Origin of the sequence: Pseudomonas sp. A25(2017) (genome assembly GCF_002001065.1) — a bacterium.
GTDB classification, from domain to species: Bacteria; Pseudomonadota; Gammaproteobacteria; order Pseudomonadales; family Pseudomonadaceae; genus Aquipseudomonas; species Aquipseudomonas kilonensis.
The window spans coordinates 1-115343 of sequence record NZ_MUOA01000075.1; the positions used below are offsets into that span (position 1 = coordinate 1).

At 60.8% G+C, this 115343-nt stretch carries 89 protein-coding genes and 2 pseudogenes (1 of these 91 running past the window's edge); 44 read left to right on the forward strand and 47 right to left on the reverse strand.

The window, feature by feature from the left end; all coding sequences use genetic code 11:
- Positions 1-640: 640 nt before the first annotated feature.
- Together B0E42_RS19100 and B0E42_RS19105 are read right to left on the reverse strand one after the other, a co-directional pair.
- Positions 641-1474 (reverse strand): amino acid ABC transporter permease, encoded by an 834-nt coding sequence (locus B0E42_RS19100; RefSeq protein ID WP_077507051.1) that lies wholly within the window; start codon positions 1472-1474, stop codon positions 641-643.
- Entirely contained in the window at positions 1471-2292 is an 822-nt protein-coding gene (locus tag B0E42_RS19105; RefSeq protein WP_024619058.1) for an ABC transporter substrate-binding protein, read from the reverse strand. Before B0E42_RS19105 ends, B0E42_RS19100 begins: the two co-directional genes overlap by 4 nt.
- 113 nt (positions 2293-2405) lie before the next feature.
- On the opposite strand from B0E42_RS19105, the gene B0E42_RS19110 reads away from it, so the two are divergent.
- A complete protein-coding gene (locus tag B0E42_RS19110; RefSeq protein ID WP_077507052.1) occupies positions 2406-3305 on the forward strand; it encodes a homocysteine S-methyltransferase family protein in 900 nt (299 codons plus the stop codon).
- A gap of 244 nt (positions 3306-3549) precedes the next feature.
- Complete coding sequence (locus tag B0E42_RS19115) at positions 3550-8859, forward strand: dermonecrotic toxin domain-containing protein (RefSeq protein WP_256578323.1); 5310 nt, start codon at positions 3550-3552, stop codon at positions 8857-8859.
- 123 nt (positions 8860-8982) lie between these two features.
- Here B0E42_RS19115 and B0E42_RS19120 read toward each other — a convergent pair whose 3' ends face one another.
- The 3 genes from B0E42_RS19120 to B0E42_RS19130 are packed head-to-tail and all read right to left on the reverse strand — an operon-like array spanning position 8983 to position 10770.
- Complete coding sequence (locus B0E42_RS19120) at positions 8983-9669, reverse strand: GNAT family N-acetyltransferase (protein WP_077507054.1); 687 nt, start codon at positions 9667-9669, stop codon at positions 8983-8985.
- 10 nt (positions 9670-9679) lie between these two features.
- The gene (locus B0E42_RS19125) at positions 9680-10126 is read right to left on the reverse strand and encodes a GNAT family N-acetyltransferase (protein WP_018611678.1); all 447 of its coding nucleotides are present in this window, start codon (positions 10124-10126) and stop codon (positions 9680-9682) included.
- Positions 10127-10128: 2 nt separating this feature from the next.
- Positions 10129-10770, reverse strand: coding sequence for an FMN-binding negative transcriptional regulator (locus B0E42_RS19130; protein ID WP_018611679.1), 642 nt, complete (start codon positions 10768-10770; stop codon positions 10129-10131).
- A gap of 100 nt (positions 10771-10870) precedes the next feature.
- Here B0E42_RS19130 and B0E42_RS19135 point away from each other — a divergent pair, with 100 nt between their 5' ends.
- Positions 10871-12415, forward strand: coding sequence for a PLP-dependent aminotransferase family protein (locus tag B0E42_RS19135; protein ID WP_077507055.1), 1545 nt, complete (start codon positions 10871-10873; stop codon positions 12413-12415).
- Between the two features lie 36 nt (positions 12416-12451).
- On the opposite strand, the gene B0E42_RS19140 is transcribed toward B0E42_RS19135, so the two are convergent.
- The 9 genes from B0E42_RS19140 to B0E42_RS19180 form a co-directional block, all read right to left on the reverse strand.
- Positions 12452-17053: a dermonecrotic toxin domain-containing protein gene (locus tag B0E42_RS19140; protein ID WP_077507056.1), complete on the reverse strand. Its 4602-nt coding sequence runs from the start codon at positions 17051-17053 to the stop codon at positions 12452-12454.
- 139 nt (positions 17054-17192) lie between these two features.
- A complete protein-coding gene (locus B0E42_RS19145) occupies positions 17193-18293 on the reverse strand; it encodes a polyamine ABC transporter substrate-binding protein (protein ID WP_077507057.1) in 1101 nt (366 codons plus the stop codon).
- Between the two features lie 11 nt (positions 18294-18304).
- Positions 18305-19336, reverse strand: a complete 1032-nt coding sequence (locus tag B0E42_RS19150) for a histone deacetylase family protein (protein WP_077507058.1) — start codon at positions 19334-19336, stop codon at positions 18305-18307.
- A gap of 383 nt (positions 19337-19719) precedes the next feature.
- Positions 19720-20073: a DUF6124 family protein gene (locus B0E42_RS19155; protein ID WP_077507059.1), complete on the reverse strand. Its 354-nt coding sequence runs from the start codon at positions 20071-20073 to the stop codon at positions 19720-19722.
- 595 nt (positions 20074-20668) lie between these two features.
- Positions 20669-22846: a lipase gene (locus B0E42_RS19160; RefSeq protein ID WP_053183159.1), complete on the reverse strand. Its 2178-nt coding sequence runs from the start codon at positions 22844-22846 to the stop codon at positions 20669-20671.
- A gap of 11 nt (positions 22847-22857) precedes the next feature.
- Entirely contained in the window at positions 22858-23592 is a 735-nt protein-coding gene (locus B0E42_RS19165) for a hypothetical protein (RefSeq protein ID WP_077507060.1), read from the reverse strand.
- Between the two features lie 71 nt (positions 23593-23663).
- Positions 23664-24434, reverse strand: coding sequence for a hypothetical protein (locus B0E42_RS19170; RefSeq protein WP_077507061.1), 771 nt, complete (start codon positions 24432-24434; stop codon positions 23664-23666).
- Positions 24431-25285, reverse strand: a complete 855-nt coding sequence (locus tag B0E42_RS19175) for a DUF4123 domain-containing protein (protein ID WP_077507062.1) — start codon at positions 25283-25285, stop codon at positions 24431-24433. Before B0E42_RS19175 ends, B0E42_RS19170 begins: the two co-directional genes overlap by 4 nt.
- Positions 25282-27345, reverse strand: a complete 2064-nt coding sequence (locus B0E42_RS19180; RefSeq protein ID WP_077507063.1) for a type VI secretion system tip protein VgrG — start codon at positions 27343-27345, stop codon at positions 25282-25284. Before B0E42_RS19180 ends, B0E42_RS19175 begins: the two co-directional genes overlap by 4 nt.
- Before the next feature lie 430 nt (positions 27346-27775).
- On the opposite strand from B0E42_RS19180, the gene tssA (B0E42_RS19190) reads away from it, so the two are divergent.
- The 16 genes and pseudogenes from tssA (B0E42_RS19190) to B0E42_RS19265 all read left to right on the forward strand — a co-directional run bounded on the left by tssA (B0E42_RS19190) (position 27776) and on the right by B0E42_RS19265 (position 47547).
- A complete protein-coding gene (gene tssA / locus B0E42_RS19190) occupies positions 27776-29332 on the forward strand; it encodes a type VI secretion system protein TssA (protein WP_053186286.1) in 1557 nt (518 codons plus the stop codon).
- A 32-nt stretch (positions 29333-29364) separates the two neighbouring features.
- Positions 29365-29868 (forward strand): type VI secretion system contractile sheath small subunit, encoded by a 504-nt coding sequence (tssB, locus tag B0E42_RS19195; RefSeq protein WP_053183142.1) that lies wholly within the window; start codon positions 29365-29367, stop codon positions 29866-29868.
- Between the two features lie 25 nt (positions 29869-29893).
- Entirely contained in the window at positions 29894-31369 is a 1476-nt protein-coding gene (tssC, locus tag B0E42_RS19200; protein ID WP_077507065.1) for a type VI secretion system contractile sheath large subunit, read from the forward strand.
- Between the two features lie 8 nt (positions 31370-31377).
- Positions 31378-31788, forward strand: coding sequence for a type VI secretion system baseplate subunit TssE (gene tssE, locus B0E42_RS19205; protein ID WP_053183136.1), 411 nt, complete (start codon positions 31378-31380; stop codon positions 31786-31788).
- A gap of 6 nt (positions 31789-31794) precedes the next feature.
- Positions 31795-33582, forward strand: a complete 1788-nt coding sequence (gene tssF / locus B0E42_RS19210; protein WP_053186295.1) for a type VI secretion system baseplate subunit TssF — start codon at positions 31795-31797, stop codon at positions 33580-33582.
- On the forward strand, positions 33546-34550 hold the full coding sequence (tssG, locus tag B0E42_RS19215; RefSeq protein ID WP_077507066.1) for a type VI secretion system baseplate subunit TssG: 1005 nt from the start codon (positions 33546-33548) through the stop codon (positions 34548-34550). Before tssF (B0E42_RS19210) ends, tssG (B0E42_RS19215) begins: the two co-directional genes overlap by 37 nt.
- Before the next feature lie 11 nt (positions 34551-34561).
- Positions 34562-37147: a type VI secretion system ATPase TssH gene (tssH, locus tag B0E42_RS19220; protein WP_077507067.1), complete on the forward strand. Its 2586-nt coding sequence runs from the start codon at positions 34562-34564 to the stop codon at positions 37145-37147.
- Positions 37148-37157: 10 nt separating this feature from the next.
- Positions 37158-38675 carry a sigma-54-dependent Fis family transcriptional regulator gene (locus B0E42_RS19225; protein WP_053183129.1) on the forward strand — a complete coding sequence of 506 codons (1518 nt, stop codon included), beginning with the start codon at positions 37158-37160 and terminating at the stop codon, positions 38673-38675.
- A 52-nt stretch (positions 38676-38727) separates the two neighbouring features.
- Positions 38728-38868: a hypothetical protein gene (locus tag B0E42_RS19230; protein WP_053186305.1), complete on the forward strand. Its 141-nt coding sequence runs from the start codon at positions 38728-38730 to the stop codon at positions 38866-38868.
- Positions 38869-38887: 19 nt separating this feature from the next.
- A pseudogene (gene tagH, locus B0E42_RS19235) lies at positions 38888-39679 on the forward strand (type VI secretion system-associated FHA domain protein TagH); the annotation flags it as partial.
- 59 nt (positions 39680-39738) lie between these two features.
- Positions 39739-40242 (forward strand): type VI secretion system lipoprotein TssJ, encoded by a 504-nt coding sequence (gene tssJ / locus B0E42_RS19240; protein WP_053186311.1) that lies wholly within the window; start codon positions 39739-39741, stop codon positions 40240-40242.
- Positions 40239-41570, forward strand: a complete 1332-nt coding sequence (gene tssK, locus B0E42_RS19245) for a type VI secretion system baseplate subunit TssK (RefSeq protein ID WP_053186314.1) — start codon at positions 40239-40241, stop codon at positions 41568-41570. The genes tssJ (B0E42_RS19240) and tssK (B0E42_RS19245) overlap by 4 nt, the downstream gene beginning before the upstream one ends.
- Before the next feature lie 5 nt (positions 41571-41575).
- Positions 41576-42439, forward strand: a complete 864-nt coding sequence (gene icmH / locus B0E42_RS19250; RefSeq protein WP_077507068.1) for a type IVB secretion system protein IcmH/DotU — start codon at positions 41576-41578, stop codon at positions 42437-42439.
- Positions 42440-42452: 13 nt separating this feature from the next.
- Positions 42453-45896, forward strand: coding sequence for a type VI secretion system membrane subunit TssM (tssM, locus tag B0E42_RS19255; RefSeq protein WP_077507069.1), 3444 nt, complete (start codon positions 42453-42455; stop codon positions 45894-45896).
- Positions 45893-46618 carry a PP2C family serine/threonine-protein phosphatase gene (locus B0E42_RS19260; protein ID WP_077507070.1) on the forward strand — a complete coding sequence of 242 codons (726 nt, stop codon included), beginning with the start codon at positions 45893-45895 and terminating at the stop codon, positions 46616-46618. Before tssM (B0E42_RS19255) ends, B0E42_RS19260 begins: the two co-directional genes overlap by 4 nt.
- Entirely contained in the window at positions 46615-47547 is a 933-nt protein-coding gene (locus tag B0E42_RS19265) for a serine/threonine-protein kinase (RefSeq protein ID WP_077507071.1), read from the forward strand. The genes B0E42_RS19260 and B0E42_RS19265 overlap by 4 nt, the downstream gene beginning before the upstream one ends.
- A gap of 211 nt (positions 47548-47758) precedes the next feature.
- Here the strand turns inward: B0E42_RS19265 and B0E42_RS19270 are convergent, their stop codons facing one another.
- From B0E42_RS19270 to tssI, 6 genes are all read right to left on the reverse strand, one after another.
- Positions 47759-48118, reverse strand: coding sequence for a DUF6124 family protein (locus tag B0E42_RS19270; RefSeq protein ID WP_077507072.1), 360 nt, complete (start codon positions 48116-48118; stop codon positions 47759-47761).
- 517 nt (positions 48119-48635) lie between these two features.
- Positions 48636-49157 (reverse strand): SMI1/KNR4 family protein, encoded by a 522-nt coding sequence (locus tag B0E42_RS19275; RefSeq protein ID WP_256578325.1) that lies wholly within the window; start codon positions 49155-49157, stop codon positions 48636-48638.
- 103 nt (positions 49158-49260) lie between these two features.
- Positions 49261-49740 carry a competence protein ComJ gene (gene comJ, locus B0E42_RS19280; protein WP_077507073.1) on the reverse strand — a complete coding sequence of 160 codons (480 nt, stop codon included), beginning with the start codon at positions 49738-49740 and terminating at the stop codon, positions 49261-49263.
- Positions 49740-54110, reverse strand: a complete 4371-nt coding sequence (locus tag B0E42_RS19285; protein WP_077507074.1) for an RHS repeat-associated core domain-containing protein — start codon at positions 54108-54110, stop codon at positions 49740-49742. The genes comJ and B0E42_RS19285 overlap by 1 nt, the downstream gene beginning before the upstream one ends.
- A gap of 238 nt (positions 54111-54348) precedes the next feature.
- On the reverse strand, positions 54349-54783 hold the full coding sequence (locus tag B0E42_RS19290) for a DcrB-related protein (RefSeq protein ID WP_077507075.1): 435 nt from the start codon (positions 54781-54783) through the stop codon (positions 54349-54351).
- A gap of 18 nt (positions 54784-54801) precedes the next feature.
- Positions 54802-56733, reverse strand: a complete 1932-nt coding sequence (gene tssI / locus B0E42_RS19295; protein WP_053183084.1) for a type VI secretion system tip protein TssI/VgrG — start codon at positions 56731-56733, stop codon at positions 54802-54804.
- A gap of 275 nt (positions 56734-57008) precedes the next feature.
- Between tssI and B0E42_RS19300 the strand changes: the two genes are divergently transcribed.
- The 5 genes from B0E42_RS19300 to B0E42_RS19320 all read left to right on the forward strand — a co-directional run bounded on the left by B0E42_RS19300 (position 57009) and on the right by B0E42_RS19320 (position 59916).
- The gene (locus B0E42_RS19300; RefSeq protein ID WP_018611730.1) at positions 57009-57443 is read left to right on the forward strand and encodes a DUF1795 domain-containing protein; all 435 of its coding nucleotides are present in this window, start codon (positions 57009-57011) and stop codon (positions 57441-57443) included.
- 54 nt (positions 57444-57497) lie between these two features.
- The gene (locus tag B0E42_RS19305; protein WP_077507076.1) at positions 57498-58793 is read left to right on the forward strand and encodes a PAAR domain-containing protein; all 1296 of its coding nucleotides are present in this window, start codon (positions 57498-57500) and stop codon (positions 58791-58793) included.
- A complete protein-coding gene (locus tag B0E42_RS19310; RefSeq protein WP_077507077.1) occupies positions 58790-59323 on the forward strand; it encodes a hypothetical protein in 534 nt (177 codons plus the stop codon). The genes B0E42_RS19305 and B0E42_RS19310 overlap by 4 nt, the downstream gene beginning before the upstream one ends.
- Positions 59324-59389: 66 nt before the next feature.
- Complete coding sequence (locus tag B0E42_RS19315) at positions 59390-59656, forward strand: hypothetical protein (protein WP_256578326.1); 267 nt, start codon at positions 59390-59392, stop codon at positions 59654-59656.
- Positions 59653-59916, forward strand: coding sequence for a hypothetical protein (locus B0E42_RS19320; RefSeq protein WP_018611737.1), 264 nt, complete (start codon positions 59653-59655; stop codon positions 59914-59916). The genes B0E42_RS19315 and B0E42_RS19320 overlap by 4 nt, the downstream gene beginning before the upstream one ends.
- Positions 59917-60123: 207 nt before the next feature.
- Here the strand turns inward: B0E42_RS19320 and B0E42_RS19325 are convergent, their stop codons facing one another.
- The 11 genes from B0E42_RS19325 to tssA (B0E42_RS19375) all read right to left on the reverse strand — a co-directional run bounded on the left by B0E42_RS19325 (position 60124) and on the right by tssA (B0E42_RS19375) (position 73114).
- Positions 60124-62064, reverse strand: a complete 1941-nt coding sequence (locus B0E42_RS19325) for a type VI secretion system tip protein VgrG (protein WP_077507079.1) — start codon at positions 62062-62064, stop codon at positions 60124-60126.
- A 170-nt stretch (positions 62065-62234) separates the two neighbouring features.
- Positions 62235-64925 carry a type VI secretion system ATPase TssH gene (gene tssH / locus B0E42_RS19330; RefSeq protein ID WP_018611742.1) on the reverse strand — a complete coding sequence of 897 codons (2691 nt, stop codon included), beginning with the start codon at positions 64923-64925 and terminating at the stop codon, positions 62235-62237.
- Entirely contained in the window at positions 64918-65967 is a 1050-nt protein-coding gene (tssG, locus tag B0E42_RS19335) for a type VI secretion system baseplate subunit TssG (protein ID WP_018611744.1), read from the reverse strand. The genes tssH (B0E42_RS19330) and tssG (B0E42_RS19335) overlap by 8 nt, the downstream gene beginning before the upstream one ends.
- Complete coding sequence (gene tssF / locus B0E42_RS19340) at positions 65931-67790, reverse strand: type VI secretion system baseplate subunit TssF (RefSeq protein ID WP_018611745.1); 1860 nt, start codon at positions 67788-67790, stop codon at positions 65931-65933. Before tssF (B0E42_RS19340) ends, tssG (B0E42_RS19335) begins: the two co-directional genes overlap by 37 nt.
- The gene (tssE, locus tag B0E42_RS19345) at positions 67787-68299 is read right to left on the reverse strand and encodes a type VI secretion system baseplate subunit TssE (RefSeq protein ID WP_018611748.1); all 513 of its coding nucleotides are present in this window, start codon (positions 68297-68299) and stop codon (positions 67787-67789) included. Before tssE (B0E42_RS19345) ends, tssF (B0E42_RS19340) begins: the two co-directional genes overlap by 4 nt.
- A complete protein-coding gene (locus B0E42_RS19350) occupies positions 68293-68742 on the reverse strand; it encodes a hypothetical protein (protein ID WP_018611750.1) in 450 nt (149 codons plus the stop codon). Before B0E42_RS19350 ends, tssE (B0E42_RS19345) begins: the two co-directional genes overlap by 7 nt.
- The gene (locus B0E42_RS19355) at positions 68739-69194 is read right to left on the reverse strand and encodes a type VI secretion system amidase effector protein Tae4 (RefSeq protein ID WP_018611753.1); all 456 of its coding nucleotides are present in this window, start codon (positions 69192-69194) and stop codon (positions 68739-68741) included. The genes B0E42_RS19350 and B0E42_RS19355 overlap by 4 nt, the downstream gene beginning before the upstream one ends.
- Before the next feature lie 81 nt (positions 69195-69275).
- Positions 69276-69764: a type VI secretion system tube protein Hcp gene (locus B0E42_RS19360; protein ID WP_018611756.1), complete on the reverse strand. Its 489-nt coding sequence runs from the start codon at positions 69762-69764 to the stop codon at positions 69276-69278.
- Positions 69765-69989: 225 nt separating this feature from the next.
- On the reverse strand, positions 69990-71486 hold the full coding sequence (tssC, locus tag B0E42_RS19365) for a type VI secretion system contractile sheath large subunit (protein ID WP_024619034.1): 1497 nt from the start codon (positions 71484-71486) through the stop codon (positions 69990-69992).
- Positions 71487-71488: 2 nt separating this feature from the next.
- Entirely contained in the window at positions 71489-71995 is a 507-nt protein-coding gene (tssB, locus tag B0E42_RS19370; protein WP_003206923.1) for a type VI secretion system contractile sheath small subunit, read from the reverse strand.
- A gap of 81 nt (positions 71996-72076) precedes the next feature.
- Positions 72077-73114: a type VI secretion system protein TssA gene (tssA, locus tag B0E42_RS19375; RefSeq protein WP_053190088.1), complete on the reverse strand. Its 1038-nt coding sequence runs from the start codon at positions 73112-73114 to the stop codon at positions 72077-72079.
- Positions 73115-73530: 416 nt separating this feature from the next.
- Between tssA (B0E42_RS19375) and tagH (B0E42_RS19380) the strand changes: the two genes are divergently transcribed.
- From tagH (B0E42_RS19380) to tagQ, 12 genes are all read left to right on the forward strand, one after another.
- Positions 73531-75054: a type VI secretion system-associated FHA domain protein TagH gene (tagH, locus tag B0E42_RS19380; protein WP_077507080.1), complete on the forward strand. Its 1524-nt coding sequence runs from the start codon at positions 73531-73533 to the stop codon at positions 75052-75054.
- Between the two features lie 68 nt (positions 75055-75122).
- The gene (tssJ, locus tag B0E42_RS19385; RefSeq protein WP_024619031.1) at positions 75123-75629 is read left to right on the forward strand and encodes a type VI secretion system lipoprotein TssJ; all 507 of its coding nucleotides are present in this window, start codon (positions 75123-75125) and stop codon (positions 75627-75629) included.
- A 15-nt stretch (positions 75630-75644) separates the two neighbouring features.
- Positions 75645-76979, forward strand: coding sequence for a type VI secretion system baseplate subunit TssK (gene tssK / locus B0E42_RS19390; RefSeq protein ID WP_014340882.1), 1335 nt, complete (start codon positions 75645-75647; stop codon positions 76977-76979).
- 6 nt (positions 76980-76985) lie between these two features.
- Complete coding sequence (locus B0E42_RS19395; protein ID WP_024619029.1) at positions 76986-78296, forward strand: DotU family type VI secretion system protein; 1311 nt, start codon at positions 76986-76988, stop codon at positions 78294-78296.
- The gene (tssM, locus tag B0E42_RS19400; RefSeq protein WP_053183054.1) at positions 78293-81793 is read left to right on the forward strand and encodes a type VI secretion system membrane subunit TssM; all 3501 of its coding nucleotides are present in this window, start codon (positions 78293-78295) and stop codon (positions 81791-81793) included. The genes B0E42_RS19395 and tssM (B0E42_RS19400) overlap by 4 nt, the downstream gene beginning before the upstream one ends.
- Complete coding sequence (tagF, locus tag B0E42_RS19405; RefSeq protein WP_003206910.1) at positions 81790-82443, forward strand: type VI secretion system-associated protein TagF; 654 nt, start codon at positions 81790-81792, stop codon at positions 82441-82443. Before tssM (B0E42_RS19400) ends, tagF begins: the two co-directional genes overlap by 4 nt.
- Complete coding sequence (locus B0E42_RS19410; protein ID WP_077507081.1) at positions 82444-83175, forward strand: PP2C family serine/threonine-protein phosphatase; 732 nt, start codon at positions 82444-82446, stop codon at positions 83173-83175. It abuts the gene before it with no gap.
- Positions 83172-86282, forward strand: a complete 3111-nt coding sequence (locus tag B0E42_RS19415) for a serine/threonine-protein kinase (RefSeq protein WP_077507082.1) — start codon at positions 83172-83174, stop codon at positions 86280-86282. Before B0E42_RS19410 ends, B0E42_RS19415 begins: the two co-directional genes overlap by 4 nt.
- Complete coding sequence (locus B0E42_RS19420) at positions 86282-86998, forward strand: ABC transporter ATP-binding protein (protein WP_024619024.1); 717 nt, start codon at positions 86282-86284, stop codon at positions 86996-86998. The genes B0E42_RS19415 and B0E42_RS19420 overlap by 1 nt, the downstream gene beginning before the upstream one ends.
- Positions 86998-88194 carry an ABC transporter permease gene (locus B0E42_RS19425; RefSeq protein ID WP_077507083.1) on the forward strand — a complete coding sequence of 399 codons (1197 nt, stop codon included), beginning with the start codon at positions 86998-87000 and terminating at the stop codon, positions 88192-88194. Before B0E42_RS19420 ends, B0E42_RS19425 begins: the two co-directional genes overlap by 1 nt.
- A complete protein-coding gene (locus B0E42_RS19430) occupies positions 88187-89914 on the forward strand; it encodes an SUMF1/EgtB/PvdO family nonheme iron enzyme (RefSeq protein ID WP_053183046.1) in 1728 nt (575 codons plus the stop codon). Before B0E42_RS19425 ends, B0E42_RS19430 begins: the two co-directional genes overlap by 8 nt.
- A gap of 85 nt (positions 89915-89999) precedes the next feature.
- Entirely contained in the window at positions 90000-90938 is a 939-nt protein-coding gene (gene tagQ / locus B0E42_RS19435) for a type VI secretion system-associated lipoprotein TagQ (RefSeq protein WP_046064481.1), read from the forward strand.
- A gap of 843 nt (positions 90939-91781) precedes the next feature.
- Here the strand turns inward: tagQ and B0E42_RS19445 are convergent.
- Positions 91782-92165, reverse strand: a complete 384-nt coding sequence (locus tag B0E42_RS19445; RefSeq protein ID WP_077507085.1) for a DUF6124 family protein — start codon at positions 92163-92165, stop codon at positions 91782-91784.
- Between the two features lie 535 nt (positions 92166-92700).
- On the opposite strand from B0E42_RS19445, the gene B0E42_RS19450 reads away from it, so the two are divergent.
- A complete protein-coding gene (locus B0E42_RS19450; RefSeq protein WP_018602453.1) occupies positions 92701-93081 on the forward strand; it encodes a hypothetical protein in 381 nt (126 codons plus the stop codon).
- Positions 93082-93277: 196 nt separating this feature from the next.
- Here the strand turns inward: B0E42_RS19450 and B0E42_RS19455 are convergent, their stop codons facing one another.
- From B0E42_RS19455 to exbB, 6 genes are all read right to left on the reverse strand, one after another.
- The gene (locus B0E42_RS19455) at positions 93278-94675 is read right to left on the reverse strand and encodes an aminoacyl-tRNA deacylase and HDOD domain-containing protein (protein ID WP_053183033.1); all 1398 of its coding nucleotides are present in this window, start codon (positions 94673-94675) and stop codon (positions 93278-93280) included.
- Positions 94676-94754: 79 nt separating this feature from the next.
- Positions 94755-96830 (reverse strand): ATP-dependent DNA helicase RecG, encoded by a 2076-nt coding sequence (recG, locus tag B0E42_RS19460; protein WP_053183029.1) that lies wholly within the window; start codon positions 96828-96830, stop codon positions 94755-94757.
- Positions 96831-96839: 9 nt separating this feature from the next.
- Positions 96840-97760, reverse strand: coding sequence for a hydrogen peroxide-inducible genes activator (locus B0E42_RS19465; protein WP_003206891.1), 921 nt, complete (start codon positions 97758-97760; stop codon positions 96840-96842).
- 320 nt (positions 97761-98080) lie between these two features.
- Positions 98081-98836: an energy transducer TonB gene (locus B0E42_RS19470; protein WP_018602465.1), complete on the reverse strand. Its 756-nt coding sequence runs from the start codon at positions 98834-98836 to the stop codon at positions 98081-98083.
- On the reverse strand, positions 98833-99261 hold the full coding sequence (exbD, locus tag B0E42_RS19475; RefSeq protein ID WP_003206888.1) for a TonB system transport protein ExbD: 429 nt from the start codon (positions 99259-99261) through the stop codon (positions 98833-98835). Before exbD ends, B0E42_RS19470 begins: the two co-directional genes overlap by 4 nt.
- Positions 99262-99267: 6 nt before the next feature.
- Positions 99268-100239 carry a tonB-system energizer ExbB gene (gene exbB, locus B0E42_RS19480; RefSeq protein ID WP_077507086.1) on the reverse strand — a complete coding sequence of 324 codons (972 nt, stop codon included), beginning with the start codon at positions 100237-100239 and terminating at the stop codon, positions 99268-99270.
- A gap of 189 nt (positions 100240-100428) precedes the next feature.
- On the opposite strand from exbB, the gene B0E42_RS19485 reads away from it, so the two are divergent.
- Complete coding sequence (locus B0E42_RS19485) at positions 100429-101286, forward strand: SDR family oxidoreductase (protein WP_018602470.1); 858 nt, start codon at positions 100429-100431, stop codon at positions 101284-101286.
- A gap of 246 nt (positions 101287-101532) precedes the next feature.
- Positions 101533-102432, forward strand: a complete 900-nt coding sequence (locus B0E42_RS19490; RefSeq protein WP_053183023.1) for a DMT family transporter — start codon at positions 101533-101535, stop codon at positions 102430-102432.
- A 51-nt stretch (positions 102433-102483) separates the two neighbouring features.
- On the opposite strand, the gene B0E42_RS19495 is transcribed toward B0E42_RS19490, so the two are convergent.
- The 6 genes from B0E42_RS19495 to B0E42_RS19520 form a co-directional block, all read right to left on the reverse strand.
- Complete coding sequence (locus tag B0E42_RS19495) at positions 102484-103224, reverse strand: hypothetical protein (RefSeq protein WP_018602475.1); 741 nt, start codon at positions 103222-103224, stop codon at positions 102484-102486.
- Between the two features lie 55 nt (positions 103225-103279).
- Entirely contained in the window at positions 103280-103660 is a 381-nt protein-coding gene (locus B0E42_RS19500; RefSeq protein ID WP_003206880.1) for a RidA family protein, read from the reverse strand.
- 24 nt (positions 103661-103684) lie between these two features.
- Positions 103685-105790 (reverse strand): bifunctional GTP diphosphokinase/guanosine-3',5'-bis pyrophosphate 3'-pyrophosphohydrolase, encoded by a 2106-nt coding sequence (gene spoT / locus B0E42_RS19505; protein WP_003206879.1) that lies wholly within the window; start codon positions 105788-105790, stop codon positions 103685-103687.
- Positions 105791-105850: 60 nt separating this feature from the next.
- Positions 105851-106114, reverse strand: a complete 264-nt coding sequence (gene rpoZ / locus B0E42_RS19510; protein ID WP_003177259.1) for a DNA-directed RNA polymerase subunit omega — start codon at positions 106112-106114, stop codon at positions 105851-105853.
- A 167-nt stretch (positions 106115-106281) separates the two neighbouring features.
- A complete protein-coding gene (gene gmk / locus B0E42_RS19515) occupies positions 106282-106902 on the reverse strand; it encodes a guanylate kinase (protein WP_003206877.1) in 621 nt (206 codons plus the stop codon).
- Positions 106903-106912: 10 nt separating this feature from the next.
- A complete protein-coding gene (locus B0E42_RS19520) occupies positions 106913-107776 on the reverse strand; it encodes a YicC/YloC family endoribonuclease (protein WP_053190082.1) in 864 nt (287 codons plus the stop codon).
- 273 nt (positions 107777-108049) lie between these two features.
- Between B0E42_RS19520 and rph the strand changes: the two genes are divergently transcribed.
- From rph to gltS, 4 genes are all read left to right on the forward strand, one after another.
- On the forward strand, positions 108050-108772 hold the full coding sequence (gene rph, locus B0E42_RS19525) for a ribonuclease PH (protein ID WP_003177262.1): 723 nt from the start codon (positions 108050-108052) through the stop codon (positions 108770-108772).
- Positions 108773-108803: 31 nt separating this feature from the next.
- Positions 108804-109172 carry a DUF4870 domain-containing protein gene (locus B0E42_RS19530; RefSeq protein WP_013694558.1) on the forward strand — a complete coding sequence of 123 codons (369 nt, stop codon included), beginning with the start codon at positions 108804-108806 and terminating at the stop codon, positions 109170-109172.
- 239 nt (positions 109173-109411) lie between these two features.
- The gene (locus B0E42_RS19535) at positions 109412-110008 is read left to right on the forward strand and encodes a heme-binding protein (RefSeq protein ID WP_077507087.1); all 597 of its coding nucleotides are present in this window, start codon (positions 109412-109414) and stop codon (positions 110006-110008) included.
- A gap of 513 nt (positions 110009-110521) precedes the next feature.
- A complete protein-coding gene (gene gltS, locus B0E42_RS19540) occupies positions 110522-111730 on the forward strand; it encodes a sodium/glutamate symporter (protein ID WP_077507088.1) in 1209 nt (402 codons plus the stop codon).
- A gap of 93 nt (positions 111731-111823) precedes the next feature.
- On the opposite strand, the gene B0E42_RS19545 is transcribed toward gltS, so the two are convergent.
- Complete coding sequence (locus B0E42_RS19545; RefSeq protein WP_013694557.1) at positions 111824-112603, reverse strand: exodeoxyribonuclease III; 780 nt, start codon at positions 112601-112603, stop codon at positions 111824-111826.
- 83 nt (positions 112604-112686) lie between these two features.
- On the opposite strand from B0E42_RS19545, the gene pyrE reads away from it, so the two are divergent.
- Entirely contained in the window at positions 112687-113331 is a 645-nt protein-coding gene (pyrE, locus tag B0E42_RS19550) for an orotate phosphoribosyltransferase (protein ID WP_003206873.1), read from the forward strand.
- An 89-nt stretch (positions 113332-113420) separates the two neighbouring features.
- On the opposite strand, the gene argB is transcribed toward pyrE, so the two are convergent.
- Both argB and B0E42_RS19560 read right to left on the reverse strand, forming a co-directional pair.
- A complete protein-coding gene (argB, locus tag B0E42_RS19555; protein WP_003206871.1) occupies positions 113421-114326 on the reverse strand; it encodes an acetylglutamate kinase in 906 nt (301 codons plus the stop codon).
- 27 nt (positions 114327-114353) lie between these two features.
- A pseudogene (locus B0E42_RS19560) lies at positions 114354-115343 on the reverse strand (phosphomannomutase/phosphoglucomutase); its annotated part runs 414 nt beyond the window's last position; the annotation flags it as partial.

Genomic DNA, 115343 nt, shown 5'->3' on the forward strand with positions numbered 1-115343 from the left:
AACCGAAGCATTAGTGGCACTGGCCCGCAAGCTTGCCCGAGTGGTATTCGCCCTGCTGAAGAACCAGAGCGAATACTTACCGAAAGGCATTTAAGGGGTAGCCCCGTACCATAGAATCTCCCACAGGGGGGCTGTGTTGGATATGAATTTTGTGACCACTGGAGATTGAGTGTGGGAGCGAGCTTGCTCGCGAAGGCGGTGGCTCAGTGGCATGGCTGTTGGGCTTGCCGGCCTCTTCGCGAGCAAGCTCGCTCCCACAGGAGACACGCGGTCTCATCAAGAGCCAGGTCGGCTACCAGGCCGCCTCGTGGTGGACGTTGATCTCGGCGCCCCGTTAACCACGCTGGCCGAACGCAGGCATTGTGGAGTGGGCATCCCGGCATGGATGCCGGGATAGCCGCGCTGGGCCATGGATGGCCCTTCGCGGCGGGCCCACGGAGCAATGCCGGAGTGAGGGCACACCGAGCCTAGGCGAGGTGCCGAGTGGTGGGGCAGAAGCGCTTTGGTTACTTTCGACTGGGCCGGCTTCCGGGCTTTTCGAAAGTGACCCGCCGTCAGGGCGGAACCCTAAGTGGCCGTTACCGCAGCAACGGATATACACACCGGAATAGCTTTATCGCCTCCCAGGCATTCCCCAAGCTCAGCGATTATTCAGATAAGCCTTCCCATAATGCCGCTCCATCCGCGCCTGAATCAGCTCCAACGCAATGGACATCAACCAATAAATAATCGCCGCCGTCGTCAGCATCTCGATATAGCGATAACTGGAACGCCCATAAGACTGCGCCAGAAACATCACCTCCCAAACCCCCATCACCGAAATCAACGAAGAGTCCTTGAGCATGGAGATGAACTGGTTGGTGGTCGGCGGGATGATGGTGCGCATCGCCTGGGGCAGGGTGACGCGCCAGAAGATCACGGTTTCGCTCAGGCCCAGGGCGAGGGAAGCTTCGCGTTGGCCGTTGGGGACGCCGAGGATCCCGGCGCGGAAGATCTCGCTCAGGTAGGCGCCGTAGTTCAGCGACAAGGCAATGATCCCAGCGGCGATGGCGCCCGGGACCACGCCCAGTTGGGGCAGGCCCAGGTAGATCAGCAGGATCTGGATCAGCAGCGGCGTGCCGCGAAAGAACGACGCATAGAAACTGGCGATACCGAACGCCACCGCACTGCTGGACAGCCGCGCCAGGGCGGTGATGAAGCCCAGCAATGACGAAGCGAAGATCGAGCACAAGCACAGGAACAGTGTCAGCACCGCGCCTTGCAAAAAGCCATTGGGCGCCAGGTGCACACCCAGCAGGTTCGGCAATTTGTCGAGGATGATGGAGAACTTCAGGTCGAAGCTCAGGAAGAAACTCGCGAACAGCACCAGCATGGCCGCCCAGGTCAGGTACAGCCGGGTGCGAAAACCGAAGATTTTTTGCAGGCGTGACTCAGCCACCGGTGGCGGTGGCTGAGGGGGTGGAAAAGAAGTCATTGGGTAATGTCGGCGCCGATCCATTTCTGTGAGAGTTTGCTCAAGGTGCCGTCCTGTTTCAACTGGGCAAAGACTTCACGCACCTTGTTGTCCCACTGGGCGTCGCCCTTTTCGATGGCCACCGAGTTCGGCTCGGAGTAGAGCGCCTCGCCGGCCAGCTTGAAGCGCTTGTCTTCGGTCAGGCGCGGCTGTGCGGTCACCAGGTTGGTCAGCACCGCGTCCAGGCGCACCCCGGCGCCCAGGCCCAGGTCCTGGAAGGCCACGTTGTCGGTGTCGTACGGGGCGATCTGCACGTCTTCGAATGGATAGCTCAGTTGAGTATCCTCGGCGCCTTCGATCACCAGGTTCTTGTTCAGGTAGCTCTCGTAGCTGGAGGCGCTGGTCAGGCCGACCTTCTTGCCACTCAGGTCTTTGGCGCCGTGGATACGGTCGTCCTTGGCGTTGACTACGATCACCGCTGGCGAAGCGTAGTACTGGACCGGGAAATTGAACACTTCGGCGCGTGCCTTGCTCGGCGTCATGGAGCAAATGCAGATGTCATAGCGCCCGCTCCAGTGGCCGGCCGCGATCACGTCCCAGGAAGGGGTTTCCAGGCGCAGCTTCACGCCCAGTTTCTGCGCCACGGCCTTGGCGACGTCCACGTCAAAACCGTCGAGCTGGTTCTGATCGTTGAGGAACGAGAAGGGCGGGTAGCTTTCCATCAGCACGCCGACCAGTTCTTTTTTCTGTTCGATGCGATCCAGCGTGGCGCCGGCGAAGGCTTGCGAAGAGGCAGCCAGCAGAGTCAGGCCCAGGGCCAGCAGTGGTTGTAATTTCATGTGAGGGCCCTGATAGAAAAATAAGTTGTAGTTCACCGAATGGTGCGTATTAAATAGTTATAAGAACAACTCCGGTAGTGAGTATTTTTCATAAGCTTATGAGTGAATCGCATATGGGCTCAGCAACGACAGTCATTCTCGATGGCGGCATGGGCCGCGAACTGCAACGCCGGGGCGCTCCGTTCCGACAGCCCGAGTGGTCGGCGCTGGCCTTGAGCGAAGCGCCCCAGGCGGTAGAGGCCGTGCACGCGGCCTATATTGCCAGCGGCGCCAACGTAATCACCAGCAACAGCTATGCCGTGGTGCCGTTTCATATTGGCGAGGCGCGTTTCGCCGAAGAAGGCCAGGCCCTGGCCGCGCTGTCGGGCGAGTTGGCGCAGCGGGCAGTGCACGCTTCGGGCAAAGCAGTGCGTGTGGCCGGGTCGCTGCCGCCACTGTTCGGTTCCTATCGGCCGGATCTGTTCGACGCCTCCCGCGCCAGTGAATTGCTCGCGCCCCTGGTGAACGGCCTGGCGCCCCATGTCGACGTGTGGCTGGCCGAGACCCAAAGCTCCACGGTCGAAGCACGGGCGATTCACGCCGGGTTGCCGAAGGACGGCAAGCCGTTCTGGCTGTCGTTCACCCTGAAAGACGAAGACACCGATGAAGTGCCGCGCCTGCGCTCCGGCGAACCGGTGGCGGATGCCGCGGCGGTGGCGGCGGAACTGGGCGTTGAGGTGCTGCTGTTCAACTGCAGCCAACCGGAAGTGATCGGCGCGGCTATCGACGCGGCGCGGGATACCTTCGAGCGCCTGGGGGTGAAGATCCACATCGGTGCCTACGCTAACGCCTTCCCGCCGCAACCGAAGGAAGCGACGGCCAACGACGGATTGGACCCGCTACGCGAAGACCTCGACCCACCGGGTTATCTGCAATGGGCGGCGGACTGGCAAAAACGCGGTGCCAGCCATCTGGGCGGCTGCTGCGGGATCGGACCGGAGCATATTGCGGTGTTGGCGCAAAAGCTGGTCTGAACTTGATGAAATAACCTGTGGCGAGGGAGCTTGCTCCCGCTGGGCTGCGCAGCGGCCCCAAGAAATTTTCGGTTGCTGCGCAACCGAGCGGGAGCAAGCTCCCTCGCCACGGATCCGTGAGAGCTTGCTGACATTTGGGCTTACGCTTTCCCCGAAGCCCGTAGCCACACCTATACATATGTACGTCATTCCCGCTGAAACGGCGCGATAGGGTCCCAGTCCTACTCATCACCGGGACACCTGAATGACTGCCTTCCCTGAAAATGCACCTGACGTGACGCCGCATGCTGCCGGCGTACAGCTCAAACCCATCAGCCTGTTACCCCACGGTATTCGATTTCAACCTCATGAATTCGCCGATCAATGGCTAAATCAATGGGGCCTTATCGGCGATACGCGGGTAAAGGTCACCTATCAAGAGGTCGAGACAGTCGATTCGGCCGCTCAAAGAAAAACCTCATCGGTGCCGCTGCGTGACGCAGTGACACAAGGCTTTATAATTACCCACCAAAGCAAAGATGTTTTTCATTCCGGCAACCATTCCCCACGTGAAGGTTGGCGCTACCCACATCGCAGCCATATGTCGCTGGATTTCTCGTCACTTCGGGTGGGCGACGAGCCGTTGTCGCAAGCTATTCAACAGCAGCTAAAGGCCGGTATTCCAAGCAATTATCAAGGCCCGGAGGAATCCTCGGTTATTGAAATGGATGTCCACGGAAAGTTACTGCGCGGTCAGGAAAATGAACAACTAAAGCAAATAGCGCTTTTGGACGCCAATCAAGTAAAGCTGGCGCGCTTGTTTGCCGGTCTACCCACGTTTGATGCGGTGATCAAGGGTTCGCTGGTCGAGGCGATTCACGCCAAGATAGCTCGGCGAAAATTTCGCGCGACGTTGCAAGAAAATATTGATCCCGATCATTGTTATGTCAATGGCTTTTCTACGGACTCAAGCGGTAAGCGTTTATGTACCGTCTCGCAGAGTTTTACCGAGGTCATGTGGCATGGCCTATTGACCGATACAGCCCCTGTTTATACATCAGCTGACGTAGGCTTCTTCAACCGTCCGGGCAGCACGGATGAGGAAAGCAGCTTCTTTGCCATCCCGGTGGAAAAGCAAATACTAAGCGCCATGGAGGCGGTGTTTTATATTGCCAACCCCACGACAAACGAAAAACTGAAGCGCCAGTTTCATGAAGCGCTGGCACTGTTTCGCAATAAAAAAAACGATGCAGATAGCCCAGCCACAGCGCAAGAGACATTCGCCCATTTGCTTTCCCGGCGATTTCAGCTTCTTTCCGATTTATATAAAGCTGATCGCAACCCTGCGCAACCCACCGACAGTGTGAACGCTCGGCAACGTGAGGAAGACCGGCTGCTGGATATCATCACGACCCATCCTTCCAAGGCGCAAAGAAACACTCTGCTGAGAGCACCTGTTCCCAATGTTTACGCTGTGATGCTCGATATGGATACGGCGGCATCTCAGAAATGGCCTGCCGCGATGGTGATCAAACGAACCGATCAAGCGCCACTGTTTCTCTATTCCATGGAACGCGGCATTCAACGGTTCGATTCTTTTCAAGACATGGTCAAAAAAGTACTGGTCGTCCATGCAGGGCATCAGCGCACGATACGGGATATTTCGACTGAGCTGTCCGGGGATGTGTTCGAAGTGGCGGCATCGGAACTGCTCCAACTGCAAAGCAACGCGCTCGAAGCCGTCTTGAATGCGCCAGAAAACGAAACGGTAGCCCTGAGGACTTTTGCTCAAAGGACCGAAGATGCATTGCGCCTGCCTACGTTATCTCTTGCCGGTGCATTGGCTATTCGTCAGCAAACCTTGATTGAAAACAACCGTCCTCATTTCTATACAACCGCAACGCTTTCAGAACAAACCCGTTATCGTCGCTTGGAGCAAGATGTCCTCCAAGCTGTTTCGGATTTGGGTGACGGTATCCAGACGCTGCATCAGTTTACCCGCCAGAAGATCCAGCAATACCTGCAGCGAACCCTGCATCACGCGATAAAACCCGATCCAGACAAAACGATGGTGACGCTTGCTTTCGCAAAGGGTGCCAACCCGAGGCAGTCTCGTATTACCAGCCTGACCCAGCTGATACTCGATAACTTGCGCCCGCGGCAGTACCCCAATGCAATGCGAGAGGTCATGGCTGTTCACCTTGTCGATAAAGATGGCAAGCGGATACGACATCCGGTGAGTGGCTTGCTGATGACATTGAAAGGGCGCGAACTCGCCACGATGGCGACAAGTATCGACGCTGGCGCACGTTATGAAACCCTGCTCAGGGCACAGATGAACAAGCCGGATTACAAAGCAGCCTGGCAAAAAGCGTACACGGCCAGTATGAAATTCAAAGGTTACGAGACCCTGCTCAGGGGGGATGAAATATTCAAGGTCACCCGACTCGATAAAGCCTTCGAGCCACCTAAAGTCAAAAAACTGGTCACGCTCTGGCTAGACGCCGTGCTGCAATCGCCAGAGGCAAAAACGCGTCCACAGGTCATGGGAAAAAACGTGCAGGTACATGGCCTTTTGCTGGGTGGCAGTGTAGGGGCTGGAGGCCAGCACGGGACGATGGGTAACGCAGTCAGCGTTGACGGCGCCTTGATTTTTTCCGATCAGGACGGGCCGGATATTAAGGGAACCGTAGGTGTTTATTTTCCAGACAGTCCCGACGGAGAAGATTTTCACGAATTTGCCAATCTGGCCGATGGGGTCGGGGGGCTTCTACGACAAGAGCCATGGCAGGACTACTTCCGTTCACGCATTTGCGCGGTCAATCCCGAAGAAATAAAGCACCGTGGTCGTCCCTTGATTCGCGCAAGCGTTATCACAGGCGATCTGCTTGAAGCGCTTCACCGAGCGCACGTTGATTTCCATAGCGCTTATGCGGACCACCGCTCTAACAGCAACGCGGATATACGTCGTGAAACAGCAGTAAGGATGGTCATGGTAGCCATGGAAGTGTTCATGGACTTGGCCGGCATGCTGTTGATACCCGGTTTCCAAATACTCAGGCGTGCTGTCAAGACGGGCCTGCTCGTGGCCAGGACCGGTGCTGTTCCGATGGACCTGGACACCCTGGCATTTGTCTACAGAGTGGCTAATCATGGCGGACAGGAACTTGCCGCAGGGGCCACGGTTCCGGTCCGAGGCCAGTCGTCTTTCCTGGCGGTTACGGCGCGCCAGAGCCAGGGTGATGCACTGGCCGGGTTGCCCCTGGAAGCGGCACTCTATAACCGTTATGCGGTGACCGACACTTCACTGTTGCGAGGGTTGGCTGCAGATGCCCAGGGCTTCTATCGCCCCACGCTCAATTCTGTTGCTGGGGGCAGTTCCCGACCCGTCTACATACAGCAACCCGACGGGACCGTATTCCGGGTTCATGCCCATACGAGATTGAATGCAACCGAAGCCACCCTTGTCGACCCTGGCACCGGGTCGAGTATCCGCTCCAGTGGCGTGATGCGAAGTACCGTTGCCCGGATGCCCGACGGAGAGTGGCGTGCGGTTGGATTTGGTCAGGGCGGCGGGAAACGCCCGGCAGGTAGCTCTCCACAACCAGGCCCTTCCGAACCCAAAGTGCCTGCTCTGTCGCCTCGTGCCTCCGAATTGGTACGGACTGCTGGTCATTGGGACAACGACATCATGGATCTGGTCCCCTCTGTCATGACTCGTCTTCCGAGCTGGCCGCAGAACCGGAGCTTGCTGATCATGGACGAAATAACCGCAGGGAGTAGTTGGTCAGTACGCTTCACGCCGGGGCAATACGAGCGTTTCTATCCGATGAGTCAGCACCCCGATAGATCACCCACGGATATCGTCTTGAGGCGAACGGCTGAAAATCACTACAGCTTGATCTTGGGTAGACGGGTCGTTGGGATTCCCGCCGATGGCGATTGTTTTTTCAATGCCGTCGCCCGTGGGCTCAATGAAGGGCAAGCGCAGGAAGCCTTCACGATGCAAGGGCTGCGTAATGCAGCTGCCGATTATATCGATGGACACCCGGAAATCAGCCACTTCATGATGCCGCCGGCCTCCGGCTTGCAATTGGCGCTCTCCGACATCGCGCCTTGGTTGCAAGAGCTCTTGGAGGAGGCAGCGCTCTCTGATCTCACTCGGATTGTCTACAACGCCCCCAACCCACATCGCTTGTTCCAGCCGGTTCTGGATTACCTTGACCGTCACGCCAACAGCTTGGGCCGAAGGACGCTGGACGCAGCGCGGGACGCCATCCTGCCGCCGGAGATGTTGCAGGAGATCGGGCATCATCTATCGGTTCGGTCTCCGGAGCGCCTGATGCCAAGTAGCGCTCCCTTTTACACTCAGGAAACGCAATCCTTGAGCAGGTTCTTCGAAGACGTGCTGCTGGGTCCCATCGATGATTTGCATCTGACCGACCTGCTCAATAACGAATACCTTCAACTTTCTCAGGATGTGATCCATATCATGCTTGAGTATGGTATCAGGGCTCCACAGTTGACCGACCATCATCCAAGGAATGAGCTGGCTTACGTAAAATACAATGAGACCCTGCACGGCCATTTGGACGATGATCAACTGGATGATTTACTGGAAGGTGCTGAGCTGGTGGATCAGGCCGATCTGAATGAAGTAAAGCAAAGGTATCAACGTGAGTCGGGCGTCACCATTAATGACGATGCCGAGTTAATGAACCAGTTCATGTATTACGATCGCGTAGAAGACACCATCGATCTGCTCAGCGTTGCCCTCGAGCGGTTTCCCGATTTGCAGCGACGGGCTAATCTGCTGCTTCGCTCAACGGTGATTTCCTCGAACCTCGGCGGCATGCTGCCGGTCAATGTCCTTGCCAGGTGGCTACGTGATCCGAAGCTGTCTGAGACGCGGCTTGGAATCATTGCGGAATATGCCAATACCCGCTACACCGAAGTGATTGACGACGGCACGATAAGTATTGACTGGATGCAGCCGTTCGATGATCAGAATCTGAACAGTATTGTCCGGCAGCAAGACAGCCTGACGCGATTTGTAGAGTTTCTGGGGTGGGTACAATCGAACGCCGAAACGCCAGCAGTGGTAGGTTTGTTTAGCAGTTCGGGACAAGTTGTTTCTAATATCAGGGTTTCGATTTTATTAAATACACCGAATATTTTTAATTTGCTCCAACGCTTCCCGAGGAATCACGCGATACAAATATGGGAGGACCTCGTTGGGCCGTATTTCAGCGATGCCACTGTTCGAGCCGCGCTCAGGCAACCTGGCTCGCTTCGTTCAGAGTTGGATATTGCAAGGGCGTTAAGAGTTGGGCTTGGCGGGGACGGGGCGCGCGCGAACCAAATCATTAGAGATTCACTCGGTGTTGGCCAGCGACAGGCTCAACAATATCTCTACAATTTTGAGTTCCCAGCCTATCGTTTGGGCCACAGGCTTTTGGACTTTGCATTGTATGTGGAAGGCTACATGGCGGTGCCCGATTGGGCCTGGCAATACCTGAGGCAGGGCGTCACGCGCGAAACGCTCCAGCCATTTGGAGCCAAAAAGAAACCTTGATCGCTTAATCGCAAGCTACTTACAGTTCAGATGCAAGTAGCCCCATCGCCATTCCCCGCAAGGAATGGCGGTGGGGTCGTCAACTACGTGATGGACGCCGAGCCTGCTCGCCGAAACGGGCCGTCAGCCACCGATAGCGGATGTCCGACACTCTACTAACCCGCGCACTTGCCCACTTTCGCTCTGATTCTCCTCACTCAACCACTGCTCGAATCCTGCCGCGATCACCGGCCATTCAGAATCCAGTATTGAGTACCACGCCGTATCTCGGTTCTGACCCTTGACCACCATGTGCTGGCGAAACACCCCTTCAAACGTGAACCCCAGCCGTTCGGCCGCGTATTTGGAGCGGGCATTGCCGTTGTTGCACTTCCATTCCAGCCGACGATAACCCAGGGCGAAAGACTCCTTGGCCAGCAAATAAACCGCCTCGGTGCTTCTCGGCGAACGCTGCATCGGCGCGCCGAAGGTCACGTGGCCAATCTCGATGCGGCCCTGGGCCGGGACGATGGACATCAGGCTGAGAATGCCCTGCACCTCGCCACTGGCGCGGTCGATCACGCTGAAGAAATACGGGTCGGTGTTGGCCGCATGGTTGTTCAGCCAGGCATCGAACGCGCCGCGATCCGTGAACGGACCATAGGGCAAGTAATCCCAGAGCTTCGGGTCGGCGCCGGGGCCTTCGAGGGCTTGCCAGAGGCCATCGGCATGCCGCGCCGGGTCGAGTTTTTCCAGGCGGATGAAACGCCCTTCGAGCACCTGTGCAGAGGGCGCCGGGACACCTTTCCAATCGGCGAGTGAAGTCGACATGCTGCGCTCCTTAAAGGGCTTTGCGAAATTGAATGAAGCCTGGGCGCTCGGCGATGCGCTCGTAGAGCTGGATCGCCGTGGCGTTGGTTTCGTGGGTCAACCAGTGCACCTTGCAGCAACCATCGGCCTTGGCGGTGGCGTAGACGAATTCGATGAGCTGGCGACCCACCCCAGTGCCACGGCTCTGTTCCGTTACCAGCAGGTCTTGCAGGTAGCAGGAATTCTCGATGCTCCAGTTCGAACGGTGATAGATAAAGTGCACCAGGCCCACCGCCGTGTCGCCATCCCAGGCGAGGGCAGCATGGGTCGGTTCATGCTCATCGAGCAAGCGTTGCCAGGTGCTTTGGCTGACGGCGTCCGGCAATTCGGTTTTATAGAACCGCAGGTAGGCTTGCCACAGCGGCAGCCAGGCGGCGTGATCGTCGGCGCTGACGAGGCGGATTTCAGGTTGGCTCATGTTCACTCCTTGGACAATTGTTCAGGCATCAGGTGGGCGAGCGCCCGGTCCTGCGGGTCGTGGCTGGCGGCGAGGCCGTTGCGTACGCCGGCGGCATCCGCCGGGCTGCGGTTCTGGCTGAGCTTGCGCTTGCCCTCCAGGCGTTGGATGGGCAGGGCGAAGCCGACGATGGCCTTGAGCATGCTGTCGATGTACTCAGGCGGAGCGTCATCGATCTTCCACGGCTGCTCGCGACCGGTTTCGTGGCGGTCGGTGAGGGCGCCCACCAGGTTGCGCAGGCGATGGGCGTCGCTGAACACCTCGGCGCTGCCGTACGCGTGCACGGCCACGAAGTTCCAGGTCGGCACGACTTTGCCGTGTTCGGCCTTGCTGGCGTACAACCCTGGGCTGACGTAGGCATCGGCCCCGGCGAATATCACCAGGGCCTCGGCGCCGGCTTCCAGGTCGCGCCACTGTGGATTGGCCCGGGCCATGTGGCCGTAGAGGCTGCCGTTCGGCCCCTGTTGGGTGTCCAGCAACAGCGGCAAATGGCTGGCCTGCAAACCGTGTTCACCCTGGGTGACCAATACGGCCAGGCGGCAATCGCCGATCATCTGGTGCAGTTCGGGCAGGTCTTCGACGGCAAAGGCTTTTGGGTTGTACATGATGATTTTCCTTGGCGAATGCGAGCATCCTAGGCAGGCTATTGGTCTGTTGTAAGAGCCACTTCCGGCCAATTCGATAGGTCCATTCACGAGGGCTGTCATGCACAACGCCGCGCCGCCATTGTCGTTCAACCCCGCAGGCATCGAGCTGGACCGCCGCCAGGGGCTCAGTCGTCAGCTCTACCAGGCGTTGCGCACTCGGGTGCTCGATGGACGCCTGGCCAGCGGCACGCGCCTGCCTGCCAGCCGTGACCTGGCGGCGGCCTTGTCGATTTCGCGCAACAGCGTGGTACGGGCCTATGACCAGCTCTACGCCGAGGGTTTCATCGAAGGGCGGGTCGGTGACGGCACTTATGTGGCAAAACTGTCCTCGACGACGTTGCCGCTGAAAAACATATCCACAAAAGTATCCACAGGGTTTTCAACAGGCTTACCCACAGCCTTATCCACAGATTGGCTCGATTTACCTGTGGGTCCATCCAGTAAAGTTATCCACAGCGACGCGCTAAACCGCGTCGAAAAACACCATTTGGCCCAACCGCCCAGCGGCCCTCCGCGAGCGTTTCGGGTCGGTGTACCGGCTTTCGATCTGTTCCCTTTCGACGTCTGGGCCAAGCTGAATGCGGCTTTCTGGCGCAAGCCGGACTTGCAGCAGCTGTGTTATGGCGATTCCCAGGGCGATGCGCGCTTGCGCGGGTTGATCGCGGCGTACTTGCGCAGCTCCAGGGGGCTGCACTGCACGGCTGAACAAATTGTGATCACCAGTGGCGCACAGCAGGGCATCAGCCTTTGTGCACAGCTGTTGGTCGATCCGGGCGACGTCGTGGCGGTGGAAAATCCCGGCTATCGCGCGGCCGGGCATGCGTTCGCCGTTGCCGGTGCCGATGTCAGGGGCGTGCCGGTGGATGGCGATGGCTTGGATTGCGCCGCGCTGGGCGCGTTGAGCCACTGTCGGCTGGCCTACGTCACCCCGTCCCATCAATACCCGACCGGGGTGGTCATGAGCCTGCCACGGCGGCTGGAACTGCTGGCTTGGGCCGAGCGCAACGACGGCTGGATCGTCGAGGATGACTACGATGGCGAGTACCGCTACAGCGGCGCGCCACTGGCGCCCCTGGCTGCTCTGGATCGCCAGGGGCGGGTGCTTTACGTCGGCACGTTCGGCAAAGTGGCGTTCCCGGCCCTGCGCCTGGGCTACCTGGTGCTGCCGCCAGGCCTGGTCAACGCCTTCGCCCGACGGCGCGCCGTGGACGTGCGCCACTCCGAAGTCAGCACCCAGGCGGTGATGGCCGAGTTCATGGCCGCCGGGCATTTCCAGCGGCATATCCGGCGGATGCGCAGGGCCGCCCTGGTTCGGCGTGATGCGTTGCTGGCGGGCTGGCCCAAGGCTGTTGCGGGTGTCGGTGCCCTGCCCACTGTCGTGGCCGGGCTGCATCTCACGGTTCCTGTGGAGAGCATCGAGCGCGAGCGCGAACTGATCGCCCAAGCGACGAATGTGGGTGTGGAGATCAATGGCCTGAGCAGCTATTGGTTGCCCACCACGCCGTCGCAGGTGCGCGCCGGCTTGGTGCTGGGGTTCGCGGCGGTCCCGCCAGCGGCGATTGGCTCCGCGCTGGCGAACCTGTCGACGGTCTGGAAACCCTGAGGGCGCGCCGCCGGGGCATCGGCGGCGGCCCCGGCCTTATGGCCGCTCCTTTGGAAAGAACACCTGCTGGGCCTGGTCCACGGCAATTTCGCTGCGGTAATGATTGATCAACTGACGCTGGCTAAAGCCCTTTGTAGAGACCTCGGCCACGCCCAGCAGCACCTGCTCCACTGTTTTCAGGCGTGCCGCAAGGAACGTACGGGCAGGCACCCAGTTCGTGGAGTAGAGGAAGTCGGCGAACCAGAGGGTCTTGCTGGTCTTCTTGTCCTTGATTTCATACCTGTCGAGGTAACCATGTGTGCGGCCCTTGATGCGTTGGCGGTTGATCCGTTTGGTGATGGAAATACGGTTACGGTCTTTCAGCCAGATCACGCCGCTCATGGTCGGAGGGCTCTGCTTGATGATGTTCAGTACGGTTTCGAATTCCTGTTCATAGAGCGACTTCGATTCTCTTTTGAGGCGCAATCGCAAGGTTTCGGCCGAGCGCTGCTGCGCCTCTGATATTTCAATCGTTTCGTTGGTGGCAACGCCTTGTGCCTGGTCGAGTGCCTTCCTGATCGCGATGCCGACCTTCTCCATCCTGCTGGCGTGGGCATTGAGGATCATTGCCACACCGGCCGGTGTCCGGCCTGGCTTTTCCACGTCTTGTTCAATTTGCGCCTTGAACGCAGTCAGCCCGTCGATCAGGGCTTGGCCTTTGCGAACGCTCGTGTCCAGTGAAGGGACTGCCAGGGGAGGCGGGTCGGACATCACGTGGGGCGCCCATTCGCCGGTTTCCTTGCGGTGGAACGAGGCGATGATTTCATCCGAGAACGGATTCTTCACATCGACCCAATCCGTTTCCTCGTGCAGCTGCGATAAGCGAGGCTCGCCACTGATGACGCCCCAGAAGCGGGCCCTGATGAATTTTTTCCTGGGCCGTGGACGTGGCTCATGAGCGCGGCCTGATCTTCGCCGGTTGCTTCGCTCATCGAGGGCTTGGGCCAACTGGCGCAACGCTCGTCTTCTACAATCGCCTATCTGCCGGGTCAGGCGAGTGAGTTGTGCAGGGCTGGCGCTGTCCTGGTATTCGCTACCCATGTAGTCGAGATGTTCTTCGATGGCGGCGAACTGTTCCGTCAGGCTGCCCAGTGCATCGATTTGTTCATCCAGCCGGATCATGCTTCGCTCATCCACGGCGTCGCGCAGGCTTTGGAAGGCCACCGTCGCGTTGTCGACAATCCGGTTAATTTCCACCCAGCCTTCAGGCATCGTCTCGACGCTTTCAAGAGACAGGCAGAGGTGGCGGTACATATCCAGCTGGATAAGTCGCAGATCGTCACTGTTGTAGGTCGGCATCTTTCCACGGTACTGGCGGACAAACTCAAAGCCTTCGCGTCCCAACTCCTTGAGCCTGGAAAAACGGGTCTCCATGTAGTCCAGGCGCTCGATCATGTCGTGACCGGCGTTGATCATGGTGTTGGCCGCATCGATGTGTTGTTGCTCCAGCACCTTGACCTCGGACGTGATCATGCCCATGGCATCGGTAATGGCAGGCGTAAAGCGCTCTCGCAATACATCCATTTCCGCGAAGGTGAAGTTTACTTGCGCGTTCAGGTAACCAAGGCTGACGCGAGGGTAATCGGGGCGTGACTGGAAGACCGGCCATTCAATCAACGTCTTCAGCGCTTTTTCGTAGTTTTTTCGCTGGGCTTCCAGGGTCGTCAGATACTCCACACGCTTGGTTTCCCGGGCCGCGCCGGACGCCTGGCTCATTTCCTGCGCGTCCATGGTCAGCAACGTCTGGTTCGCCGGTTTCTGTTCTTCAAACTGGTTGAGTTCGGCCAGCAGCTCCACGCTGCGGTGTCGTGCCTCGGCGACGACCTTCTGCCGAGCACCTTTTGAGCCGCCGCCGCGCAAGCGCAAGCGGGTATCGATCTGCCACTGGCCGTGCGCATCATGGATCAGCGGAGGGCCGGTGCGGGCTCCATCAATGATGCAGGCCTGGTCGCCCTCTACGGTGACCTCGAACCATTTTCCCGTCATTTTCGCGTACCACTTCCCCTCTTTCTCATAGAGACCCTTGAGCACGCCTTCGGTCCTGGGTTGTCCAGGGGAATCGGGGGCCGCGATGCTGAAGCTATCGAGCAGATTGGCGCGCTTGCTCGACCTGCCGATCAACGCACCACTGGTATGAACGACCTCGTAGTGCTCTTGCGGCAGCTCTGGCTTGGTGAGCGGCGCGAGCGTTTCGATCGTGAGCTTGGGTTTGGGCACTGGCGGGATTTGTGGCGGGGCAATCTCCGGGGCTTCTGTCGGACGGCTACCTTTGCTCGCCCTGGTGCCGTCAATCACGTAATGGATGATCCCCAAGGAGACGTTCAACAACACATCGACAAAGAGCGCCCACTTGTCCTGGCTATTGGTTTCTTCGTCACTCTGCGTCAGCTGTTCAAGGTCGTCCAGGATCTGCCAGAGCCAGGTCGCGGTGGCCACCGTGGTGCCGAGGTAGGGCAGCGCCAGATTGAAAATCAGCCAGCCGGCCTGCTTGAAAGACTCCCAACGGCTTTCGCGATTGGAGACCGACTGATGATCGGCGAGTGTGACCAAGGCATTGGCGTTGGCCCGGAACAACAGTGGCAGGAAGTCGGCGCCCAGGGTCTCGTCACTAAGACTGACAGGACCGTTATTGGACAAGGACTCCAGTGGGGATGCCGCGAACTCCACGATGGTCCAGGGCGAGGGCAGGGCGCCTGGAAAGACATCGCGGCCGTAGGTTTCTCGTACCCCATCGGGCAGCCACGCCAGTACCGATTGGCGCAAGGGTGCGTTTTGCCTGATGGTGTACAGCAAGTTGCTGAACGACGGGAACTGCCACAGCTGCGGTTCAAGCAACGGGCGATACAGCAGGCAAGGACCGGCACTTGGCGTCTGCGGGCCGATCACGAACATGTTGGCGACGATGTCCTCCGAAAGCCCCAACTGCAGCTCGGGCACGAAAGCCAGTTTGCGCAGGACGATGGTTTGCCCGTCTACCTTGCGGTCGTCTTCCAGGGGCTCCATCAGCGCCGCGACATAACGACAACCGCGCTCATCGATATTGCCCCACCCACGGAGTTTGCCCTCCAGCGCAAGCATGGGCAGCTGTATGCGCAACTGTGAGGTGTACAGGTTTTCGCGGCGGGTCGACTCCGCCGGGTCATCGAGCAGTTTGCGCTTGATCAGGTCGGGATAAACGCGACCGATATCGACTTGGGTGATGAGCTTCTCGACGTAGTCCACCGTTAACCACGCGGGCAACACGGTTGCGTCGAGGGACCTCACCGTCTTGCTGCCCGTGGGCAGGGCAATCAGGTTTTGCAACGCCAGATCGACGAGGTTGAACTGGGTGGTATCCAACTTGAAGGGCACAACGAAGGTGCCCCAGACCACCGGGCTTTTTATCTCGATCTCGATTTTTTCCGGGTCCAGCGTCGAAGCGTCGTCGTGGTCGGATTGCATCTGCGTTTTCAGCGCCTGCGATGCATACGTTTTGATGGGGGGAATGTCGTCCAGGTAGGTTTTTCCGGCGTGGGAGCTGCTCAGCGCCGAAAGATTCTTCATGTATTGGGCGAACAGGATCTGGTCGGAGATCGATGCTGTCTGCAGCCACTCGGGCAACTGTTTTTGAAACCAGCTTTCGCCAGGTCCTAAGTCCATTCCGCTGGGGGCCGATGGTTCGTCGTCAACAAAGGTCGGATTTAAGCTGATGTTGGGGATGCCAAGGACCTTGACCTGCACGGTGATGATCGCGCAGGCCTTGCTGTCGAAAATATTGCCGTTGGGCTCATAGAGCTGCCAGCGAATTGTCGTCGGATGGACCAGGATGCCCAGATGCTCTGAAAGGGCTTGTCCCAACGCCTGCCGTGAAGCGAACTTTTCATAACCGTTGAGCAACGAGTGCGCCAGGATGACCTCCTTGTTGTCAATCTGGCCAATCAGCACCACCAGCGAGTTTTCATTCACGCGGTTGACCTCGTCGCCGTCGACCTTCTCGATGTCGACCAGATACGCGTGGCTGTCATAGCTGTCCTTACGGTCCTGTGGATCGGGGTACAGGAACAGTTGCCGGGCCATGTCGCATTCAGCCGCCGTCCAGCCCTCGATCTGCTTGACGTCCCAGAGCATGCGCAGCGTGTGGGAGAGTTCATGCCAGCGTGGGCCGTAATTGCCGAACGGCGTGTTCCAGTACGCCAGTTGTTGCTCTTGGCTGGCCGGCAACATGGCCGGTAACAGCTCGTTGATCAAACGGCCGATCTGGTCGATGCGCACCGGCAAATGCACCTCGGGTACGGTGATCGGCAATTGGGTCAGGAAGTGCAGCCCTTCAATCAACAACGTGGGTTTGCTCTGGTCCACCCGCGAGGCGAGCAAATCGCTGAGCGATTCATAACGGGTGGGGCGCGCTACGATCTCGCCGCCGACGATGTCCCAGGCCGGTTCGCCGATGACGGTGGTATGCGGGTCGAGATCCAGTGAGGGGTACAGCTTCTTGAGCGCGTCCCGCAGGAGTATGGCCGCCACTTCCGGGTAGGTGGGGCCAGCGAGCAACTGGTTGAGCAGCGTGCTCCTGATACTCGCGTTGAATGCCGGGTCGGTGCCGGTAGGGTCTGATGTCATCTGAGTTGTCCCTGTCTCGAGATGGATGAAAACCCCGAAGCCGAATGCTTCGGGGTTTGCATGCTAGAGAGGCAAGGGACGGGGCAGGTGGTAACTATGTATACGCTGGTGGGAGCAAAGCTTGCTCCCACCATGGCCTTCATTGGCCGGATTTGATCCGGGTCCAGGCACGCGTGCGTGCGCGCTCGGCGTCCCGGGGCAAGGGTTGCAAAGTGTAGAGCGTGGTCATGGCCGCAGCGGTCGGGTACAGGTTGGGGTTGCCACGGATCACCGGGTCGACCATTTCGGTGGCGTCCTTGTTCGGGTTCGGGTAGCCGACAAAATCACTCACCGGCGCGATCACCTGTGGTTGCAGCAAGTAGTTGATGAAGGTGTAGGCGTCGTCCGGGTTTTTCGCGCCTTTGGGGATGGCGAGCATGTCGAACCAGATCGGCGCACCTTCCTTGGGCAGGCGCATGTCCACCGTCACGCCGTTCTTGGCTTCCTTGGCGCGGTTGGCCGCCTGGGAGAAGCTGCCGGAGTAACCCACCGCCACGCAGATCTCACCGTTGGCGATGTCGGCCATGTACTTGGACGAGTGGAAGTAAGTGATGTACGGGCGCACCTTCATCATCAGCGCTTCAGCCTTGGCGTAGTCCGCCGGCTTCTTGCTGTTGGGGTCCAGGCCCAGGTGCTGCAAGGCCAGGGGCAGGATCTCCGACGGCGAATCGAGCAGCGCCACGCCGCACTGCTTGAGCTTGCTGATGTTCTCTTCCTTGAAGATCAGCTCCCAACTGTCCACGGGTGCGTTGTTGCCCAGGGCGGCCTTGACCTTGTCCGGGTTGAAGCCGATCAGGATGGTGCCGTACATGTACGGCACGGCGAACTTGTTGCCCGGGTCGTTGGCTTCGATCAGCTTCATCAGCTTGGGGTCGAGGTGGTTCCAGTTCGGCAGCTTGCTGCGGTCCAGGGGCTGGAACACCCCGGCTTCGATCTGCTTGGCCAGGAACACATTGGACGGCACCACCACGTCATAGCCGGAGTTGCCCGTCAGCAGCTTGGCCTCCAGGGCCTCGTTGGTGTCGAAGATGTCGTAGACCAGCTTGACCTGGCTGTTCTGCGCCTTGAAATCCTCCAGGGCCTTGGGCGTGATGTAGTCGAACCAGTTGTAGACGCGCAAGGTGCGCTCCTCGGCCTGGACCGCGCCGCAAAGCAGCGCGGCGCACACGGCTGGAGCCATAAAACGCTTGAGTCTGTTCATGCTGTGATTCCTCATGGGGCGCTTTGGAAACCTTCAAGAACGTTCACGGCATTGATGCCGATTTCTGCCACCGCGTAGCCACCTTCCATCACGAACAGGGTTGGCTTGCCGAGCGCCGCGATGCGCTTGCCCATCGCCAGGTAATCCGGGCTGTCGAGCTTGAATTGCGAGATGGGGTCGTCCTTGAAAGTGTCCACGCCCAGGGACACGACGATGACATCGGCGTCGTACCCCCGGATTTGCCCGCAGGCCTGCTCCAGCGCCGCGCTCCAGGTGTCCCAGCCTGAGCCGGCCGGCAAAGGGTAGTTGTAGTTGAAACCCGCACCTTCGCCTTCGCCGTGCTCATCCGCATAACCCAGGAAAAACGGAAACTCCGCCTCCGGATGGCCGTGGATCGACGTGAACAACACGTCGCTGCGTTCGTAGAAAATCGATTGGGTGCCGTTGCCGTGGTGGTAATCCACATCCAGGATCGCGACCTTCTTATGGCCCTGGTCGAGAAAGGCCTGGGCGGCGATGGCCGCGTTGTTGAGGTAGCAATAACCGCCCATCAAATCGCCAGCGGCGTGGTGCCCCGGTGGGCGGCACAACGCAAAGGCACTGCGCGCACCGCGCTGGATGTCCGCCTGGGCGGTGAGGGCCACTTGCGCGGCGCTGTAGGCCGCCTGCCAAGTGCCGGCGGTAATCGGCGCGCCCGCGTCGAAACTGTAATAACCCAACTGGCCGTGCAGGCTGGTGGGGATGACCGTGCGAAAGGTCCGCGCCGGCCAGGTGAAGGGCAACAAATCGCCCTCGCGGTTGTACTTGGCCCAACGGTCCCAGGCGCCTTTGAAAAACTCCAGGTACGCCGCGCTGTGGATACGCTGGATCGGCCCCAAGCCAAAATCCTGCGGCGCCTCCACCGGCCCCAGCCCCTGCGCCTTGACCCGCTCCAACACATGATCGGCCCGGGACGGCATCTCGAAACAGGGCATCAACTGCCCGTCCATCAACTCGCAGCGGCCGTGGTGCAGGTGGTGATCGTCTGAGTAGATCGTCAGCATTTTTTTGTTCTCCGCAAGGCTGGTCGGTTTGAACACAGTCTTGCGGTGTGGGGCGTTTCAGAGAACGGCAGGAGAGGCCAAAAGGGGATCGAAATGGCCAATAACTTTGACCGTAAATCGCCCCTTGTTGGCGCGGGTGTGCGCGGGGTTGGGGCAGAAGGCCTCCTGTGGGAGCGAGCTTGCTCGCGATGGCGGCAGCACGTTACACACCAAGCCTCAAAAGATACTCGGTCCCCGTGGCGAGGGGATTTATCCCCGCTGGGCTGCGCAGCAGCCCTAAAGCAGTGAACTCAATCTTCCTGACACACCGAGTTGGCTGGTTTAGGGCCGCTGCGCAGCCCAGCGGGGATAAATCCCCTCGCCACAGGTGGGTGGTGTAGCGGCTAGCGCGGGTCGACGTTATCCAGCACACGGCTGGCCAGCATTGAACTCAGTTCGATCAATTGCTGGATGCCGAGGGCGATGTGGCGGCGGGGGCCTTCCAGGTCGAAGGCCAGGTTGCTGATCATCGCGTCGGCGGATGCCAGGTTTTCGCTGAGGTTGGCGAGCAGGCATTCGTTGTCGGCGTTTTTTTTCACGGTGAAGAGCTGGTCTGGATTGGATGCTTCTTCGGACTTTTCCGGTTTGGGTAGCAGGTAGTGATCCAAGACGCGTTTGGTGGTTTCGTCGTGCTTTTTGGATTTGGTTTGCGCGGAAGCGTTGTCCGTTTCCGGAGGGTTTGGAGTTATTTTGAACATAAGCTGGAATCCTTGAGTTAGGCCGCGACCCTTTCCCTACTAAAAGAAGGGTGGCGGCTGTACGCAGGTTAGTAGACCGGGGATTCCAGCATTGCCGGCGCGCCGAAGCGCCCTGCGCACAGCCACCATCAAGGACAGGAATTGGAACACCTGCCTGAGTGGAGAGCTCATGCATCTTGCGGAAAACCTCGGGCTACTAAACCCGACCACTGATGGGCAGTGGCAGGGAAACGATAGAACCCATGAGCAAGGCGCACAAGCGGGCGGATTCTGGCGTAGTTGTAGGCAATGGCGCAAGGATGTGTAGCTGGGTGGAAGCTTTGCGGAGGGAGAATAAACAAGGCTCAGAATTGTCCTGGAATTCATGGCCAGAGCCTGCCCCGGTCGGCTCTGTAGGAGCTGGCGAAGCCTGCGATCTTTCGCTTGAGACTCAAGTGCTTGGGGAAAGATCGCAGCCTCGCTTCGCTCGACAGCTCCTACAGGCGCAACTCAGGAATGAGCGCCCACCACCACCCCCTGTGGGAGCGAGCCTGCTCGCGATGGCGGCACCACGGTTCATACCTGATCTGAAGGCCTGGATTGGCGGCTGCGCCAGTCAGATGATGGAATCAAGATCCAGCGTGTAGGGTTTACCAATGGCATACCCATGAGCACCACGGATCAACTCACTATCGTCATCCAAGGCCGGCGCCATCGCCAGTTGCTCGGCCACCCTGTTCTCAGGGTGTGCCTGCCAACGGGCCAGGTTGTGTGCCAGTTGCTCGGGTTGTTCCGCCAAGCTTCCGTAAACGTCTTTTTCACTGACCGACGCGGTGCGCAGCGTAGCCAGGCGCGCGCGCGTGTTGTGCATCTTGTCGACCTCACGGATGAGCGCAATGTTGATGGAGCTTTCGCTACGCCCATTGGGCGCGCCCCGTCCCGCCAGGTAGCGCTCTTCATCGCGCAACTGTTGGGTAATCCGTGTCAGCGCATTGTCGATCCATTCATATTCGCGTTTTGTCGCCAGCGTGCTTCCGTCGATCTGCGCTTCCTGCCAGCGCCGCAAAGTCGCCCAGCAAGCGGGAATGTAGCTGGGGACCATGAAGTGATCACCGGTCTGGATGAGTTGGGCCAGCAATGCCGGACGGTTCGGCAAGCCATATTTATGCTCAAGGGCCACTTCGCAGGCGGCGTGTTGAGTGATGGTGTCGCACTGGGGCATCCACAGGATCGACGAGCGCTCCTTGCGATCGAACTCCACCGGCAGGAAGTGCCGCAAGATACCGTGGTGTTCGTAGGGCTCGCCCGTCAAGTTAGTGATGCCCGCCACGAACACGGAAAGGCCGACCGGCACGTTGGCGAACGTAAGGGCCAACCCTGTGCCATAAACACCGCTCTTGGTATTCATCCAACTGCCGGGCACGCTGGGTATCGGGTCGTTGTGGTTGACCATTCGGTAGTGCACCAGGGCTTCGGCGTTTTTTGTGAAGGTGGCGTCGGCGGCGCGGGGGGCGCCGTAGGTGTAGAGCTGGAGGGTGTAACCTTCCGGTCTACGCCGCAGCATCTCTGAAAGTAATAACGCCACCGCACCTCCCAGGCTATGGCCGCAGATCAGCAGCTTTTGCCCTGCATAGAACCTGTCCAGATAGCTCGTCACGAAGGCCGCAGTTTTTTTGGCAGCGCCATAGAACCCTCGATGCACCTGGCCGACACCTTCTTCAAACGGCACTTGGAGTGCATCGGCGTCGCGCAGGAAGTCGGCGGTTTGCTGGGTGCCACGTACTGCTATCAGGATCAGTTCGTCGTTGTGGGTGATGTAGGCCTGGGTATCAGTGCCTTCTTGCTTGTCGGTATCGTCGAGAAAATGGACTTTGGCGGGATGTTCCTGATGTACACCCAATTCCGGATCGTTGACCGCGTAGAGGGCTGGATCGAACGGTACGATCTCCAAGCGTTTGGAGTAGGGCACGTCTTCATACAGTGGGTAGTAGGGTTTTGGTTGTTCCGGATAGAACTCCCCGAGCTCTTCGAACTTGGCCAATGCATCCGCGAACCAGTTGCCCACGCTTGGTTGTTCGGAGAAGTTCAGCGGCGTTTTTATTGGAGCCTTGTCAGGTGTCTGGCCGAAGGGGCAGTAGGTCAAGGTCGACATGATCGCCAATTGGTACAAGTTCAGCGCACAGAATTCGGGAGCGGTGGACAACATGGGCCGCAAGGCGCGTAACGGGCGAACTTCCAGCACTGTGTGTTTTTGCGGCATCAACGCTACACCGAGTTTGCCATGTTCGCCCATCAGTCGTGCCGGCCCCGCAGGGAGTGGGTAATGGCGGTACACCTCGGGTGGCAAATGCGCGACGTGCTTGACCAGGTGCCGTACTTCCACTTGGAAGAAATCGTCTGCGCAGGTTTGTGCGGGATTTTCCCGGGTGCGTGTGGCGTTTGGGTTTAGATAGCGGGTTTGCTCGGCGCGGACTTGTAGTTCGGTGATTTGGAGGGGGTAGTGCTTCCTGCTTATCAGTTCGTTGTAATCGTCATTGCCTCCTTGGTACAGCTCAGTAAACGCAAGGGCAATTGGCCCAGCGTAATGGTTAGTGACTTTGCCTACACCATCGATGTCCAGTTGGCCGTTATATATAAGCCCTTCGCAATCAATTACTGTGTAGGCCAGTCCAGCGTAAGATTCGCCTGAGCCGTATTCGTCAGTAAGTTGAAAGCTGGTCCACTTGCCTTGACGAGGGCAGGTAAGTATTCGCCTGTTCAAAGCAGAGCTAAATTCGTCATCTGAAATTGCCATGAAGTTTTTCCTTACTCGATGCATCCTGGGTAGATGGAGCAAATTCGGCCATCAGGCATCTGAAATGTACTGAAGTCTCTAAAATTTCCGTAACAGAATGCATGTTGATCCTCGAAGCTTTTACCCATGCAGCGTTTATATCCATTTTTGAACTTCACCCATTTACCTGTGAAGTAGGGCTCTTCCTCAGGGGCTAACTTGATGTTCATTTTTACAGTTTTGCCCGGTAGCTGATCGAGGGTGTACGCCGCGAAAGGACGCCCACGCCCAAGCTCGCCCTGTGGGTTGGTTTTTTTGCAGTCGAGGATTTTTCTGAGAATGCGGGGCTTGCCTGAGGTGCGGAACAACCATTGGCATTGGCCGTAAAAAGTGCTTTCACCCGCTTCGCTGAACGTGCCTTTGTATTGCGCTTCCAGCTCATCGCGAATCACGACGTTGGCTGAATCTTGACTGATATCGCTCCAGTCCTTGCCATAGGCGGAATTGATTTCGAGCTCAATGCGGCTGATCACCAGTGGGCAACCCATACGGGTTCGGCGAATAACGATTTCGGAATCGGGGTTGTATGCCTTACGCCACTCCCTATTGAATACCGGCGCCTTGTTATACCGGGTCTCGACGGTGCAGGTTTCGCCTGGGGCGGGCACGTAGTACACCGCCGCTTCGTAGGCAAAGCCAGGCGGCAAATCAGCGGTAAAGATAAAAGTGTTCGCTTGTTTGTTGGCGCAACCAACGATTAACGCCATGGAACAACCCAAGCCTGCGTTACGCAACAGCGCATGTATTTTTGAGTGGGACGTAGTCACGGGATAGGGCCTTATTCCGTACAGCCTGGATAAATGGTGCATTTCTGTCCGTCGGGCATTTGAAACGTGCTGAAGTTTTTGAGGTTTCCGTAACAGAATGCATGTTGATCTTCGAAGCTTTTACCAATGCAGCGTCTATATCCATTTTTGAACTTCACCCATTTGCCTGTGAAATAGGGTTCTTCCTCAGGGGCTAACTTGATTTTCATTTTTATAGTTTTACCCGGTAGCTGATCGAGGGTGTACGCCGAGAAGGGGCGTCCACGTCCAAGCTCGCCCTGTGGATTGGTTTTTTTGCAGTCGAGGATTTTTACGATGCGTCGTTTAGACCCAGCAGTACGGAACAACCACTGGCACTGACCATAAAAGACACTTTCATCCAATTCATTGAAAGCGCCCTTGTACCGCGGCTCCAACTCATCGCGTATGGCAACGACCGCGGAATCACCGCTTATATCTCCCCAGTCGTTTCCATACGCCGAGTTGATTTCCAGCTTGACGCGATAGATCACCAACGGGCAGCCGCTGACGGTTCTGTACAAGTCTATTTCTGAGTTTGGCTGGTAACTTTTCCGCCATTCCAGGTTGTACCCGACCTCTGTATTTCTGCCGCCCGGTACGGTGCAGGTCTGCCCTTTGGCGGGCACGTACACCGCAACAGCCTGGTAGGCAAAATCAGGCGGCAAATCTGCCGTAAAAGTAAACGTGTTCGGCTGTGTGTTGGCACAACCTGCGGTTATCGCCAGGCCGCTCAAACTTGCAATGCACAAAGCCTGTTTCATGGCGGCGCATCTCCCTGCCAGAACGCTGCCATCAGGCGCACCCGTTCAAAATGCTCGTCGGGGCTTTCAGCTGAACGTACTTGCCAGTACGGCGCCAGCGCCTGGGCGGGTGCTTGCAGGTGCTGGGTCAGTAAAAACTCCAACTGCTCGGGCGCCTGCCAGTGCCAGACCTCGGCCTGATCGAGCGTGACGCGCAACCACGCATCCGGGTTCTGTTGCTCGGCAAGGGAGGCGAAGGCCTGGACATGCTCGGCCAACAGGAAGCGGCGGGCATTGAGGAAGCGAGTCTGCTTCGCTTGCTGCGGGGTAACAGGCACCTGCAGCCAAAGAGGCGAGTCGGGTAGCGGATATTCCCCCGGGGCCGGGTTATAGGTGCTTGCCCAACAAGTGCCCTGCCAATAGCAGACACTGATCGCTGGCCCGAGATAGGCCGGATAGGCTTCAACGGGCAGGTGCTTGAGCGCCCGGGCCAGGACACGGTTGTCATGGAAGCGGTACAACGCCTGATGGGGGCGCTCTCCGATGATCAGCCGTTCACGCCAGTGTTTCACCAGTGTTGGCAGGCCCCCTTTGGGAAGGCTGGCAAGCCATCCCCAGTGGCTGTCCGGCCGGTTAAGCAATTCATTGATGTGTTCGTCGCCGGGCCGATCGAAGCTGAAGACAAAGGGCCCCGCGTCAGCAAGGTCAGCGACCTGGGTTTGGCCGTACACGCTCAGGTACTGGTCGGGGCGACTGCTCTTGAGCAATGCCTGGCGCGTGTGGTGCTCATGTTCTGAGTCCAGGACGAGACACAGGGTGTGGCCGAGGCGTTGTTGTTCGATCAACCATTGATGGGGGAGTGAGCGAGTCATGCGGCGGCGACTTCCATTGGGCAGAGACCCTCGCGGCAGGCCTCGCAGATCGGACAAAAGTCCAATCCCGCTGCTTTGCTGGCCGCTATCAGCGCGCGTTGAGTGGGGGCGAGCACTGGGGCTGGAGCCGCCAAGGGATCCGTCAAGCCAGGCGTGAATGATGAAGCGGCAGCACCGGCCATGGGGGCGCCGCCGAGCTGGATTTCACTGCTGCTGTAGATACCACTGTGGTCGATCACGATGTGCTGGCCCCCGGCTTTCAAACTGAGAGATGCACCTGCTTCAAGGACCACATGAGCGCCGGCCTTGATCTGTATTTGCTGCCCGGCCTCGACGGCCAGTGTCTGATCGACACGGGTATGGCGGTTGGCGACGCGTAGATAGTCATTGCCTTCGACCTGGACCGTACGGTCGGCGGCGGTGGTCCGATGTTCCTCGGCGTGCAGGACGGTGATGCTGTTGCCCCTGATGGTCTCCCGCCGCTCGTTGCCAATCTCAAGTCGGCTGTCGTTTTCGATCTTCTGTTCCATGTCACGCTGGGCCCGCAGATAGATCAGCTCCTGACCGGCGCGGTCTTCCAGGTGCAGCTCGTTGAAGCCGTTGTTGCCCGGCGAGCTGCAAGAACGAAACACGGTGCGGGTCTTGTGCGCAGGCAGCGGGTAGGGCCGAGCGTTGGCGCTGTTGGTCAGGCATCCGCTGATCAGGGGCTTGTCGGGATCGCCTTCCATGAAGGTCACCAACACTTCCATGCCCACCCGCGGAATCGTGACGCCCCCGTAGCTGTTGCCCGCCCAATTGGAGGCGACTCGCAACCAACAGCTGCTGCCGTCGTCGAAGTCCCCCGTCCGATCCCAGAAAAACCTGACCTTGACCCGGCCATACGGGTCGCAGTGGATCTCTTCACCCTTGGGGCCCGTGACGATTGCCGTCTGGCTGCCCCATACACGTGGCTTTTGGTAAAGCCGTTGCGAACGAAAGATCGCATCCCAAGGCGTGGCAACGAAGTGATTGCGATAGCCTTGATTGAAGTGCTCTTCAGCCCTGCCAGTGTCGCTGGGGGTGATTTCCTCCAGTACCTGCGGCTGTTTGCCTTCGTGATGCACTTCGGTCAGGAGCCATAGATCATTCCATGCCTGGCGAGGGTGCCCGCTCAATGTCAGGAAGTGTCCCGTCGTCAGTGCCGGCTGATCACTCTTTCCTTCGGCCTGGCGGTAGTCGACGCGATGGCGTTCCAGGGCTCGCCGGCTCAATAACCTGCCGCGTTTTTCCTGGGTAAAGTCGCCTGGATAATCATAGACTTCCAAGTCGGGTCGGATTTTTTCGATGCCGGGCTGACAGCTGCTCTCCAGCAGGAATGTCGACTTCTTGAAATCGTAATCACGGCGCGTGACGCGGCTGGTCCGGGTCTCCAGTCGCAGGCCAAATCGATGGATAACCGGCTCGTCGTCAACCATGCCGCTGCCGTGTTTATAGACAGTGCGGTGCTCAAGCCGGGGGAATACGGTCTGGTCATCACCAAATACCAGGTGATGGCCCGCCTCACTGTGCTGGAAATGATAATGCAGGCCTTCTTCGTGACACAGGCGCTCAATGAAGTGCAAGTCGGATTCGCAATACTGCACGCAGTAGTCACGAGGCGAATAACTTGCACTTAACCGGAAGCGATGGGCGTCGGTGAGGATACCGTGCTCCTTGAGGATCGAGGTGATGATCTGCGGCACACTGACGTGTTGAAAAATGCGCTGGTTGGTGCGGTGTTCCAAGTAAGCCAATCGTGGAACCAGTTTTATCTTGTAATGCGTCAAGCGTTTTCCGGTGTCGCCTTGTACAACACGATAAATCAGCCCGTGAACACCACTTCCCTGTTTGTTGAATGCAAGAAATGCCTGCTGGTTTAACAAGCATTCCAACTCCATATCGCTTTGTTCGCTGACGAGCTCGATATCGAACGAATAAGGCGTGCTGATAGCTTCGCAGCCTTCGAAGGCCAACACTTGGAGGTCATGTTCGAGGTCAGGAATTGTGAGATGAATTTCGCGCAAATCAGGGGTGTGGAACATTCGCGGCTCCTTGGGCGTTGGCTTTGACTCCTGATCACATTGAAGCAGTCTTGATGGGGAAACGCGCAGAGACTCGTAAAAAAAGAAAGGGACGTAGGAGTTCTCTTCGCAGCAAGTAGGAAGTGAGAATGAAATGATTTGAAGTGATTTTTAGTTGGCGCGATGGTGTGTTCAAACTTGACAAAAAAATCTGCTTTTGGCGTTTTCTGAAGAGGTATTTTTTTGAAAAAAAGGAAAGGTCCTACTTTTTTATTTTTATAATTTTGGCATTCTTCGCTGCGTTCCGCTGGTTGGGACGGTGTGAGTTTTTAGGTATGCCTTGATTGTATTTGGCGAAACTTCCTACAAGCGAAACCGAATATTTACCTTGAATAACCATGTCGCCAAAACGGCCCATCTCACAAACTGAATTTTCTTAACAGGCTCGTGAATGTCGTATTCCGGAAAACTGTCCGCCCATTACCTGGCTCTCGCCAAAATGCCCATCTCCAAAGAGGGTTTTGCGGGTGCGGACGTGCGCTTTTCGAATGAATACGAGGCGTTGGAAAGCGAGCTCGGCAAAGCCCAGTCGATGCACGAAAGCGGCCAGGTCGACTGGCTGAAGATCCGTGAAGGAAGTGAAGCGCTGCTGCGTACCCAGTCGAAGGACTTGCGAGTGGCGGCCTGGCTGGTTTGGGCGCTGTATCAGCGCGAATCTTTCCAAGGGCTGCTGGCAGGTCTCTGTCTTTTGCACCACTTGTGTAAAAACCATTGGCCTGACATTCATCCGATCAAAAATCGAACCCGTGCCGCCAGCATCAATTGGTTGATGCCTCGCCTGGAGCAGGCGTTGGGCGATGACGTTGCGATCAAGGAGCAGTTGCCGCTGTTCCGCCATCTGACCGAACAACTTGAAGGTCTCGATACCGCTTGCACTGCCCACTTGGGTGATGACGCGCCTCTGCTGCTCCCGTTGTGTCGGCGCCTCAACACGATGATCCAGCGTACCACTGACAACCTGCCGCAGGCGGGTGCCATTGGGACGGTAGTGGCTCAGGTGAAGCAAGTTGCCGCCCAACTGCTCACGCCCGGCGCTCCGATCGAAAACGAAAAAGAAGCCCACAAGGCTCTGCGCGCCCAGCAGGAAAGCGCAGGGCCGTTATGCATCTGGTGGCTCAAGCAAAAAGCAACCGACGTTCGGGCCCTGCGCCTGAACCGTACCTTGACCTGGCTGACCATTGACGCCATGCCCGAGCGTAACGCCGAGCAGATCACGCAGTTGCGTGGGGTGCCGGCGGACAAACTCAAGGCTTATCAGGACAGTCTCCACCAAGGCGATTACGCGAACCTGCTGGTGGAGATCGAGGCCAGCCTGGCGAAGGCTCCGTTCTGGCTCGATGGCCAGCGGCTTGCCTGGGAGTGCCTGCAAGGGTTGAACGCCGAGTTGGCCATGGGTGAAGTGGAGGTCCATTTCGCGCTATTCATCCAGCGCCTGCCGGGGGTTATCGAATTGCGCTGGCATGACGGTACGCCGTTCGCCGATCCCGCCACGCGGGCGTGGATCGCGTCCCAGGTCATGCCTCACCTGAAAAACCCCGGCGCGGCGCCCGAAATCGATACCACCCACAACGATGCGCCTTGGGAACTGACGCTGGAAGAGGCCCAGTCGATCCTGTCCAAGGATGGCCTCAAACCCGCTGTCCAGTTACTCAGGCAAGGCATGCAAAACGCTCTTGGGGCACGCGAGTGTTTCCTCTGGCGGTTCGCGATGGCTCGCTTGTGCTTCTCGGCGAGGAAATACGAACTCGCCAAAGTCCAGCTCGAGGTCCTCGACCAGACACTGCAACACGCCGGCCTGAATACCTGGGAGCCCACCCTGGAGTTACAGGTGCTGCATTTGTTGCACAGCTGCTGCGAGTTATTGCCTCAGAACCACGTCATACGCGAGTGCAAGGAAGAGACCTATCGCAGGTTGTGTCACCTCGACCTGGAACGGGTCATTGAATAGGCCTCCGGGTCCAAAATTGTAAGGAGAAAGTCATGGCCAAAGAAGGCTCGATCGCCCCGAAGGAACGCATCAACGTCACCTTCAAACCTGCCACCGGCGGTGCCCAGGAAGAAATTGAACTGCCGTTGAAACTATTGGCGATCGGTGATTACACCCACCGCAGGGATGAACGCAAGATCGAGGACCGCAAGCCGATTGGCATCGACAAGATGACCTTCGACGAAGTGTTGGCCAAGCAAGAGCTGAACCTGACCCTGAGCGTACCGAATCGTCTCCAGGAAGAAAGCGAAACTGAAGAGTTGGCAGTACAGCTGCGTGTGAACTCGATGAAGGATTTCAACCCGGCGAGCCTGGTCGAGCAGGTGCCGGAGCTCAGCAAATTGATGGAGCTGCGCGATGCCCTGGTGGCGCTCAAAGGGCCATTGGGTAACGCGCCGGCGTTTCGCAAGGCCATCGAAGGCGTACTCGGCAATGACGAGTCCCGCCGCCGCGTACTGGATGAGCTGGGTCTGAACACCACAGCGAAGAACGCTTGATTCTTTCAGCCAAGGAAGCCGAAACATGAGTACCCATGCCGTACAGCAGCAAAGCCAGGACAACGCTGATTACAGCATTCTTGAGAGCATCATCGCCCAGACTCGCCTGACCCCGGACGATGACGCCTACGACATTGCCAGGCGAGGCGTATCTGCGTTCATCGAAGAGTTGCTCAAGCCGCAAAACAGCGGCGAGCCGGTCAAGAAGGCCATGGTCGACCGCATGATCGCCGAGATCGACGCCAAGCTCAGTCGCCAGGTGGACGAAATCCTCCACCACCCACAATTCCAGGCCCTGGAGTCGGCATGGCGCGGTTTGCAGTTGCTGGTGGACCGCACCAACTTCCGCGAAAACATCAAGATAGAAATGCTCAACGTCTCCAAGGACGACTTGCTGGACGACTTCGAGGATTCGCCAGAAGTCATGCAGTCAGGCCTGTACAAACATATCTACACCGCTGAATACGGGCAGTTCGGTGGGCAGCCGGTGGGTGCGGTCATCGCTAACTACTTCATGTCGCCAAGCTCGCCGGACGTGAAGTTGATGCAGTACGTGTCCAGTGTCGCTTGCATGTCCCATGCACCGTTCATCGCCGCGGCAGGTCCGAAATTCTTTGGCCTGGAAAGCTTTACTGGCCTGCCGGACCTCAAGGACCTGAAGGACCACTTCGAAGGTCCGCAATTCGCCAAGTGGCAGAGCTTTCGTCAATCGGAAGATGCTCGCTATTTTGGTCTGACCGTACCGCGCTTCCTGTTGCGCAACCCCTACGATCCGCAAGAGAACCCGGTCAAGTCATTCGTCTACAAGGAAACCGTAGCCAACAGCCACGAGCACTACCTGTGGGGCAACACGGCATACGCGTTCGGTACAAGGCTGACCGACAGCTTTGCCAAATTCCGCTGGTGCCCGAATATCGTTGGCCCTCAAAGCGGTGGCGCGGTTGAAGACCTGCCGTTGCACCACTTCGAAAGCATGGGTGAGATCGAAACCAAGATCCCGACCGAAGTGCTGGTGTCCGACCGACGCGAGTACGAATTGGCCGAGGAAGGCTTCATCTCCCTGACCATGCGCAAAGGCAGTGACAACGCCGCGTTCTTCTCCGCCAGTTCCGTGCAGAAGCCGAAGTTCTTTGGTAACGGCGCCGAGGACAAGCATGCCGAGCTGAACTACAAGCTTGGCACTCAGTTGCCCTACATGATGATCGTCAATCGACTGGCTCACTACTTGAAGGTTCTGCAGCGCGAGCAATTGGGGTCATGGAAGGAGCGCACGGATCTGGAGCGTGAACTCAACAACTGGATTCGCCAATACGTTGCCGACCAGGAGAACCCGAGTGCCGAAGTTCGTGGCCGCCGTCCGCTGCGCGCAGCGAAGATCATTGTCAGCGACGTTGAAGGTGAGCCGGGTTGGTATCGCGTAGGCCTGAACGTACGGCCTCACTTCAAGTACATGGGGGCCGATTTCACGCTGTCGTTGGTTGGCAAGCTGGACAAGGCGTAGGCGCGCTCATGATGTATGGCAGCCTTTTCGAGCGCCTGGCTGGTGATTCAGAAAAGCGCGCGGGTTTGAGCCGTGAGATGTGTGTCGTGACATCGGTGGCTGCGCATCTGGCCAAGATGCTCAGCACCCGGGCGGGTAGCGTGCAGACGCTATCCGATTATGGGCTACCGGATCTCAATGACATGCGCTTGAGCCTGCACGACGCAGGGAGCCAGGCCCGCAAGGCGATCGAGGCGTTCATCAAGGCCTACGAGCCACGCCTCAGGAATGTCTGTGTCGTTTCAATACCAAGCCATGCCGATCCGCTTCGCCTGTCCTTCAGCATCGACGCTTTGCTGGATGTGGAGGGGGTCAGGCGGCAGGTGAGTTTTTCCGCGTGCCTGGACGGCAGCGGTCAGGTCAAGGTCAGACAAGGATAGCCATACATGTCGTTCAATCATTACTACCAGAGCGAGCTGACGGCGCTCCGTCAGCTGGGCCGGCGCTTCTCCGAGCGTAACCCGGCGTTGGCCCCCTTTCTGGGGCAGGCCGGACGGGACCCGGATGTGGAGCGGCTGCTGGAGGGGTTTGCATTCCTGACCGGGCGGCTGCGCCAGAAGCTCGATGACCAATTGCCGGAGCTGAGCCATTCGCTGATGCAGCTGTTGTGGCCGAACTACATGCGGCCGTTGCCGGCCTTCAGCATCTTGCAGTTCGATCCACTACAGCGGTCCGGCCCCGCACTGCGGGTGGAGCGTGATACGCCGGTCGAAAGCAAGCCTGTGCAGCAGGTGCGTTGCCGTTTCCTGACGTGTTACTCAACCGAGGTGCTGGCGCTTGATCTGACCAGGTTGAGTTATTCAGTGAAAGGGGATGGGTCGCTGTTGAGCCTGCGCCTGGAAATGTGTTGCGACGGTCATCTGGGCGAACTGCAACTGAGCCAATTGCGTCTGCACTTGACCGGCGAGCGTTACATCAGCCAGATGCTCTATCTCAGTCTCTTGCGCAACCTTGAAGGTATCGAGCTGATCCCGCTGGACGGCTCCGGCGATGCCCTGCGGGCTGCAGATGGCAGCCCCATGATGTTCAGGGTCCCGGCCGATCGTGTCCAGCCGGTAGGGTTTGCCGAAGAGGAAGCGCTGATCCCGTATCCGCTGAATACTTTTCGCGGCTATCGCTACCTGCAGGAATACTTCGCCTTCCAGGACAAGTTCCTGTTCGTCGACGTCAATGGCCTGGACGTGATCAACGCTGCTCCGCGTGGCAGCGTCGAACAGATGCGGGGCCTGGAACTGCGCTTCGATATTGGCAAAAGCGGTATCCAGCGGACGCGCCCGACACTGGACAACATAAAGCTTCACTGCACGCCGATCGTCAATCTGTTCAAGCATGATGCCCAGCCAATCCGCCTGGACAGCAAACAGGACGAATACCTGTTGCTGCCGGCCGATTATGACCAGGAGCACTGCGGCGTGTTCTCGGTCGAAAGCGTCACCGGCTGGAACCCCGGCGGCCTGGGTTATCAGGCCTATGTGCCGTTCGAATCCTTCGAGCACGATTCAAGCTTCGATGTGGCCCACAGCCGACCCTACTACAGCGTTCGTCAGCGCCCTTCATTGCTGCACGGTGGCCTGGATACCTGCCTGGGCTTCGGTACCCGGCACTCTCACCCCCATGAAACCCTGTCGATCGAGTTGATGTGCACCAACCAGAACCTGCCGCGCCAGCTCAAGCCGGGTGACATCGACCAGCCCGGTGAAAAAAGCCCTGAGGCGCTGAGTTTCCGCAACATCGGGCCGGTCACCTCGAGCTTCGCTCCCCCGCTCAATCGCGATTTCCTCTGGAAGCTGGTCAGCAACATGTCACTCAACTACCTGTCGCTGGCGGACGTCAATGCGCTCAAGGTGATTCTCGAAACCTATGATTTTCCGCGCTACTACGACGAGCAGACAGAGAAGGTCAGCAAGCGTTTGCTGGACGGGCTCAAGTCGATCAGGCACCAGCATGTCGACCGCCTGCATCGAGGCTTGCCGGTTCGTGGCTTGCGCACCGAACTGACCATCGACCCCCAGGGATACATCGGCGAGGGCGACCTGTTCGTCTTCGCTTCGGTTCTCAACGAATTCTTCGCGCTTTATGCCAGCCTCAATTCGTACCACGAACTGCGGGTGAACAGCACACAAGGAGAGGTCTATCAATGGACACCCCGCATGGGCCAGCAGCCGCTTCTATAAGCGGGCTGACGCGAGGGATACGCGAGTACTCGCTATTTCAGGCCGTGTTGTTGGTCGTTGATCGGCTGCGCGAGGCTCACCCAGACCTGGATGATGAGGCGCTGTATGACCGGCTGGAGTTCCAGGCCAACCCAAGCCTGGGGTTCCCCGCCAGCGACATCGATCGTGTGGAGTTTTTCGAAGAGCACGGCCAGGTGCGAGCGCGCCTGAGCATGAACCTGATCAGCCTGGTAGGGGCAGGGTCGCCGCTACCGGCGTTCTATGGTGAGCAGGCCCTGGGGGAGGAGGATGGCAATCCGACGCGCGACTTCCTCGACGTCTTCCACCACCGTCTTCAACGGCTGATGCTGCCGATCTGGCGCAAGTATCGCTACTGCGCAAGTTTTCAGAGCGGAGCTAAAGACCCGTTTTCCGAGCAGTTGTTTGCGCTGATCGGCCTGGGCGGCGAAGACATTCGCAAGGCCAGTCAACTGAACTGGAAGCGTCTGCTGCCGTATCTGGGACTGCTGAGTCTTCGTGCTCATTCGGCAGCCCTGATCGAGGCCGTGCTGCGTTATTACTTCAAACACGCCGAACTGAACCTTGAGCAGTGCATCGAGCGGCGCGTGGAGATCCTTGGCGAACAGCGCAATCGCCTGGGGAGCGCCAATAGCCTGCTGAGCCAAGACCTGGTGCTGGGTGAACAGGTGCGTGACCGCAGCGGCAAGTTCCGGATCCATATCAGCGAACTGGACTGGCAGCGTTTTCACGAATTCCTGCCCATCGGCATCGGTTACCAGCCGTTGTGCTCGCTGGTGCGATTCACCCTGCGTGATCCCCTCGAATATGACATTCGCCTGGTCCTGCGCCGGCAGGACATTCGTGAGCTGTGCATTGGAGAACAGAACATCTGCCGCCTGGGATGGACCAGTTGGTTGGGGCACGAGCGCGCCGATGGCGTGGTGACCCTCGGCAGCAAAATTCATTAGGAATGAATGACATGATCAACGTAGACCTTCAGCAACTGATCCAGGCGTTGGACGCCGAAACCAGAAGCGATCTGGAGCGCTCGGCCGAGCGATGCGTCGCCCGTGGCGCAGACAAAGTCCTGGTGGAAGACTTGATGCTGGGCTTGCTGGAACGTCCGCAGGGGCTGCTCGCGCGAGCCTTGCAGGATGCCCAGGTAAGCGCAGGTGAACTGAGCGCTGCGCTGCAACCACTGATGGGACACAGCGCTTCGCGCAACCCGGTATTCGCCCCGGAGCTGGTGCAATGGTTGCAGGATGCACTGCTGGTGGCCAATCTCGAGCTGGGCTGCAGCCAGGTCGGACAAGCCGCGTTGATCCTGGCATTGCTGCGCAACCCGCTTCGCTATGCAGGGAGTGCTTACCAGGCGCTGCTCACCCGACTGAACGTCGATCGGTTGAAAGATTTCGCCTTGTCGCAACAGACCCACCCTGTCGCCGATCACTCCGCCAAGCCGGGCGACTCCCTGCTGGCGCGCTTTACCCACGACCTGACCCGGCAGGCTCGTGAAGGTCAACTCGACCCGGTGCTTTGTCGCGACGGTGAAATCAGGCAGATGATCGATATCCTCGTTCGTCGCCGCAAAAACAATCCAATCGTGGTCGGTGAAGCAGGGGTGGGCAAGACCGCCATCGTCGAGGGGCTGGCGTTGCGCATCGCCGCCGGAGAAGTACCGTCAGTGCTCGAAGGCGTCGAGCTGCTTTCGCTGGATATGGGGCTCCTGCAGGCCGGGGCCAGCATAAAAGGTGAATTCGAACGTCGTCTCAAAGGGGTGATCGACGAGGTCAAGGCTTCGCCAAAGTCCATCATCCTGTTCATCGATGAGGCTCACACCTTGATTGGCGCGGGTGGCAACGCCGGGGGCGCCGATGCGGCCAACCTGCTCAAGCCGGCCTTGGCCCGGGGCGAGCTGCGTACTATCGCGGCCACCACCTGGGCCGAGTACAAAAAATATTTTGAAAAAGACCCGGCCCTGGCCCGTCGTTTCCAACCGGTGCAATTGCACGAGCCGACCGTCAGTGAGGCAGTGACCATCCTGCGTGGCCTGGCCCGGGTCTACGAGAACAGTCACGGCATTTACCTGCGTGATGATGCGGTGGTCGCGGCGGCGCAATTGTCGGCTCGCTACCTGGCTGGTCGTCAGTTGCCAGACAAGGCTGTGGATGTGTTGGACACTGCCTGCGCCCGCGTGCGCATCAGCCTGGCCGCTGCGCCGCACAGCCTGGAGCGGTTGCGCGGCGAGTTGGCCGAAGGCGAGCGCCAGCGCCAAGCGCTTCGTCGTGATGCGCAGGCCGGCTTATCGATTGATCTTCAGGCGCTGGAAGCGCTGGAGGTACGCCTGGAGGCTACCGAAGACGAGCGCCGAACGCTGGAAATCCAATGGACCGAGCAACGCATTCTTGCGGAACGCCTGTTGTCGCTTCGTCAGCAATTGGCCAAGGCACGGAAAGCCTCGGTGGATCACCCCCTCAGCGTCGAAGCACTGGAAGCGGCGTTGCATGAAACACACGGCACGTTGGTGGCTGCGCAAGTCCAGGCGCGCCTAGTCAGCTTCGAAGTTTGCCCGCGACTGGTAGCCGAGGTCATCAGTGCCTGGACCGGTGTGCCGCTGGCACAACTGGCGCGAGAGCACAATTTGAAAGTCGCCAGTTTCGCGACGGACCTGCGTGCTCGTATTCGTGGTCAGGAGCCGGCTGTACAGGCGCTTGACCGTGCGATGCGTGCCGCCGCCGCAGGCCTGAACAAACCCGACGCCCCGGTGGGGGTATTTCTGTTGGTAGGGCCCAGTGGCGTCGGCAAGACCGAGACGGCGCATGCCCTGGCCGACCTGCTCTATGGCGGTGATCGTTTTATCACCACGCTCAACATGGCCGAATTCCAGGAGAAACATACGGTTTCCCGGCTGATCGGGGCGCCGCCGGGCTACGTCGGTTTTGGCGAAGGCGGCATGCTCACCGAAGCCGTGCGGCAAAAGCCCTATTCAGTGGTGCTGCTCGATGAGGTCGAAAAGGCCGACCCGGATGTGTTGAATCTTTTCTACCAGATATTCGACAAGGGCTTGGCCAACGACGGAGAAGGGCGGGAGATTGATTTTCGCAACACCCTGATCCTGATGACGTCGAACCTGGGCAGCGAGCGCATCAACGAGTTGTGCGAAAACGGCGCCAAACCAAGTGCCGAATGCCTTGAAGAATCCATTCGCCCAATACTCAGTCGACATTTCAAACCCGCGCTGCTGGCGCGCATGTGCGTGGTGCCGTACTACCCGGTCAACGGGCCAGTGTTACGTGAACTGGTGGAGGGCAAACTCGACCGCTTGGGCGAGCGGCTGCAGCGTCGTCAATTGGGTTTCAGTTATTGCGGGCACCTTGTGAACCACCTGGTTGAGCGTTGCAGTCGTAATGATCGTGGCGCACGACTGATTGACCAACTGCTTGACCTGCACCTGATGCCGCTGGTTGCCGACCGGTTGCTCGCCGCCATGGCCGGTGGTGAACAGCTACGGCATGTACACGCCGTGCTCAACGGTGATGCCAGCGTCGCGTGTGAGTTCTCCTGAGGTGGGCGCCATGTTCAAGAAACTTTCGCAACCGTTGGACTATGCCGAAGCGCTTCTGGCGCTGTTTTCCGACCTTTCGCGCTTGGCGGACGGTGCTGAGCTGGTGGGGAAGTTCATCCAGGGCGTAGCGCGGCTCAGTGGCTGTGAACTGGTGCAGTTGTACCTGCTCGATGCCACTCGCACCCGCCTGGTAATGAACACCGAGAGCCTGGATGGCCAGTTGCAATTTCGTGACCCGCAAAGCCTGCCCTCCGACTACCACGCTGAGCAATTGTTGCAATTTTCCCTGTGCCAGAACCGTGTGGTGTACCTCGACGCGTTAAGCGACAGCGTGCACGAAACCGGTTTCCTGCCGCCGCGGGCCACCCCCTGGCAGTCGCTGCTTTGCGTTCCCTTGGGTGATCCGCAGGATGGGGTCGGAGGCTTGTTGCTATGCGCGAGCAATCGGCACCTCGACCTGCATGGGATCGCTGAGTCCCTGGGACATCTTGGGACCTTCGCGCTTGGCCAGATGCATCTGTTACAGCGTCTGCGCGGTCCTGTCGACGAGTCGGTGCCTGATACCACGAGCCTGCCGAGCGCCGTCAGTTACGGCCTGATTGGTAAGAGCATGGCCATGCGCAAGACCTGCTCATTGCTCAGTAAAGTACTGCACAGCCCCTATACCGTCCTGCTGCGGGGTGAGACCGGTACCGGCAAGGAGGTGGTGGCCCGGGTCCTCCATGATTACGGCCCGCGTCGATCCAAGGCGTTTATCGTGCAGAACTGTGCGGCGGTTCCCGAGAACTTGTTGGAGAGTGAGCTTTTCGGCTATCGCAAGGGCGCGTTCACCGGTGCCGACCGGGACCGCGCCGGGCTGTTCGACGCGGCCAACGGCGGCACGCTGTTGCTCGATGAAATTGGCGATATGCCGTTATCCCTGCAGGCCAAGTTGTTGCGAGTGTTGCAGGAAGGCGAAATCCGACCGTTGGGGTCCAACGTCACTCACCAAGTCGACGTGCGCATCATTGCTGCTACCCACCGCGACCTGAAGCAACTGATGGAGGAGGGCAAGTTCCGCGAAGACCTGTATTACCGCCTTGCGCAGTTTCCAATTCCGCTACCGGCGTTGCGCCAGCGCGACGGCGACATCATTGAGCTGGCGCGGCATTTTGCCGACAAGGCTTGCACACTCCTGCAGCGGGATCCGGTGCGCTGGTCAGACGCAGCGCTCGATCACCTGGCCGCCTACGACTTCCCGGGAAACGTTCGTGAACTCAAGAGCATCGTAGAAAGGGCCGTGCTCATGTGCGAGGGCGGCGAACTGCTTGTCGAGCATTTTGCACTACACATCCAGACCCCAGCCGAGCGGGGCCGTGTGAGCTTGCGTGAACGGATGGAGCAGATCGAACGTGGCCTGCTGATCGATGGCCTGCGCGAGAGCTCGGGCAACAAGGCGCGTGCCGCCCGTGAACTTGGCTTGCCGCTACGCACGCTGGTCTATCGCCTTGCGCGCCTGAACGTTCAGCGTAGTGATTTCAATGATTGATCCTCGCCTTGTTCGTAGTCCTTCCAGCCCGGTCATTCCTGGAGAAATTTCGATGCCTGTTTTTGCCTGGCGAGCCGTCCTGCTGACGTTCCTCGTGTCGCTTGCCCTCGGCGGTTGTAGTGGTAACTACAAATTCAACGACAGTGATTATCGCCCTTTGGGTGATCCACAAGCGGTCTATCGCGGTAAGTGACCCAAGGAACCTTTAGTAGATGGATCTTGTTTTCGAAATGCTGAACGCCAACCAGTTCGTCCCTGTACGGCTGCTTCACAAGACCTTCGGACCGGCCGGCGGAGTGATCGGTCGGGGCGAGGGTTGCCACTGGATGATCCCTGATCGTGATCGCCTGCTGTCCAAGTGTCACGCGCAGGTCAGCTTCCGTGAGGGCGCGTTTTTCCTGACCGATACCAGTGGCAACGGTACGACCCACCGCGAAAGCGGCGCACGCCTGCCCAAGGGCGAGCCGGTACGGATACAGGACGGAGACGCCTACATCATGGGCGAATTCGAGGTCCTGGCACGGCTGGTCGGCGGCCCGTCGAACAGCGTTGCCGAAGCCGGTCGCTCAACGCCGGTCGACAGTCTCATTCCGGACGATGCCTTTCTGGAACTCGACCCGCTGAAAGCGCTGGACCAACAGGAGCGGGTCTTGCTGGACATCGATGAGCTGATAAATCCCACTGCCGTACCACCAGATGCCCTTGGGCGCCCAGATTATGCGCGTATCGACATGGAAAGCCTGCTGGTGCCGGAGTTGGTCGAAGAGCTCGTTGAACCAAGGCCTGCGTCCATCCCGCCCGCCGGCGCTATGGATCACCCGCGCGAAGATTTTTGGGAGCGCTTTGCGATGGCCTTGGGTATGGATCTCGAAAGCCTTGATAGCGAGGCCCGCGAAACCCTGGCGATCAACGCCGCGCTGCTGCTCAAGCAAAGCATTCATGGTTTGCAGCAGAGCTTGCGCACTCGCTCGGCGTTGAAAGGCGAACTGCACCCGGCCCAGACCTATGAAGAACAGGTTCGTCTGATTGCCAGCCTGCAAATCGATCACCACGGATGACGTCCATGTCGCACTGCACGATGCACTTATTCAAGACTTTGAAGGCGCTGGCCATGGCCCTGCTGCTGGGCGGTTGCACCACCTTGTCGCCCTTTTCGACGATGACCAAGCTCAACCTCACCCTGACGGCCAGTGATCAGCTCAACCCCGACCTCAATGGGCGCCCATCGCCAGTGGTGGTGCGGTTGTTCGAACTCAGGCATCCGGTAGCCTTTGAAAATTCGGATTTCTTCAGCCTTTATGAGCGCGCGAGGGAAACACTGGCCCCCGATCTGGTTTCCAGCGAAGAGCTGGAATTGCGCCCAGGTGAAACCGTCGAGCTCAGGCTCGGTATCACTGGGGATGGCCGTTACGTCGGCATACTCGCGGCGTACCGGGACCTGCCACACGCCCGCTGGCGCTACACACTGCCAGTGGCTGCGACGCAGTTGACCGAAGCGAACCTGACTCTCGACCAGGATGGGATCGCCAACATGCTTGAAAGACAGGCCAAGGTAGATGACCGATGAATCACGATAAAGTCATCTGGCAAGAAGGCATGTTGTTGCGTCCACAACATCTGCAACACAACGATCGTTACTTCGACCACCAGTTGAAGGTTCGCACCCGGTTGCTGGCCAGTTACGCCTGGGGATTCCTGGCGCTGGAAATCGATCTGCAATTTCTCAACATGGGCCAACTGGTGGTCAGCCAGGCCAGCGGGGTCCTGCCGGACGGCAGTCTGTTCGAGCTCGGTGGCAACACCGAGCCGTTGGCCCTGGAAGTACCGTCCAATACCAGCAATACACCGATCTACCTCGCGCTGCCATTGGTGACCGGCAATCACATCGAGTCCCGTCGTCCGGAGCAATCTGACGTGCTGGCGCGCTACACCATCTACGACGCGCAGGTGACCGACTCCAACGCCGGCGATTCCGGCGGGAGCCAGATCAGTTGTGGCCGGCCGGACCTGCGCCTGCTGTTGGGCGAGCAACAGAGCGACCATGCGTTTGTGAAGCTCAAGCTTTGTGAGGTGCTCGATACCACGGCCGATGGAGTGATCAGGCTCGCCCCGGACTTTGTGCCGACCTTCCTCCAGGCTCGTTCATCCCATTATTTGCTGTCGTGTCTCAAGGAGATCATCGGCATGCTTGCCCATCGGGGTGACAGTCTTGCGGAGCGGATCCGTTTCAATGGCAAGGCCGGTGGTGCGCAAGTCGGCGATTTCATGATGCTGCAACTGATCAACCGTAGCGAACTGTTGCTGCGTCATTATCTGGACCTGGAGCAAGTACATCCCGAAACGCTCTACCGAATGCTACTGGCCCTGTTGGGTGAACTGGCGACGTTCTCCAGTGACAGCAAGCGCCCACCCCTCACCAACCGCTACCAGCACAGCGACCAGGGCGCATGTTTTCGCAGCCTGATGCAAGCGATCCGCCAGGTGCTGTCGATGGTGCTCGAGCAGCACGCTATCGAGCTGCAATTGCAGCCGCGCCAATATGGAATCACCGTTTCGCCGATGCAGGACCTCTCCCTGCTGGATACGGCTTCATTCGTGCTGGCGGCTAGTGCCAACTGTGACAGCGAAGAGCTGCGCCATCGACTGCCGTTGAACCTCAAGGTTGGCTCTGTGGAGCGCATCCGCCAGTTGGTCAACCTGCATCTGCCCGGTATCAAGATCAGGCCTCTGCCTGTGGCTCCGCGGCAGATCGCCTTCCATGCCAACAAAACCTATTTCATCCTGGAGCCCAGCTCCGAAGACCTGGCGCAACTGAAGCGCTCGGCAGGCTTCGCGTTCCATGTGTGCGGTGATTTCGCCGAGCTTGAACTGAATTTTTGGGCCATCAGGAATTGAACGAAATGGACAAGGAAAATCCCCAGGACGAAACAACCGTCCTGCTCGACCACCATGGACAGCGTCCTGCTTCCGGACCCTTGACCGACGCTGCTGCGCCGCCGCGTTTCGAACAGTTGCAAGAGCGAATGATCTACGCCGCGCACCTGCCGCGGTCTCAGGCCTTCAATGTCAGCCTTAATCCGCTGGTCTCGGCGGCGTCCGGATTGTTGTCGCAAATGGTGCAGCTCAAGCACGGCCGCGAACGCGAGGACCTGCAAGCCCTTAAAGGGGAACTGAAGCGAGGCCTGGAGCAGTTCGAAGCCTGTGCCTTGCAGGACGGTGTTGAAAACAGTCAGTTGATCGCGGCGCGGTACGTGCTCTGCTCAGCGATCGATGAGGCGATCGTCACTACGCCGTGGGGCCATGGCGGTGGTTGGTCACAGATAAGCCTGCTCAGCACTTTTCACAACGAAACCTTCGGCGGCGAGAAGGTCTTTCAATTGCTTGAGCGCTTGTCGAAAAACCCCATCAAACACCTGTCGATGCTTGAGTTGTTGTATCTGTGCCTGTCCCTGGGCTTCGAGGGCAAGTATCGGGTGCAGACCCGTGGGATGCTCGAACTCGAAAATCTGCGCGATGCCCTGTATCGGCTGATCTGCCAGGCACGCGGCGACATTCCTCGTGAACTGTCGCCTCGTTGGGAAGGCTTCGATGGTACGCGACGCAACCCGGTGCGCATTGTCCCGGCCTGGACGGTGGCGGTTTTTACGCTGGTCTGCCTGGGGGTGATGTACTCGAGTTTCGCCTGGGTATTGGACGGGCAGCGCCGAAGCGTACTGCAACCATATCAACTGTCAGAACCGGTCGCCGCTCAGCCGCTGCCGTAAACAGGGACGTGTCATGAAATTGCTTTTAAGGAAAGCCGGTGCCTGGGTGCGCCAGACGTGGATTTGGACGCTGCTGGCGGTGCTTTGTATCGCGTTGCTGGTGTGGTTCGCCGGGCCGCTCCTGGCCGTCAATGACTACAAGTTCTGGGCAAGCCCGACGGCGCGGTTGCTGACCGTCAGCATGTTAATGCTGGGCTGGGGCCTGGCCATGGTTTTCGTCAATGGGCGCGGTGGTTCAAGCGCGAATCTCCAGCAAAACACCCCCGAGCAGACTCGGGCCCTGCATCAGGCCAGGATTGATGATGAGCGGCGCGAAGTGCGCTCGCGCTTCAAGCAGGCATTATCCACGCTCAGGTCCTCGAGCCTTTATCCCGGCCGCAGCGAACGCTGGCGCAACGATCTGCCGTGGTATCTGCTGATCGGCCCGCCTGCCAGCGGCAAGACCCATCTGCTGGACTGCTCGGGCCTGGAGTTCCCCCTCAACAGGCTTGAACGCAAGCCACTCGGCGACACATCGGGTACCCGTTATTGCGATTGGTATTTTGCCGAGCACGCCGTGCTGGTCGACACTGCCGGGCGCTACCTGACCCAAACGGACAGTGATGTCGACAGCAGCGCCTGGGCCGTATTGCTCGAACTGCTGCGCAAGCGTCGCCGCAGTCGTCCGTTGAGCGGTGTGCTGGTGACGGTGCCGACCGAGGTTCTGTTGCTGGGCAGCGAGGACGAAGTGACCACGCTGGCCCGCCAGATTCGTGGCCGCCTGCAGGACCTGCAACAGCGACTGCACGTCGATGTCCCGGTTTATCTGGTCCTGAGCAAAGCGGACGGCATGCCAGGTTTCAATGAGTTCTTTGATTCGTTGACTCGCGAAGAAAACGACCAGGTATTGGGTGCAAGTTTCAGTCGGGACCAGCGTGGTGGTGATGTGGCCGTGTTACGTGCCGAGTTCGAGGCGCTGCTGCATCGCCTCAACAGTCAGGTGATCATGCGCATGCATCAAGAGCGCGACCCGTTGCGTCGTAGCTGCATGCTTGATTTCCCTCACCAACTTGGACAACTCGGCGCCGGCCTGTGTCTGCTGGTCGAGCAGGCGTTTACCGGCAACGTTGGTACGTTGCGGGGTTTCTACCTGACCTGCGCATCATCGCCGGCCCGAACCAATACCACGCCCAGCGGGCGCTCGCGGTTCATTCATCACTTGATCAGCCGGGTGATTTTTCCGGAAGCCGATCTGACCGACCTCGTTCAGCGCGAGCGCCGTCGTCTCCATTGGGGGCAGCGAGCTTTGTATTTCGGGGCGCTGACGGTCATTGGCCTGTGTGGGCTGTTGTGGGCGCACGGTTTTTCGGCCAACCACGAGCGACTGGACAGCTTGCGTACGCTGACGCAACGCTGGGACCAGCAGCAATCGGTCCAGGCGAATGCTGATGACTGGGCCGCGATGCTCGAATCACTGGATCTCCGTTTCGAGGCCACCCGGGTTTTCCCACCCTACAGGGCGGTGCCTTTGCATGAACGCGTCGGCCTGTACCAGGGCGAGGTGAGCAACCCTGCGGTGACCGACGCCTACGAGCGTGAACTACAGGAGCGACTGTTGCCGAAGGTTGCGCAGAGGCTGGAAGCGCATGTCCGCAACAACTGGAATGACCGTGAGCAACTGCTCAACAGCCTGCGCGCGTACTTGATGCTGGGCCTGCAAGAGCGCCGCGATGTTGCCTGGCTCAAGGACTGGCTGGCCAACGATGGGTCGCTTCGTCATCCCGGCAACACGGCGCTGCAGGAGGGCCTGAATGCCCACCTCGAGCGCCTGTTGGAGTTACCGTTTATCCATGCACTCAACGAACCGCTGGTGGCCCAGGCCCGGGAAGCCTTGCGCCGTGAGTCCCTGGCGGCCGTCGTCTACAGAATGCTGCACGAACAGGCCAGCCATCTGCCGCAATACCGACTCAGCCAACACCTGGGCTCGCAAGGTGCGTTGTTGGTCGGCACCGATCGTATGATTCCCGGTTTCTATACCCGCCAGGGTTACGAACGCTACTTTTCGGTTCAAGGCACGGCCCTGGTCACCGAGTTGCTGCGGGACAACTGGGTATTGGGTGAAGGCGAGGGCCTCAGCGGCATGGACATGCGTCGCCTGATGGTCGAACTGGAACAGCTGTATTTTCGTGACTATGCCGACCACTGGAGCGAAGCGGTCGGCCAGGTCGCCCTACAAACCATCAGCAATGCAGGTGAGGGCGCCGAGCAACTCGCGGGGCTGACCTCGGCTCACTCGCCGATTCTGCGGATGCTGGTGCAAGTGCGCGAACACACTCGAATTCAGGCTGTTGTCGAGCAAATCGACGACCTGACGCAAGCGGCAGGGAACGTTGGACATGCCGTTACAAAACTCGCCGCCGTGGCTGGGAAAGCCTCTGCGTCCCTGACCGAAAGCCTGCCGGACACCGCGCAAAAATCCTTGCGACGGCGTTTCGAGCCGCTGCATCGCCTACTGGATCCGGACAATGGTCCGACGGCAGATCTGGTCCAGGCCTTGCGGGCCATTGATGAGGTGCAATTGCAACTGGCAAACCTGGCTCGCGCCAGTGCCCCGGAACAAGCGGCGTTCGAGCTGGCCAGGCACCGCATGGGCGGCCAGCGCGATGCGTTGAGTCACCTGCGCGGTGCGTCTGCCCGCCTGCCGCGGCCGGTCAGTGCTTGGTTCAACGTGATGGCTGAGGACAGCTGGCGCCTGGTGCTCGATGATTCTTATCGTTACCTGAACCAGCGTTATCAGAGCGAGCTGTACAGCTTTTACGGCAAGGCGATCAACAAGCGATACCCGTTCAGTGCCCACAGTGCCAGCGACGTCGCGCTCAATGACTTCCGGGAGTTCTTCAAGGACCAGGGCATCGTCGATCGATTCTTCGACAATTACATGCAGCCCTTCATCAGCGGCTCCGCGGGACACTACCGTCTGCGCAGCATCGACGGTCAGAGCTTGCCGATGTCCCGGGTCTATCTCGATCAAATGGCAACCGCACACACCATTCGCCGGAGTTTTTTCGCCGAAAACCCGACCGAGCCGCAAGTACAGTTCAAGCTTGAGCCGTACACCCTGGACCCGGCGGTAAGCCGTGCTGAATTCCGTTTCGGTGACCAGATGCTTGAATACCGCCACGGTCCGATCCTGCCGGTGGCGTTTACCTGGCCAAGCGACGCGCAGAATGGTCGAGCCGCCCTGGTGCTGGACAAAATGGTTGGGCGAGGCGTGGGTATCGAGAAAAATACCGGGCCGTGGTCGCTGTTTCGGTTGTTCGACCTGATGCAGAGCGAATACCTGACCGGGCGCGATGTCCGCGTATTGAAGGCGGACCTGGGTGGCCTACGCGCCAACTATTTGCTGACGAGCCAACGTACGCCGAACCCTTTCGACATGAGCGTGCTGCGCACATTTCGCCTGCCGGTGCAGCTTTGATGGAGGCCGGCCCCTGGTACAGCGCAGCGCGCACCGACCCTGGCAAGACCCGGCCACGGAATGAGGATGCTTTTCTCGACTGCCCACAACAGGGGGTGTGGGCGGTGGCCGACGGCATGGGTGGCCACACGGGGGGGGATATTGCCAGCCAGCTGATCGTTGCCAACCTGACGGAACTGCCGCTGTACCGGGACTTGGCTGAACGTTCGAAAGCGGTGCGCCAATGCCTGCGCTGGACCAACCGACGACTGAGCCAGGAGCTGACCGTCACCGACGATCATCCCGGCATTATCGGCAGCACCGTGGTGGCGCTGTTGCTGGAAGGAAACCGCGGGGTCTGCATCTGGGCGGGTGACAGCCGTTGTTATCTGTGGCGCGGTCGACGACTGTACCAACTGACCAAGGACCATTCACTGCAACAGCAACTGATCGACACGCAACACATCAGCCGCGATGAGGCCCGTGCCCATCCTGCGGCCAAGGCCCTGACCCGCGCGGTTGGTGCCGCCCCAGAGTTGAGGCTGGAGGTGCTGGAGCTGGATGTTCACCCGGGCGATACGTTCTTGCTGTGCAGTGACGGCCTGTACCAGGGCCTTGGCGCGCAAGCCCTTGGCAGTGCCTTGGACCTGGCTTCGCCGCGCGTGGCGTTGGAGCATCTTTTCGACGACGTTCTGCGTGGCCCGGCACGGGATAACCTGACGGCCGTGGTGGTCCGCCCGTGAATGAAGAGGGTAGCCACCCGACGTATTCCACCTTCGCCAACGCTGTGCCTACTGTGGCATCCAACCAGCTTTGCGTCAGCGAAACACCGGACATACTCACAGGACGCTATCGCCTTGAACGCTTGCTTGGGGCGGGTGGCATGGGGGTTGTTTACCGCGCGCGGGATCTGCTGCACGAACAGTTCGCTGATCCCGATCCATACCTTGCCGTGAAGATGCTCAGCGAGGTATTCGACGCATCACCCGATGCGAGTGCGCTGCTCTACAGCGAGTTCGCCCTGACGCGGCGATTGCACCACCCGAATATTTTGCGCCCCTACACCTTCGAAGTGGATGCCGCCCAAAGACGGGCCTTCATCACCATGGAACTGATGCGCGGCCTGACCTTGGACAAACTGCTTTGCGAACGGCCCCTCGGGCTGCCTTGGCCCGAACTGAAGGCTATCGCCGTGCCGCTGCTGGATGCCCTGGCGTACGCCCACGGCCGTGGCGTGCTGCATGGCGACGTGAAGCCAAGCAACGTCATGTTGAGCGAAGAAGGCCTGCGCCTGTTCGATTTCGGTTTGGGCCTGGCCGAAGACGGGCCTTCTCAGCATCTGCCAAACCTGAACCGTGAACGCCTTAACGCCTGGACCCCTGGTTACGCGGCGCCTGAACTGCTTGAAGGTGCGCCCCTTTCAGCGGGTGCCGATGTCTACGCTGTGGCTTGCGTGCTGTATGAACTGGCGAGCGGCCAACACCCGTTCCAGCGGTTACCGTCCACCCAGGCTCGCGATGCCCGATTGGAGCGCGCGCTCAAGGCGCCGTGCAACCTGCCCAGGCGTTGCTGGGCGGTGCTACGGATGGCGCTGGCGTTTGATCCGGGGCAGCGGCGTATTAGTGCAGCTCGATTGCGTGACGCCTTGAGCGGTGTGTCGTCTTGGTGGTGACATTCTTGAATGGTGAAACGAGCCATAACCTAGTCCCTATTTTGATCGCTACGACTGCTGTTCGTGGCGAGGGAGCTTGCTCCCGCTCGGCGGCGCAGCCGTCGTAAACCGGCGGATGCGGTTTTTCCGGAGAAATGCGCCGGCCTGTTTTGGGGCGGCTTCGCCACCCAGCGGGAGCAAGCTCCCTCGCCACGGGTTGGTGGTGTGGCGGCTATCGTGGGTCGACGTTATCCAACACACGGCTGGCCAGCATTGAACTTAGCTCGATCAGTTGCTGAATACCGAGGGCGATGTGGCGGCGGGGGCCTTCCAGGTCGAAGGCCAGGTTGCTGATCATCGCGTCGGCTGACGCGAGGTTTTCGCTGAGGTTGGCGAGCAGGCATTCGTTGTCGGCGTTTTTTGCCACGGTGAAGAGCTGGCCCGGTTTGGATGCATCTTCGGACTTTTCCGGTTTCGGTAGCAGGTAGTGATCCAAGACGCGTTTGGTGGTTTCGTCGTGCTTTTTGTTTTTGCTACCGGAACGGGTAGAGGTTGGGTCTGTTTCCGGAGGGTTCGGAGTTATCTTGAACATATGCATTTTTCCTTCTAGTAGGCCGCAACCATCTCGCTACTAAACGAAGGGGTGGCAGCTGTGCGCAAGTTAGTAGACCGGTGGAAAATACATAAAAGCCCGGCGCGCCCGAAGGCGCCATGCGCACAGCCACCATCAAATGCAGGCGACGCCTGACTGATGAGACTCATGCAACCATTATGTATTTCTATCCAGGGCTACTAAACCCGACCACTGATGGGCAGTGGCAGAGAAACGATAGAACCCATGGGCAAGGCGCACAAGCGGACGGATTCTGGCGTAGTTGTAGGCAATGGCGCAAGGATTCGTAGCTTGGCGGAAGCGTGGCGGAGGGAGAATAAACACGCCTTCGTAATGCCCTGGATTCGGGGCGAGGGAGCTTGCTCTCGCTCGGTGGCGCAGCGGTTTTTCTGTAGGAATGCGACGGCCTATTTGGGGCGGCTTCGCCGCCCAGCGGGAGCAAGCTCCCTCGCCACGGGATTTGCGTTTCAGATCAAACGCTGTGGCGTTCGCTGATTTATTCCTCGTCCAAATCTTCCTCATCGATCAGCCCTTGAACGAAGCGGAGGAAATTCGAGCAGACCAGCTTTTCGGATTGAGCCTGATTCTCTTCAGGGCTGAGGTCGCTATCAAGGCTATCAGTCGTGAAATAGCTAACGGCTTCGGTATCAAGGTTCAGGCAAAAGAAATTGCCGCCCCAGTCGTTTGCGAAAGGCAAGAGGTGCGCAGGCAGTACCTGTTTTTTCAGCATCAACTGGTAGGTGGATAGCACCGTGGATTCACCGTGAGCAATCGGCTTGAAGGTAGCCACTTCGATGGGATCGAAAAAGTCTTCGCTGACCCAATACGCTCGTTCCGGCATGCCGCCGTTGTACTTGAGGTAATGGTTTCGAAAGGGAGCCGGTAGCCTCTTGCCGATGACGGACTCCAGATGATCCAGATCCGTTGAGGTAATGGCCGTTTCATGATCTAGAAATTTATTCTCCAGCATCGCTGTCCTCTGGCTGGGCCGTATGTATCGCGCTTTTTGTCGCTTCATTACATATTCCATTGCCAGGATCGCGTGAAAGCACGTTAAGCAAGAATGGGAAATGGGCGTACCGACTGGATCGGCTAGCCCATGCTGCGGGAGAGACGATTCGTTAATGAAATCCCTCGAGCAATGCCTTGTCTTTTTCTCCGCCCCAAGGATCATCCAGCAGATATCTTGCAGGCACTCGGCTGTCCGACGGGACCAGCGTGATTTTGTAGAAAATCTCTTCGCCCTCGCATACCTCGAAGTACAACGCATAGTCGCGTTTCTCTAAATCAAGTTCGACCTTGAATTTTTCCGCTGCAGAGGCGATTTCCACGTGGCTGGGATCGGTGATATGGAAGGGCACGACGATGCAGCGCTGGGCGGTGGGGTCGAGGTTGAAGCTGTCTTCCAGTTTCAGATGGACGTTCGCACCGAAAGCGTCTTCAGGTAGGGGGTCGAATACAACATAGTCGCTATGAATTATTGCGCCTTGCTCCAGATTAATCTTGCCCCACTGGCTCGAGGTTTCGTCGAAGGGGCGTGAGCGGAATTGGATTTGGCTATGAGATATCAATAGATCCACAGATTGAGCGGTGTTTTTCATCAGTAAACCTCGATTTTAACTCTGGTCCCATTGGGCAGGTCGGACAGGACATTGCCGATGCTCGAGCCGGCCCCCCGATTGTCGCTAGGATCGATGTATTTGACGCTGGCGCCGGTACCACCTTCCTTGAACATTGCCATCGGCCATTCGTCCCGATCCTTGCCTGTTTTGGTCTTAATATCTTTCAAGCTAAGTTTGCGATTGAGCTTAGCGGTGTCACGTTGAATGGTCACGATGTAGGGATGCCCCTTCTTGATTGCGCCATCGATATGCCCAAACGTCTGCGGATACTCTGATCGCTTCAATCGCAGCTTGTAGTCGTACTGTTTCGATCGGGCCTTGGTCAGCGTACAGCCGGCGAGACCTAGGGGATCCATCCAAGTGAACGGATTTAGGACAAACGCGTAAAGATTGAATCCTCCTGCCAACCCAATAGGGTCTGGGGTCGTGAATCGGCCGACGTCCGGATCGTATTGGCGGAACAGGTTGTAATGTAAACCTGTTTCTCGATCCAGATACTGCCCTTGGAACCGCAAATTCTGCTCTTCGATGTAATACGGCTCGCGCACTTCCTCCAGCGTATTGCCCCACACCCGATACGTAGCCTGCCAAACGTTGTGCCCGTCGGCTTCGGTGAGTTGTTCCGGCAGGCCGTTGAGGTCGTTGTGGTAGTAGCGGACCTTTTGCAAGGGGCCGCTGCCGTCTACCCGGGCCAGGGGTTCGTAGCCGTCGTCTTCGTAGAGGTACAGGCTGGTTTGCTGGTGGCGGTGCTCCTGCAACAGGCGCAGGCCATCCCAGGTGAAGCGGGTTTCGCCCAGCGGGTAACCATTGCTGTCGTGTTCGGTCTTGGCGATGCGCCGGCCCAGCGGGTCGTAGGCCATTTTCACCACGCTGCCGTTGCCGTTGCGCACCTCGATCAAGCGGCTTTCAGCGTCATAGGCAAAGTGCTGCACGCCGCGTTTGGCGCTGCGTTTTTCGATCATCCGGCCGAAGGCGTCGTAGCGGTAGCGCTTGTCCTGGTAGGTCAGCAGTTTGTTGTGCACCACCAATCCGGCGCCGGGCGCTGGGCCGTCCAGCAGGTTGGCGGCGGCGTCGTAGGTGAAGGTCTCGCGCTGGCCGTGCAGGCTGTCCTGGCTGGCGATAATGCGGCCGGTGGCGTCGTAGTGCAGGAGCTGGCGCTGTTGTGCGGCGGGTTGCTGGTCGAGTTTGCCGATGAGGTTGTCGGCGGGGTCGTACTCGAAGTGTTTTTGCACCGCCGCCGGCAACAGCGAGGGTTGGCTACTGTGACGGCGTTGCCGTGTGCGCAGGCGGCCGCTGCGGTCGTATTCGCTGCGGGTGTTGATCTGCCCTTGGGTGCGCAGCACTTCGCGGTGCAGGCGGTCGCGTTCGAAGTCGCTGATGACCTGGCCGTCGAGGTTGATCTGGTGCAGGTGGCCGCTGCCGTAGTACAGGCGGTTGACCCAGCGGCCATCGGGCAGTTGGGTCTGGATCAGGTTGCCGAGTTCGTCGTAGTGGTGTTGCAGGCTGCCGGCGGCGCTGTTTTCGGCGAGCAACTGGCCGAGGGCGTCGTAGGCGAAGCTCAGGGTTTGCGCGTTGCCTTGCAGGTCGGTGAAGGTGACGGCGGTGAGCTGGTCCAGTGGGTCGTAGCTGTATTCGGTGCGGCCATCGTCGGTGACTTTGGCGATCAGCCGGCCCACGGCGTCGCGTTCCAGGCGATGGACGATGGGCGCCGGCGATGTTTCGGGAATGAGCGCCAGGCCCGTGCCGTACGGCGCAGGCATCGCCGTCACCGCCGCGACGTTGTCTAGGCGGTCGTAGTCGTAGCGCTTGGCACTGCCATCCAGGTCTTGTTGTTCGCTTAACCGATCCCCAGCATCCCAAGCAAACCGGTAGCTCTCGCCATTCTCGTTGGTCAGCGCTTGCAGCCGGCCGAAGCTGTCGTAGGCGAACTGCACCTGCCGGCCCTGGGCGTCGGTGCGTTGGCGGACCTGGCCGCGGCGGTTGTGTTGGTAAAGCGTGGTGTGCCCGGCCGGGTCGGTGTAGCCGGTGAGTTGGCCGGCGGTGTCGCGCTGGTAGTGTTCGGTGCGGCCGTCCGGCAATTGGCTGCTGAGCAGACGCCCCTGGGCGTCGTAGCTGAATTGGGTGCGCTCGCCGAGGGCGTCGGTGATGGTTTGCAGGTAACCGCGCGCGTCGTAGCTGAAGCGCGTCGGGTAACCCGAGCAATCGACGTGTTCCACCAATTGGCCGAACGGGTTCCAGCGCAGCTTTTTGCTTTTGCCGGTGGCGTCGATGATCTCCACGACTTGGCCATGGGTGTCGTAGCGGTAGCGGGTGATGTGGCCCAGCGGGTCGGTTTCCGCCGCGCAGTTGCCGCGTTGATCGTAGCGGTATTTCCAGCTGTGGCCGGCGGCGTCGGTGTCCACCAGCGGCAGGGCCCAGTGTTCGAGCCATAACGTCGAACCGCTGCGGCCCAACGGGTCGGTTTCGCTGAGCAGGTTGCCGGCTTCGTCGTAGCTGAATGCGTACTGGCCGCCCTGTGGATCGGTGGCGCTGAGCAACTGGCGCTCATCATTCCATTCGAACAGCCACGTCTGAGCGAGGTTGTCAGTGAACTGGGTGATCTGGTGCTGGCTGTTCCAGCGCCGGGTGCTGACGCGTTGCAGGCTGTCGCTGATGCGGGTGATGCCAGCCTTGAGGTCATAGTCGAACTGGTAGGCGTCGCCTTCGTCGGTCCAGTGCCGGACCACGCGCCATTCCTGGTCGTCGATCAGGGCCCATTCGTAGAAGCAGTGCAGGCCGCTGGGCAACTGGTGCTCGACCATCCGTTGCCCGGCGTCGTAGCTGAAGCGCCGTTGCACCTGGCCGGTGGCGTCGCGCACTTCGGCGAGGGTGTTCGCCGCGTCGTAGGCGTAGCTGACCAGCACTTCCCGCGATTGGTCGGGGTAGAGGCGCTCGATGTGGGTGACGCGTTCGCCTGCGCGGATCAGCTCGACTTGCACCAGGTCGAAGGTGTCGCGCAGCCGCACCAGGCGTCCGGCGGCGTCGTAGTCGAGGTGGATGCGGTTGTCGTTGCGGTCACCCAGCTGGCTCAGGCGCAGGTGTGATGGGTTGGCGGGCGAAGGTTCGAACAAACGGTACAGGCCGTCGTCGCTTTCGATCAGCAATTGCCCGTTCACATGGCGGCGCACGGCCAGGCCTTCGCCGGCGCTGAACACCGCGCCGCCCAACGGGATGGAGCCCATGTCGATGGGCCGGCCTTGTTCGTCGGTGTAGACCAGGGTTTCGCCGCCCTCGGGGTGGGGCTGGATTTCCACTTGGACTTCGTAGGCCACGCTCCAGCCGGTACCGAACAGGCTGTCGCGGCGTTCGTCGCGGCTGTTGTAGACGCGTTGCCAGTCAATCGGCAGGATGCCGGGCAAGACGAAATCCAGTTCCTCGTCACCGCCCAATACTTTGGCGCCTGTGGCGGCATGCACCGGGTTCGACGAACCCAGGGCGGCGTTGGCGGCTGCGTTCGCCGCGCTGCTGACGGCCATGGACACCGCGCCGCCCACCAGCATGCACGGCAGCTTGCTGAAGAACTTGCCTTTGCCGCCCTTGAGCATCAGCAACGCGGTGACCGCCAGGCCTACGCCCGGGGTCTTGCCGCTGCGGATCTCGCGCACCACCACCGAACCGCCGCCAATGGTCACGTTGGGCGAAATCAGCCCGGCCGACACCACGGTCGCGTCGCAGGTGCTGCGGTCGCCGCTGCGCACGGCGGGCTGGCCGTTGATGGTGACCTTGTCCGAACCTTCGGCCATGAACTGCGGCGGCATCGGTGGATGCTTGGTGCAGATCACCAGGTCTTCCGGCTTGGGCACGGCGCCGGGGGCGGGTGTTGCGACGGTGGGGCGCCACATTTGCGAGAAGAAATTCCCGGCCATGTCCAGGTAGCTGGGCTCTTCTTCAGGCTCGGGGGCTTCAAGCTCGGTGCCGGCCGGGGCGACATGGGATTCAATCGCCCCGGCGGCGCGGGCCGCGGGGATATTATTGGTGAGGGTGTCCTTGGAGCCGGTGAGGATGTTGGCCTGCACCGTGGGCGGAAAGAGGGCGTTGCCGATGCCCTCGCATATATTGCTCAGGCCTTTGTCGGCCCCGGTCTTGCTCATGGCCAGGCCGACGATGGTGCCCACCACCAGGCCCAGGACGAAGCAACCCAGGCCGCCGGTGACCACGGTGATGCCCGTGGCCGCGACCACGGCGGCGGTCGCCAGGGCGGTGATCGCGATGTTGGCCGCCACCTCCAATACGCCGCCAAGGATGTCGGCCATCATCGAGGTGTGGTTGAGTGCATCGCCCAGGCGGGCGGCCCAGAGCGCGTCAGACATTCAGGGTGCTCAGGTGGCTGATGACAGTGTGTTCAAGCAATTTGATGCCTTCCATTGCGCCTGTTGTCCTTGTGGGTTACGGCATGCTCGTTAATGCCATTTTCAGGCGCTTGATCCGCTTCGGTTTGTCCCTGTGGGAGCGAGCTTGCTCGCGATGACGTCTGACCAGTCAACATCACTAGCGTCTGACCCACCGCTATCGCGAGCAGGCTCGCTCCCACAGGGATGGGGGTGGTTGTCAGGGTTGGGTGTCGAACACCAGCGAGCCCTTGATCGTCGCCCAATGCGCCGCTTCGGCATCGCCCAGTTTTTCGGCTTTCACATAGCTCAGGGCAAGCATCTTGCGGGTGCCGGGCAGTACCAGTGCGAGCTGATATTGGAAGACCTTTTCGTTGCCCTTGTTGAACTGGCTGCGCAGTTCGATGGCTTCGACTTCCTGGTTGGCGCCCACGCGCAGGCTGGCGCCCGGTTGGCAGCGCAGTTGCTGGACCTGTTTTTCCAGGCGCTTGAGCTGGTCGTCGAGGTTGCTTTGCAGGGTCTCGCCCTCGGCCAGCAAGCTGCGGCTGACGATCAAGGAGGTGCCCAGTTCGGGGAACTTGAGGATGTTGATTGTCGCGTCCAGCAATTCGCTGGGCGGCAGCTGGAACTGGAATTCATTGAGGCGGTAAGTCATGGCGCAAAAATCTCGAGGTTAGCCCTTGGGGAACGCGGCGCTGATGTTGGCATCGATGCTGCCCTTGACGCCCTGGCCGTCCGGCGTGGCACCGGGGCCGCCGCCGTTGTTCAGGTGCAGCACGCCGCCGGTGTTGAACTCGGCATCGCCGCTGGCGTAGAAGCTGATCTGCACGCCGGTCAGGTTGATCTGGCCGCTGGCGTTGAGCTCCAGGATGCTTTCACCGCACACCAGGCGCAGGTTCTCGCCCACTTCGATGACGTAGCTCTGGCTGATGCTGTCGGTCTTGCGCTGGCCCACCGAGAGGATGTCTTCCTGCTTGACGATGCGCAGGCGGTTGTTGCCGATGGTCACCGTCTCGTTGTGGCCGATGCTCTTGTTGCGGTCATGGCCCACCGAGTGGCTTTCATCTACCTCGACCACGATGTCCTGGTTGCGCTCGGCATGGATGTACAACTGCTCGGCGCCTTTCTTGTCTTCCATGCGGATTTCGTTGAAGTTCGCCGGCGTGCCGCCCTTGCTCGAACGGCTTTTCATGCCGCTCTGGGTCGCGTTATCGGGCAGGTCGTAGGGCACGGTCTGTTCGGCGTTGTACACGCGGCCGGTGATGATCGGCCTGTCGGGATCCCCTTCAAGGAAACTGACGATCACTTCCTGACCGATGCGCGGGATCTGCATCGAGCCCCAGTTTTTCCCGGCCCAGGATTGCGACACCCGAATCCAGCACGAGCTGTTTTCGTTGGATTGGTCGTGTCGGTCCCAGTAGAAGTGCACCTTCACCCGGCCGAATTGGTCGGTCCAGATTTCCTCACCTTTGGGGCCGACCACCAACGCGGTTTGCGGGCCTTTGACGATGGGGCGGTGGGTAGTCGCCAGCGGACGATAACTCTGCTGGGCGTCGATGCAGGTCAGGCTGCTTTCGAACTGCGCGGTCGGCGCGCCACCACCGGTTTCGCCGCTCTCCTGGGAGAGGTAGTAGCGAGCGCCGACGATCAGGTATTCGCGGTTCTGGTCCTGGCGGCTGAAGCCAGTGAGGCTGAACAGATGCCCCGAGCCCAGGCCCCGGGCGTTACCCGCCAATTCCACCTGTTCATGCAGGCTCTGCAAGGCTTCGATGCGGGTGCGGGCGTAGTGTTCGCCGTCCTGGCTCTGCACGTAAGTGCCGGGGTAGTCGTACAGCGGATAGTCGCCGGCGGTGTGTGGGCGTGGCATGGCCGAGCGCACGTCGATGCGCGCGCTGGGGCGCTGGAAATCGTAGTCGTTGAGTTCCAGCGAACCGGGCTGGACTTCTTGGGCCAGGTGCCAGTCGTGGATGTGGTCGCGCTCGCGCTGCTGCTCATTCTTCGGGTAGTACGGCACCGAACCGTAGCCAGGGGCCGTGGTATGCGCGCCATAGGCGTCGGCCAGCACCAACACATGCCGACCCTGCTCATGGCGGAAGAAGTAGTAGATCCCTTCCTGCTCCATCAGGCGGCTGACAAAGTCGAAACTGGTCTCGCGATACTGCACGCAGTATTCCCACTCGCGATAGGGGCGGCTCAAGGCGTCTTCGAAATCGGAAAAGCCCAGGTCGCGGAACACCTGCTTGATGATCTGCGGAATGGTGAGGTTCTGGAAAATTCGGCAATCGGAGGTGCGGGTCAACAGCCACAACCATGGACGCAAGGTGGCCTGGTAGCTGGCGAACTGGCCCTGGTCGACGTTCTGGCTGCAACGGGCGACGATGCCATGGAAATAGCGCTCGCCACCGCCATCGAGCTGCAGGCTCACGCACATGGGCTTGCCGAGCAACTGGTTGAGGTCGATGGCATTGTCCAGCGAGTGCAACTGCAACTCGTAGTTGAACAGTCGCCCCAGCTCTTCGCCACCGCCCATGTCTTTGAGCAACAGCACCTCAGGTCCCAGGGGGCTGGTGACCTTGGCCAGGCGTGAGGCTTGGTTGAATAACATCAATTATCCCTTGTTGATGCCTTGCATTCCTGTAGGAGCTGTCGAGCAACGCGAGGCTGCGATCTTTGCCCAGACCCTTGAGTCTAAAGCGAAAGATCAAAAGATCGCAGCCTTCGGCAGCTCCTACGGGGCGCTTGATAGCTAGAGTAGTGACGCTGATCGCATAATGTAGTGCCTTACGTGAGGCAGAGGAACCCGGTTCTTGATTGTTACCAGGCATTACTTGAATATCTGCTCCTTCGCGCGTCACCTCACGTCCATGGAAAGCGATTACTGTGACCTCTTACCGCATTCAAGAAGCCGATCTCGAAATCCCCGATACCTGGCAGGACCAGAGCATCAATATTTTCAAGCTGCCGGCAGTCGGTCCTGCTAAAGAAGCCAGTTTCGTCATCAGCCGCGATGCCAGCCAGGGCGACGCTCCTTTTGCCGAGTACGTGGACCGCCAACTCAAAAGCGCGGAGCAGCAACTGCCGGGCTTCAAGCTGGTGCAGCGCTGGGACACGGTGCTGCAGGGGCACACCACCACGTTGCTGGATTACACCTGGCAACGCGAGGGGCGCGACCTGATGCTGCGCCAGGTGTTCATCGAGCGTAAGCCCTCGGTGCTGATCACCACCTTGACCACGACACCGAATGATTTCACCTATCACGAGCCGGCCTGGAAGCTGGCGATGCATTCGTTCCAGCCACAGCCGCCGATTGTCTGAGCATCGACACGTCCCACTGAGCAGTCATACGAATCAGTAAGGTAGATGCGCGCAATGGATGCACAGGCAGCAGCACGTCTGGGTGACGAAATAGCCCACGGGTTCGGGTTGGCCGCGATGGTCGCCGGCGCCGTGGCCGGTGCCTTGATCGGTGCCGCGGTCGTTGCCGCGACTGTCGCCACGGGCGGCGTGGCGCTGGCGATCATGGCCGGCTCGATTGCGGCTGGCGGCTTGTCGATGTTCCAGATCGTCAAGGGCCTCTCCACCATCTTCAACCTGCCCGAGCCCACCACGGGGGCGTTGATAATGGGCAGCTTCAACGTCTACATCAACGACCGCAATGCCATGCGGGCGGGCGAAGATACGTCATCTTCCTGCACCGGGTTGCCGATGAACCACCCGATCTGGCCCTTCCCGGTGCTGATCGCCGAAGGCAGCGCCACGGTCTTCATCAACGGCAAACCGGCGGCGCGCTTGCACAGCAAAATGGTTTGCGGTGCGCACATCAAGAGCGGTAGCCCGAATACGTTCATCGGTGGGCCGACGGTGTCGGTGGCGTTTGTCTTGGACATCGAAGGCTGGATGCACACCGGGTTGGAAGCATTAGGATTATTGGCCATGGGGGGCGCGGCGATTCTCGCGGCCATGGCTGGCGTTGCCGCTCTGGTCGGTTTTGTGGTGATCGGCGGCACGATGATGGCTGGCATGGCGTTGCTGGGGGATTTGGGGGATCGCTTGGGGCCGGGTTACCGGGACCTGCTGCAGGGCGTCGCGGGAATGGCGCTTTTGGGCCTGGGCCCGAAAATGGCAAAAATCGGTACGGCGCCCAAACCGCGCTCGGTGAGCTTCAAACCGGGCTACACGTCAGAGGATATCGCTGCGATACCCAAGTTAAGCCGGCCCAATCCTGCCGATTACCTTGAGGCCTCCTATATCGACAAGCACCTCAAAGTCTTTCAGGATGAGGGCGGTGCGTTTCTGTTTACCCCCGATGACATTGCCAACCCCATGTATGGAACCTTTAGCGACACTAAGTACGTCATGGCCAAGTCAGACCTGCACGGTGTGGTCGCCGAGTTTAAGAAAACCGGTGATCTTTCCATTCTGGAGACCGCTTTGGGTTATGAACCGGGCAGCTTCACCGGCAAGGAGATTTACATGATGAACCTGGAAAATCCCAAGGTTGTCATGCCCTCCGGTAACGAGCGCGGAGCGAACCCGTTATGGCGCCCTGGCGGCCTGACCCATCCCGGCGGTATGCGTGAAGCGGTATTGGATAAGGTGGCCATCCCACACAATAACGACATCAATTTCCTGCTCGCGAACCCGGATGTAGTGAGAATCCAATGAGTGCCACCTTAGATAACGTATTGCTGTTGGCCCTGGCCAATGATGAGCTGGATAAATTCCTTGTCGGCGAGCCGTTCTACTTCCAAGAAGCCCAGAACGATAACGAAGAGCCGCAGAACATCGTCGTGGCTTTCGATTTGCTGGTGCTGCGTTACTGGCAACAGACCCACGACCCCCAGCTTCCTGGGCGTTTCGTGGCGGCTTTGCTCAAGATTCTCGCGACTTATCCTGATCGTAATCGGGCGATTTATGTCGCCGCGGTGTGGGTCTGGTACTACCGGTTTTGCCTGAGCAAAAAGCAAGCACAACCCGAGGGGCTCTATGCCGACCTGTTCGAGGTTGATATGGGGGCTGTGGCGCTGGCCCTCCAGCGCCAGCTTGAGCTCAACAAGGCTGAGCTCGTCCAGGACACGCGGTGGGCGGGCGGTACTTGGAACAGCCAGAACGGTCTGTGGGGGCCGCTGATGCGCACCGCCCTGGTTGTCCGGGATAAGCTGGGCGGCCCTGACTTTGTGCCGGCCAATCTCTGAGTGATTGATGGTGTGTTGAAGGCCTACGTGGAAAGAGCCGACGGTGACTCGATTGGTGTTCGAATCATGGATAACGCGCTGGATTCTTCCCTGCGCGCTATCGGGTTTTCGAATGCGGCAGAGAAAGATGTCTACGTTTTGCAGGTCGCGGATAACAAGCAGAAGGCTAAGGTATTCGATGAACTGCGTTCATTGGGCGTGGCCTTTTCGGCGGGCAAGGAATGGTGCCCCTGCGAAGTGTTCGAATATCTTCGTGACGAGCAACTGCTGAGCGGCAAGTACTTGCGAGTCGCGTGGACGCAGCCTGGTCAATATCGGCTTACGAACGAGTGAAATTTCAAGATGCCTTGGTCCACCGCGAACATAGGTTCTGTGTGGGGACCGAACTGGACTCGGGTCGATTCTACGTCTGCATACCGGTCAGCAACGGCATGGTCGATTACGAGGAATACTATGCAATCGACCGTGCAACCTTTGAGCTGTTCAGGCGTGACCCGGATGCCGCGCTGCCGTTTGTGGCGCGTTGCAGAAAGCGCGAGCTGGACGAGTTGTTGATTGTCCCGCCGGGAACGAATCGCGGCACGGCCATCTGATCGTCGAAAGGGCTGCTGAGGCTGTAATGCTGCTCACTTTGAGGCTGTAGATAGACCCCGTGGCGAGGGAGCTTGCTCCCGCTGGGCTGCGCAGCAGCTCCTTTTGTGAGCGCTTCGCACTGGAGCGCCAGCCCGGTCAAGCGGGAGCAAGCTCCCTCGCCACGGGTTCATCTGCTTTCTTGAGTGAACAGCGTTCTGCCATGAACCTCAGCGTTTGGCCTTTGTCGGGAACAACGCTTTTACCGCCGCATCAATCACACCCTTGATGCCCTTGCCTTTGGCATCCACTTCGCTGGCGCCGCCGGAGTTGAGGTCCAGACGGCCGCCGGTGTCGATGTTGCCATTGCCACTGGCGTAGATGTTGAACGCGGTGCCCGAGATGTTGATCTCGCCACTGGCATTGAACTCCAGCACGCTTTTGCCGCACACCAGTCGAATCTGCGACCCCGCCTCCATGAGGTACTGGGTCGCGACGCTGTCGCTCTTGGTGCCGCCGACGACCAGGGCATCGTTGCGCTGCACCGCCCGCAGTCGGTCTTGGCCAATCCGTGCGGTTTCGTTGTGGCCGATGCTTTTGTTGCGGTCGTGGCCCACCGAATGGCTCTCGTCCACCTCGACCACGATGTCCTGGTTGCGCTCGGCGTGGATGTACAGCTGTTCGGCGCCTTTCTTGTCTTCCATGCGGATTTCGTTGAAATTCGCTGGCGTGCCGCCCTTGCTCGAACGGCTTTTGGTGCCGCTCTGAGTGGCATTGGCGGGCAACGCATAGGGCACGGTCTGTTCGGCGTTGTACACGCGACCGGTGACGATGGGCCGGTCCGGGTCGCCCTCAAGGAAGCTGACGATGACTTCCTGGCCGATGCGCGGGATCTGCACCGAGCCCCAATTCTTGCCGGCCCAAGCCTGCGACACCCGAATCCAGCACGAGCTGTTTTCGTTGGATTGGTCGTGACGGTCCCAGTAGAAATGCACCTTTACCCGGCCGAATTGGTCGGTCCAGATTTCCTCACCCTTGGGGCCGACCACCAACGCGGTTTGCGGGCCTTTGACGATGGGGCGGTGGGTAGTCGCCAGCGGGCGATAACTTTTCTGGGCGTCGAGGCAGGTCAGGCTGCTTTCGAACTGCGCGGTCGGCGCGCCACCGCCGGTTTCGCCGCTTTCCTGGGAAATGTAGTAGCGGGCGCCGACGATCAGGTATTCGCGGTTCTGGTCCTGGCGGCTGAAGCCGGTGAGGCTGAACAGATGCCCCGACCCCAGGCCCCGGGCGTTACCCGCCAGTTCCACCTGTTCGTGCAGGGTTTGCAAGGCTTCGATGCGGGTGCGGGCGTAGTGTTCGCCGTCGGCGCTTTGCACATAAGTGCCGGGGTAGTCGTACAGCGGATAGTCGCCAGCGGTATGCGGACGCGGCATGGCCGCACGCACATCAATGTGCGCACTCGGGCGCTGGAAATCGTAGTCGTTGAGTTCCAGGGAGCCGGGCTGGACTTCCTGGGCCAAGTGCCAATCATGAATATGATCGCGCTCGCGCTGCTGCTCATTTTTGGGGTAGTACGGCACCGAGCCGTAGCCGGGCGCTTGGGTGTGGGCGCCATAGGCATCGGCCAGCACCAGCACATGGCGGCCCTGCTCATGGCGGAAGAAGTAGTAGATCCCTTCCTGTTCCATCAAGCGGCTGACGAAATCGAAGCTGGTCTCGCGATACTGCACGCAGTATTCCCACTCGCGATAAGGCCGGCTCAGGGCGTCTTCGAAATCGGAAAAGCCCAGGTCGCGGAACACCTGCTTGATGATCTGCGGGATGGTGAGGTTCTGGAAAATCCGGCAATCGGAGGTGCGGGTCAACAGCCACAGCCACGGGCGCAAAGTGGCCTGGTAGCTGGCGAACTGGCCCTGGTCGACGTTCTGGCTGCAACGGGCGACGATGCCATGGAAATAGCGCTCACCACCGCCATCGAGCTGCAGGCTCACGCACATGGGCTTGCCGAGCAACTGGTTGAGGTCGATGGCGTTGTCCAGCGAGTGCAACTGCAACTCGTAGTTGAACAGCCGCCCCAATTCTTCACCGCCGCCCATGTCCTTGAGCAACAGCACCTCAGGTCCGAGGGGACTGGTGATCTTGGCCAGGCGGGTGGCTTGGTTGAATAACATCGAGGGTCTCGTGCAGGTGAATAGCTGAAGGAACGCAACCTACTGTGGGAGCGAGCCTGCTCGCGATAGCGGTGTGTCAGTCAACATTGATGTTGAATGTAACTCCGCTATCGCGAGCAGGCTCGCTCCCACAGGGTATCTTCCACAGGAGTGACTGTGTTCCTGTCAGGTCAGGCCGCGTCGCTGAAATCGTACTGCAATTCGTTATCCACGGCGCTGATCCGCACCCCGGCCAAAGCCTTGCCTTCGAGCATGCGGGTCAGGAACTCGCGGCTCATGTCCGGCAGGAGGCTGTTGGTCAGGATGGTGTCGATCATGCGCCCGCCGCTTTCAGTTTCGGTGCAACGCGAGACGATCAAATCGATCACTGCGTCGTCGTAGTCGAAGGCGACTTTGTGGGTGCTTTCCACGCGCTTCTTGATGCGGTTGAGTTGCAGGCGGGTGATGGCCTTGAGCATCTCGTCGCTGAGCGGGTAGTACGGGATCGTCACCAGGCGGCCCAGCAAGGCCGGCGGGAAAATTTCCAGCAGCGGTTGGCGCAGGGCCTTGGCGATTTCTTCCGGCTCGGGCACGTTCTGCGGGTCTTTGCAGACCTGGGCAATCAACTCGGTGCCGGCGTTGGTGGTCAGCAGGATCAAGGTGTTCTTGAAGTCGATCACCCGGCCTTCGCCGTCTTCCATCACGCCTTTGTCGAACACCTGGAAGAAGATCTCATGCACGTCCGGGTGCGCCTTCTCGACCTCATCCAGCAACACCACGCTGTACGGTTTGCGCCGCACGGCTTCGGTCAGCACGCCGCCTTCGCCATAACCGATGTAGCCCGGTGGCGCGCCCTTGAGGGTCGACACGGTGTGGGCTTCCTGGAACTCGCTCATGTTGATGGTGATGACGTTCTGCTCGCCGCCGTACATGGCTTCGGCCAGGGCCAGGGCGGTTTCGGTCTTGCCCACGCCGGAAGTGCCGGCAAGCATGAACACACCAATCGGCTTGCTCGGGTTGTCGAGGCCGGCGCGGGAGGTCTGGATGCGCTTGGCGATCATCTGCAGGGCATGGTCCTGGCCGATGATGCGTTTCTTCAGGTGCTGGTCGAGGTTGAGCACGGTTTCCAGTTCGTTGCGGGCCATGCGGCCCACCGGGATACCGGTCCAGTCGGCGACCACCGAGGCCACGGCCTGGTAATCCACGGTCGGCAGGATCAGCGGGGTTTCGCCTTGCAGGGCGGTCAGGCGCTGTTGCAGGTCCACCAGTTTCTCGCGCAGTTGGTGGCTTTCGTTGTCAGAAGCTTCGCTGTTGTCTTCGCTGTCCACCACGCCAACGCGTTCGCGCAAGGTGGCACGGGTGGCGAGCAGTTCGTCCACCAGGGTTTTCTCTTCGGCCCAGCGGCCTTCCAGCTCGGCCAGGCGTTCGCGCTCGGCGCTCAGCAGGCTTTCGCTGTGGGTCTGGCGAGTGCCGATGACCACGCCAATCGCGTGTTCACGGGCGATGATTTGCAGCTCGGTTTCCAGCGCTTCGATGCGCCGACGGCTGTCGTCCACTTCGGCCGGTACGGCGTGCAGGCTGATGGCGACGCGGGCGCAAGCGGTGTCCAGCAGGCTCACGGATTTGTCCGGCAGCTGGCGTGCGGGAATGTAGCGGTGGGACAGCTTGACCGAGGCTTCCAGGGCTTCGTCGAGGATCTGCACCTGGTGGTGTTTTTCCATGGTCGAGGCCACGCCGCGCATCATCAGCAGGGCCTTGTCTTCCGACGGCTCGGCCACTTGCACCACTTGGAAACGGCGGGTCAGGGCCGGGTCTTTTTCGATGTGCTTCTTGTACTCGGCCCAAGTCGTGGCGGCCACGGTGCGCAAGGTGCCACGGGCCAGTGCCGGTTTGAGCAGGTTGGCCGCGTCGCCCGTGCCGGCGGCGCCACCGGCACCCACCAGGGTGTGGGCTTCGTCGATGAACAGGATGATCGGCTTGGGCGAGGCCTGGACGTCTTCGATGACCTGGCGCAGGCGCTGTTCGAATTCACCTTTCATGCTCGCGCCGGCCTGCAACAGGCCCACGTCGAGGCTGCGCAGTTCCACGTCCTTGAGGGCCGGTGGTACGTCGCCGGCGACGATGCGCAGGGCAAAGCCTTCGACCACGGCGGTCTTGCCCACGCCGGCTTCACCGGTAAGGATCGGGTTGTTCTGCCGGCGGCGCATGAGGATGTCCACCAGTTGGCGGATCTCTTCGTCACGGCCGACGATCGGGTCGAGCTTGCCGCTGCGGGCCTGCTCGGTGAGGTCGACGGTAAAGCGCTTGAGGGCTTCCTGCTTGCCCATGGCGGCTGGGGCCATGGCGCCGCTGGCTTCGCCCGGCACCGCGCCGGCATTGAAGCCGTCGCTGGCGGTCAGGGCGTTTTCCGGCGAGTCGCCGACGTATTCGTCAAAGCGCTCGCTCAGGGCTTCGACCTTGACCTTGTCGAACTCCGACGACAGGCCCAGCAGCGCGTGGCGCAGGCTCGGGGTCTTGAGGATGCCCAGCACCAGGTAACCGGTGCGCACCTGGCTTTCGCCGAACATCAGGCTGCCGTAGACCCAGCCGCGTTCCACGGCTTCTTCGACGTGGGACGACAGGTCGGTGATGGACGTCGAACCCCGTGGCAGGCGGTCCAGGGCTTCGGTCAGGTCACGGGCCAGGCGTGCCGGCTCGATGTTGAACTGGCGGATGATGCGGTGCAGGTCCGAGTCCTGCAGTTGCAGCAACTGGTGAAACCAGTGGGCCAGTTCCACATAAGGGTTACCGCGCAACTTGCAGAACACGGTGGCGGCTTCGATGGCTTTGTAGGCCACGCTGTTGAGTTTGCCGAACAACGCGGCGCGACTGATTTCACCCATGCTCATGGCTCCTTGAGGTCTGTGAGGTGTTGGCCTGTTCGGCGTAATGCCGGGCCAGTATTAAATCGTTGGCATCTGTTTCGGGGCGGCCCAGCCAGGTGTTGAAACCCAGGCGGAAACGCCCATTGAGTTGCAGTGCCGGGACTTCGGGCTGTTCCAGGACCAGGTTCAGGTCCCAGTCCAGTTCATGGCCCAGGTATTCGGCGACCCAGGCCACCAGCTCGTTGAACGGTTGGCTGCCGGGCAGCATGCCCATGTAGTCAACGAGCTTGAGTGGCCCCAGGCGAATGCGGAATTTGTGCTGGCGATCCCACACGAAGCGGCCCAGGCAGAAGTCCACGCCCAGTTGGGCGTTGACACCGATTCGGCTGCGTTCGGGCAATTCCAGCCATTGGCCGACGTATTCTTCGATCTCCACCGGCAGGCCGAAGTACTCGCCGAGAATCGCCTTCAAACCGTCCGGGTAGCGGGTTTGCGCCGCCAGGTGGCCGCTGTAGTGCAGCTTCGCCGTGTCGGGGATCAGCCCCTGGTTGAGCAGGCTCGGCATGCCCCGACCGCTGAGTGCCGCCAGGCGCGCCGACCAATAGTCATCGTCCGGGCGGTCGTGGCTGACCGTCGGCCGCGCTTCGGCCCAGGCCCGATAAAACAGGCTGAGCAGGCGATGGTGAAACACATCGAGGAAGCGCTTGCTGGTGCTGTCGGCGTTGTTGCGCTGGCGTTCGCGCACGTATTCGGTGATGTGCAGCGGCATCGGGCCGTTGGGGCCGCCGAGGCCGAAGAAAAATTGCTCCAGGCGTGCCGGCGCACCGTCGCTGCCCGGTTGCACCGAGGCGAGGGTGGCCGGGGCGAAGGTGCAGTCGGCCCGTTGCCCGAGGCGCAGCGGGTCGTCGGCCAGGCGCAGGGAGTGGCCCAGGCGCGGCAGCTCGGGGGATTCGCACTCGATACGCCGCAACGCCTGGAAGAAATCGTATTCCCAGGGTTCCTGGTGCATCGCCTCCAGGGTACTCACAGGGTCGGACGACGTCCGGGCTTGGCTTTCCATCGCATGATCTCGCCGCGTTCGGTGGTACGGATCACCGTCTCGGTAAAACTGTTGATCGACACGTAGCGTGCCAGGAAGCGTTCGAACACCGCGCCGAGCAGGAACACCCCGGTGCCGCGAAACGCGTTTTCATCGAATTCCAGGGTGATTTCCAGGCCTCGACCAAATACGATCGGGCCGGGCATCGGCAAGCGCCGGGTGCAGGCTTTGCTGCTGACTTCGCGCAGGCCTTCGATCTGCAATTGCAGCGCCGCGTCGTTGCTGTCGCCGTACAGGCGCAGCAGTTCACGCAGGGCGGCCGCGCCTTGGCCTTGTTCGCTCAACGACAAGTAGTTCAGCGACAACTGGCTGATCAGTCGCCAGGCCTTGGCGTCGTGGGCATGGCTGGCCCGTGGACGACTGGGACCTGCCACGCAGCGCACTGCGCCCACCGGCGCACTGTCGGCGAGGGTGAAATCGGTCTTGCCGTTGCCCACGCTCATGAACAGCGGCAGGTCGCGGTTGGTGCACAACGCAGTCACACCGAGTTGGCGCAGGTCGTGACGGTACGGTGCTTGCTGGCTGTCCACCAGGCTGACGAAGGTTTCGCTGCCGATGTAGGTCGAGCGCGGGCCGTTGCGCCGTTGGTCGCTGGACAGCACGCGCGGTTCGCGCCGTACCGTGTAGTAGGCCTGGTCGCGGCCGTAGCGAGACGGATCGCGCACCGCGTAGAACGGCAGGAACGGCTGCTCCGGCCCGGTGCCGTGGCCGGTGAGGCCGTTCAGCGAATGCACTTCGAAATCCATCGGCCGGGTACGGTCGGCGATCACGTGGTGTTCGTTGACCCGATCCGACAAGTGAATGCGATCCAGGCGCTTGGGGAACAGGTTGATGGCCGGGGTGCAGAACGGCAGGAACTGCGAAGCGCCGACGCTGCCTTCCAGGCTCGGATCGTGACGGTCGAACAGCACGATCAGCTCCAGTTCCTGGCCGTCGCAACGCTTGACCGCGCGGCTAAGCTGGGTGAAGTCGACGAACAGGAAACGGTGGGGCAGGGCGAAGTATTCCTGCAACAGGCGATAGCCCTGGAAGGCTCGCGGCACCACCGGCAGCGCGGCGTCGGCATCGTCGAAGCCGCGCGAGCGCAACGCATCCTGTGGCAGCCGCTCCACCCAGTCGCCGCCGGGCTTGCGGGCGAACACCGCGCAGGCGTTGCTCAGCAGTTGTTCGTAGAGACGGAAGGGCTGTTCGTCGGCACCGCTCAAGTACAGCGGCAGGTTGTCCAGGGCCAGGCTGTTGAACGGCAGTTCGGCGCCGGTGCGCAGGGTCAGGCGCAGGCCGGCCTTGGCTTTCGGTTCGCTGGCGGCCAGACGCCCGAGCACGGCGGACGGGTTGCCGAAGTACTCGGCCTGGCTGACCTGCAACGGCCACAACGTCACCGCGTGGGCGGTGCGGTACTCGCAGCAGGTCTGGGTTTCACGCCCCAGGGCGGCACGCAGGACGGTATCGCGCGGCAGCGGGAAACCACTGCTCAGCGAGCCTTCGTCCGGGTCGGCCTGCAATTGCACCACGGTCATCGACGGCGTTGGCGCCAAGTAATGCGGGTAGGCGATTTCCAGCAGGTTGTGGGTGAAGGTCGGGTACTCGGCGTCGAGCTTGAGCTGCACCCGCGCCGTCAGGTAGGCGAAGCCCTCCAGCAGGCGCTCGACATACGGGTCGGCGCAGTCCATGCCGGACAACGTCAGCCGACTGGCGATCTTCGGGTATTCCTTGGCGAACTCCGCGGCGCTTTCGCGCACGTGGTGCAGTTCCTGGTTGTACAGCTCCAGCAGGCGGGGGTTCATGAGCGTCTCCGCTGGTCGGCGTTGACCACGCGCACATGGCCGGTTTCCAGGTCCAGGTCGGTTTGCAGCATCAGGCGCAGCGGCACTGGCTGGGCCCAGAGATCGCCTTCGATCTCGAAGCTCAGCGCGTTGTGGTTCATCTCGGCCGTCGCCCGGGCCCGCACTCGCAAGCTGTGGCGCAGGATCCGCGGTTCGAAGGTGGCAATGGCCTGGTGGATCAAGGTTTCCAGGGCCGAGACATCGACGTTCGACGCGCTGTTGCCGGCCAGTGCCGGCAGGCCGAAATTCACCACCGAGGTGCCTGCCGGGGTATGCAGCGTGGCATCGGCGCTGAGCAATGACGTGGTGTTGAGCAGCCACGCCAGGTCACGCAGCACCGAGGCTTTTAATTGGGTCAAGGAGAGCACGCGCTTGTCGGCGCTTTCCTTCGGGTTGGTCGGATCGTCGTCGGTCAACCGGTCCAATAGGGAGGGTTGGAGGCGATCACGGGTGGCGATTTCGGTTACCAAGTGAAAAGGCCTGTGTAATTCTTCTGGTCACCTGTGCCGCGCATGCAACTGGCGTTGCGCGCGATAACCGAGGGTTCGAGCTGCCCATTGATCTGGCGCACGGCGCGGTACTCGGAGCGACATTCCTGATTGTTATGGGGGCCAGCAGATACGTGGACAACGATGACAATAGGCACCCTACCGAAGGTCTCGACGTGGGGTTTGCCTTGTCGATCGACCGTGAACTGGCAGGGCCAAGCCAAGTCGAGTGGCATCAGGGTCTGGTCGGGCTTGCGCAACACGCAGCGCGCCTGGTCGTTTTCCAGCCTCAACGTTTGCCCGCCCATCGAGACGACCTGTTCCACCGCTACGGAGGCCGTTGTCGACGGGGATTGCTGTTGGGCACAGGCGGTCAGGCTGGTCAACAGGCAGCCTACCCATATCGCGCAGTGAGTCTTGATCATACGAGTTCCCAGAACCAGATCGCTCGGGATCGATAGCCCGGATCGTCATACCCGAGGGTTAGGCCACGGTTCCAGAGGTCGATATGATCGCCGGTGCGACCTTCCGAGGCCTCTCCCACTTGCTGGAAACAATCCTTGAAGAAAATCAGGCCAGTCTTGTCTTGAAGCTTGCGCCGGTCCGCGGCAGTTCCGCCGAGGATCAACGGGCGACCCAGATGATGTTTCCACAGCCAATTTGCCAATGACTCGGCCCCTCGTGCATGCCCATGGGCGCACTTGGGTTCGGTGTAGGTGGACTTGTTGACTTTGACGGTCAGCTCGGTATTGAGCGTGATGCTCATGCGAATCGCGCATTGGTTTGCCCAATGACCGTCGCAAGGTTTCGCGTCGGGATAGGTCACCAGCAAATCGGAATAGGCTTTCCACAAATTGATAAACGAAGGCTTGGCCATGGCTCAGACACCGGAAGGGAAAGGATTGGTTGCGAGCAAGCACCAAACACCCCCGGCGCGTGGCACCGGGGGCGTGTTCGATTACACCTTGATGTTCTGACGGATGTTCCAGCCGAACTTGACCGGACCGCCTTCCTTGGTGCCGTCGGCTTTCTGTGGCTGGTAGTCCACCAGCACCTTGGCGAAGTTCAGGGTGACGTTTTCGGTCAGGCGATCATCGCCGCCCGAACCGCCGGTGCTCAGGGACGTAACCAGCACTTCTTCCAGGTTGATGATCATGTACTCGACCTGGCTTTCACCGCCGGCCTTGCGCACGGTCAGCTTGACCTTGTCGATGTGCTTGCCGCTGGCGCAGTGCATCATCAGGTTCGGCGACGCCTTGTCGACGTACTTGGTCAGGGACAGGTCCTGGACGTTGACCTTGCCCGCACCACCGCCGCTGCCCACGTGCATGTTGCCGGACTGGGACATGCCCCAGCTCCAGTTCAGGACATCGATCTCGTCCTTGTGGGCCTTGTCCATGGACTCGCCCTTGATGTCGCCAATCTTGATGAAAATATCAACAGCCATGTTTTCTCCCTGTGTGGTCTCTACCACATTGTTTGGTTGACGCTGACCTTGCGAAATCTGTTTTGCCGAGCGGAACTAAGGTGATCTTCAAACCTCTGGAGATCTCTTGTGGGAGCGAGCCTGCTCGCGATGGCGGCGTGTCAGGCAACGCAGGTGGCGACTGATCCACCGCTATCGCGAGCAGGCTCGCTCCCACATTTCTACTGCGTACTGTTCAGCTGGTTTTTATGCGCCCTTGGCCGACGGCAGTTTCGATACCAGGCGCAGCGACACGGTCAGCCCTTCGAGCTGGTAGTGCGGGCGCAGGTAGAACTTGGAGTTGTAGTACCCCGGGTTGCCTTCGACTTCTTCGACGATCACTTCGGCTGCAGCCAACGGGTGCTGGGCCTTGGTGGTCTCGGTGGAGTGCGCCGGGTCACCGTCGACGTAGTTGAGGATCCAGTCCTGCAACCAGCGCTGCATCTCGTCCTTCTCTTTGAAGGAACCGATCTTGTCGCGCACGATGCACTTGAGGTAATGGGCGAAACGGCAAGTGGCGAACAGGTACGGCAGGCGCGCGGCCAGGTTGGCGTTGGCGGTGGCGTCCGGGTCGTCGTATTCGGCCGGTTTCTGCAACGACTGGGCGCCGATGAACGCGGCGAAGTCGGTGTTTTTCTTGTGCAGCAGCGGCATGAAACCGTTCTTCGCCAGCTCCGCTTCACGGCGGTCCGAGATGGCGATTTCGGTCGGGCACTTCATGTCCACGCCACCGTCGTCGGTCGGGAAGGTGTGGGCTGGCAGGTTTTCCACTTCACCGCCGGACTCCACGCCACGGATGCGCGAGCACCAGCCGAAGTGTTTGAACGAACGGTTGATGTTCACCGCCATCGCGTAAGCGGCGTTGGCCCAGGTGTACTTGGAGCTGTCGGCACCGTCGGTGTTTTCTTCGAAGGCGAAGGCTTCCACCGGGTCGGTCTTGGCGCCGTACGGCAGGCGCGCCAGGAAGCGCGGCATGGTCAGGCCGATGTAGCGCGAGTCTTCCGATTCACGCAGCGAGCGCCAGCCGGCGTATTCCGGGGTGGTGAAGATCTTGGTCAGATCGCGCGGGTTCGACAGTTCCTGCCACGAGCCCATGCCCATCACGGTCGGCGATGCCGCAGCGATGAACGGGGAGTGCATGGCCGCGCAGACTTTCGACAGTTCGCCCAGCAGCTCGACATCCGGTGGCGACTGGTCGAAGTAGTAGTCGCCTACCAGGCAGCCGTAAGGCTCGCCGCCGAACTGGCCGTATTCTTCTTCGTACATCTTCTTGAAGATCGGGCTCTGGTCCCACGCGGTGCCCTTGAATTTCTTCAGGGTCTTGTGCAGGTCGGTCTTGGAGACGTTGAGCACACGGATCTTGAGCTGCTCATCGGACTCGGTGTTGTTGACCAGGTAGTGCAGGCCACGCCAGGCGCTTTCCAGTTGCTGGAAGTCGGGGTGGTGGATGACCTGGTTGACCTGGGCGGTGAGCTTGGCGTCGATGGCGGCGATGATCGATTCGATCGACTTGATGGCGTCGTTGGACACCAGGTCGGTCTGTGCCAGGGCCTGTTCGGCCAGGGTGCGTACGGCCGTTTCGACGGCTTCGCGGGCGCGCTCGGTCTTGGGTTTGAATTCTTGCAGCAGCAGGGACGCGAACTCGCTGGTTTCTTCGGTTGCGCCCAGGTTTTGCACGCCTTCGCGAGCTGTATTGTCAGTCATGATCATTGGTCCTGTGCTGGCTTCGGCGCGCTCGCCAGGGCCTGCAACAGCGCTGGGTCCTTGATCGCCTTCATGATGATTTCTTCGGCGCCGGTCTTGCCGTCCATGTAGGTCAGCAGGTTGGCCAATTGGGTGCGCGCTTCGAGCAGCTTGTTCAGCGAGTCGACCTTGCGGGCCACGGCCGCCGGGCTGAAGTCGTCCATGCTTTCGAACGTCAGGTCCAGGCTCAGGTTGCCTTCGCCGGTCAGTTCGTTAGGCACATGGAACGCCACGCGCGGCTGCATGGCCTTGAGGCGCGAGTCGAAGTTATCGACGTCGATCTCGAGGAACTTGCGATCAGCCACCGCTGCCAGAGGCTCGGCGGGCTTGCCGGCGAGGTCGGCCATCACGCCCATGACGAAGGGCAACTGGACCTTTTTCTCGGCGCCGTAGAGCTCGACGTCGTACTCGATCTGCACTCGAGGCGCGCGGTTGCGCGCGATGAATTTCTGAGAACTTTGCTTCGCCACGTTGCTGCTCCTGGTCGCTTGAGCGACGGTGTTGGCGTCATCGGGGGTACCGGTGACGTGACTGCGTGATCCGTTCGCTTTTTATTCGCTGTCTGGGCCGCGCAGGTTTTCAAATTGACTCATGCCGTCGGGAATCAGGTTGCGCACGATGGCCGCGAAGTCGGCGTGCACCAGATTCTTGGCCCGGTTCAACAGCACCGGCAGCGGGCTGGAGGGCTCATGACGGGTGTAGTAAGCGAGAATCCGGTCCAGGCTGCGCAGCACGTCGTCGCGGTTGTTGATGTCGCCGCTGACGGTGCTCGTGCTGGTGCTGCGCGGTGTGCTTGGCGCGCTGGCATATTCAGTTGGCGTGGCGCTGTCGTCGCTGATCGGATCGGACAAGGCGCTGTCGCCGCTCTGCGGGGCGAACTGGCCGAGAATCTGCAGGGCCATCTTCAGCGGTTGCTTCAGTGGGCCAAGGTCCACGCCCTGGGCGGAACCGACCTGGTCGCTGACCTGTTGTTCGATGGCTTCGGCAGCGCTGCGGGCTTCGAGCAGGGCGGCACGGGTGATTTCCAACTGCTCGGGGTCGCTGTCGAGCAGGGCCCCGGCGAGCTGTTCGGCACCGAGGTTTTCATCCGGGAAACTTTGCAGGCCGCTGGCGTTGGCGGCGGCGCGCAGGCTGACGGTACCGAAGGTCCGCGAACGGGCCAGGATGCTCTCGCGCAGCAGGCGAATGGTGATATCGGACGTCAGGCCGGCGAGGGCATTGATACGTACGGTGGGGTCGTTGTCGTCATCGGCGTCCAGGCGCGGATGCAACTCGGCCCAGTATTGCTTGAGCAGTTCGCTGATCAGCGTCAGCACACGGGCCATGCCCGGCAGGCCTTCGAGGGCCAGGGAGCTTTGCAACAGGAAATGGGTGATGCGCAGGTCTTTGCTGCGTTGCAGCAAGTCCAGGCTCTGCTGCTGGATGCTGCGCCATTCAGGAGGCTCGGCAGGCAGGATCGAATCGCCCATGCTGCGCTCGGGCTGACCCCGGGAGTCGCGTTCCAGGCGCAAGAAATCCGCGTCATATTCCAAATCTTCACCGCACGGCGAAGTCGCGGAAACGGCGGCGAGCAACAAAGGCACATCCACTTGGATCGATCTCCCTATCACCCGCTGAAGAAAGTCGGGCAGTTCACACGCAAGTTTCGGATGAAACTCACATGTTCCTTGACGGCAATGGCCTTTTAAACCTTAAGTGATTTTAAAGTGCCATCATCTATATTCAAGAAGTTGTGCATTTTTGGTGTAGTACTTATCGCTTGTCAAGGTAAGCTATTTCACCAGTGTAGCCCCTCTGTAACAGTTGTGATGCGCTTAACAGCCTGCTCGACCCATCGGTCGAAGCGGCAACTGACGTGGGGTTTTTGTCACGCAAGCCGGTTATGATCAGCAATCATGCTGGCAAAAAGCCGTTTCGCGGTGGTTGGCAAGGTTGTTGGTGGGTAGTCAGGGCCTGAATCCTCACTTCACCCGCCCGCGCGCGATGTATTCAGCAAGGAGGCAAGATGCCGCTGTGTTTGACTATCACTAGTTATCACAAGATTACCCCAGGCCAGTGTTCTGAAAAGTCCATGGATCAGGGGGTGATGGCAATTGGCCGTAATTCCGATAATGACTGGGTATTGCCGGACCCTGAGCGCCTGGTTTCCGGCAAACATTGCGTTATCCAATACAAAGATGGGCGTTATTACTTAACCGATAACAGTACTAATGGTGTGGAATTGGTCAAGGCCGGTGTTCGCCTGCGCAAGGGCAACAGCGAGCCACTGCAAGACGGCGAAGTGATCCGCATCGGTGATTATGAGATCCAGGCGCGCGTCGATTTCAGCCTGCCAGTCACCGACAGCAACCCGTTTGCCGAATCGCCCAGCAGTTTCGAGGCCTTGATGGGGCGCCAGGGCGCAGCGGCGCATACACCGTCGCCGATGCATGCGCCATCGCCGATTCAAGTGACGTCGCCTGCGCATTTCCAGGGCGGGTCGGCCATGGACACCCTGCCGGACCTGTTCGATTTCTTGAGCCCGAGCAGTGTCCCGCCCGCCACCCAGCCCGACCATGTGCCGGCCGAGCAGCACGATTTCCGCCCGCCGACACCGATTCCCCGGCCGAGCCCGCCGCCCGTGGCCGAACCCGTGATACCGCCGTCTGCCTCGGTGATTCCGGATGACTGGGACCCCTTCAGCGACAAGCCCGCGCCAGTGGCGGTGGCCCCGCTGCCCGTGGCCCCGCCGCCTGTGCCGCTACCGCCGGTGGTTGAGCCGGTCGCGACGTCTGCCCCGCAGGCTCCGCTCGCCGACATCTTTGCTGAAATCAGTGCACCGCCGCCGCCACCCGTGCCTGAAGCGTCGGTCACCCGCGTCGAGCCCCCGGTCGCAGCTCCGGTTGCTCCGGTTGCTCCGGTTGCCCCAGTTGTTCCAGTCGCCCCGGTCGAGGCCAACCAGCCCGACTTGCTGCAAGCGTTCCTGCGCGGTGCCGGGCTGGACCAGTTGCGCCTGGACAAGGCCAACGCCGAAGCGCAGATGGAGAGCATCGGGCGCAGTTATCGGTTGATGGTCGAAGGCCTGATCGATGTCTTGCGCGCCCGCAGCAGCCTCAAGGGTGAGTTCCGTATCCAACAGACGATGATCCAGCCGGTGGAAAACAACCCGCTGAAATTCGCCCCCAATGTCGATGAAGCCCTGCTGTTGCTGTTGCGCCACGGCAACCAGGCGTTCATGGCCCCGGACGCGGCGGTGCGTGACAGTTTCGATGACTTGCGGGCTCACCAACTGGCGGTGATGGCCGGTGTGGAAGCGGCCATCAAGCATTTGCTGGGGCGCTTCGAGCCGGCGCAACTGGAAGAACGCATGGCCAAGCCCGGTGGGCTCTCGGGTATTTTCAGCGGCTCGCGACAGGCCCAGTACTGGCAGCAGTTCACCGAGCTCTACAGCAACATTTCCCGGGAGGCCCAAGAGGATTTCCAGGACCTGTTTGGTCGCGAGTTCAGCCGCGCCTACGAAGAACACAGTACGCGACAGCGACGCCGCTAAGCGGCGCCGTCCCATAACAAGATTGATCGGCACACAACGGATAGCTCAAACGTCATTGAGGACGCAGGATGATTCCCAGGTTTTTACTCGCAGTCGCCACCGTGCTTCTGCTGACGGCGTGCGCCAAGGATGCGACCAACCCCCAGCCCGAAGAAGCTGAGGCCGACACCGCCGCCATCGAGCTGCACTTTCACGCCATTGCCGGCCTCAACCCCGGCGCCACCGGCCAGCCGGCCCCGGTCCGGGTGCGCATTTTCGAACTGAAAAATGCCGCCACCTTCGGCCGTTCCGATTATTTCGCCCTGGCCGAACGCGCCCAGGCCACGCTGGGCGCCGACCTCATCGACCAGGACGAAGTGTTGGTCCAGCCCGGCCAGCAACTGAGCCTGCAACGCGACCTCGACCCGGCCACGCGGCACATCGGAATACTGGTGGGCTATCGCGAGCTGGACCAGTCGCTGTGGCGCACGGTGATGAATGTCCCGGCGCGCGAATACACCGAATACCAGATCAGCCTCGATGTGCGCGCCGTGCGCAGCGCCGTCGTCGTCCCCCCATCCAGCCCTGCCCAATAAGCAATCGGAGCCCCCATGTCCTGGAACAATCGCGTGGTCTGGTCGGAAGGCATGTTCATTGGAACGCAGCACTTCCAACAGCATGACCGTTACCTGGAAAACCTCATCGACGCACGCAGCCGCCCGTTGTCGGCCGGCGCCTGGGGTTTTTCCGAATTGCTGATCGACCAGGGCCTGCTGGCCCAGGGCAAGCTGGCAATCATCTCGGCGCGCGGCCTGTTGCCGGACGGTACGCCCTTCAACATTCCCCAGGATGACCTGGCGCCGATCCCATTGAACGTCGACGACAACCTGCGCGATGGCCTGGTGTACCTGGCCTTGCCGCTCAAGCGCGCCGGCGCCCGGGACACCGTGGACGCAGGCGAAGACCTCGGCGCTGCGCGTTATGTGAGCCAGGTGTGCGAAGTGCGCGACGACAACGCACCGTTCGAAAACCGCGCTCCGGTGGCCCTCGGCTCGCGGGCGCTGCGGCTGTTGACCGAACAGGATGGCATCGGCGACTACGCCGCCATCGGCGTGGTGCGCATCAAGGAAAAACGCGCCGACCGTGCGTTGGTGCTCGACGACGCCTACATCCCGCCGCTGCTGGATGTGATCGCCTCCAAACCGCTGGCGGCGTTCCGCAGTGAACTGCTGGGCCTGCTGCATCAACGCGGCGAAGCCCTGGCCGGGCGGGTGGTGGCGTCCGGCGCCGGTGGCGCCTCGGAAATTGCCGACTTCATGCTGTTGCAACTGGTCAACCGCGCCCAGCCGTTGATCCAGCACCTGAGCCAGTTGAGCCCGCTGCATCCCGAGCGCTTCTACAGCGAGCTGGTGAGCCTGGCCGGGGAGTTCTCCACGTTCACCGCGTCCGGGCGACGACCGCAGCAATACCCGCCTTACCAGCACGATGACCTGGCGCTCAGCTACGCGCCCGTGATGCAGGCCCTGCGCGAAGCCCTGTCGATGCTGATCGACAGCAAGGCGACACCGATTCCGATTGTCGAGAAAGCCTACGGCATCCACGTGGCGATGTTGGCCGACAAGACCCTGCTCGACAGCGCCAGCTTCATCCTGGTGGTGCGTGCCGACGTGCCGGCCGAGACCCTGCGCGGCCGCTTCGGCCAGCAGAGCAAGGTCGGTTCGGTGGAGCACATCCGCGACCTGGTCAACCTGCAACTGCCGGGCATCGGCCTGCTGCCGTTGCCGGTGGCGCCACGGCAGTTGCCGTACCACGCCGGCTCCACTTACTACGAGCTCGACCGGGGCAGCGATCACTGGCAACAGTTGAGCAACTCCGGCGGCTTTGCGTTCCACATCGCCGGCCAGTTCCCAGGGCTGAACCTGGCGTTCTGGGCGATCCGAGGATAAACCGCGATGAGTAACGACGATCGTACCCAGTTCATGCCGACGCCCGGTGGCCGTGGTGGAGATCCCTTCCGCCCGGACGCTGGTCGGCCACAGCCGACGCCTGCGCCTGCACCGCTGTCGATGCCAGCCGCGCCGGTGCTGACCGGTAAGGCCGAGGGGCTCAACCCGCTGGAAAGCGCCGCCGGCCCGCTGCTGGCGCTGCTGACGCGCCTGCGCAACACCATTGCCCACCCGGCGCCGGCCAGTCTGCGCGCGCAACTGCTGGCCTACCTGCGCCAGTTCGAAGAGCGTGCCGAGGCCGCCGGTGTGGTGCGCAACGATGTGCTGCTGGCCCGCTACGCCTTGTGCACCGCGCTGGACGAAGCGGTGTTGAGCACCCCGTGGGGCGGCACCAGCGATTGGGGCAAGCAAAGCCTGTTGATCACCGTGCACAACGAAGCCTGGGGCGGCGAGAAGGTGTTCCAGTTGCTGGAGCATTGCCTGCAAAGCCCGCGCGAGCGCCTGTATCTGCTGGAGCTTTTGTACCTGTGCATGTGCCTGGGTTTTGAAGGGCGCTACCGGGTGATGAACGACGGTCGCAGCCAACTGGAAGCGTTGCGTGAGCGCACCAGCGCGGTGATCCGCAGCGCCCGGGGCGACTACGAGCGCGAGCTGTCGCCGCACTGGCGCGGTGTCACTGTGGCCCGTGATCGGCTGGCGCAATTCATGCCGCCGTGGATTGCCGTGGCCATCGGTGCAGCCCTGTTGCTGGCGCTGCTGTTCGGCCTGCGCATGAAACTGGCGTCCGATGCCGAGCCGGTGTTCAAGAACATTCATTTCCTCGGTGAAATCCCGGTGCAGACCATCGACCGACCTGTGGTGCAGCCGAAAGTGATCGAGCGCCCACGCCTGGCCGGCTTCCTCGCCGATGAAATCCGCGCCAACCGGATTGCCGTGGAAGACGCCGTCGACCGCTCGGTGGTGACCATCCGCGGTGATGAACTGTTCGCCTCGGGCAGCGCCAGCATCAAGGACGATTTCCAGCCGCTGATGCTGCGCATCGCCGAAGCGGTGCGCAAGGTCAAGGGCCAGGTCCTGGTCACCGGGCACAGCGACAATCGCCCGATCGCCACCCTCCGGTTCCCGTCCAACTGGGCGTTGTCCGAAGCGCGGGCGCAATCGGTGCTGCAAATTCTCTCGGCCAAGACTGGCCAGCCCGAGCGCTTCAGCGCCGAAGGCCGCAGCGACACCGAGCCGTTGGCATCCAACGCCACCACAGAGGGGCGTGCGCGCAATCGTCGGGTTGAAATCACAGTATTGGCGGAGGGGGTCGAGTGAAGGCGTTTTTCAGTTTTATGACCCGCTGGGTCATCCCATTGCTGGGGCTGATCGCCCTGAGCCTGATCATCTGGTTCGTGGGCCCGCTGCTCGATTGGCTGGTGCCCGAAGGCCGCCGCTGGGCCTTGATCATCCTGGTGTTCGCGGTATGGATCGCCTACCGGGTTTTCCGCATTATCCAGGCGCGCCGTCAGGCCGCCGAAGTGATGCGCAGCCTGGCCGCGCAAACGCCACCGGACCCGACCAGCATCGCCACCGCCGAAGAGCTCGAAACCCTGCGTCAGCGCATGGACGAAGCCTTGGCCCTGCTCAAGAAAGCCAAGCTGGGCGGTGACGAGCGCCGTAATCTCTACGAGCTGCCGTGGTACGTGATCATCGGCCCGCCGGGTTCGGGCAAGACCACCGCGCTGGTCAACTCCGGGCTGCATTTCCCGCTGGCCGCGCAACTGGGCGCCGGTGCCGTACGCGGTGTCGGCGGCACGCGCAATTGCGATTGGTGGTTCACCGACCAGGCGGTCCTGCTCGACACCGCCGGCCGCTACACCACCCAGGACAGCGACGCGACCATCGACAAGGCCGCGTGGTTGGGCTTCCTGGGCCTGTTGAAAAAACAACGGGCCCGGCGCCCGATTGACGGCGCGTTCATCGCCATCAGCCTGTCCGACCTGCTGCTGGGCAGCGACGCCGAGCGCGCCGCCCATGCCGCCGCCATCCGGCTGCGGATCCAGGAGCTCTACACCCAACTGGGCGTGCGCTTCCCGATCTACCTGATGCTGACCAAGCTCGACCTCGTGCCCGGGTTCATGGAGTATTTCGATACCCTGAGCAAGGAAGAACGTGCCCAGGTCTGGGGCATGACCTTTGCCCTGGACGATGGCAAGAGCAGCGACAGCCCACTGGCGCACCTGCAAAGCGAATTCACCGGCCTTGAGCAGCGCCTCAACGACCGCCTGGTGGAACGCCTGCAACAAGAGCGCGACCCGGCGCGCCGTGATCTGATCTACGGTTTCCCGCAGCAGTTCGGCGCCTTGAAAGATTGCCTGCAAAGCTTCCTCGAAGGCGTGTTCAAACCCAACGCCTTCGAAGAGCGCGTGTTGCTGCGCGGCGTGTATTTCACCAGCGGCACCCAGGAAGGCAGCCCGATCGATCGCCTGATCGGCTCCATGGCCCAGAGCATGAACCTGGACCGCCAGCACCTGGCGCGCCAGACCGGCACCGGGCGCAGCTACTTCATCGAAAAACTCTTCACCGCCGTGGCCTTCGCCGAACGCGGGTTGGTGGGCGTCGACCCGAAAGTCGAGCGGCGGCGCAAGTGGATCGCCCGCGGCGTACTGGCTTCCACCGTGGTGCTGGTGCTGGTGGTCAGCACGTTGTGGTGGGTCAGCTACCGCGCCAACCAGGCCTACATCGCCCAGGTCGACCAGAAGGTCGCGCCGTTGGGACAAACCGTGCAGAACCTCAGCCCGGCGCAACGCGACGTCCTCGCCGTGTTGCCGTTGCTCAACGCCGTGAAACACCTGGCTGACGACGCACCGAGCTGGGCCGAAGGCCTGGGCCTGTACCAGGGCGACATGCTCGAAGCCGAGTCTGGCAGTGTCTATCGCAAGCTGCTGATCGCAGTGTTCGCGCCACGCTTGCTGACGCGCATCGAAGAGCAACTGCACAGCGGCGGCAATTCGGATTTCCTCTACGAAGGCTTGAAGGCCTACCTGATGCTCGCCGACACCGAGCATTACGATGCCGACTTCATCAAGGCCTGGATCGCCCTGGATTGGGACCGCAGCTTGCCGCGGGATTTGCCGGCCGAGCAGCGCCAGGCCCTGACCGCACATTTGCAGGCGCTGTTCGAGCGGCGTCCGCCCCTCGCGCGCCTCGACCCACGCCTGGTCGAAGACCTGCGCCGTCAGTTGCAGCAATTGCCGGTGGCCCAGCGGGTCTACGACCGGATCAAGCGCCAAAAGCTGCCCGAAGGCATCCCGGACTTCCGCATCAACGAAGCCGCCGGGCGTGATGCAGCGCTGGTGTTCAGCCGCAAGAGCGGCAAGCCATTGGGCGAGCCGCTGAGCGGGTTCTTCACCGTCAAGGGCTATCGCCAGGGCTTCCTGCTCACCAGCCTGAGCCAGACCGGCACCCTGGCCGAAGAGCAATGGGTGCTGGGCTTTGAGCAGGCCGATCAGCAGAACGTCGCCAGCCTGGCCGCCGATGTGCGTCGCCTGTACTTCCAGGACTACCTGCGCCAATGGGACGCCTTGCTGGCCGACATCGATTTTGTGCCGATCACCAGCGTGGCCCAGGCCGCCGATGTACTGCGGGTGATTTCCGGCCCGACCTCGCCGTTGAAAAAACTGCTGGTGGCGGTGGCGAAGGAAACCGACTTGCAACAGGATGAACGCCTGCTGGCCGCCCAAGGTGCGCCGGTAGAAGGCGGTGTGGACAAGCTCAAGGAACGCCTGGGCAGCTTGCTCGGCCAGGAGCAGGCGACGCAAAACGCACCGGCGCAAAGTGATGACCCGATCACTGCGCACTTCGCCGAGCTCAACAGCATCGTCAGCAAAAGCGAAGGCGAGCCAGCGGTCATCGACGGTCTGCTGGCGGACATGAACGCCCTGTACGTGCAGGTCAGTGCCATGGTCGGTGCCAGTGGCGACGCCTTGCTCGGCGAAGCGAAGAACCAGGCAGCCGCCGCCGCTACGCGCGTCAGCCTTAATGCCGAACGCCAGCCGCCGCTGGTGCAGGGCCTGGTCAAGTCGGTGGTCAACTCCACCACCAACAGCATGATGGGCGGGGTGCGCAACCAACTGAACGCCGCCTGGACCAGCGAAGTGGTGAACATCTATCGCCAGTCCCTGGCCGGGCGCTATCCGATGTCGCCAGGCAGCGCGCGGGACGCGACCCTGGATGACTTCGGCCAGTTCTTCGGCGTCGGCGGGGTGATGGACAACTACTTCCGCAAGTACCTGCAACCCTACGTCGACACCTCGACCCCGACCTGGCGCTGGCAACCGGGCGCGGCACAGAAGCTCGGCATCGCCCCTGGCGTGCTGCAGACCTTCCAGCGCGCGGCGACCATCCGCGATGCGTTCTTCCGTTCCGGTGGCACGCAGCCGATGGTGCGTTTCGAGCTCAAGCCGGTGGCGATGGACTCGACCATCACCCAGTTCCTGCTCGACCTCGACGGCCAACAGTTGAGCTACGACCACGGCCCAAGCCGCCCGACCGCCATGCAGTGGCCAAACCCGGGCAGCATCGGCGTGGTGCGGATCTCGATCATGCCGCCGTCGTCCAGCGGTCGCTCCGGCATCACCCTGGATGGGCCGTGGGCCTGGTTCCGGCTGCTGGAACAATCGGACCTGACCGCCGGCAACTCGCCGGATCGCTTCAACCTGCGGCTGCGGGTCGATGGCGCCAGCGCCTCTTATGAGCTGCGGGCCAACAGCGCCTTCAACCCATTCAAGAGCCGGGTGCTCAGCGGCTTCAGCCTGCCGGAGCGGCTATGAGTACACCGGGCTTCTATGGAAAGTTGGCCAGCCGCGGCGATTTTGTCAGCCGTGGCTTGCCCCAGAGTTTTATCGGCCCGTGGGATTCGTGGTTGGCGGCGGGTTTGCTCGCCAGCCAGACCAGCCTCGGCGAGCGTTGGCTGGATGCCTATCTGGTCAGCCCGCTGTGGCGCTTCATGGTCGCGCCGGGCGTGTGTGGCCCGGACGCCGCGGTCGGCGTGGTGATGCCGAGCATCGACCGGGTCGGTCGTTATTTTCCGCTGACCGTCGCGATGCTGCTGGAGCCTGACGCGGACCCGGCGTCGGTGGTGGGCGGTGCGGACGAGTGGTTTGAGCGAGTCGAGAACCTGTTGCTGAGCACGTTGAGTGTGGAGGCCAGTTTCGAGGCGTTCAACGAACAGCTGGAGACCCTGGGCAGCCCGATGTACCTGCCGCGCACGCCGAGCAGCCGCTTCGCCAGCCTGCATCGCTTCGATGCCACCGACCCGCAGCGGCGCATGAGCGCCCTCGCCGAGGCGGCCTGCGAAGGCGCGAGCCTGTGGTGGGGCCAGGGATCGGAACGCATTGCCCCGGGTTTGATGCGCTGCCAGGGATTGCCGGCGGCGGCTGATTTTGCGCAATTTTTGCTCGGCCAAGAAGGTGTTGTGTAGATGCGTCCAAGTGCCGGAAAAGCAATCAAGTCTGCAAGCAAGAGCCATGTCGGGATGGTCCGCCAGGTCAACGAAGACGCCTGCCTGGACCTGCCGGAAAACGGCCTGTGGGTGGTGGCCGACGGCATGGGCGGGCACGCGGCGGGCGACTACGTCAGCAGCCTGATCGTCGACAGTCTGCGCAGCATTGCCGTGGGGCGTTCGCTGGACGAATACGTCGCGGCGCTGCAAAGCGACCTGCTGCGGGTCAACGCTGCCGTGCGTGAAGAAACCGCCAACCGTGGCGTGACGATGATGGGCAGCACCGTGGTGGTGTTGGTCGCCCGCGACCTGCGCGGCATGTGCCTGTGGGCCGGTGACAGTCGTTTGTACCGCTTGCGCGACGGCGTGCTCGAAGGCATCTCCCGGGACCACAGTTACGTCCAGGATCTGCAGGACAGCGGCCTGCTCAGCGAAGCCGAGGCGCGGGTCCATCCACGGGCCAACATTGTCACCCGGGCCATTGGCGTCGAGGGGCAACTGAACCTGGCGCTGACCGAGCTGTTGCTGGTGCCCGGCGACAGTTACCTGTTGTGCAGCGACGGGCTGACCAAGACCGTCGAGGACGATGAAATCCGCGAGGTATTGAGCCACGACGAGCCCGGCGAAATCGCCAGCAGCCTGGTGTCCCTGGGCCTGATGCGCGGCGCGCCGGACAACATCACCGTGGTGGTCGTGAAGGTGCCGTCATGAGCTTGACCCTGAACATTGTCATCCCCGGCTACGACATCGAAGGGCCGATCGGCGAAGGTGCGATGGCCAGCGTGTACCTGGCGACCCAGCGTTCGCTGGAACGCAAGGTGGCGTTGAAAGTGATGGCCGCCGCCCTGGCAGCCGACCCGACCTTCTGCGAGCGTTTCCTGCGCGAAGGCAAGACCCTGGCGCGCCTGTCGCACCCGCACACCGTCACCATCCATGACATCGGCAACGTCGGTGAGCTGTATTACATGGCGATGGAGTACCTGCCCAACGGCACGCTCAAGGAACGCATCGCCGCGGGCCTGACGCCGGAGCAGGGCCTGACCTACATCCGCCAGATCGCCTCGGCCTTGGGTTATGCCCACGGGCTGGGTCTGGTCCACCGTGACGTCAAGCCGGCCAACATCCTGTTCCGCGCCGATGGCACGGCGGTGCTTTCGGACTTCGGCATCGCCAAGTCCCTGGACGACCGCACCCAGTTCACCCAGGCCGGCTTTGCCGTCGGCACGCCCAGCTACATGAGCCCGGAACAGGCCCGTGGGCAAGACATCGACGGCCGCGCCGATCTGTATGCCCTGGGTGTGGTGCTCTACGAAATCCTTGTCGGCAAACTGCCGTATACCGGCAACGACGCACTCTCCACCGCCCTGGCGCACCTGACCGAACCGTTGCCGGAACTGCCGGTGCACCACGGCCGTTACCAGGACGTGTTGCGCAAGCTGCTGGCGAAGGATCCGGCGGAGCGTTTCCCGGATGCGGCGGCGTTGCTGCGGGCGTTGGATAACCTGCCAGATGAGTCGGCGGAAGCGACGTTGATTCGGCCGTTGTCGTTGCAACTGCCGCAGACGCCGAAACCGGTGGATGACTTGGCGGGTTTGACGCCCATGTCCATCGACATTCCCAGTGGCCCGGCTTACTCACCACCGCCGCCACAATCGCAGGCAAAACCACAGTCCAAGCCCGTTGCGCCGCCGATAAAGCCGACGGTTCAATCCTCGGTGTCGGAGCAACGCAAGGGGCCGGTGTTCGCCCTGGCTGCCGTTGCGGTCGCCGTGGCGCTGGCGTTGGGTGGCGCGGGTTATTGGTGGTTGTCCGGTGATGACGGCAAAGACGTGAAGACGCCAGTGGCCACGACCACCTCGGTCAAGCCCCCGGAAGTGAAGCCGCCCAAGGCCCCGGAAGTGCCAGCGGTCAAACCGCCCGTTGCCCCGCCGGCTCAGCCGCCCGTGGCGACCGAAGCCGACGGCGGCCAGCGTCCGCTGTTGATGGCCGGCAAGAAAACCCTGTTCCAGCGTGTGCTCAGCAAACCGGGGGCGAAGCTCGCCGATGCGCCGGGCGCCGCGCCGGGCAAGGCGCTGCCGGCGTTTTCCGTGCTGTACGTGTATCAGCGCAAGGACGTCGACGGCGGTTCGTGGGTGCGGGTCGGCGCGGCCACTGACGGGCGCAGCGACGGCTGGTTGCCCGCTGCCCAGGTCAGCGACTGGAAGCAGAGCCTGGTGCTCAAGTTCACCGAACGTTCCGGCCGTGCGCCGGTGATGTTCCTGCGTCAGGCCGGTGAAGTGGAGAAGCTCCTGGCTAACCCTTCGGCGGCCAAGAACGTGTTGCTCAAGGCCCAGCAGAGCCCGCAGGAGGACCAGCAGGTGCTGGCCCTGGAGCCGGCCGCCAGTGCGGTGCCGCAGAGCCAGTTCTACCTGTTGCCGATCTTCGATTCCCGCGAAAGCCTGGATGAAAACGGCCAGCCGGTGCAGTTGCTGAATGTCGCGTCCATCGACCCTGGCAACACCCCCAAGGCTGCGAGCAACACGCCGATCACCACCGCCAACGCCGATGCGTTCCGCACGGCCGTGGTGCTGGTGGTGGACACCACCGTGTCGATGCAGCCCTACATCGACCAAGTCCGCGATGTGGTCCACGAACTGCAAACCCGCATCGCCGAGCGCGGCGAGTTGGACAGCGTCAGCTTCGGCATGGTGGGTTTCCGCAGCAGCATCAAGAAAACCCCGGGCCTGGAGTACGTCGCCAAGACCTTGATCACCCTCGAACAGGGCCGCGACCCGCAACGCTTCATGGACCTGGCGCGGCAGGTCAAGGCCTCGACGGTGTCGAGCCATTCGTTCAACGAAGATGCGTTCGCCGGGGTCATGGAAGCCGTCGAAGGCATGGACTGGTCCGGTTACGGCGGGCGTTTGATCCTGCTGGTCACCGACGCCGGGGCCCTGCGCAAGAACGATCCATTTGCCGCCACGCAAATGAACGAGGCCGAAGTGCGCCAGGCGGCGCTGGGCAAGCAGATCAAGATCTACGCCCTGCACCTGCTCAGCGACGCCGGCAAGAAAACCCACAGCGGTGCCCAAAGCCAGTACCGCACCCTGACCGCCGACGCCAACCCGCAGATCGGCGACCTGTACATTCCGGTGCCGGGCGCCGATGTGCGCAAGTTTGGCGAGCGCGTCGACGAGATCGGTTCGGTGTTTGCCGACCTGGTGCATCAGGTGCGCAGCAACAAGGCGCAAAGCGTGCCGCTGCTCAGTGCCGCGCCGAGCCTGGCCGACAAATCGGCCGCGGTTGGCTACGCGATGCACATGGACTTTTTGGGGCGTAAATCCGCCAGCCAGGCGCCGCAACTGGTCAGCGCCTGGACCGCCGACCGCGACCTGACCAACCCGGCACTGCCGGCGTTCCAGGTCTGCGTGATGCTGACCAAGCTACAACTCAACGACTTGCAACAATCGCTGAAGCTGATCGTCGACGCGGCCCGCAAGACCCAGAGTTCGCCCAAGGACTTCTTCCAGGAAATCGCCAGCGCCAGTGCCTACATGAGCCGCGACCCGTCGGCCCTGCGCAAGGGCGGCAACCTGGCCGACGGCGGGATTCTCGGCGAGTACCTCGAAGGGCTGCCGTACCGCAGCAAGTCGCTGAACATGACCCAGGATCTGTGGCTGTCCTTGAGCGTGGCCGAGCAGGAAGATTTCATCGACGAGCTGGATTCGAAAATCCGTCTCTACGAAACCTTCCACAACGACCTCGCCAACTGGGTGCGCTTCGGCGATGCCGAGCCGGGTGACGCCTTGTACCGCGTTCCATTGTCGACGCTGCCGTGATGCTGACCCTGAACGCCGTGCATAAAAGCCGGGGCGCCGGCAGCCAGCGCTACAGCCTGGTGATTCCACGGCTGCACTTGCGCGGCGGTGAACAACTGGCGGTGGTCGGCCCCAGCGGCTGTGGCAAGAGCACTTTGCTGGACCTGCTGGCGCTGGTGCTGGCGCCGGATCAGGCCGGGCAGTTCGACTTCACGCCCGCCAACACGCCGCTGGACATCGCCAAATTGTGGCGTGCGTCGCAGCAGGGCACCTTGGCCGAGCTGCGTAGCCGTTACCTGGGTTATGTTCTGCAAACCGGCGGCCTGTTGGGCTTCCTGGACGTGCGCGGCAACATCGCGTTGTCGCGCAAATTGCTGGGCTTGAAGGATGACGCAAGCGTGACGCGCCTGGCTGGGCAGTTGGACATTGCCGATCAACTGGACAAAAAACCGGCGGACTTGTCTGTCGGCCAACGTCAGCGGGTCAGCTGTGCCCGGGCGTTGGCCCATGGGCCGCGCCTGCTGCTGGCCGATGAACCGACCGCCGCCCTCGACCCGCTGAACGCCGAGCGCGTCATGCAGTTGCTGGTGGCCCAGGCGCGCGAGCACGGCGTGTGCTGCGTGGTCGCGACCCACGATGAAGCGCTGGCCCGCGCCAGCGGTTTGCAGGTGCGGCGCATCAGTTGCCGTCGCGATGTCGACGGCGGTGTCACCGCCACCCTCGGGGAGGCTTGCTGATGCGCGGCACGCTGGTGGCTTCCCTGGCCTGGCAGGATTACCGCAACGATGCCTGGCTGTCGGCCTGCTCGGTGTTGGCGCTGGTGGCCGTGGTGGCGCCGTTGCTGGTGCTGTTCGGCCTGAAGTTCGGCCTGGTCAGCAGCCTCACCGAACGCTTGCAGAACGACCCGGCCACCCGGGAAATCATCCCTTTGGGCGGCGGTCGTTTCAGTGCCGAGTTCGTCGAACAATTGAGCCAGCGCAGCGACGTGGCCTTTGCTTTACCGCGCACCCGGCAGATCGCCGCCACGGCGGATTTGAGCGGCGATGCGTCGCTCGTCACGGTCGAGATGATTCCCACCGCAGCCAGCGATCCCTTGTTCGATCACTTGCCGGTGCCGCAAGGCCTGGATCAAGTGGTGCTCAGCCAGACCGCCGCTGAAAAGCTCGGCGCCAAGGCCGGCGATTGGTTGCAGGCCAGCTTCGGCCGGCAGGTGGCCGGTCGCAGCGAGGCGCAGCGCACCCGCGTGCAGGTGCTGCACGTGCTGCCATTGGAAGCCTTCGCCCGGGACGGCCTGTTTGCGCCGCTGGCGTTGCTGGAGGCGGCGGAGGATTACCGTGACGGCCGTGCCGTGCCCGCGTTCGGCTGGCCGGGCGATGCGGTGGGCGTGAGCGAGCAACGGGTCTACCCGGCGTTTCGTTTGTACGCCCGCAGCCTCGGCGATGTCGAACCGCTGCGGCAGTATTTCGCTGGGCAAAACCTGTTGGTATCGACCCAGGCCCAGACCATCGCACAAGTGCAATCGCTGAGCCGCAATCTGTCGATCGTGTTCTGGATCATCGCCGGGTTGGCCCTGGCCGGCGCGTTCGCGGCGATCTTTGCCGGTGCCCTGGCGGCGGTCGAGCGTAAGCGCCGGGAGCTGTCGGTGTTGCGCCTGCTGGGGGTTTCCACCGCGGCGCTGTTGTTGTTCGTGGTGTTGCAGGCGCTCTACAGCGCCACACTTGCGGCCCTGCTCAGTGCTGGTCTGTATGGCGTGGCGCAGTCGGGCCTGAATTATTTATTTGCGCAGATGCCCGGTGAATACGCCAGTCATCTGTTGGTGCGTCACTACACCTTGGCCCTGGTGGCCGTGCTCGGCGTCAGTGCCGTCGCGGCGGCGTGTGGCGGCTGGCGCGTGGCGCGCATCCAGGCGTGTGAAGGAATTCGCGATGTATAAGTTATTGGGCGCCGCCGTGGCGCTGAGCCTCGCCGGTTTGGTCTGGGCTGATGAAGGCACGGACAAGCTGGACAACCCCAAGCCGTTGCCCGACGACGTCAGCCTGCCGCTGCCGTGCGAAGGCCAGATGGTGTTCCGCTACGTCTACATCCTCGCCCAGGGCACCCTGGACGACCGTGAGATCAGCCTCGGTTACCCGTTCAGCGAAGGCGAGGCGGGTTATCAACAGTCGTTCATTTCCGGCTACCGGCGCGACTTCATCAACGGCCAGTTCACCCTCAAGGACCTGCCCAAGGACTGGAACAAGACCATCACGCCGTTGATGCCCAAGACCGACGCCAAGACGCCGCTCAAGCCGATGCTGTACTTCATCGGCAAGTACGAAGTCACGGCCCGGCAATACGCCCAGGTCATGGCCCAAGCGCAATCACTGGCCAGCGGCGAAGCGGCGCCAGCCTGCGAAACCTTGCAAGCCGATTTGCCCCAAGGCGTGGCGGGGCGGTTGCCCAAGGTGAAACTGTCGAGGTTCGAGGCCGAGCGCTTCTCGGCGGTGTACAGCGCCTGGCTGATGAAATACCACAAGGACCTGCTGCCGGTGAGCGGTCGCGGTACTTCCGCCGAAGACGGCGGGCTGGGTTTTGTGCGTTTGCCGACGGAAGTCGAGTGGGAATTCGCCGCTCGTGGTGGGCAAGCCGTGAGCCGTCAGGACCTGGAAGGGCGCCTGTTCCCTCGGCGCCTGGAAGGCAGTGAAAGCGACGGGCCGCTGGCCGATTGGGCGGTGTTCAACCAGGTCGCCGGTGGCACCGGCCAGGCGGCGCGGCTGATGCCCATCGGCACCAAGCTGCCAAATCCGATTGGCCTGTTCGACGTGGTCGGCAACGCCGCCGAGATGGTCCAGGAATCCTTCCAATTGGTGCACGCCGGTCGCCGCCAGGGCGCCTATGGCGGCTTCGTGGTCAAGGGCGGCAACTACCTGGAAGGCGAGGGCACGCTGTTCACCGGCATGCGCCGCGAATACCCGCTGTTCGCCGCTGACGGCACCGAACAAAGCAACGAGACCACCGGTTTTCGTGTGGCCGTCGGTGCCTTGTCGGCGCCGCGTTCGCGCTACAAGGAGTTGTTTGCCCAATGGCAGAAAGAAGGTCGGTTGGCTTCCTTGACCGACGCCATCGATGACGCCGACGACCCGACCAAGCGCCTGGACAGCATCATCGCCGCCAGCGTCGACCCGCGCCTGCAAGCCGAACTGGGCCTGGTCAACGAAGAGCTCAAGCGCAACGTCTCGCTCATCGCTCAGCAGCGCGAGGAAGCGGCGGGCAACCTGATTCAGTCGTCGGCCCTGGTGGCCGAGACGGTCAACAACTACAACATTCGCCTGACCAATCTGCAGAACAGTCGGCAAGCCGCCCTGGACGCCAAGGATGAGGCCAGCGCCACGCTGTTCGCCACGGCCATCGATAACGGTCGCAGCGCGCTCGATGGCGCGGTGGCGATTTATATCGACAACCTGGCGACCGGCACGCGCTACACCGATGCCGTGATCCAGGCGCAGTTTCAACGCATCAAGGAAGAGTTGGAGCGCAAGCCGGTATTGGGCAAGAGCCTGGTGGCGCGTGCAACGCTATTCGTTCGTCATGTCGGGAATTATCGTCAGCAAAAACGAGCCGACCCGGCGGCGATATTGAAGGAATTGCTCGCATCGAACGCTCAGCGGTCTTGAGTGTTCGCTGTCAGCGAGCTTGGAAGGGACTCAGGTGGCGATAGCGCCGCGCTGAGCTGGTCAACACTTAAAAGAGAACACAACTATGCTTTTCTCCCGTAAACCTTTGGCTTCGGTTTCCAAGCGTCACTTGCTGATGGTCGCTGTCGGCTTCAGCACCGTACTGACCGGCTGCGCCACGTCGCCGACCTCCAAGGTCGCCTCGAGCACCAAGGTCGAGTACTACCCGAATTGCTACGAGCCGGTGCAGCACCTGCGTTCCACCGAAGGCAACATGACCAAGTCCGTGGTCACCGGCGCTGCCGTCGGCGCGGTCGGTGGTGCACTGCTGGGCGTTCTGACCGCCGATAAGGAAGACCGTGGCCGCAACGCCGCCATCGGTGCCGCGGGCGGCGCCCTGGCCGGTGGTGCAGCCGGTTACTATACCGAGCGCCAGAAGCAGATCGCCGATGACAACATGCGCATCGCCTCCTACGCTGCCGACGTCAGCAAAAGCGCGTCGGACATCGACCGCAGCACTGCCTACGCCAAGGCTTCGCAGCAGTGCTACCAGAGCGCGTTCAGCAAACTGGTTGCCGACCGCAAGGCCAAGACCGTCAATGACACTGAAGGCCGCAAGCGCCTGGCAGAAATCGTCGCCGGCCTGAAAGAGTCGAACGACCTGATTGTCGCGGTCAACGGCAAAGCGTCCGAAGACCTGAACAACTACACCCAGGCTTACGAGAAAGATCTGCAGCAAGTGGGTGTGCAGCGTACTGACGTGGTGACTGTGGCCACTGCCGATACCACGCAGGTTGTGGCGCAGACCAGCACCAAGACCAAGAAGAAAGTGACGCCGGCGAAGAAGAAAGAACTGCCAACCGTGCCTAAAGAAGCGGTCGCCACTGAGAAAACCTTGCAGGACGCCAAGGCCAAACAGGATCAAAGCAAGCAGGTCGCCAGCGCGGGTACCACTCAGGTCAACAGCATGTGCAAAAACCCGGACCTGGGCGACTGGGCACCGGTGCCTTGCCCGAATGTTTGATTGAGTGATGGTGGCTGGTCGTTGATCAGCAGCCAAAACCCAAAACCTTGTGGGAGCTAGCCTGTTCGCGATAGCGTCGGTTCAGTTGGCATCCATGTCGACTGACTCGCCGCCATCGCGAGCGGGCTCGCTTCCACAGTTGTTTTTGGGGGCATATCCGTTGCTGCGGTAACGGCGGCTTAGGGTTCCGCCCTTACGGCGGGTCACTTTTTTCAGACGCCAAAAAAGTAACCAAAAAGGCTTTGCCCCACCACTCGGCACCTCGCTTAGGCTCGGTGTGCCCTCACTCCGGCATTGCTCCGTGGGCCCGCCGCGAAGGGCCATCCATGGCCCAGCGCGGCTACCTCGGCATCCATGCCGAGGTGCCCACTGCGCAATACCTGCGTTCGGCCATCGTGGTTAACGGGGCGCCGAAATCAACGTCCACCGCGAGGCGGCCTAACAGCCGGCCTGGCTCTTGCGGTCGTACACCCATCAGATCTGTTTGAGCAGAACCTGTGGGAGCAAAGCTTGCTCGCGAGGCGGCCTTATAGCCGACCTGGTTCTCCCGGTCGTACACCCTCAGCTCTGTTTGAGCAGGACCTGTGGGAGCAAAGCTTGCTCGCGAGGCGGCCTGACAGCCGACCTATCTCTCCAGCCGTACCCCAATCCAACTGTGGGAGCGGGCTTGCTCGCGAAGGCGTCTGTTCAGTCGGTATCGATGTTGCCTGATACTCCGCTTTCGCGAGCAAGCCCGCTCCCACAATGGATTGGCGTTGAACTTGAGATTCGGTTCGACACAGAACCCTGTGGGAGCGAGCTTGCTCGCGATGGCGCCGGTTCAGCCTGCATCAATGCAAACCTCTACCCCTTGGCACCAGGCGCCGCCATCTCCTTGGTTTCCAAATGATCCAACGCCCGCTCAACCAACAACTGCACCCCATCGGCCATGCGACTGATCGCCAGGGCGACACAGCGGCGTGAGTCATCCACGTCGTCAGCCAGGTCGGCGGCGATGGTGCTGATGGAGAGCAGGTCTTCGGAAGCGTTGGCCAGCAAGGTTTCGGTGTCGATGTGGGGGGCGACGATGAACAGCTTGGTGCTGTCGGGTTCGGGCGGTGAGGCGGGCTTGGGGTTGAGGTAGTAGTCGAGGGCGCGGGTGGCGGCGTCATCGAGCCGTTTTTCTTCGAGGATTTCGACGCGGGATTTGCGTTCGTTTTGCGGCGGATTCGGAGTTGCTTTGAACATGATTAATTACCCGATATGTAATTGATTGGAAACTGACACCTCTCGTTGCACCGAAGAAGGTGGCAGCTGTGCGCGGGTGTGCAAGACCGGGCATATCGGACCCCGGCAGACCTCGAGAGTCTCCCGCGCGCAGCCGCCATAAACGCACCAATACGAGCATGAGCCGTTTGGCGTGGCAGTTGCGCGCCGATATGTACCGGACTTGCACGTCCGTGTCACCGTTTTTTGCGATGACGAACAGAGGTTAGCGGCGCTCGTAAGCGCTGCCTAGTTCATGAACAGCCCGGCGTGTTGAAGGAAATGTCCGAGGGTTTGGCGGGGAAAAAGGGTCAAAAGATCGCAGCCTTCGGCAGCTCCTACGGAAATCGATGTAGGAGCTGCCGAAGGCTGCGATCTTTTGCTTTTGAGTTTTGTGACTTGGCAGTCATCTTTCGCGAAAACAAGCTGATCTTCCGCTAAAGCGATCCGATGATGGCGTTACGCCGAAGAATCGCTAAACTGCCAGCCAATCATCTTTCATCACGAGGTTGTGCCCATGAAATTTCGTTTTCTGCTGTGGATGCTGGGGTTGTTGATGGGCAAGGCCAGTCGGACCAATCCGGCGTTCCAGCAGCAGTTGGGCGACAAGGAATTGGTGTTTCAGCTGCAAACCCTGGACGGCAAGGTCGCCCGGCATTTCACGGTGAAAAACCAGCGCATTACTAGCCAGTCCGGCACTTACCCGGAGCCTGCGTTCGCCATTGCCTTCAAGGACGCCGCCTATGGCTTCGCCACGATGCAGGCCAAGAACAAGCAGCTGGCGTTCATGACGGGGATTCAGGACAAGTCGATCCAGATCAAGGGCAACCCGGCGCTGGTGATCTGGTTCCAGGGGCTGATGAAGTATTTGAAGCCGAGGAAGGCCAAGAAAGTTTGAGCCGCGCAGACCCTTGTGCCAAAGGGCAAAGGGATTAGTGTGGCGAGGGGATTTATCCCCGCTGGACTGCGCAGCAGGCCCCAAAGGACTAACTGCGGCGAGCCTGCATAAGCGGTGAATCAGGTTTTAGGGCTGCTTCGCAGCCCAGCGGGGATAAATCCCCTCGCCACAAAAGCTCAGTTGCCAGTGTTGGCCATCAATGGCCAAACTGCGAAGCCAGCTCCCGCAGCAACACTTCCGCGTCCAGCACTTTGCTGACTACATCGTTGGCCTTTTCCCGGGTCAAGCCCACGCGTTCAAGCAGCGCGTCCGGGATTTCTTCATCCGGGCCGGAGCCGATGCTGCGCGAGCGCAGCAGGCGCACCGCCAGGCACACCAGGTTCGGATATTCGGCATATTCGCCGTCGTAGTGCGGGTCGTGCTGGAAGCGCAGGGCGGTGGCCAGTTCGTCGGGCATGTCCCAGTAGCGCATCAGCCAGGCGCCGATCTGCTCGCGACTGATGCCCAGCAGGTGCTGTTCCACGTAGCTGTGGCACAGGTGCGGGTTGACCTCCAGGTGCCGGCAGATCAACGAGAAGTGCGGCGGGAACACGTGGGCCAGCAGCAGGTAACCGAAGTTGTGCAGCAGGCCGGACAGGTAGGTCAGGCCGCCTTCGGGCCGCTGGGCGCGCGGCATGGCGCGGGTCAGGCCTTCGATGACGGCGGCGGTGTAGATCGACTGGTGCCAGTACGGCGTGGTGTGTTGCGGGTGGTCCTTGGGCAGGCTCAGGGTCTTGCCCAGGGCCAGGCCCAGCGCCAGGTTGATCACCAGGTCGAAGCCCAGTACCCGGACGATGGCATCTTCCACCGAACGAATCTTGCCGGGTGATGCGTAGTAGGGCGATGCCGCCCAGCTCACCACTTGCGCGGCCAGGGCCGGGTCGGTTTCCACCACGCCGGTGATGTCATCGATGGTCGCGTCGGGGTCGACCCGCAGCTTGATGATTTTCTGCGCGGTTTCAGCCAGCGGCGGGATCTCGATGGTTTCTTCCAGCCGTTGCTGGATACGCCGGGCGGTGAACGCCTGTACGGCCTGGGTGATTTCCTTGCGGTCGTCGTGCGGGCGGTCCAGGTTGGGGGTGATGTTGCTCACGGGTTCACCGAATGTCGCGGCGCTGGCCTTGGTGAGCATGGTCTTGAACGCTTCGCTGGTGACTTCCAGCAACAGCCCCGGCTCACCGGAGTTGATCAGCAACTTCGGTTCGCGCAGCAGGCTTTCTTCGTACAGGCACGGCGAGCTGGTCAGCGCCGGCAGGCCGGGCAGCAGGCTCAGGCTGTGTTTGCCGAGCATGCGCTCTAGGCGTTCGGTCGGCACCGCCGTGAGCTTGCGACCGGTGAGTTCGGCCAGGCGATTGAGGTCCAGCAACTGGCTTTGCGGAAACAGCACCATGAGCGCGCCAACGGCATCGTGCAACAACACCGCCTGCACTTTGCGGGCTGGGTTCAGGCCGGGTCGTTCGAGTACTTCGTCATAGCCGATGCCCAACTTTTCGAGCAACAGCCGAATAACAGACGGAGCGTGCGGGGCTTCGGGGACGAGGGCAGCTTCTGTCATGGTCTGTATCCGTTTTCCTACAAGTTGGTCAGTATAACCAGCTTGTCCGGTACGCGCGTCTTGAAAACTGAGCGCGTGCTCACACTTGGCCGTATTGCTGCCCATGACGCAGCCAGCGATCCAGCAGCGGGCTGACGTGGTCGGGCCAGCGTTCCAGCAGGGCCTGGGCGGCGTCGCGTACGGCGGGGAGCAGATCGGCGTCGCGCATCAGGTCGGCTACCTTGAATTGAAGCAGACCCGTCTGGCGTGTGCCGAGCATTTCACCGGGGCCGCGCAACTCGAGGTCTTTTTCAGCGATGATGAAACCGTCGTTGGTTTCGCGCATGATCCCCAGCCGCTGGCGCCCGATCTGCGACAACGGCGGGTGATAGAGCAAGACGCAATGGCTGGCGGCGCTGCCCCGGCCCACCCGGCCGCGCAGTTGGTGCAGCTGCGCCAGGCCCAGGCGCTCGGGGTTCTCGATGATCATCAGGCTGGCATTGGGCACGTCGACGCCCACCTCGATTACCGTGGTGGCAACCAAAAGTTGCAGGGCGCCGGCCTTGAACTCAGCCATGACGGCGGCTTTCTCGGCGGGCTTCATGCGGCCGTGGATCAGCCCGACCTTCAACTCGCCGAGGGCGGCAGTGAGGTCTTCAAAGGTGGTTTCGGCCGCCTGGCAGGTCAGCTCTTCCGACTCTTCAATCAACGTGCACACCCAATAGGCCTGCCGCCCTTCGGCACAGGCGCCGCGCACGCGCTCGATCACCTCCACTCGTCGGGTGTCGGTGACCAGCACGGTATTGACCGGTGTGCGGCCGGGCGGCAGTTCGTCGAGGATCGAGGTGTCGAGGTCGGCGTAGGCGCTCATCGCCAGGGTCCGCGGGATCGGCGTCGCGGTCATGATCAGTTGATGAGGGCACATCCGCCCACCCACGCCTTTCTGCCGCAAGGCCAGGCGCTGTTGCACGCCGAAGCGGTGCTGTTCGTCGATGATCACCAGGGCCAGGTTCTTGAACTGCACTTCGTCCTGGAACAGCGCATGGGTGCCGACCACCATCGGTGCGCCTTCGGCGATCTGTGCCAGGGCGGCGACGCGGTTCTTGCCCTTGAGCTTGCCGGCCAGCCAGGCGACTTCGATGCCCAACGGTTCGAGCCAGCGCTGGAAGGTGATGAAGTGTTGTTCGGCCAGGATCTCGGTGGGCGCCATCAGCGCCACCTGATAACCGGCCTCCAAGGCCTGCAGCGCCGCCAGGGCGGCGACCACGGTCTTGCCGGCGCCGACATCGCCCTGGATCAGCCGCAACATCGGCTCGGGCTGGCTCAGGTCGTAGGCGATTTCGTTGCCGACCCGTTGCTGGGCACCGGTGGGGGCGAAACCGAGGTTGGCCAGGTAGCGGGCCGGCAGATCCCTGGCCTTGGGCATGGCCGGGGCGCGCAGGGAACGCAGGCTTTCGCGCAGGCGTTGCTGCGACAGTTGATGGGTCAGCAGTTCTTCGAACGCCAGGCGATGCTGGGCCCAGTGATGGCCGAGGGCGAGTTCGTCGACGTCGGCATCGGCGGGCGGATGGTGCAGGTAGCGGATCGCATCGGCCAGGGGTGCCAGGTGGTAATCCCGGGCCAGTTCCGTGGGCAGCCAGTCGGGCAGGCTGCTGGGGCCGAGCAGGGTCAGGGTTTGCTGGCAGAGCTGGCGCAAGCGTTGTTGGGTCAGGCCTTCGGTGAGCGGATAGACCGGGGTCAGGGTTTCGTCCACCGGCGGCGGTTCGTCGCCGGTGATGGCGCGGTATTCCGGGTGATAGATCTCCAGCCCCGAAGCCCCGGGCCGCGCCTCGCCGTAGCAGCGTACGCGGGTGCCGCGCTTGAGGCCTTCCTTTTGTGCATTGCTGAAATGGTAGAAGCGCAGGCTGAGCCCGCCGGTGCCGTCCTGCAGGCGCACCACCAGGCTGCGACGGCGGCCCATGACCACGTCGGCGCCGCTGACGGTGCCTTCGATCACCGCATCCTGCCCCGGGCGCAAATGGCCGATGGGCACCACGCGGGTGCGGTCCTGGTAACGCAGCGGCAGGTGAAACAGCACGTCCTGGAGGTTTTCCAGGCCGACCTTGGCCAGTTTCTCGGCCATGGCTTCACCGACACCCTTGAGTGTCGTGACCGGCACTTTCGACAGCTCCGTCATGGCCGTGGCTTACTTGCCAGCGGGCGGCTTGGCCACGGAGCACAGACGGATCGAGTCAGCGAGGATCTCGATGGCCTTGGGCCGCGGGAAACTGGCGCGCCAGGCGATGGCGACGGTGCGGAACGGCACGGGCGGCGTCAGCGGGCGGACTTCGATCACGCCCGGGGCGTAATGATGGCTGTCCACTGCCGACAGCGGCAGGATCGAAATGCCCAGGCCCGAGGCGACCATGTGGCGGATGGTTTCCAGGGAGCTGGACTCCACTGTGGTGTGCTTGGCGCCTTCGCTGCCTTTGGTCAGGGTCGGGCAGGCTTCGAGCACCTGGTCGCGGAAGCAGTGGCCTTCGCCGAGCAACAGAAGGCTCTTGTCGTTGAGCAGGGCGGCGTCGATGGTTTTTTTCTGGGTCCAGGGGTGCTGGGCCGGCATCAGGACGTAGAACGGTTCGTCGTAGAGCGGCAGGGTCAGGACGTCGGCTTCGTTGAACGGCAGGGCGATGATGATCGCGTCCAGCTCGCCGTTGCGCAGCTTGTCGCGCAGCACATGGGTGAAGTTTTCTTCGATGTACAACGGCATCTGCGGGGCGACCCGGTGCAGTTGCGGAATCAGGTGCGGGAACAGGTACGGGCCGACGGTGTAGATCGCGCCGACTTTCAGCGGGGCGGTCAGTTGGTTCTTGCCGGCCTGGGCCAGTTCGCGAATGCCCTGGGCCTGCTCCAGGACCTTTTGTGCCTGGGCCACGATGCCTTCGCCCACGGGGGTCAGGCGCACGGCGCTTTTGCTGCGCTCGAAAATCAGCACACCGAGTTCGTCTTCAAGCTTTTTCACGCCCACCGACAGCGTCGGCTGGCTGACGTGGCAACGCTCGGCCGCATGGCCGAAATGCTGCTCTTGGGCGAGGGTCACGATGTAGCGTAATTCTGTGAGGGTCATGGCGAGCGTCCGTGAAGTTGCGAGCCAAGCATACCGGCTGCAATCGATAGACGCACGTTATCAGACTGGGGGTGCGGTGTGACACTGTCCAATGTCTGTGTGGTCAGGGATTTGTTTAAGAATGTGGAATTGTCTGTGGGAGCAAGGCTTGCCCGCGATGAAGTTAACGCGGTGTTCGCTGGAACCGAGGTGCCTGTATCGCGAGCAAGCTTTGCTCCCACAGATGCCCTGGCTCCACAGATGGCTTTGCTCCCAATCCCCTGTGCTCCAAAACGCTTACCTGGAACAGGAAGCCCCTGTTAAGGGGCTGGTAATTGAGATCAACGCCGGCGCTTGTCGATGGAGTACACAAACGGTGCCGTCAGTTCGATGGTGCCGTTGGTCAGCAGCTCGGCCGGCGGCTTGGGCAGCGGTTGGGCTTTGCGGATCATTTCCAGGGTGGCCTTGTCCAGCAACTCCGTGCCGGAGCTGCCCACCAGTTCGAATGACAACACGTTGCCTTCGGCATCCACCACGAAGCGCAGGCGGTTGGTGCCTTCCTTGTTCATCTGCTGGGCCCTGGGCGGGTACTTCTTGTACTTGCCCAGGTGCGCCAGCAGCGTGCCCTGCCAATTGGCCTTGGCCGCCGATTGCGCGGGCGACGGGCCAGGAGCCGGTTGTGCGGACTTCTCGGCGACTGACTGGGTTGGCGGGGTGTCGCTGGGCTTCTGCTCCGACGGCTGTTCCTTCGGCGGCTCGGGCTTTTTCTCCACCGGTTTGGGCTTGGGCGGTTGCGGCTTTGGCTTGGGCTTGACCGGCTTGGGCACGGAAATTTCCGGCTTCGGCGCTTCGGCAAGCTTGGGTAGCGGCAATTCTTCGACCGGCTCGGGAGGTTGCGGCGGTGTGACGACTTTGGGCGGTGCCGGTGGCGGCGGGGCTGGTACCGGCGCCAGCTCGACCATCATTGCCTGGGGAGGCAATTCGATGGGCGCGCGTGATGTCCAGTTCAGCGCCACGGCGATGGCGAGCGCATGTACGCCCAGCACCACTGCCAGGCTACCGCTGTAACGCGTCAGCTTTTGGCGCGTCGTGATCATTTCTTGGGCGCCGTCTCGAGTCCGACCAAACCGACCTTCAGGTAACCGGCGCCCCGCAGCGCGTCCATCACGCTCATCAGGTCGCCGTAGTCCACGCCTTTGTCGGCCTGGAAGAAGATTGTCGTGTCTTTCTTGCCTTGGGTCTTGGCGTCGAGGGTCGCGCCGAGGGTTTCGGCCTTGACCTCGTCTTCACCCAGGAACAGGCGCTGGTCGGCCTTGACGCTGAGGAACACCGGTTTCTCCGGCCGTGGCGAAGGCTTGGCCGTCGATGCCGGCAGGTCAACCTTGATGTCCACGGTGGCGAGCGGGGCCGCCACCATGAAGATGATCAACAGCACCAGCATCACGTCGATGAACGGTGTGACGTTGATTTCGTGGTTCTCGGCCAGATCGTCGTCTGCGCCTTCTTTCAAATGCAGGCCCATGGCCGATTACCCCACTTTCACCATGTGCGGTTGCGAGCCACGCTCGGGCGGCAAGTGGTCGAGGTCGCGGCTGACCAGCAGCAGGACTTCGGCCGAAGCGTCGGAGACCTGGGCCTTGTAGCCGGCAATGGAGCGGGCGAAGACGTTGTAGATCACCACGGCCGGGATCGCTGCGACCAGGCCCAAGGCTGTTGCCAGCAGGGCTTCGGCGATGCCGGGCGCAACGACGGCGAGGTTGGTGGTCTGGGTCTTGGCGATGCCGATGAAGCTGTTCATGATGCCCCACACCGTGCCGAACAGGCCGACAAATGGCGCGGTAGAGCCGATGGTGGCGAGCACGCCGGTGCCGCTGCTCATGCTGCGACCACAGGCGGCGACCAGGCGCTCGAGGCGGAAGCTCACACGTTCCTTGATGCCTTCTTTTTCGCGGCTGTTGGCCGACAGGCGCATCTCTTCGAGTGCGTCATGCACCAGCAGGTTGGCAAGAGTGCCGGCCTTCGCGGCGGTGGCGCTGGCTTCCTTGAGGGTGGTGGCTTTTTTCAGGGCGGCGATTTCACCACGCAAGCGACGCTTGGCACCCAGCAGCTCGAAGCCTTTGGCAATCCAGATGGTCCAGGTGATGATCGAGGCGATGGCCAAGCCGATCATCACGATTTTCACGATGATGTCAGCGTTCTTGTACATGCCCCATGGCGACAGGTCGTGGGCCATGCCCAGGGAGTTGTCGGCTTCGAGCACTTCAGGTGCGTCGGCTTCGACGGCTTGGGCCGGGTCGGTGGCGACAGGCGTTGCAACGGGAGCGGCCGGGTCGGCCGGTGCCTGGGCAGCAGCCGGTGCGGTGGCCGGCGTCGTGGTCGGCGTCTGTGCATCGGCGAACGCGGCGACAGGTGCCAGCAGCAGGCTGAACAGCAGGGCGGCTACCGTGCTCCAGGCACGAGGTCGATTGGTTGGCGAAGCGGGGGATAGAGAGCGTTTCATGCTGGCCGGACCTGAGAGGAAAAAGAAGGTTGATGTTCTTCCAGGCCTCGTGGGGCCGAGAACAAAAGTGGTGGGCATTATTGCAATTAATTCTTGTTAACAAAAGTAATACAGTTACTTTTTTTCTCACATGGCTAGCCGCTCGTCCCCTGCGAAGGCTAGTCTGCGGCTTTGCCAGAGGAGTTCTTGATGTCCGCGCCTTCTGTTTTGATCGCCGGCTGCGGTGATATCGGCGGCCGCCTGGCCAGCCAGTTAGTGGCCGAACATTGGCAAGTCCATGGCCTGCGGCGCACGGTTTCGAACCTGCCGGCCGGCGTTATCGGGGTGGCGGGGGATTTGTTCAGCGAGCAATGCCCCGCTGACTGGCCCACCGGGTCGCTGGATTACCTGGTGTACAGCGCCGCAGCCACCGACCATGACGAAGCGGGCTATCGCACGGCTTATGTCGAAGGGTTGCAGCATGTGTTGAGTTGGCTGAAGCAGCATGGCCAGCGGCCCAAGCGCCTGCTTTTTGTGTCCAGCAGCAGCGTTTATGGGCAACAGCAGGGCGAATGGGTGGATGAAACCTCGCCAACCGTGGCCGGCGGGTATTCCGGTCGCCTGATGCTCGAAGCCGAGCAAGTCGCCTTGGACAGTGGCATCCCGGCCAGCCGCGTGCGCCTGACCGGCATCTATGGGCCGGGGCGGGAGTGGCTGCTGAGCCAGGTCCGCCAAGGGTATCGCGTCGTGATCGACCCGCCGCTGTACGCCAATCGCATCCACGCCGACGATGCGGCCGGCTTGTTGGCGTTCCTGCTGGAGGCCGATCGCCAGGGCCAGGTGCTGGACGATTGCTACATCGGCGTCGACGACGCCCCTGCGCCACTGGCCGAGGTGGTGGGCTGGTTGCGCGAATTCATGGGCGTGACCGAGTGGGCCGAAGACGCCAGCGTGCGTCGCGCCGGCAGCAAGCGCTGCAGCAATGCCCGGGCGAAGGCCTTGGGCTGGACGCCGCGGTATCCGAGTTTTCGCGAGGGGTATGCGGCGATCCTGGAAGGGCGCTGCTGACACGGGCCTGCTCGGCGTGTGCTCGATGATGGGGTTCGGCGCCAAGGGCTAGTTCTCTATGGGCGCTTACCGTCCTGAGTACCTTCCGGGTCTTGACTTGGTTCATCGAGCTCGCCGAGCATTATCCGCTGCTTGCCGAAGCCAAGAGTGATCTGCAGGCCACCCGCAACCGTTTCAGTCATCTTTTGCGTCGTCGGTGGGCCAACATCCTATCGAACGACCTGACAGCGACAAGGACCGTCATCAATGCAAGCCAGTTTCAGCAAAGGCGTTATCTTTGCACTCTCCGCCGCCGCACTTAACGCCACGATAGGCGTGCTCAGCAAAGTGCTCATGAGCAATGGTTTCACCGCCAGCAGTGTCGCCGTCATAAAGACCGTCCTGGGTTGTCTGCTGCTCTCGGCCTTGCTGCTGTTTATCAAGCGTCCGGCGACGACGGCCAAATGGACCCAGGCGGCGATCTGCGCGTTTCTCGGTATCTTTGTGCTGTTCCACTTCGAAACGGCTGCCTATCGGCATTACGCTGCGGCGGGGGTAGTCGTGATGCTGATGGCCAGCGCTTCCATTTCCTCGATCGTGCTCGGACGCATAATCCTCAAGGATCCGATCACTGCGAACGCCACTGTGGGTGCCGCCTTGGCGATCGCCGGAATCGCGGTGATCTTTGGCGCCGATCTGCAGCAGGGCTTCACGCTCCAAGGCGTTGCGCTCGCGTCCATGGCGGGCTGCGGCTATGGGGCGTTTTCGGTAGCCATGAAACGGATGGGCGTGTCCGGTGGGCTGCACTTCACTCGTCAGTTGCTGTTCTTCGGCAGCCTGTACTTGCTGATGCCGGCTTCGGCCGACGGCTTCGTGATCGGTGAGCTGTCGCCCTGGGCGATTGCCGCACTGCTGGCGCTGGCCGCGCTGCCGACCATCCTCGGCTTTTTCTGTACCACCAAGGCAATCGAGTACCTCAAGCCATCCCAGGTGCAAGCCTTGGAGCTGACCGAGCCGCTGTTCGCCGCACTGCTGGCATTTGTTGTGCTCAATGAGGTGCCGCGCGAAAGCCTGTACCCGGGCGCACTGCTGATCATCATTGGGCTGTGTTTCTCCAATGAGCTGATCCGCCTGGGTAGAAAAAAGCCTGTTGCGTCTCGCGCGTGAACCTTTGCCGGGAGGGGGCGCTCGTACAGTTAGTTCAAAGCGCCCTATCTCTTACTGCTTTTCCAGCACCCACTGCCGAGTGCCCGGCGTGAACGAAGGCATTTCATCGGCCAGCGCGGCGTTGACGGTCTGGAAAATTTCCAGCTTCTTGCCGTCGCGGGCAAAGATCCAGGTGTTGCCCTGGCCGTTCTGTTGCAGCCAGATGTTGTCGTTTCCACCGCTCATGGAGGCGCAATCACCGGCCAGGCACAAGGCATAGCGATCGGCACCCGGCAGGCCGCTGACCTGGCCGTCGGGCTGGAATTGCACGGTGGCGCCCTGGCCGGGGCCGCTGGCGATGTTCCAGGTGCCGCCCAGGTAGGCGGCATACAGCGCGCGCTCGAAACTGGCGCCGATGGGCGCGCCCTCTGGTACCTGGACTTGCGCGCGGTCGAATACCTGCTGCGGTTCGTTCTCGGTGGCGGCCTGGCTCAACTGGTCGCCATCGCGCTTGAGTTCGCTGGCGGAGCTGCCGTAAAAATCGACTTTCCAGGCGCCGTCTTCTTCGCCCAGCAATTTGCCTTCGACGTTTTCAAAACCGTTGGTGTAGCGCGCCTGGCCGGCACGGGTGTTGACGTCCCATTCCAGGTTCGGGCCATAGCCCTGCAGCGCTTCGCGAAGCGGGCCGCCCTTGGCGGCAGCGTCGATGGCTGCCTGGTTGATCCAGGTGCCGCTGATGTCACGGTCGGCAGGGTCGCTGGCACAGCCGCCCAGAAGCAGGGCTGCCAACGAGAGAGCAAGCGCTTTGCGCATGGTGGAATCCTTTCAAGACGAAAACGGCGCAGCGGGGGAGGCTGCGCCGGCCTTATTACTCGATGACCAGGATGGCATCCATCTCAACCTGAGCGCCCTTGGGCAGGGCCGCCACGCCGATGGCGGCGCGGGCAGGGTAAGGCTGGTCGAAGTACTTGCCCATCACCTCGTTGACCTTGGCGAAGTGGCTCAGGTCGGTGAGGAAGATGTTCAGCTTGACGATGTCCTTGAACGAACCACCGGCGGCCTCGGCCACGGCCTTGAGGTTTTCGAACACCTGCACGGTCTGGGCTTCGAAGCCTTCCACCAGCTCCATGGTCTTGGGGTCCAGTGGAATCTGGCCCGACATGTACACGGTGTTGCCAGCCTTGATCGCCTGGGAATAAGTACCGATGGCGGCCGGGGCCTTGTCGCTGGTGATAACAGTCTTGGTCATGAATGACTCCTGATAACGAATGGGCTACGCGCGCATGCGGGTGATGCGGATAACGCCGGTCAGGGCGCGCAGTTTCTTGATCACACGGGCCAGGTGCACACGGTCGTGTACGCTGACCACCAATTGAACGACGCTGATGCGGCCATCGCGTTCATCCATGCTGATTTTTTCGATATTGCCGTCGGCGGCATTGACGCTGCTGGCCAGCAGGGCGATCAGGCCGCGCTGGTGCTCCAGCTCGACCCGCAGCTCGACGTTGAATTCGCCGGTGACATCCTTGGCCCAGGAGAGCTGGATGCATTTTTCCGGGTTGTGCCGGATTTCGCTGATGTTGCGGCAGTTGTCCAGGTGCACGACCATCCCTTTGCCGGCGGACAAATGGCCGACAATCGGGTCGCCCGGGATCGGCGTACAGCACTTGGCATAACTGAGCACCAGGCCTTCGGTGCCGCGAATCGCCAGCGGGCCTTCGGGGCTTGGCAACTGTTCGCCTTCGCCGAGCAGGCGACGGGCAACGACGTAGGCCATGCGATTGCCCAGGCCGATGTCTTCGAGCAGGTCTTCGATCAATTCGAGACGGTATTCGTGGAGCATCAGTTGCACGCGCTCGACCGGGATCTTGTCCAGCGAGCTGTCGAAACCGTTCAGCACCTTGTTCAGCAGGCGTTCGCCGAGGCTGATGGATTCGGAGCGGCGTTGCAGTTTCAGGGCGTGACGGATATGGGTGCGGGCTTTGCCGGTGACCACGAAATTGAGCCATGCCGGGTTGGGCCGGGCGCCCGGGGCGCTGACGATTTCCACCGTGGAGCCGCTTTGCAGCGGCTCGGACAATGGCGCCAGGCGGCGGTTGATCCGGCACGCGATGCAACTGTTGCCGACGTCGGTGTGCACCGCATAGGCAAAGTCCACGGCCGTGGAGCCTTTGGGCAGCTCCATGATCCGGCCCTTGGGCGTGAAGACGTAGACCTCGTCCGGGAACAGGTCGATCTTCACGCTCTCGATGAATTCCAGGGAGTTGCCGGCACGCTGCTGCATTTCCAGCACGCCCTTGACCCATTGTCGGGCGCGGGCGTGGGTGCTCTTGGGCTGTTCGTCACCGCTGGATTTGTACAGCCAATGGGCGGCGATGCCGTTGTTGGCCATTTCTTCCATTTCACGGGTGCGGATCTGGATCTCGATCGGTACGCCGTGCATGCCGAACAGCGTGGTGTGCAGCGACTGATAGCCGTTGGCCTTGGGGATCGCGATGTAATCCTTGAAGCGCCCCGGCAACGGTTTGTACAAATTATGTACAGCGCCCAGCACGCGGTAGCAGGTATCGACCTTGTCGACGATGATCCGGAACGCGTAGACGTCCATGATCTCGTTGAAGGCCCGACGCTTGCCGCGCATTTTCTTGTAGATGCCGTAGAGGTGTTTCTGCCGCCCGCTGACTTCGCCTTCGATGCCGTCGATGGCCAGGCAGTGGCTCAGGGACTCTTCGATCTTGTTGACGATTTCCTTGCGGTTGCCCCGGGCGCGCTTGACGGCCTGGTTGATCCGCGCCGAACGCATCGGGTGCATGGCCTTGAAGCCCAGGTCTTCGAACTCGATGCGGATCGCGTGCATACCCAGGCGATTGGCGATGGGGGCGTAGATTTCCAGGGTTTCCTTGGCGATGCGCCGGCGTTTTTCGCCGGACAGCACTTCCAGGGTGCGCATGTTGTGCAGGCGGTCGGCGAGCTTGACCAGGATCACGCGAATGTCGCGGGCCATGGCCATGGCCATTTTCTGGAAGTTTTCGGCCTGGGCCTCGGCCTTGGTCTCGAAGTTCATCTGGGTCAGCTTGCTGACCCCGTCGACCAGTTCGGCCACGGTTTCGCCGAACTGCGCTTGCAGCGCTTCCTTGGCAATGCCGGTGTCTTCGATCACGTCATGCAGCATCGCCGCCATCAGGCTCTGATGGTCCATGTGCATGTCGGCAAGAATATTCGCCACCGCAAGGGGATGCGTGACGTACGCCTCGCCGCTGCGGCGGCGCTGGCCGTCGTGGGCTTGTTCGGCGTAGAAATAGGCTCGGCGGACCAGATTGACCTGGTCCGTGCCGAGGTAGGCCGATAAGCGATCGGCGAGGGCGTCTATGCTCGGCATGATGATGACTCCTGCCGTTTGCTGTGACCCCGCGCCGTGCTACGTCGACCAGGCATAGGCTTAGACCGCCTCGTTGGACTCGTCCTCGAACGCTGCGAACAGCGGTTCGTCTTCGACGATTTCAGCGTTGGCGATGAACTCGTAGCTCATCAGGCCTTCGGCGATTTCACGCAGCGCTACTACGGTAGGCTTGTCGTTTTCCCACTGGACCAACGGCTCTTTGCCACCGGTGGCCAGTTGACGGGCACGCTTGGTAGAGAGCATGACCAGCTCAAAGCGGTTTTCCACGTGTTCTAGGCAGTCTTCAACGGTTACGCGGGCCATGGTATTCCTCGGAGCGAATGCAATATGCGCGCTGCCCGGTTGGGCGAGCGGACTCGACAGTTTAAAAAAACACCAGCGTTTAGGGAAGCGCTGATTTTTTAACCAAACCCCTCGGCGCGCTGCGACTACCAATGTAAAGCCGTCGCAGCGGTTTTGGGAAGGGCTGTTCAGCCCAACAATTCGGCCAATAATTTGCCGAAACGTTGCTGCTGGCGTTTCTGCTGCAGCTGGCTGGCGCGGAAAATCGCCTTCAGGTCGTCCAGCGCGTGGGCGAAATCGTCGTTGATGATCAGGTAATCATAGTCGACGTAGTGACTCATTTCGCTGACCGCTTCGCGCATCCGGCCTTCGATGATGTCGTCGCTGTCCTGGCCGCGGTTGGTCAGACGCTGGCGCAAGGCTTGCTGGCTTGGCGGCAGAATGAAGATCGAACGCGCCTGGGGCATCAGCTTGCGCACCTGCTCGGCGCCTTGCCAGTCGATTTCCAGGATCAGGTCGTGACCTTCGTCCAGGGTCTGCTGCAAGTAGCTTTGCGAAGTGCCATAAAGGTTGCCGAAAACTTCGGCGCGCTCCAGGAAGTCGCCGTGTTCGGCCATCTTCACGAACTCTTCGCGGTCGACGAAGTGATAGTTCACGCCATTCACTTCGCCCGGACGCATGGCGCGGGTGGTGTGCGAGACCGAGACGCGGATCTGCGGTTCGGCATCGATCAGGGCCTTGACCAGGCTGGTCTTGCCGGCGCCCGAGGGCGCGGAAATGATGTAGAGGGTGCCGGTGCTGTGGGTCATGTCGTTTGCCTTACTCAATGTTCTGCACTTGTTCGCGCATTTGTTCGATCAACACCTTGAGGTTGACCGCCGCCTGGGTGCTGCGCGGGTCGAAGGCTTTGGAGCCCAGTGTATTGGCTTCGCGGTTGAGCTCCTGCATCAGGAAGTCGAGGCGGCGACCGGCCGCACCGCCGGACTTGAGCACCCGGCGAACTTCGATGATGTGGGTGCTTAGGCGATCCAGTTCTTCGGCCACGTCGCTCTTTTGCGCGAGCATGACCATTTCCTGTTCCAGCCGTTGTGGATCCAGCTCGGCCTTCATGTCGGTGAAGCGGTCGAGGACTTTCTGGCGCTGGGTGGCGAGCATCTGCGGGACCAGTTCGCGCAGGGTGCTGACGTCTTCTTCAATGGAGGTCAGGCGATCGTTGATCAGCCGGGCCAGCTCCGCGCCTTCGCGCTCGCGGCCGGCCTTGAGTTCCTTGAGGCCTTCATTGAACAGTGCCATCGCCTCGGCGTTCAGCGCCTGCGGGTCGCTCGCGTCACCCACCAGTACGCCGGGCCAGGCCAGGACTTCCAGTGGATTCAGGGCGGCAGGGTGCTTGATCAGGCTGGCGACGGTTTCGGCCGCGGCGACCAGTTGCGCGGCGCGCTCGCGGTCCACCTGCAAGGCTTTGCCAGTGCTTTCTTCGGTGAAGCGCAGGGTGCATTCCAGCTTGCCCCGGGACAGGCCCTGGCGCAGAGCCTCGCGCACGCCGCCTTCGAGGTCGCGGAAAGACTCGGGCAGGCGCAGGTGCGGCTCCAGGTAGCGGCTGTTGACCGAGCGCAGTTCCCAGCTCAGCGTGCCTTGGGCCCCGGCTTTTTCGACGCGGGCGAAGGCGGTCATGCTGTGCACCATGGAGGTTCCTCGCAATGCAGGCCGGCACGACGGTGGTCGTGGGCCTGGGATCTGTAAATTAAAAGCCCAAGGGCAGCAAAGGCGCAGGATTGTAGCGCAGTGAGGCGTATGCCCCAACCGCGCTTGCGACAAAGCGTGGCAGCCCGTCGGGCGGGTCTTTGCGCGGCTTCGCTCGCGTCGGCTTTTTAGAACTGCGCTACGTTTAACTGCCCTATGACGGTTCACGGCTCTATAATGCTCGGCAGTTTTCCGTCCCCTGTACAGGTATTCCCTATGAAACGTCCAAGTGGTCGCGCTGCCGATCAGCTTCGCTCGATCCGCATTACCCGCAACTACACCAAACACGCCGAGGGATCTGTACTGGTCGAATTCGGTGATACCAAAGTCATCTGCACTGTCAGTGTCGAAAACGGCGTGCCACGGTTCCTCAAGGGCCAGGGCCAAGGCTGGCTGACAGCCGAATACGGCATGCTGCCGCGTGCCACCGGTGAGCGGAACCAGCGTGAGGCCAGCCGTGGCAAGCAGGGCGGCCGTACCCTGGAAATCCAACGCCTGATCGGCCGTTCGCTGCGTGCTGCTCTGGACATGTCCAAGTTGGGCGATGTGACGCTGTATGTCGATTGCGACGTGATCCAGGCCGACGGCGGTACCCGTACTGCCTCCATCACTGGGGCCATGGTCGCCCTGGTCGATGCCTTGAAAGTGATCAAGAAGCGCGGCGGCCTCAAGGGCGGCGACCCGCTCAAGCAAATGATCGCCGCTGTGTCCGTGGGCATGTACCAGGGCGAGCCGGTGCTGGACCTGGATTACCTGGAAGACTCCGCTGCCGAGACTGACCTGAACGTGGTCATGACCAGTGCCGGCGGTTTCATCGAAGTCCAGGGCACTGCCGAGGGCGCACCGTTCCAGCCGGAAGAATTGAACGCTATGCTGGAGTTGGCGAAGAAAGGCATGAACGAGATCTTCGAACTGCAAAAGGCCGCCTTGGCTGACTGATCGATTTCCGCTTCAAGACAAGGAGAGCGTCATGAGTGATGAGCAAATCCTGCTGCCCCAGCCGAGCAAAGAGGCGCGTCAATGGGCAATGTTTTGTCACCTGTCCGCCTTGTTGGGGATCTGGATTCCGTTCGGTACGCTGATCGGGCCGTTGGTGCTCTGGCAGCTCAAGCGTGAGTCCGACCCGTTCATTGATGCCCAGGGCAAGGAAGCGCTGAACTTCCAGATCACCGTGGCGATTGCCTCGGCGATCAGCTTGCTGCTGATGGTCGTGGTGATCGGCTTCTTCCTGTTTGGCCTGGTGGCCATCGGTGCGCTGGTATTGACCATCATCGGTGGCGTAAAGGCTAATGAAGGGCAACCGTATCGGTATCCTTTCACGTGGCGGTTGGTCAAATAACGATCAATGCTGCGACTCTAGAGAAATGCCCCGATTTATTGGGGCATTATCGTTTTCGCATAACGGCAAAACATTATCGTGGGGCAATCGACTAATAAGAGGGGGGGCGAGCTTTATCGAGAGTGGGTTCCTTACATCCTGTCTGAAAACATTTAGTGTCAGGGCTGTGATTTGGCACCATTATGAGTTTTCCATCGGATGGAAGATCTTCTCATTACTCGGATTAAAAGGATTTAAGCATGTATATTCCACAAGTTATTTGCGCAGTTGTTTGCTCGTTTGGCGTTGCATTAGCCCATGCTCAACTGGCGCCTTTGAAAGAACTCGCGTCCCAGGCTCCGGCCACACAAGCAGTTATCCCACAGAAAAACCTGTCCTACATTCATGCCTTGCAACTGGCCAAAACAGCCGTGGCCGTTTGTGCCGCCAACAACCAGTCGGTCGCCGCCACGGTGGTGGACCGTTCAGGCACGGTGCTGGCGATGCTACGATCTGACAACACTGGGCCTATCGCCCTCGCTGGCAGCGAGCGTAAGGCATATACGGCGGTGTCCTTCAAAACTGAAACAAGCAATATCATGGCGCGCACCGTGCAGGCGCCCCAGCTAGCTAACCTTCCTGGGATCTTGGCGTTGGCCGGCGGCGTTCCCATCAGGGTTGGCAGCGAGGTGATCGGTGCCATTGGCGTAGGCGGCGCCCCGGACGGTCGAATTGATGCTCAATGCGCAAATTATGCAATTGATAAATACAAGCCAGCGCTGGCTGGGGATGCCGGTCTGGAGTCCCCAGGTGGCGCGCCAGGCGAAAAGACTCCGGCAGTCCCAGCAGCGTCTTGATTCTAGCGTAGCAATGACCTCGAGTGATGGATCAACACGTTAATCCCCATGGCGGCTGAAACCTCCTCGAGCCAGGCTTGCCCCTCTGGGTTGCGTAACGCGCTTTTTGTGAGCGCTCGGCAATCCAGTGGGAGCAAGCCCTCCTTCCATCGCTTCCGTGACGCCTTGAAGGGCAGTGGTCTCGCTTATCGGTCATTTTATTCTGAAGTTGTACGCATTTCATTTCGTGTACAGCATCCAATTGCGCGGCGTAAATGAGCGCGTGCAGGTATTGGTCTTAAATGTTTAGTCACAACTGCGCAGTTCTACCCTGAGTTAGACGCTTGGCAACAATGCGCGTCGGTTGATAGAGTTGCCCTGCGTAATATTCGCACAGAAATATTTCGATATATTCAGACCATTGAAGGTTCTTGAATTCAAAGCCAATCAAGTGTTAAGGCAATCAACCTGTCCTAGAGGCGTGTCCAGGTAAAAAGTTCGTCTCTGGCTAAGATATACAAAGATTAAGCACCTATGTTGCAGCTCGATTTCTATGGAACACTTGTCGCCGCCTCTTTAGTGCTTTTGCTGGGGCGCGGACTTGTTAAACGTGTCGGTTTTCTACGCGCCTACAATATTCCCGAGCCCGTGGCGGGTGGGTTGGTAGTTGCCTTGATTCTCCTGGCTTTGCGGGGGCTTGAAGTTGAAGTTCGATTTGATACTTCATTGCAGACCCCGTTGATGCTGGCATTTTTTGCCACGATTGGCCTGGGCGCAGACTTCGCCAGCCTGAAGAAAGGCGGGCGCGTAGTTGGGATTTTCCTGCTGGCGGTTGTCGGCCTGCTGGTGGTCCAGAATGCCATGGGCATCGGGCTCGCAAAAGCGCTGGGGCTCGATCCGTTGATGGGGTTGCTGACCGGCTCGATCACCTTGGCAGGCGGTCACGGCACAGGCGCGGCGTGGGGGACGGTATTCAGTGAGAAGTACGGTCTGGCTTCCGCCTCCGAGCTTGCGATGGCTTCCGCGACGTTTGGCTTGGTGTTGGGTGGCTTGATCGGTGGGCCGGTTGCGCGCCTGCTCATCAAGCGTGTCCAGGCACCCGGCTGCCTTGAGGCGGAAAAGCCCCGGGTGCCCAAGGGGTTCGAGCAGCCGAACAAAGAGCGCTCGATTACGCCGTTTTCGTTTATCGAGACGCTGGCGCTGATTGCGGTCAGCCTGTTGGTCGGCACGCTCTTGAATGGGCAGCTCCACGATACCGCCTTCGAGTTGCCGACGTTCGTTTGCGTCTTGTTCGTGGGGGTGGTCCTGCGCAACGGGCTTTCGGTGCTTGGCTTGTATCAGGTCTTCGAGCGAGAAGTGTCCGTGCTCGGCAATGTGAGCCTGTCACTGTTCCTGGCGATCGCCTTGATGTCACTCAAATTGTGGGACCTGGCGTCACTGGCCCTACCGATCTTCATCATTCTGGTGGCCCAGACATTGGTCATGGCGTTGTTTGCGATTTTCGTGACGTTCAGGCTCATGGGCAGTCATTACGATGCAGCCGTCTTGGCGGCAGGGCATTGCGGTTTTGGATTGGGTGCCACGCCGACGGCCATCGCCAACATGCAGGCAGTGACGCAGCGCTACGGACCTTCGCAGATAGCGTTTCTGGTGGTGCCGATGGTGGGGGCGTTCTTCATCGATATCATTAACGTCATCGTCATCAAGTTGTACCTTGCCCTGCCGTTTTTTGCCACGGCTTGAGGTTCCGCGCAGTAGCGTTCGCCATAAAAAATGCCCGTATCTTGCGATACGGGCATTTTTTGTTCGGCCGGCTTGAGGCGGTCGTCGATACGCTTAGATGGTCAGCGTCCAGTCGTAATCCACGATCAGCGGCGCATGCTGCGAGAACCGTGGCTGGCGCGGCAGGCGGGCGCTGCGTACGAAGCGGCGCAGCCCAGGTGTCAGCAACTGGTAGTCGAAGCGCCAGCCAAGGTTGAGCATCTCGGCCTGTTCGTTGTCCGGCCACCAGCTGTACTGGTCGCCTTCACGGCTGACTTCGCGCAGGGCGTCGACATAACCCATGTTGCCAATGATCTCGTCCATCCAGGCCCGCTCCGGCGCCAGGAAACCAGGAGATTGTTGGCTGTCGCGCCAGTTCTTGATATCCAGCTTCTGTTGCGCCACGTACAGCGAGCCACAATAGATGTACTCGCGACGTTTGCGCCGCTGTTTATCCAGATAGCGGGCGAAGTCGTCCATCAACTTGAATTTCTGATTCAAATCTTCATCGCCGTTCTGCCCCGAAGGAAGCAGTAAGGTCGCGATGCTGACCTTGTCGAAATCGGCTTGCAGGTAGCGCCCGTAGCGGTCCGCCGTCTCGAAACCGAGACCGTTGATGACAGCCTTCGGTTGCAGCCGCGAGTACAAAGCCACGCCACCCTGGGCGGGGACTTCGGCATCGCAGGCATAAAGGAAGTAACCGTCCAGTTGGAAGGCTGCATCGTCCAGTTCAAAGGCGGAGGCGCGGGTGTCCTGCAGGCAGATGACGTCGGCATTCTGTGCTTGCAGCCAACTGAGCAAACCTCGCTCCACTGCAGCCTGAATACCATTGACGTTCACACTGATGATCCGCATAAATGGCCCCAAAAATCACGTGCGTGTATGATACACGGCGTGTACCTATTTAGCTAAATCCGCGGTATTTGAGGCTTTTTTTCATGCAGGCGTATCAGCGCGATTTCATTCGCTTTGCCATCGATCGCGGCGTTTTGCGCTTCGGTGAGTTCACCCTCAAGTCCGGGCGCACCAGCCCGTACTTCTTCAATGCCGGCCTGTTCAACACCGGTTCCGCCCTGGCGCAACTGGGTCGTTTCTATGCGGCGGCCATCGTTGAGAGCGGTATCCCGTTCGATGTGCTGTTCGGCCCGGCCTACAAAGGCATCCCGCTGGCCGCCACCACTGCCGTCGCCCTGGCCGAACACCACGGCCGCGACCTGCCTTGGTGCTTCAACCGCAAGGAAGCCAAGGCCCACGGCGAAGGCGGCAGCCTGGTGGGTGCACCGCTGACCGGCGACGTGTTGATCATCGACGACGTCATCACTGCCGGTACTGCCATTCGTGAAGTGATGCAGATCATCGGTTCCCAGGAAGGCGCCAAGGCCGCTGGCGTGCTGATTGCCCTGAACCGTCAGGAGCGCGGCAACGGTGAGCTGTCGGCGATCCAGGAAGTGGAGCGCGACTTCGGTATTCCGGTGATCAGCATTGTCTCGCTGAACCAGGTGCTGGAGTTTTTGGCCGACGATCCGCAGCTCAAGCAGCATTTGCCGGCGGTTGAGGCTTATCGGGCGCAGTTCGGCGTCTAAGAAGGCCCACGCACTCCCTCTGTGGGAGGAAGGCAAAAAAAAGACCCCGCTCAGTCTGGCTGAGCGGGGTCTTTTTTTACCGGTATCGCTTAAGGGCGCTTGCGATTGCTGATCAACGTACCCACGCCGGTGTCGGTGAAGATCTCCAGCAGGATCGCATTTGGTACCCGGCCGTCGATGATCAGCGAGCTGCCGACGCCGCCCTGTACCGCTTCCAGCGCGCAACGAATCTTCGGCAGCATGCCGCCGTAGATGGTGCCGTCGGCGATCAGGTCATCGACCTGCTGGGTCGACAGTCCGGTCAGGACTTTGCCCGACTTGTCCATCAGGCCGGCGATGTTGGTCAGCAGCATCAGCTTTTCGGCTTTCAGTGCTTCGGCAACCTTGCCCGCCACCAGGTCGGCGTTGATGTTGTACGACTCACCGTTGGCGCCCACGCCGATGGGCGCGATGACCGGGATGAAGTCGCCCTTGACCAGCAGGTTCAGCAGGTCGGTGTTGATGCCGACCACTTCGCCCACATGACCGATGTCGATGATTTCCGGCTGGGTCATCTCCGGTGTCTGGCGGGTGACGGTGAGTTTCTTCGCCCGGATCAGCTCGGCGTCCTTGCCTGTCAGGCCGATGGCGCTGCCGCCATGACGGTTGATCAGGTTGACGATGTCCTTGTTGACCTGGCCGCCCAGGACCATCTCCACCACATCCATGGTCTGCGCGTCGGTCACGCGCATGCCATCGATGAAGTGGCTTTCGATCGACAGGCGCTTGAGCAGGTCACCGATTTGCGGGCCACCACCGTGTACGACCACTGGGTTGATGCCCACGGCCTTCATCAGCACGATGTCGCGGGCGAAGCCGGTCTTGAGCTCCTCGCTTTCCATCGCGTTGCCGCCGTATTTGATCACCAGGGTCTTGCCGACGTAGCGTCGGATATAAGGCAACGCTTCGGACAGGACCTTGGCGGTGTTGGCGGCGGCTTCGCGTTCGAGGGTCATTCAGGGCTCCGGTAGTGCTTCAAAAAATCAAAACGGTAGTTGGAGATCAGGTGCAACACGTTTGAGTTGGGTGTGGAACACATCCTTGATGCGCTGCAGTTCAGCCTCGTTGTCGGCCTCGAAACGCAGTACCAGCACCGGTGTGGTGTTGGATGCGCGAACCAGGCCCCAGCCGTGGGGATAGTCGACCCGCACACCATCGATGGTGGTCAGTTCGGCGCCTTCGCCCCATTGAGCGTCGTGCAGTGCATCAATGATGCTGAATTTGCTCTCTTCGGTCACATGGATATTGATTTCTGGCGTAGAAATATCGTTCGGGAAGGTTGCGAACAGCTCTTCGGCCGTGGATTTCTCCTTGCTGAGGATTTCCAGCAGGCGCGCGGCGCTGTAGATGCCGTCGTCAAAACCGAACCAGCGTTCCTTGAAGAAGATGTGGCCGCTCATTTCGCCGGCCAGCAGGGCGCCGCTCTGTTTCATTTTCTTCTTGATCAACGAATGACCAGTTTTCCACATCAGTGGACGACCGCCATATTCCTTGATCAGCGGCACCAGGCGACGGGTGCATTTGACGTCGAAAATGATCTCGGCATCCGGGTTGCGCGCCACCACGTCCTTGGCAAACAGCATCAGCAGGCGGTCCGGGAACACCACGCTACCGGTATTGGTCACCACGCCCACGCGGTCGCCGTCGCCGTCGAAGGCCAGGCCCAGGTCGGCGTTGGTTTCCTTGACCTTGGCGATCAGGTCTTCGAGGTTTTCCAGCTTGCCCGGGTCCGGGTGGTGGTTAGGGAAGTTGCCGTCCACGTCGCAAAACAGTGGGATGACTTCGCAGTTCAGGGCTTCGATCAGTTGCGGGGCGATCACGCCAGCCGCGCCGTTGCCGCAATCGACCACCACTTTCAGGCGACGGGCGAGTTTCACGTCCTTGACGATCTCGTCGTTGTAGCGAGGAAGGATATCGACCTTGGTCACGCTGCCCTGGCCGCTGCTCAGGTCGTTGGTCTTGAGGCGGGTATG

Bases quoted from the DNA above. Each gene is read 5' to 3' on its own strand.
- B0E42_RS19100 (WP_077507051.1), bottom strand. From the start codon at position 1,474: ATGACTTCTTTTCCACCCCCTCAGCCACCGCCACCGGTGGCTGAGTCA.
- B0E42_RS19105 (WP_024619058.1), bottom strand. From the start codon at position 2,292: ATGAAATTACAACCACTGCTGGCCCTGGGCCTGACTCTGCTGGCTGCC.
- B0E42_RS19110 (WP_077507052.1), top strand. From the start codon at position 2,406: ATGGGCTCAGCAACGACAGTCATTCTCGATGGCGGCATGGGCCGCGAA.
- B0E42_RS19115 (WP_256578323.1), top strand. From the start codon at position 3,550: ATGACTGCCTTCCCTGAAAATGCACCTGACGTGACGCCGCATGCTGCC.
- B0E42_RS19120 (WP_077507054.1), bottom strand. From the start codon at position 9,669: ATGTCGACTTCACTCGCCGATTGGAAAGGTGTCCCGGCGCCCTCTGCA.
- B0E42_RS19125 (WP_018611678.1), bottom strand. From the start codon at position 10,126: ATGAGCCAACCTGAAATCCGCCTCGTCAGCGCCGACGATCACGCCGCC.
- B0E42_RS19130 (WP_018611679.1), bottom strand. From the start codon at position 10,770: ATGTACAACCCAAAAGCCTTTGCCGTCGAAGACCTGCCCGAACTGCAC.
- B0E42_RS19135 (WP_077507055.1), top strand. From the start codon at position 10,871: ATGCACAACGCCGCGCCGCCATTGTCGTTCAACCCCGCAGGCATCGAG.
- B0E42_RS19140 (WP_077507056.1), bottom strand. From the start codon at position 17,053: ATGACATCAGACCCTACCGGCACCGACCCGGCATTCAACGCGAGTATC.
- B0E42_RS19145 (WP_077507057.1), bottom strand. From the start codon at position 18,293: ATGAACAGACTCAAGCGTTTTATGGCTCCAGCCGTGTGCGCCGCGCTG.
- B0E42_RS19150 (WP_077507058.1), bottom strand. From the start codon at position 19,336: ATGCTGACGATCTACTCAGACGATCACCACCTGCACCACGGCCGCTGC.
- B0E42_RS19155 (WP_077507059.1), bottom strand. From the start codon at position 20,073: ATGTTCAAAATAACTCCAAACCCTCCGGAAACGGACAACGCTTCCGCG.
- B0E42_RS19160 (WP_053183159.1), bottom strand. From the start codon at position 22,846: ATGGCAATTTCAGATGACGAATTTAGCTCTGCTTTGAACAGGCGAATA.
- B0E42_RS19165 (WP_077507060.1), bottom strand. From the start codon at position 23,592: ATGGCGTTAATCGTTGGTTGCGCCAACAAACAAGCGAACACTTTTATC.
- B0E42_RS19170 (WP_077507061.1), bottom strand. From the start codon at position 24,434: ATGAAACAGGCTTTGTGCATTGCAAGTTTGAGCGGCCTGGCGATAACC.
- B0E42_RS19175 (WP_077507062.1), bottom strand. From the start codon at position 25,285: ATGACTCGCTCACTCCCCCATCAATGGTTGATCGAACAACAACGCCTC.
- B0E42_RS19180 (WP_077507063.1), bottom strand. From the start codon at position 27,345: ATGTTCCACACCCCTGATTTGCGCGAAATTCATCTCACAATTCCTGAC.
- tssA (WP_053186286.1), top strand. From the start codon at position 27,776: ATGTCGTATTCCGGAAAACTGTCCGCCCATTACCTGGCTCTCGCCAAA.
- tssB (WP_053183142.1), top strand. From the start codon at position 29,365: ATGGCCAAAGAAGGCTCGATCGCCCCGAAGGAACGCATCAACGTCACC.
- tssC (WP_077507065.1), top strand. From the start codon at position 29,894: ATGAGTACCCATGCCGTACAGCAGCAAAGCCAGGACAACGCTGATTAC.
- tssE (WP_053183136.1), top strand. From the start codon at position 31,378: ATGATGTATGGCAGCCTTTTCGAGCGCCTGGCTGGTGATTCAGAAAAG.
- tssF (WP_053186295.1), top strand. From the start codon at position 31,795: ATGTCGTTCAATCATTACTACCAGAGCGAGCTGACGGCGCTCCGTCAG.
- tssG (WP_077507066.1), top strand. From the start codon at position 33,546: ATGGACACCCCGCATGGGCCAGCAGCCGCTTCTATAAGCGGGCTGACG.
- tssH (WP_077507067.1), top strand. From the start codon at position 34,562: ATGATCAACGTAGACCTTCAGCAACTGATCCAGGCGTTGGACGCCGAA.
- B0E42_RS19225 (WP_053183129.1), top strand. From the start codon at position 37,158: ATGTTCAAGAAACTTTCGCAACCGTTGGACTATGCCGAAGCGCTTCTG.
- B0E42_RS19230 (WP_053186305.1), top strand. From the start codon at position 38,728: ATGCCTGTTTTTGCCTGGCGAGCCGTCCTGCTGACGTTCCTCGTGTCG.
- tssJ (WP_053186311.1), top strand. From the start codon at position 39,739: ATGTCGCACTGCACGATGCACTTATTCAAGACTTTGAAGGCGCTGGCC.
- tssK (WP_053186314.1), top strand. From the start codon at position 40,239: ATGAATCACGATAAAGTCATCTGGCAAGAAGGCATGTTGTTGCGTCCA.
- icmH (WP_077507068.1), top strand. From the start codon at position 41,576: ATGGACAAGGAAAATCCCCAGGACGAAACAACCGTCCTGCTCGACCAC.
- tssM (WP_077507069.1), top strand. From the start codon at position 42,453: ATGAAATTGCTTTTAAGGAAAGCCGGTGCCTGGGTGCGCCAGACGTGG.
- B0E42_RS19270 (WP_077507072.1), bottom strand. From the start codon at position 48,118: ATGTTCAAGATAACTCCGAACCCTCCGGAAACAGACCCAACCTCTACC.
- B0E42_RS19275 (WP_256578325.1), bottom strand. From the start codon at position 49,157: ATGAAGCGACAAAAAGCGCGATACATACGGCCCAGCCAGAGGACAGCG.
- comJ (WP_077507073.1), bottom strand. From the start codon at position 49,740: ATGAAAAACACCGCTCAATCTGTGGATCTATTGATATCTCATAGCCAA.
- B0E42_RS19285 (WP_077507074.1), bottom strand. From the start codon at position 54,110: ATGTCTGACGCGCTCTGGGCCGCCCGCCTGGGCGATGCACTCAACCAC.
- B0E42_RS19290 (WP_077507075.1), bottom strand. From the start codon at position 54,783: ATGACTTACCGCCTCAATGAATTCCAGTTCCAGCTGCCGCCCAGCGAA.
- tssI (WP_053183084.1), bottom strand. From the start codon at position 56,733: ATGTTATTCAACCAAGCCTCACGCCTGGCCAAGGTCACCAGCCCCCTG.
- B0E42_RS19305 (WP_077507076.1), top strand. From the start codon at position 57,498: ATGGATGCACAGGCAGCAGCACGTCTGGGTGACGAAATAGCCCACGGG.
- B0E42_RS19310 (WP_077507077.1), top strand. From the start codon at position 58,790: ATGAGTGCCACCTTAGATAACGTATTGCTGTTGGCCCTGGCCAATGAT.
- B0E42_RS19315 (WP_256578326.1), top strand. From the start codon at position 59,390: ATGGATAACGCGCTGGATTCTTCCCTGCGCGCTATCGGGTTTTCGAAT.
- B0E42_RS19325 (WP_077507079.1), bottom strand. From the start codon at position 62,064: ATGTTATTCAACCAAGCCACCCGCCTGGCCAAGATCACCAGTCCCCTC.
- tssH (WP_018611742.1), bottom strand. From the start codon at position 64,925: ATGGGTGAAATCAGTCGCGCCGCGTTGTTCGGCAAACTCAACAGCGTG.
- tssG (WP_018611744.1), bottom strand. From the start codon at position 65,967: ATGGAAAGCCAAGCCCGGACGTCGTCCGACCCTGTGAGTACCCTGGAG.
- tssF (WP_018611745.1), bottom strand. From the start codon at position 67,790: ATGAACCCCCGCCTGCTGGAGCTGTACAACCAGGAACTGCACCACGTG.
- B0E42_RS19350 (WP_018611750.1), bottom strand. From the start codon at position 68,742: ATGATCAAGACTCACTGCGCGATATGGGTAGGCTGCCTGTTGACCAGC.
- B0E42_RS19355 (WP_018611753.1), bottom strand. From the start codon at position 69,194: ATGGCCAAGCCTTCGTTTATCAATTTGTGGAAAGCCTATTCCGATTTG.
- B0E42_RS19360 (WP_018611756.1), bottom strand. From the start codon at position 69,764: ATGGCTGTTGATATTTTCATCAAGATTGGCGACATCAAGGGCGAGTCC.
- tssC (WP_024619034.1), bottom strand. From the start codon at position 71,486: ATGACTGACAATACAGCTCGCGAAGGCGTGCAAAACCTGGGCGCAACC.
- tagH (WP_077507080.1), top strand. From the start codon at position 73,531: ATGCCGCTGTGTTTGACTATCACTAGTTATCACAAGATTACCCCAGGC.
- tssJ (WP_024619031.1), top strand. From the start codon at position 75,123: ATGATTCCCAGGTTTTTACTCGCAGTCGCCACCGTGCTTCTGCTGACG.
- tssK (WP_014340882.1), top strand. From the start codon at position 75,645: ATGTCCTGGAACAATCGCGTGGTCTGGTCGGAAGGCATGTTCATTGGA.
- B0E42_RS19395 (WP_024619029.1), top strand. From the start codon at position 76,986: ATGAGTAACGACGATCGTACCCAGTTCATGCCGACGCCCGGTGGCCGT.
- tagF (WP_003206910.1), top strand. From the start codon at position 81,790: ATGAGTACACCGGGCTTCTATGGAAAGTTGGCCAGCCGCGGCGATTTT.
- B0E42_RS19410 (WP_077507081.1), top strand. From the start codon at position 82,444: ATGCGTCCAAGTGCCGGAAAAGCAATCAAGTCTGCAAGCAAGAGCCAT.
- B0E42_RS19415 (WP_077507082.1), top strand. From the start codon at position 83,172: ATGAGCTTGACCCTGAACATTGTCATCCCCGGCTACGACATCGAAGGG.
- B0E42_RS19420 (WP_024619024.1), top strand. From the start codon at position 86,282: ATGCTGACCCTGAACGCCGTGCATAAAAGCCGGGGCGCCGGCAGCCAG.
- B0E42_RS19425 (WP_077507083.1), top strand. From the start codon at position 86,998: ATGCGCGGCACGCTGGTGGCTTCCCTGGCCTGGCAGGATTACCGCAAC.
- B0E42_RS19430 (WP_053183046.1), top strand. From the start codon at position 88,187: ATGTATAAGTTATTGGGCGCCGCCGTGGCGCTGAGCCTCGCCGGTTTG.
- tagQ (WP_046064481.1), top strand. From the start codon at position 90,000: ATGCTTTTCTCCCGTAAACCTTTGGCTTCGGTTTCCAAGCGTCACTTG.
- B0E42_RS19445 (WP_077507085.1), bottom strand. From the start codon at position 92,165: ATGTTCAAAGCAACTCCGAATCCGCCGCAAAACGAACGCAAATCCCGC.
- B0E42_RS19450 (WP_018602453.1), top strand. From the start codon at position 92,701: ATGAAATTTCGTTTTCTGCTGTGGATGCTGGGGTTGTTGATGGGCAAG.
- B0E42_RS19455 (WP_053183033.1), bottom strand. From the start codon at position 94,675: ATGACAGAAGCTGCCCTCGTCCCCGAAGCCCCGCACGCTCCGTCTGTT.
- recG (WP_053183029.1), bottom strand. From the start codon at position 96,830: ATGACGGAGCTGTCGAAAGTGCCGGTCACGACACTCAAGGGTGTCGGT.
- B0E42_RS19465 (WP_003206891.1), bottom strand. From the start codon at position 97,760: ATGACCCTCACAGAATTACGCTACATCGTGACCCTCGCCCAAGAGCAG.
- B0E42_RS19470 (WP_018602465.1), bottom strand. From the start codon at position 98,836: ATGATCACGACGCGCCAAAAGCTGACGCGTTACAGCGGTAGCCTGGCA.
- exbD (WP_003206888.1), bottom strand. From the start codon at position 99,261: ATGGGCCTGCATTTGAAAGAAGGCGCAGACGACGATCTGGCCGAGAAC.
- exbB (WP_077507086.1), bottom strand. From the start codon at position 100,239: ATGAAACGCTCTCTATCCCCCGCTTCGCCAACCAATCGACCTCGTGCC.
- B0E42_RS19485 (WP_018602470.1), top strand. From the start codon at position 100,429: ATGTCCGCGCCTTCTGTTTTGATCGCCGGCTGCGGTGATATCGGCGGC.
- B0E42_RS19490 (WP_053183023.1), top strand. From the start codon at position 101,533: ATGCAAGCCAGTTTCAGCAAAGGCGTTATCTTTGCACTCTCCGCCGCC.
- B0E42_RS19495 (WP_018602475.1), bottom strand. From the start codon at position 103,224: ATGCGCAAAGCGCTTGCTCTCTCGTTGGCAGCCCTGCTTCTGGGCGGC.
- B0E42_RS19500 (WP_003206880.1), bottom strand. From the start codon at position 103,660: ATGACCAAGACTGTTATCACCAGCGACAAGGCCCCGGCCGCCATCGGT.
- spoT (WP_003206879.1), bottom strand. From the start codon at position 105,790: ATGCCGAGCATAGACGCCCTCGCCGATCGCTTATCGGCCTACCTCGGC.
- rpoZ (WP_003177259.1), bottom strand. From the start codon at position 106,114: ATGGCCCGCGTAACCGTTGAAGACTGCCTAGAACACGTGGAAAACCGC.
- gmk (WP_003206877.1), bottom strand. From the start codon at position 106,902: ATGACCCACAGCACCGGCACCCTCTACATCATTTCCGCGCCCTCGGGC.
- B0E42_RS19520 (WP_053190082.1), bottom strand. From the start codon at position 107,776: ATGGTGCACAGCATGACCGCCTTCGCCCGCGTCGAAAAAGCCGGGGCC.
- rph (WP_003177262.1), top strand. From the start codon at position 108,050: ATGAAACGTCCAAGTGGTCGCGCTGCCGATCAGCTTCGCTCGATCCGC.
- B0E42_RS19530 (WP_013694558.1), top strand. From the start codon at position 108,804: ATGAGTGATGAGCAAATCCTGCTGCCCCAGCCGAGCAAAGAGGCGCGT.
- B0E42_RS19535 (WP_077507087.1), top strand. From the start codon at position 109,412: ATGTATATTCCACAAGTTATTTGCGCAGTTGTTTGCTCGTTTGGCGTT.
- gltS (WP_077507088.1), top strand. From the start codon at position 110,522: ATGTTGCAGCTCGATTTCTATGGAACACTTGTCGCCGCCTCTTTAGTG.
- B0E42_RS19545 (WP_013694557.1), bottom strand. From the start codon at position 112,603: ATGCGGATCATCAGTGTGAACGTCAATGGTATTCAGGCTGCAGTGGAG.
- pyrE (WP_003206873.1), top strand. From the start codon at position 112,687: ATGCAGGCGTATCAGCGCGATTTCATTCGCTTTGCCATCGATCGCGGC.
- argB (WP_003206871.1), bottom strand. From the start codon at position 114,326: ATGACCCTCGAACGCGAAGCCGCCGCCAACACCGCCAAGGTCCTGTCC.